The organism is Oceanobacillus senegalensis, assembly GCF_900176885.1.
In the GTDB taxonomy this organism is placed as follows: Bacteria; Bacillota; Bacilli; order Bacillales; family Amphibacillaceae; genus Oceanobacillus; species Oceanobacillus senegalensis.
Genome location: NZ_LT839648.1, coordinates 2,566,289 through 2,675,590 on the forward strand (window position 1 = coordinate 2,566,289; position 109,302 = coordinate 2,675,590).

At 36.5% G+C, this 109,302-nt stretch carries 97 protein-coding genes and 1 pseudogene (1 of these 98 running past the window's edge); 14 read left to right on the top strand and 84 right to left on the bottom strand.

The window, feature by feature from the left end:
- From CAO17_RS12400 to CAO17_RS12590, 39 genes are all read right to left on the bottom strand, one after another.
- Positions 1–49: the 5' portion of a TRAP transporter small permease subunit gene (locus tag CAO17_RS12400; protein WP_085993057.1), read on the bottom strand. The gene continues 473 nt to the left of window position 1, outside the view; only the first 49 of its 522 coding nucleotides appear in the window; the start codon lies at positions 47–49; its stop codon lies beyond the left edge, outside the window.
- Between the two features lie 36 nt (positions 50–85).
- The gene (locus CAO17_RS12405; protein WP_085993058.1) at positions 86–1,666 is read right to left on the bottom strand and encodes a long-chain-fatty-acid--CoA ligase; all 1,581 of its coding nucleotides are present in this window, start codon (positions 1,664–1,666) and stop codon (positions 86–88) included.
- A gap of 34 nt (positions 1,667–1,700) precedes the next feature.
- Positions 1,701–2,882 (bottom strand): acetyl-CoA acetyltransferase, encoded by a 1,182-nt coding sequence (locus CAO17_RS12410; RefSeq protein WP_085993059.1) that lies wholly within the window; start codon positions 2,880–2,882, stop codon positions 1,701–1,703.
- A complete protein-coding gene (locus CAO17_RS12415; RefSeq protein WP_085993060.1) occupies positions 2,875–4,305 on the bottom strand; it encodes an OB-fold domain-containing protein in 1,431 nt (476 codons plus the stop codon). Before CAO17_RS12415 ends, CAO17_RS12410 begins: the two co-directional genes overlap by 8 nt.
- A gap of 21 nt (positions 4,306–4,326) precedes the next feature.
- Positions 4,327–4,737 carry a MaoC family dehydratase gene (locus CAO17_RS12420; RefSeq protein ID WP_085993061.1) on the bottom strand — a complete coding sequence of 137 codons (411 nt, stop codon included), beginning with the start codon at positions 4,735–4,737 and terminating at the stop codon, positions 4,327–4,329.
- 23 nt (positions 4,738–4,760) lie between these two features.
- The gene (locus tag CAO17_RS12425) at positions 4,761–5,213 is read right to left on the bottom strand and encodes an FAS1-like dehydratase domain-containing protein (RefSeq protein ID WP_085993062.1); all 453 of its coding nucleotides are present in this window, start codon (positions 5,211–5,213) and stop codon (positions 4,761–4,763) included.
- A 35-nt stretch (positions 5,214–5,248) separates the two neighbouring features.
- On the bottom strand, positions 5,249–6,160 hold the full coding sequence (locus CAO17_RS12430) for an SDR family NAD(P)-dependent oxidoreductase (RefSeq protein ID WP_085993063.1): 912 nt from the start codon (positions 6,158–6,160) through the stop codon (positions 5,249–5,251).
- 24 nt (positions 6,161–6,184) lie between these two features.
- Positions 6,185–7,360 carry an acyl-CoA dehydrogenase family protein gene (locus tag CAO17_RS12435; RefSeq protein ID WP_085993064.1) on the bottom strand — a complete coding sequence of 392 codons (1,176 nt, stop codon included), beginning with the start codon at positions 7,358–7,360 and terminating at the stop codon, positions 6,185–6,187.
- A gap of 15 nt (positions 7,361–7,375) precedes the next feature.
- The gene (locus CAO17_RS12440; protein ID WP_085993065.1) at positions 7,376–8,161 is read right to left on the bottom strand and encodes a citryl-CoA lyase; all 786 of its coding nucleotides are present in this window, start codon (positions 8,159–8,161) and stop codon (positions 7,376–7,378) included.
- A gap of 3 nt (positions 8,162–8,164) precedes the next feature.
- A complete protein-coding gene (locus CAO17_RS12445; protein WP_085993066.1) occupies positions 8,165–9,334 on the bottom strand; it encodes an acyl-CoA dehydrogenase family protein in 1,170 nt (389 codons plus the stop codon).
- A gap of 804 nt (positions 9,335–10,138) precedes the next feature.
- Positions 10,139–10,918 carry an enoyl-CoA hydratase/isomerase family protein gene (locus CAO17_RS12450; RefSeq protein ID WP_085993067.1) on the bottom strand — a complete coding sequence of 260 codons (780 nt, stop codon included), beginning with the start codon at positions 10,916–10,918 and terminating at the stop codon, positions 10,139–10,141.
- Positions 10,908–12,692 carry an acyl-CoA dehydrogenase family protein gene (locus CAO17_RS12455; protein WP_085993068.1) on the bottom strand — a complete coding sequence of 595 codons (1,785 nt, stop codon included), beginning with the start codon at positions 12,690–12,692 and terminating at the stop codon, positions 10,908–10,910. Before CAO17_RS12455 ends, CAO17_RS12450 begins: the two co-directional genes overlap by 11 nt.
- Before the next feature lie 43 nt (positions 12,693–12,735).
- The gene (gene fabG / locus CAO17_RS12460; protein WP_085993069.1) at positions 12,736–13,476 is read right to left on the bottom strand and encodes a 3-oxoacyl-ACP reductase FabG; all 741 of its coding nucleotides are present in this window, start codon (positions 13,474–13,476) and stop codon (positions 12,736–12,738) included.
- Positions 13,477–13,495: 19 nt separating this feature from the next.
- Positions 13,496–14,281 carry a citryl-CoA lyase gene (locus CAO17_RS12465; RefSeq protein WP_085993070.1) on the bottom strand — a complete coding sequence of 262 codons (786 nt, stop codon included), beginning with the start codon at positions 14,279–14,281 and terminating at the stop codon, positions 13,496–13,498.
- Between the two features lie 113 nt (positions 14,282–14,394).
- Positions 14,395–14,814, bottom strand: coding sequence for a PaaI family thioesterase (locus tag CAO17_RS12470; RefSeq protein WP_085993071.1), 420 nt, complete (start codon positions 14,812–14,814; stop codon positions 14,395–14,397).
- A gap of 29 nt (positions 14,815–14,843) precedes the next feature.
- On the bottom strand, positions 14,844–16,985 hold the full coding sequence (locus tag CAO17_RS12475) for an acetate--CoA ligase family protein (protein ID WP_085993072.1): 2,142 nt from the start codon (positions 16,983–16,985) through the stop codon (positions 14,844–14,846).
- Complete coding sequence (locus CAO17_RS12480) at positions 16,985–18,898, bottom strand: TRAP transporter permease (protein ID WP_179151949.1); 1,914 nt, start codon at positions 18,896–18,898, stop codon at positions 16,985–16,987. The genes CAO17_RS12475 and CAO17_RS12480 overlap by 1 nt, the downstream gene beginning before the upstream one ends.
- A 99-nt stretch (positions 18,899–18,997) precedes the next feature.
- Entirely contained in the window at positions 18,998–20,173 is a 1,176-nt protein-coding gene (locus CAO17_RS12485; RefSeq protein WP_085993074.1) for a TAXI family TRAP transporter solute-binding subunit, read from the bottom strand.
- Between the two features lie 71 nt (positions 20,174–20,244).
- Positions 20,245–21,024 carry an IclR family transcriptional regulator gene (locus tag CAO17_RS12490; RefSeq protein WP_179151950.1) on the bottom strand — a complete coding sequence of 260 codons (780 nt, stop codon included), beginning with the start codon at positions 21,022–21,024 and terminating at the stop codon, positions 20,245–20,247.
- A gap of 249 nt (positions 21,025–21,273) precedes the next feature.
- A complete protein-coding gene (locus CAO17_RS12495; protein ID WP_085993076.1) occupies positions 21,274–22,434 on the bottom strand; it encodes an acyl-CoA dehydrogenase family protein in 1,161 nt (386 codons plus the stop codon).
- Between the two features lies 1 nt (position 22,435).
- The gene (locus CAO17_RS12500; RefSeq protein ID WP_085993077.1) at positions 22,436–23,599 is read right to left on the bottom strand and encodes an acyl-CoA dehydrogenase family protein; all 1,164 of its coding nucleotides are present in this window, start codon (positions 23,597–23,599) and stop codon (positions 22,436–22,438) included.
- Positions 23,600–24,020: 421 nt separating this feature from the next.
- A complete protein-coding gene (locus CAO17_RS12505; RefSeq protein ID WP_085993078.1) occupies positions 24,021–25,376 on the bottom strand; it encodes an MmgE/PrpD family protein in 1,356 nt (451 codons plus the stop codon).
- A 17-nt stretch (positions 25,377–25,393) separates the two neighbouring features.
- Positions 25,394–25,924, bottom strand: coding sequence for a MaoC family dehydratase (locus tag CAO17_RS12510; RefSeq protein WP_085993079.1), 531 nt, complete (start codon positions 25,922–25,924; stop codon positions 25,394–25,396).
- A 14-nt stretch (positions 25,925–25,938) separates the two neighbouring features.
- Positions 25,939–27,096, bottom strand: a complete 1,158-nt coding sequence (locus tag CAO17_RS12515) for a CaiB/BaiF CoA transferase family protein (RefSeq protein ID WP_085993080.1) — start codon at positions 27,094–27,096, stop codon at positions 25,939–25,941.
- A gap of 26 nt (positions 27,097–27,122) precedes the next feature.
- Positions 27,123–27,977: an HpcH/HpaI aldolase/citrate lyase family protein gene (locus tag CAO17_RS12520; protein ID WP_085993081.1), complete on the bottom strand. Its 855-nt coding sequence runs from the start codon at positions 27,975–27,977 to the stop codon at positions 27,123–27,125.
- A 13-nt stretch (positions 27,978–27,990) separates the two neighbouring features.
- Positions 27,991–29,625 carry an SLC13 family permease gene (locus tag CAO17_RS12525; protein ID WP_143833757.1) on the bottom strand — a complete coding sequence of 545 codons (1,635 nt, stop codon included), beginning with the start codon at positions 29,623–29,625 and terminating at the stop codon, positions 27,991–27,993.
- 157 nt (positions 29,626–29,782) lie between these two features.
- Positions 29,783–30,448 carry a GntR family transcriptional regulator gene (locus CAO17_RS12530; RefSeq protein ID WP_085993082.1) on the bottom strand — a complete coding sequence of 222 codons (666 nt, stop codon included), beginning with the start codon at positions 30,446–30,448 and terminating at the stop codon, positions 29,783–29,785.
- Positions 30,449–30,533: 85 nt separating this feature from the next.
- A complete protein-coding gene (locus tag CAO17_RS12535) occupies positions 30,534–31,091 on the bottom strand; it encodes a Fe-S-containing hydro-lyase (RefSeq protein ID WP_085993083.1) in 558 nt (185 codons plus the stop codon).
- Between the two features lie 16 nt (positions 31,092–31,107).
- Positions 31,108–31,950 carry a fumarate hydratase gene (locus CAO17_RS12540; protein ID WP_179151951.1) on the bottom strand — a complete coding sequence of 281 codons (843 nt, stop codon included), beginning with the start codon at positions 31,948–31,950 and terminating at the stop codon, positions 31,108–31,110.
- An 82-nt stretch (positions 31,951–32,032) separates the two neighbouring features.
- The gene (locus CAO17_RS12545) at positions 32,033–33,193 is read right to left on the bottom strand and encodes an acyl-CoA dehydrogenase family protein (protein WP_085993085.1); all 1,161 of its coding nucleotides are present in this window, start codon (positions 33,191–33,193) and stop codon (positions 32,033–32,035) included.
- A gap of 17 nt (positions 33,194–33,210) precedes the next feature.
- Positions 33,211–34,005, bottom strand: a complete 795-nt coding sequence (locus CAO17_RS12550; RefSeq protein WP_085993086.1) for an enoyl-CoA hydratase/isomerase family protein — start codon at positions 34,003–34,005, stop codon at positions 33,211–33,213.
- A gap of 11 nt (positions 34,006–34,016) precedes the next feature.
- Complete coding sequence (locus tag CAO17_RS12555; protein ID WP_085993087.1) at positions 34,017–34,943, bottom strand: hydroxymethylglutaryl-CoA lyase; 927 nt, start codon at positions 34,941–34,943, stop codon at positions 34,017–34,019.
- A gap of 187 nt (positions 34,944–35,130) precedes the next feature.
- The gene (locus CAO17_RS12560; protein ID WP_245831837.1) at positions 35,131–35,934 is read right to left on the bottom strand and encodes an MBL fold metallo-hydrolase; all 804 of its coding nucleotides are present in this window, start codon (positions 35,932–35,934) and stop codon (positions 35,131–35,133) included.
- Positions 35,935–35,971: 37 nt separating this feature from the next.
- Positions 35,972–37,411 carry an SLC13 family permease gene (locus CAO17_RS12565; protein WP_085993089.1) on the bottom strand — a complete coding sequence of 480 codons (1,440 nt, stop codon included), beginning with the start codon at positions 37,409–37,411 and terminating at the stop codon, positions 35,972–35,974.
- Between the two features lie 103 nt (positions 37,412–37,514).
- A complete protein-coding gene (locus CAO17_RS12570; RefSeq protein WP_085993090.1) occupies positions 37,515–39,473 on the bottom strand; it encodes a TRAP transporter permease in 1,959 nt (652 codons plus the stop codon).
- 88 nt (positions 39,474–39,561) lie between these two features.
- Complete coding sequence (locus CAO17_RS12575) at positions 39,562–40,614, bottom strand: TAXI family TRAP transporter solute-binding subunit (RefSeq protein ID WP_085993091.1); 1,053 nt, start codon at positions 40,612–40,614, stop codon at positions 39,562–39,564.
- A gap of 16 nt (positions 40,615–40,630) precedes the next feature.
- Positions 40,631–41,593: a DctP family TRAP transporter solute-binding subunit gene (locus CAO17_RS12580; protein WP_085993092.1), complete on the bottom strand. Its 963-nt coding sequence runs from the start codon at positions 41,591–41,593 to the stop codon at positions 40,631–40,633.
- A gap of 290 nt (positions 41,594–41,883) precedes the next feature.
- A complete protein-coding gene (locus tag CAO17_RS12585; RefSeq protein ID WP_085993093.1) occupies positions 41,884–42,549 on the bottom strand; it encodes a response regulator in 666 nt (221 codons plus the stop codon).
- 17 nt (positions 42,550–42,566) lie between these two features.
- Complete coding sequence (locus CAO17_RS12590; RefSeq protein ID WP_085993094.1) at positions 42,567–44,138, bottom strand: ATP-binding protein; 1,572 nt, start codon at positions 44,136–44,138, stop codon at positions 42,567–42,569.
- Positions 44,139–44,582: 444 nt separating this feature from the next.
- Between CAO17_RS12590 and CAO17_RS12595 the strand changes: the two genes are divergently transcribed.
- From CAO17_RS12595 to CAO17_RS12610, 4 genes are all read left to right on the top strand, one after another.
- Complete coding sequence (locus CAO17_RS12595; protein ID WP_085993095.1) at positions 44,583–45,803, top strand: dicarboxylate/amino acid:cation symporter; 1,221 nt, start codon at positions 44,583–44,585, stop codon at positions 45,801–45,803.
- A gap of 302 nt (positions 45,804–46,105) precedes the next feature.
- Entirely contained in the window at positions 46,106–48,163 is a 2,058-nt protein-coding gene (locus CAO17_RS12600; RefSeq protein ID WP_085993096.1) for a catalase, read from the top strand.
- Between the two features lie 82 nt (positions 48,164–48,245).
- A complete protein-coding gene (locus CAO17_RS12605) occupies positions 48,246–48,440 on the top strand; it encodes a hypothetical protein (RefSeq protein WP_085993097.1) in 195 nt (64 codons plus the stop codon).
- Positions 48,428–49,813 carry an Asp-tRNA(Asn)/Glu-tRNA(Gln) amidotransferase GatCAB subunit A gene (locus tag CAO17_RS12610; protein ID WP_085993098.1) on the top strand — a complete coding sequence of 462 codons (1,386 nt, stop codon included), beginning with the start codon at positions 48,428–48,430 and terminating at the stop codon, positions 49,811–49,813. Before CAO17_RS12605 ends, CAO17_RS12610 begins: the two co-directional genes overlap by 13 nt.
- Positions 49,814–50,043: 230 nt before the next feature.
- Here the strand turns inward: CAO17_RS12610 and CAO17_RS12615 are convergent, their stop codons facing one another.
- Positions 50,044–51,150 carry an acyl-CoA dehydrogenase family protein gene (locus CAO17_RS12615; protein ID WP_245831838.1) on the bottom strand — a complete coding sequence of 369 codons (1,107 nt, stop codon included), beginning with the start codon at positions 51,148–51,150 and terminating at the stop codon, positions 50,044–50,046.
- A gap of 42 nt (positions 51,151–51,192) precedes the next feature.
- A complete protein-coding gene (locus tag CAO17_RS12620; protein ID WP_085993099.1) occupies positions 51,193–51,723 on the bottom strand; it encodes a DUF4242 domain-containing protein in 531 nt (176 codons plus the stop codon).
- 176 nt (positions 51,724–51,899) lie between these two features.
- Between CAO17_RS12620 and CAO17_RS12625 the strand changes: the two genes are divergently transcribed.
- Positions 51,900–52,328 carry a winged helix-turn-helix transcriptional regulator gene (locus CAO17_RS12625; RefSeq protein WP_085993100.1) on the top strand — a complete coding sequence of 143 codons (429 nt, stop codon included), beginning with the start codon at positions 51,900–51,902 and terminating at the stop codon, positions 52,326–52,328.
- A 377-nt stretch (positions 52,329–52,705) separates the two neighbouring features.
- Here CAO17_RS12625 and CAO17_RS12630 read toward each other — a convergent pair whose 3' ends face one another.
- Genes CAO17_RS12630 through CAO17_RS12640 form a run of 3 tightly spaced genes read right to left on the bottom strand, consistent with a single transcriptional unit; the run spans position 52,706 to position 55,230 of the window.
- Positions 52,706–53,473, bottom strand: coding sequence for an ABC transporter permease (locus tag CAO17_RS12630; protein WP_085993101.1), 768 nt, complete (start codon positions 53,471–53,473; stop codon positions 52,706–52,708).
- Positions 53,474–53,477: 4 nt separating this feature from the next.
- Positions 53,478–54,431, bottom strand: coding sequence for an ABC transporter substrate-binding protein (locus CAO17_RS12635; protein WP_085993102.1), 954 nt, complete (start codon positions 54,429–54,431; stop codon positions 53,478–53,480).
- Positions 54,432–54,444: 13 nt separating this feature from the next.
- Positions 54,445–55,230 (bottom strand): ABC transporter ATP-binding protein, encoded by a 786-nt coding sequence (locus CAO17_RS12640; protein ID WP_085993103.1) that lies wholly within the window; start codon positions 55,228–55,230, stop codon positions 54,445–54,447.
- Positions 55,231–55,460: 230 nt separating this feature from the next.
- Here CAO17_RS12640 and uvsE (CAO17_RS12645) point away from each other — a divergent pair, with 230 nt between their 5' ends.
- The 3 genes from uvsE (CAO17_RS12645) to CAO17_RS12655 all read left to right on the top strand — a co-directional run bounded on the left by uvsE (CAO17_RS12645) (position 55,461) and on the right by CAO17_RS12655 (position 57,924).
- Entirely contained in the window at positions 55,461–56,414 is a 954-nt protein-coding gene (gene uvsE, locus CAO17_RS12645; RefSeq protein WP_085993104.1) for a UV DNA damage repair endonuclease UvsE, read from the top strand.
- 24 nt (positions 56,415–56,438) lie between these two features.
- Positions 56,439–57,404 (top strand): UV DNA damage repair endonuclease UvsE, encoded by a 966-nt coding sequence (gene uvsE, locus CAO17_RS12650; protein ID WP_085993105.1) that lies wholly within the window; start codon positions 56,439–56,441, stop codon positions 57,402–57,404.
- A 91-nt stretch (positions 57,405–57,495) separates the two neighbouring features.
- The gene (locus CAO17_RS12655) at positions 57,496–57,924 is read left to right on the top strand and encodes a ferritin-like domain-containing protein (RefSeq protein ID WP_085993106.1); all 429 of its coding nucleotides are present in this window, start codon (positions 57,496–57,498) and stop codon (positions 57,922–57,924) included.
- 140 nt (positions 57,925–58,064) lie between these two features.
- On the opposite strand, the gene CAO17_RS12660 is transcribed toward CAO17_RS12655, so the two are convergent.
- From CAO17_RS12660 to CAO17_RS12705, 10 genes are all read right to left on the bottom strand, one after another.
- Positions 58,065–59,072, bottom strand: a complete 1,008-nt coding sequence (locus CAO17_RS12660) for an AEC family transporter (RefSeq protein WP_245831839.1) — start codon at positions 59,070–59,072, stop codon at positions 58,065–58,067.
- Positions 59,073–59,347: 275 nt separating this feature from the next.
- Entirely contained in the window at positions 59,348–59,953 is a 606-nt protein-coding gene (gene cysC / locus CAO17_RS12665) for an adenylyl-sulfate kinase (RefSeq protein WP_085993108.1), read from the bottom strand.
- A 24-nt stretch (positions 59,954–59,977) separates the two neighbouring features.
- Positions 59,978–61,159, bottom strand: a complete 1,182-nt coding sequence (gene sat / locus CAO17_RS12670) for a sulfate adenylyltransferase (protein ID WP_085993109.1) — start codon at positions 61,157–61,159, stop codon at positions 59,978–59,980.
- A gap of 14 nt (positions 61,160–61,173) precedes the next feature.
- Complete coding sequence (locus tag CAO17_RS12675; protein WP_085993110.1) at positions 61,174–62,076, bottom strand: sulfite exporter TauE/SafE family protein; 903 nt, start codon at positions 62,074–62,076, stop codon at positions 61,174–61,176.
- A gap of 36 nt (positions 62,077–62,112) precedes the next feature.
- Positions 62,113–62,727: an NAD(P)-binding protein gene (locus tag CAO17_RS12680; protein WP_085993111.1), complete on the bottom strand. Its 615-nt coding sequence runs from the start codon at positions 62,725–62,727 to the stop codon at positions 62,113–62,115.
- A gap of 32 nt (positions 62,728–62,759) precedes the next feature.
- Positions 62,760–63,503 carry a sirohydrochlorin chelatase gene (locus CAO17_RS12685; protein WP_085993112.1) on the bottom strand — a complete coding sequence of 248 codons (744 nt, stop codon included), beginning with the start codon at positions 63,501–63,503 and terminating at the stop codon, positions 62,760–62,762.
- Positions 63,504–63,517: 14 nt separating this feature from the next.
- A complete protein-coding gene (gene cobA / locus CAO17_RS12690; protein ID WP_085993113.1) occupies positions 63,518–64,294 on the bottom strand; it encodes a uroporphyrinogen-III C-methyltransferase in 777 nt (258 codons plus the stop codon).
- A gap of 18 nt (positions 64,295–64,312) precedes the next feature.
- Positions 64,313–66,025, bottom strand: coding sequence for an assimilatory sulfite reductase (NADPH) hemoprotein subunit (gene cysI, locus CAO17_RS12695; RefSeq protein ID WP_085993114.1), 1,713 nt, complete (start codon positions 66,023–66,025; stop codon positions 64,313–64,315).
- Between the two features lie 26 nt (positions 66,026–66,051).
- Entirely contained in the window at positions 66,052–67,884 is a 1,833-nt protein-coding gene (locus tag CAO17_RS12700) for an assimilatory sulfite reductase (NADPH) flavoprotein subunit (RefSeq protein WP_085993115.1), read from the bottom strand.
- Positions 67,885–68,086: 202 nt separating this feature from the next.
- Positions 68,087–68,824, bottom strand: a complete 738-nt coding sequence (locus tag CAO17_RS12705; protein WP_085993116.1) for a phosphoadenylyl-sulfate reductase — start codon at positions 68,822–68,824, stop codon at positions 68,087–68,089.
- 215 nt (positions 68,825–69,039) lie between these two features.
- On the opposite strand from CAO17_RS12705, the gene CAO17_RS12710 reads away from it, so the two are divergent.
- Positions 69,040–69,606, top strand: a complete 567-nt coding sequence (locus CAO17_RS12710) for a biotin transporter BioY (protein WP_085993117.1) — start codon at positions 69,040–69,042, stop codon at positions 69,604–69,606.
- A gap of 16 nt (positions 69,607–69,622) precedes the next feature.
- Positions 69,623–70,621, top strand: a complete 999-nt coding sequence (gene bioB / locus CAO17_RS12715; RefSeq protein ID WP_085993118.1) for a biotin synthase BioB — start codon at positions 69,623–69,625, stop codon at positions 70,619–70,621.
- Positions 70,622–71,165: 544 nt separating this feature from the next.
- On the opposite strand, the gene aspD is transcribed toward bioB, so the two are convergent.
- Positions 71,166–72,782 (bottom strand): aspartate 4-decarboxylase, encoded by a 1,617-nt coding sequence (gene aspD / locus CAO17_RS12720; protein ID WP_085993119.1) that lies wholly within the window; start codon positions 72,780–72,782, stop codon positions 71,166–71,168.
- A gap of 205 nt (positions 72,783–72,987) precedes the next feature.
- Here aspD and CAO17_RS12725 point away from each other — a divergent pair, with 205 nt between their 5' ends.
- Complete coding sequence (locus tag CAO17_RS12725; RefSeq protein WP_085993120.1) at positions 72,988–73,428, top strand: cell wall hydrolase; 441 nt, start codon at positions 72,988–72,990, stop codon at positions 73,426–73,428.
- Between the two features lie 73 nt (positions 73,429–73,501).
- Here the strand turns inward: CAO17_RS12725 and CAO17_RS12730 are convergent, their stop codons facing one another.
- The 10 genes from CAO17_RS12730 to CAO17_RS12775 form a co-directional block, all read right to left on the bottom strand.
- Complete coding sequence (locus CAO17_RS12730; protein WP_342744230.1) at positions 73,502–74,425, bottom strand: IS3 family transposase; 924 nt, start codon at positions 74,423–74,425, stop codon at positions 73,502–73,504.
- On the bottom strand, positions 74,326–74,901 hold the full coding sequence (locus tag CAO17_RS12735; RefSeq protein ID WP_085992216.1) for a helix-turn-helix domain-containing protein: 576 nt from the start codon (positions 74,899–74,901) through the stop codon (positions 74,326–74,328). Before CAO17_RS12735 ends, CAO17_RS12730 begins: the two co-directional genes overlap by 100 nt.
- A gap of 345 nt (positions 74,902–75,246) precedes the next feature.
- A complete protein-coding gene (locus CAO17_RS12740; protein WP_085992217.1) occupies positions 75,247–76,413 on the bottom strand; it encodes a Gfo/Idh/MocA family protein in 1,167 nt (388 codons plus the stop codon).
- A 146-nt stretch (positions 76,414–76,559) separates the two neighbouring features.
- The gene (locus CAO17_RS12745; RefSeq protein WP_085992216.1) at positions 76,560–77,135 is read right to left on the bottom strand and encodes a helix-turn-helix domain-containing protein; all 576 of its coding nucleotides are present in this window, start codon (positions 77,133–77,135) and stop codon (positions 76,560–76,562) included.
- A gap of 168 nt (positions 77,136–77,303) precedes the next feature.
- Complete coding sequence (locus tag CAO17_RS12750) at positions 77,304–78,140, bottom strand: MurR/RpiR family transcriptional regulator (RefSeq protein ID WP_085993122.1); 837 nt, start codon at positions 78,138–78,140, stop codon at positions 77,304–77,306.
- Entirely contained in the window at positions 78,137–79,060 is a 924-nt protein-coding gene (locus CAO17_RS12755) for an ROK family protein (RefSeq protein WP_085993123.1), read from the bottom strand. The genes CAO17_RS12750 and CAO17_RS12755 overlap by 4 nt, the downstream gene beginning before the upstream one ends.
- An 87-nt stretch (positions 79,061–79,147) precedes the next feature.
- The gene (locus CAO17_RS12760; protein WP_245831841.1) at positions 79,148–80,836 is read right to left on the bottom strand and encodes an FAD-binding protein; all 1,689 of its coding nucleotides are present in this window, start codon (positions 80,834–80,836) and stop codon (positions 79,148–79,150) included.
- Between the two features lie 9 nt (positions 80,837–80,845).
- Positions 80,846–82,348: a sodium:solute symporter family protein gene (locus tag CAO17_RS12765; RefSeq protein WP_085993124.1), complete on the bottom strand. Its 1,503-nt coding sequence runs from the start codon at positions 82,346–82,348 to the stop codon at positions 80,846–80,848.
- 24 nt (positions 82,349–82,372) lie between these two features.
- Entirely contained in the window at positions 82,373–83,239 is an 867-nt protein-coding gene (locus CAO17_RS12770; RefSeq protein ID WP_085993125.1) for an N-acetylneuraminate lyase, read from the bottom strand.
- Positions 83,240–83,247: 8 nt separating this feature from the next.
- Entirely contained in the window at positions 83,248–83,949 is a 702-nt protein-coding gene (locus CAO17_RS12775) for an N-acetylmannosamine-6-phosphate 2-epimerase (protein WP_085993126.1), read from the bottom strand.
- A gap of 368 nt (positions 83,950–84,317) precedes the next feature.
- Between CAO17_RS12775 and CAO17_RS12780 the strand changes: the two genes are divergently transcribed.
- Positions 84,318–86,717 (top strand): sialidase family protein, encoded by a 2,400-nt coding sequence (locus CAO17_RS12780; protein WP_085993127.1) that lies wholly within the window; start codon positions 84,318–84,320, stop codon positions 86,715–86,717.
- Positions 86,718–86,903: 186 nt separating this feature from the next.
- Here CAO17_RS12780 and nagB read toward each other — a convergent pair whose 3' ends face one another.
- The 5 genes from nagB to CAO17_RS12805 all read right to left on the bottom strand — a co-directional run bounded on the left by nagB (position 86,904) and on the right by CAO17_RS12805 (position 93,090).
- Positions 86,904–87,629: a glucosamine-6-phosphate deaminase gene (gene nagB, locus CAO17_RS12785; protein ID WP_085993128.1), complete on the bottom strand. Its 726-nt coding sequence runs from the start codon at positions 87,627–87,629 to the stop codon at positions 86,904–86,906.
- A gap of 1 nt (position 87,630) precedes the next feature.
- Positions 87,631–88,803 carry an N-acetylglucosamine-6-phosphate deacetylase gene (gene nagA, locus CAO17_RS12790; protein ID WP_245831842.1) on the bottom strand — a complete coding sequence of 391 codons (1,173 nt, stop codon included), beginning with the start codon at positions 88,801–88,803 and terminating at the stop codon, positions 87,631–87,633.
- 423 nt (positions 88,804–89,226) lie between these two features.
- Positions 89,227–89,604 carry a cupredoxin domain-containing protein gene (locus tag CAO17_RS12795; RefSeq protein WP_085993129.1) on the bottom strand — a complete coding sequence of 126 codons (378 nt, stop codon included), beginning with the start codon at positions 89,602–89,604 and terminating at the stop codon, positions 89,227–89,229.
- 189 nt (positions 89,605–89,793) lie between these two features.
- The gene (locus CAO17_RS12800; RefSeq protein ID WP_085993130.1) at positions 89,794–91,206 is read right to left on the bottom strand and encodes a Na+/H+ antiporter NhaC family protein; all 1,413 of its coding nucleotides are present in this window, start codon (positions 91,204–91,206) and stop codon (positions 89,794–89,796) included.
- Positions 91,207–92,235: 1,029 nt separating this feature from the next.
- Positions 92,236–93,090 (bottom strand): malate synthase, encoded by an 855-nt coding sequence (locus tag CAO17_RS12805; RefSeq protein ID WP_085993131.1) that lies wholly within the window; start codon positions 93,088–93,090, stop codon positions 92,236–92,238.
- A 410-nt stretch (positions 93,091–93,500) separates the two neighbouring features.
- Between CAO17_RS12805 and CAO17_RS21905 the strand changes: the two genes are divergently transcribed.
- Positions 93,501–93,623 carry a hypothetical protein gene (locus tag CAO17_RS21905; protein ID WP_281252934.1) on the top strand — a complete coding sequence of 41 codons (123 nt, stop codon included), beginning with the start codon at positions 93,501–93,503 and terminating at the stop codon, positions 93,621–93,623.
- Between the two features lie 304 nt (positions 93,624–93,927).
- On the opposite strand, the gene CAO17_RS12810 is transcribed toward CAO17_RS21905, so the two are convergent.
- From CAO17_RS12810 to CAO17_RS12865, 12 genes are all read right to left on the bottom strand, one after another.
- The gene (locus tag CAO17_RS12810; protein ID WP_085993132.1) at positions 93,928–94,827 is read right to left on the bottom strand and encodes an aldo/keto reductase; all 900 of its coding nucleotides are present in this window, start codon (positions 94,825–94,827) and stop codon (positions 93,928–93,930) included.
- Between the two features lie 191 nt (positions 94,828–95,018).
- Positions 95,019–95,279, bottom strand: coding sequence for a metal-sensitive transcriptional regulator (locus CAO17_RS12815; protein WP_085993133.1), 261 nt, complete (start codon positions 95,277–95,279; stop codon positions 95,019–95,021).
- Complete coding sequence (locus CAO17_RS12820; protein WP_085993134.1) at positions 95,269–95,637, bottom strand: hypothetical protein; 369 nt, start codon at positions 95,635–95,637, stop codon at positions 95,269–95,271. The genes CAO17_RS12815 and CAO17_RS12820 overlap by 11 nt, the downstream gene beginning before the upstream one ends.
- Before the next feature lie 126 nt (positions 95,638–95,763).
- Positions 95,764–96,123: a rhodanese-like domain-containing protein gene (locus CAO17_RS12825; protein WP_085993135.1), complete on the bottom strand. Its 360-nt coding sequence runs from the start codon at positions 96,121–96,123 to the stop codon at positions 95,764–95,766.
- Positions 96,124–96,127: 4 nt separating this feature from the next.
- On the bottom strand, positions 96,128–96,424 hold the full coding sequence (locus CAO17_RS12830; RefSeq protein ID WP_085993136.1) for a rhodanese-like domain-containing protein: 297 nt from the start codon (positions 96,422–96,424) through the stop codon (positions 96,128–96,130).
- 152 nt (positions 96,425–96,576) lie between these two features.
- Positions 96,577–97,356, bottom strand: coding sequence for a sulfite exporter TauE/SafE family protein (locus CAO17_RS12835; RefSeq protein ID WP_085993137.1), 780 nt, complete (start codon positions 97,354–97,356; stop codon positions 96,577–96,579).
- A 175-nt stretch (positions 97,357–97,531) separates the two neighbouring features.
- The gene (locus tag CAO17_RS12840; protein WP_085993138.1) at positions 97,532–97,759 is read right to left on the bottom strand and encodes a sulfurtransferase TusA family protein; all 228 of its coding nucleotides are present in this window, start codon (positions 97,757–97,759) and stop codon (positions 97,532–97,534) included.
- 134 nt (positions 97,760–97,893) lie between these two features.
- Complete coding sequence (locus CAO17_RS12845) at positions 97,894–99,021, bottom strand: MBL fold metallo-hydrolase (RefSeq protein WP_085993139.1); 1,128 nt, start codon at positions 99,019–99,021, stop codon at positions 97,894–97,896.
- A gap of 78 nt (positions 99,022–99,099) precedes the next feature.
- Entirely contained in the window at positions 99,100–99,495 is a 396-nt protein-coding gene (locus CAO17_RS12850) for a DsrE/DsrF/DrsH-like family protein (RefSeq protein WP_085993140.1), read from the bottom strand.
- 12 nt (positions 99,496–99,507) lie between these two features.
- The gene (locus tag CAO17_RS12855) at positions 99,508–100,059 is read right to left on the bottom strand and encodes a sulfurtransferase TusA family protein (RefSeq protein ID WP_085993141.1); all 552 of its coding nucleotides are present in this window, start codon (positions 100,057–100,059) and stop codon (positions 99,508–99,510) included.
- 351 nt (positions 100,060–100,410) lie between these two features.
- Positions 100,411–102,816, bottom strand: coding sequence for a fused MFS/spermidine synthase (locus CAO17_RS12860; protein WP_085993142.1), 2,406 nt, complete (start codon positions 102,814–102,816; stop codon positions 100,411–100,413).
- A gap of 128 nt (positions 102,817–102,944) precedes the next feature.
- A complete protein-coding gene (locus tag CAO17_RS12865) occupies positions 102,945–106,553 on the bottom strand; it encodes a glycoside hydrolase family 2 protein (protein WP_179151952.1) in 3,609 nt (1,202 codons plus the stop codon).
- A gap of 795 nt (positions 106,554–107,348) precedes the next feature.
- Between CAO17_RS12865 and CAO17_RS12870 the strand changes: the two genes are divergently transcribed.
- Positions 107,349–108,131 (top strand): arylamine N-acetyltransferase family protein, encoded by a 783-nt coding sequence (locus CAO17_RS12870; protein ID WP_085993144.1) that lies wholly within the window; start codon positions 107,349–107,351, stop codon positions 108,129–108,131.
- A gap of 291 nt (positions 108,132–108,422) precedes the next feature.
- Here the strand turns inward: CAO17_RS12870 and CAO17_RS12875 are convergent.
- Together CAO17_RS12875 and CAO17_RS12880 are read right to left on the bottom strand one after the other, a co-directional pair.
- Positions 108,423–108,911, bottom strand: a pseudogene (locus CAO17_RS12875) (SDR family NAD(P)-dependent oxidoreductase).
- Between the two features lie 135 nt (positions 108,912–109,046).
- Complete coding sequence (locus CAO17_RS12880; RefSeq protein WP_085992202.1) at positions 109,047–109,262, bottom strand: helix-turn-helix domain-containing protein; 216 nt, start codon at positions 109,260–109,262, stop codon at positions 109,047–109,049.
- Between the last annotated feature and the right edge of the window lie 40 nt (positions 109,263–109,302).

Here is a 109,302-nt window from a genome sequence, read left to right on the forward strand (position 1 = left end):
ACATCATAGACTCATTTATTTTATTTATAATTCGAATAGTAGTTTTCATGGATATCCCCCTTAGCCTATCTAAACAATCTCAGCTTTACTCTTCGTTTCTCAATTCCTCATTCACCAATTTCCTTCGTAGTATTTTTCCTACTGTTGATTTTGGTAGTTCTTTTCGAAACTCAATAATTTTCGGAACCTTATATTTCGCTAATCTCTCGGTACACCAATTTTTAACATCTTCTTCCGTCATTGGTTCCTTCTCTACAATCGCTACTTTTACGGTTTCACCACGATATGCATCTGGTACCCCAAAAACACACGCTTCTTGTACAGATGGGTGTTGGTATATGACATTTTCGATTTCTGCTGGATAAATATTAAAACCACCAGCAATAATCATGTCTTTCTTCCGCCCAACTATATAGTAGTAGCCCTCTTCATCTCTTACTGCAATATCCCCTGTATAGAGCCAACCATCTCGCTTGGCATTCGCAGTCTCCTCCGGCCGATTCCAATACCCTTTCATTACTTGTGGGCCTTTAACAACTAATTCTCCAGATTCACCTGTAGGCATTTCCTTTTCACCTGTCCCTACATCAACAATTTTCACTTCTGTATTTGGAATGGGTATCCCAATACTTCCAGTTTTTTTCTTTCCTTCTGTCGGATTACGATGTGTTGATGTAGATGCTTCTGAAAGCCCATATCCTTCAATAAAAACAGCATTTGTCACTTTCTTTACTTGTTTAATTACCTCGGTTGGCATTGGTGCTGATCCACAAACAAGAAGTTTAAAACATTTTAAATCATCTTTTTGAAATGTTTTATCATTTAAAAGAGCAATATACATTGTTGGAGATCCTAAAAATAATGTGGGTTTATGTTTCCTAATGGTTTCTAATGCAGTATTTGATTTGAAGCGTTCAACCGCAATATATGTACCACCGATTTTCAAAGTTAAAAACATATTTGTCATCCCCATTGCATGATACATTGGAGCAGTACCTAGTAATCGGTGATTCGGTTGATCATAAATTACTTTCACATGTTCGTATAATTGATGAATGTTGGATACAATATTCGAATGTGTCAACATCACACCTTTTGGTAGTCCTGTTGTTCCACCTGTGTATTGCAAAATAGCAACATCATTGTTTATATCAATATTCTTATCAGGGAGATCTTTTATTTCCTTTTTGATAAGGCTTTCAATTGTGTTCCCTGATGTAGCATCTACATAAATGGTTTGTAGTTGATTAAGAATGCTGATTTTTTCTAATTTACTTTTTTCCCGCTCATAACCCACAAACCATGTCGCATTAGAATCTTTCAAAATATGTTCAAGCTCTTGTGGTTGATACATCGGGTTCACTTGAACAATCGTTCCTCCTAGTCGATGTACCGCAAAAAACGTAATTATATATTCCAGACTATTCGGAACCATTAAAGCAAGCCGGTCTCCTTTTTTAAATCCTTCATGGAAAAGTGCTCCCGCCAAATGCTCATAGGATTCCTTCAATTCACAATACGTAACTTGTTTTTCTCCATCGATAACTGCAGTATGCGAATCGTATTGACGTACACTAGCTTCTAAAATATCAACAATCGATAGTTCAGGTAAATCAACTAGACGTAGTTTATCTTTCACTTCTATCGGATTTGAGGATTCACTCATAACATTACTCCTTTCTATATGTTTCTATGAAACCCTAAGAAAGTTCTTTCCCCACGACGGATACAAAAGATACGCACTGCCATGGTGTTCCACCTAAATTATGTGTCAATCCGATCTTAGGATTATCCAATTGCCTTCTACCGGCCTTCCCTTGAAACTGTAAATACATTTCATATAACATTCTAAGTCCACTAGCACCTATAGGGTGACCAAATGATTTCAAACCACCATCTGGGTTTACTGGGAGCCTGCCACTTAAATCAAAATCTCCATTTAGGACATCCTTCCAGCCCTGCCCACGTTCACTAAATCCTAGATCTTCATAAATAACTAGTTCAGTTGGGGTAAAACAGTCATGAACTTCAGCCATATCAATTTCTTCACGTGGATTATTAATTCCTGCTTCTTTATATGCTGCAGTAGATGCTGCAATATTTTCTTGAATTGATGTAAAATCAAAATCTTGTGTAATTCTTCCATCCCCAGGTCCTGCTGCTATGGAAAGTGCTTTTACATACATAGGATCTTCACGATATTTATGTGCATCTTCTGTACGAACGATAATTGCTGCTGCTGCACCATCTGCTACACCAGAACAATCCATTATTCCTAGTGGAGAAGCTACCATTGGTGAATTCTCGATTTGTTCAATTGGTACCTCTTTCCTATATTGTGCTTTAGTATTTAGTGCACCATTTTTATGATTTTTCCATGCAATTCGCGAAAGTACTTTTTTTCCTTCCTTTGGATCTAGACCATATTTCTTAAAATATGCTGGTGCTAAAAAGGAAAAGCTTGCTGGGGCTGTGATATTAGGTGCAGTACCATCTGATGCCGGTGAAGGGCGAGTTAACCCACTATATCCTGAATCTTTTAATTTCTCGACACCAACAGCAAGTACCACGTCGAACACACCGGATGCAACTGCATAACAAGCATTTCGGAATGCTTCTGAACCCGTTGCGCACAAATTCTCCACCCTTGTTACTGGAATATAATTTGTTTTTAATGGCCCAGCTAGCGTAAAACCAGCAAAACCAGAATTCATTGTTCCAAGCCATGCAGCGTCAACATCAGTTGGTTCAATTCCTGCATCCTCAAATGCATCGTATGCTGCTTCAACTAACAAATCATCCGTACTTTTATCCCAGTGTTCAGCAAAACGGGTACACCCCATCCCAACAACAGCTACTTGGTCACGAATTCCTTTACTCATCAACACCCACTCCTTTCACTCGTTTCGGTCTTGCTTTCCAGAAATAATTATGAATTCCGCTTTGTCCATGCTTATATAATCTACGGAATGTTAACTCTACTTCCATTCCGATCTCTATTTCCTCTGGCTCACAATCTGTTACTTCACACATGATTCTACCACCACTTGCAAAATCAATAACGGCAATTAATGCAGGCGGTGCGGGTGTTGGTGCTAAATAATCCAGTGTATATGTTGTGATTGTCGCTGTTTTTCCAACAAACCGATAATCTTCCATTTGATCCTTAGCTTGACATTTGGCACAAACCCTCTGTTTTGGAAATTGTGGAATTCCACATGACTTACATTTTGATCCATAAAATCCAAGGTTTTGGTCATAATTCCGATGCATTGCTGGTGCAGATGGACGATCACGTCCTGGTCTTCTAGCTGGTTCAGTCTCCAAAATCCCTTTCCATTTCAGATAATTTGCATATGAAAGGTCATTATTTTTCACGTTTATATGGCCCTTTATCCCTTTGTTTGCGTTTTTTTTCGTTAGCGCATCTGTTGTCTGAAGTAAAATAATATCTGTCCCTTCAGCAAAGTTTGCAACTAATATATAATCACCAGGTTTTGCATTTTCCAATGCATCCACTAATAGCATTCCTGCATGCGCAGTTCCTGTTTGCCCTATATTATCAAATAACGGATCTTGAACTTGCTCTTTTCCTACCCCTAAGGCCTTCGCAATTTTCGAATATCCTTTTTTTCCTGGGGCAGAAATAGCAATTTTCGAGATATCAGATAAGCTGATTTCACTTTTTTCCAAAACTTGTGAAACAGCGCTTTTTACAGAAGTAGTAAAGACAGTGGAAAAAAATCTTTCTTCCCAACTTTTCTCAAATTCTTGCCCATTTGAACGCCACTGTCCAAGAATTTCATCTTGAATGGTTATAGAATCTACTAATCTAGCAATAACATCATCACCACTTCCCGTTATGAACGATACCGCTCCATCCCCAAATAGTTGTTCATTTGCCCCACTTGGTGCACCAACTTGACAATCGGCTGTAACAACAAGTGTTTGTTTTTCTTGATCCAAAGCTTGAAGTAATGAGGAAGTCCCAGCTCTTAAAGAATGAGCAGATTCGATACCTCGTACATTTTCACGAAGATCTAATGCCTTTGTAATTGTTGATATAGATGATTTTTCGTCATATGGCCCATTTGTTGTTGCAAAATAAACCGTATCAATCTTTTTTTCATCCAGTCCATTCAAACTATCGAAGCCTGCTTCAACACCCATAGATACGACATCTTCATCAAAACCTGCTACTGCCTTTTCTCCTTTAAGGGCCGATATACCGAAAAAGTCTTTAAGCTTTGAACGTTTTAGACGATTATATGGAATATAAGCGCCATATGAAAGAATACCCCGCAATCCTTTCCCCTCCTTATTTACCTATTGTTTTGTGGGAAGTACTGCTTCAAATGTACCTGCGACTTTTACTTCCCCTTCCAAATTTCGAGCTTGAACCTCACCGATCAATATGTTGTCTTCCTTTTTCATTTCAATTACTTTTCCAACAACTTCGATTACCTCACCAGGAAGAGTCATTTTTCGAAATCTGACATTATATTTTTTTATGTTTTTTCTAGGAATCCAACTTGTCACAGCTTTTGAGGCAATCCCCATAATGAGCATTCCATGAGCAATTACTCCTGTTCCTGCTTGCTCACCTACTTCCTCAACAGTGTGTAACGGATTAAAATCTCCTGAAGCACCTGCATATTTTACAAGTTGAACTCTCGTAATCTCAGAATCTCGAACTACTGGGAAACTATCTCCTTTTTGGAAATCCTCAAAATACATCTTAATCACTCCCTCCCCTTTAATTAATGACGTTCTATCGTAACACCTTTTGATTTTGCAACCAATTCACCGTTTAGATTAAAATACTTGTTCTCTGTTGTAATTAAATTCATTCCACCAGATGACCCTTGTTTAACGACAACATCAACAACTTTCGACTCTACAGAAAGGACATCTCCAACATAAATGTCACCGATAAATTCATATTCTTGTTCACCATGTAAAACTTTTACCGGGTTAATTTGAAGTTTTTTCACTTTTTCCTCAAAACTCGGTCCAGCCCAGAAGTCAACTGAGGTGAGAAAGGTTAAAGGAATTGGTATTCCTTTAAATCCTTCTTTTTTGGCCGATTCCAAATCATAATAAATTGGATTGTCCTCTCCAATTGCTTCTGCAAATTCTCTAACTTTACCCTTTTCTATTTCCATCGTATATGGTTCATATTGCACACCAATTAAATCTTTTACATTTGCCAATTTTGCTCACCTCATTTTAAATGTTCTATTTTTAGTCAAACTAATGGATCATACGGGAATACATCTGCACTTACTTCTAGTGGTGTAAAGCTGTTTTTCAACGCTCCCTTAACAGATGCTAAACTTTCAATATTCCATCCTTCTGAATTGTAGGTTGAACGAACAGGACGTGGTTGAGAGAAAACAACAATTTCTTTCCCTCTTACACCAAAGAATTGTCCAGTTACATCATCCGCCTCATTAGATGCAAGAAATGCTACGAGTGGTGCAATATGTGCTGGGGTCATTTGTTGTATCTTTTTCACTCGTTCTTTTTCTGCATCAGTTTCAGTTGGAATCGTACCTATTAGGCGACTCCAAGCAAATGGTGCAACTGCATTTGCAGTAACATTATATCGTTGCATATCTAGAGCAGTAATTTTTGTTAAACCAGCAATTCCAAGTTTTGCTGCAGCATAATTTGCTTGCCCGATATTTCCAATTAGACCAGAAGTTGATGTGAAGTTTACAAATCTACCACTCTTTTGTTCTTTAAATAATGGAGCAGCCAATCTTGTCATGTTAAATGTTCCTTTTAAGTGCACCGAAATAACAGAGTCAAATTCCTCTTCACTCATTTTGAAAACCATCCGGTCTCTTAGGATTCCTGCATTATTTACCACAATGTCAAGACGTCCAAAAGTTTCAATTGCGGTATTTACGATGTTTTGAGCACTTTCAAATTCTGCTACAGAATCATAGTTTCCTACTGCTTCACCACCAGTGTCTTTGATTTCTTTAACTACTTCATCTGCTACTTTTGTATCATTTCCTGCTCCATCAGAAGAGCCACCTAAATCGTTTACAACAACCTTTGCACCTTCTTTTGCCATAAGTAATGCGATTTCACGCCCAATACCACGACCTGATCCTGTTACAATTGCTACTTTTCCATCAAGATTTTTCATCACTCACTCTTCCTTTCAATTTATTTATAGTCCTAGATCTTTAGAGATAATTACTTTCATAATTTCATTAGAACCAGCGAAAATGGATGTAATTGGAATATCACGATATCTTTTGGCAATCTTGTATTCTTCCATATATCCATAGCCACCATGCAATTGCATGCATTCTGCTGCAACTTTCTTCGCCATATCAGTAACCCACCATTTAGCCATCGATACCTCTGTTACGATATCCTCTTCATTCATATGTTTCTTAATTAAATTATCTAAAAAGACACGGCCAATTTGGATTTCTGTTGCCATTTCCACAATCTTAAATTGCGTATTTTGAAACTTGCTTATTGGTCGACCAAAGGCTTCTCTTTCTTTCACATATTTTGTTGTTAATTGAAGCATATCTTCTGCAGCAACAAGTGCATTCACAGCACATAGTAAGCGTTCTTGTTGTAATTTAGTCATAAGATGATAGAACCCTTTTCCTTCTTCTCCGATAAGATTTGCTGCTGGAACTCTAACATCTTCAAAAATCAATTCTGCTGTATCCTGGCTATGCATTCCAATCTTATCTAGCCTTCTACCACGAGAGAAACCAGGAGTACCTCGCTCAACTAGAAATAAACTTATCCCTCTATGTGAAGGTTGTGCTGTCGGATCTGTTTTGCATGCAACAACAATTAAATCCGAATGTATTCCATTAGTAATAAATGTTTTTTGCCCATTTATAATAAAATCATTTCCATCTCGTACAGCAGTAGTTTGTATATTTGCTAAGTCAGATCCAGCTCCAGGTTCTGTCATGGCAACAGCTGTTACGATATCCCCATTTACACACCCTGGAAGATATTTTTGTTTCTGTTCTTCTGTACCAAAAGATGCGATATAGGGAACAATAATGTTACTGTGTGTACCAATCCCACTTATTCCAGCACCAACCCTTTGTAATTCTTCATGCAGAATAATCGCAAACGCAAAATCTAATCCTAAACCACCATATTCTTCATCTACCCATGGACAGATAAATCCTTGTTGTCCCATCTTATTCCAAAATTCACGAGGTACAATTTTATCTTTCTCCCACTGGTCATAGTACGGGACTGCTTCTTTTTCCAAGAATTTCCGAATGGAATCACGAAACATATAGTGCTCTTCTGTGAAAAAAGAACGCTTAGCCTTATGTGATTCTAATATTGCTCCCGTCATCTTACTGCCTCCCAATCATTTTTTAGCTATTAGCGATTTATAATCAGTGTTTTCTTCAATGTAATCGTATAATTGTTGGCCAACACTATCTTTTCTGCCTAATTCGATTTCCTCAACGACATGAGCGACTAATCCAACAGCACGTGATGCAACACCAAATGATTTAACAACTCGATAATCAAAATCCATGTCAGATAAAATCGCACCAATTGCTCCGATTGCATTTAAAGTAATTGTTTTACCTTTGGACTTACAAAATTGTTTGTGGATTTCGAGTAATAACTCTGAATTTTTGCCAAGAAACCCTAATTCACTAGCAATTTCGAATAACTTTGTAGTTCTTGGATCTTCAGGCTTATGCATTGGATGACCAAAGCCAGGAAGTTGGAGACCATTTTCTTTTCTTTCTTTAATAACAATTTCTGCTAACTGCTCCACACCTTTTTGATCCCCATGTTTTTCATAAGCTTTTTGAAGCATTTCTGCTACATACTCCATTGCTCCAAGATATACCGTCCCGGCACCTAACAACCCTGCTGCAATTGATGCTTGTACTGCTTCAGGTGCTCCAAGGTACGTTAATCTTGTTGATACAGAACTTGGTGTGAAACCATGCTCACAAATGGCTACTAAAATTGCATTAAGCATCTTGGATTCCTTTTCCGTTGGCTTTTTGTGCTTCGCCCCAAGAAATGCCATGTCGGCAAGTGTAATATTTCCGATTAAATCTTCTGTTAAATCATAACCGTGTACATCAATCCTATCTGGTGTTGATTTACCAATTCTTGTTTTAAATTCCATATTTTATCCCCCTATTTTGCTTAAACTTTTATAATTTTTCTTTAATTGAGCCGCAATGATATTCTTTTGGATCTCAGAAGTACCCTCATAGATTCGTGTAATTCTTGCATCTCTATAGAAACGTTCAATTGGATATTCACTCATATATCCAATACCACCATGAATTTGTAATGCCTTATCTGCAACACGGCTATAAACTTCTGATCCCAGTAATTTCACACCAGCAGCCTCTTTAATAACCTTCATTCCTTGATCTACCATCCATGCAACACGATATGTCATACTACGAAGTGTTTCTGTATCCAAATCCATCTCGGCAAGGTAATGCTGAATGATCTGCTGTTCAAAAATTGGTTTTCCAAATTGCTCCCTTTCCATAGCATAATCCAAAGAAAGTTCCATTAATTTAACACATGAACCAAGGTTACGTGCTGCCAATCCAGCTCTACCATTTGCCAAAATTTTTAAAGCGTTTACGTAACCTTCCCCTTCTACACCCAACACATTTTCTACAGGAACTTCGCAATCTTCAAAGAATAGTTCAACAGATTGCGAACCATGTAATCCCATCTTTTTCTCGATATTACCAACAAAAAAGCCTGGAGAATCTCTGTCTACAATAAATGATGTAATTCCTTTTGCACCTTTATTAGGATCTGTTACCGCCATTACTGTAAATACATCAGCAATATTACCGTTTGTAATGTAATGTTTGGAACCATTAATGATATACTTATCACCCTTACGAACAGCAGTTGTCTTTATGTTACTGGCATTTGATCCTGCTGAGGGTTCTGTTAAGGCAAATGCTCCAATATATTCACCAGTTGCTAATTTAGGAAGATACTTTTGTTTTTGTTCTTCATTTCCCATCTCTACTATTCCTACAGATCCAATTCCTGTATGTGCGCCAATAAGTGTTGTATATCCGTTTAAGGTTTTTCCAATTTCCTCATAAATTGCTGCTTTTCCTACCATCCCAATTCCAAGACCACCATATTCGGCGGGGATACTTAACCCAAACAACCCCATTTCCTTACTCATTTGCATAATCTCTTCTGGAATATAATCGTTTTCTTCCATTTCTTGAGCTCTAGGATCAACCGTGTTATAAATAAAGTCCTTAACAGTAGACTTTAACGCCTGAATATCTTCATCTAAATGAAAATTCAAAATAATCACCTCTATATTTATTTTTAATAATTAAAATTTAATAAATTCTGAATTTTGTAGTTATAATGCAATTTCATTGATTTATTATGATTTGTTTTGAATGGGCTAAGTTGGGTTAGTATTACAGTAGTTGTTGAATACAAGTAGTCTTAGGTTAGTTGTGTAGATCTGGAATGAGGTAAATCTAGAGTGCTAGTATTTTATGTATAATGAATCACCCCCTAAAGGATTTCTAAAATTAAAACGATATACATAGGTCCTTATCTGGTTGTACTTGGGAATCGGGGAAAAGAACATATTGATTTTATCTCATCTATACAACCCTAAACATAAAATTTTGGAGGCATTTTCAACAGCTGGTACAGCATATTTGTTTTTAGTTTTTATCTTGTTCATAGAATTTCTTCCCCTCTTAAGGTTTATTTTATATACAATAAAAATTTTTGTCAATAAAATTTTCTGAATTTATTAAAATAAAATACTTATTAGAAATAACTATATAGTTGAAAAACTTTGTACTTTTGCAATTATCTTATTAATCCACCTAGTAAGTAACCTTGTTTTTAGTAGATCTTTTATAATGGTAAATATCTTGTATTTAATATCATGCACAGAATAGCTACTTTCTTGATAACCGTATATAATACCTCTTCACACTTTTGTATCGACATAAAGGTAAAGGTTATAAGCATATACCATCTAAATGTCAAAATCCCCACTGACTATAGATCGTGGGGATTTTTCAACCATATTTTGTAAATTTCCATAAATTATTCTTCTAAATAAATACTCCTCATAAATTTTTTACATTCCCTTAAAATCCGGCTTCCGTTTATCCAAAAATGAATGAACACCTTCACTCTTATCTTCTGTACTCATAAGAACTGCTTGTGCGAGATTTTCTATCATCAACCCAGTTTTCAAATCTGACTCCGTTCCATAATTCATTGCGATTTTCGCTAACTTAACTGCCAATGGACCCTTCGCTACAATTTTTTTTGTATATTCTTTAACTACATTGGTTAACTTATCAGGGGCAGTAACTTCAGATACTAACCCGATGTGTTCTGCCTCCTTTCCACTTATTATTTTACCTGTTAAAATCATGTCCAAAGCCTTCCCTTTTCCAACTAATCTTGCTAACCTTTGCGTACCACCAGCACCAGGTATTATTGATAAATTTAATTCTGGTAATCCAAATTTTGCATTTGTTGATGCAATTCGTATATCGCATGCCATTGCCAATTCACATCCACCACCAAGTGCATAACCATTAACCATAGCAATTGTTGGTTTACTAAAATTCTCTACTACATCATATACAGCTTGCATCCCATCATTTTTCAAAGTATCGATAGCTGTCTTTTCGATTAACTGGTTAATATCCGCACCCGAAGCAAAAGCTTTGTCACCTGTACCAGTAAATACTACACATCCGACTTCGTTATTGTTAGATAACACTTCAAGAGCATCCACAATCTCAATAAGTGTTTGTTTATCTAATGCATTTCTAACTTCAGGTCTATTAATAGCTAGGTATGCCGTATTCTGTTCTATATTCACGATAATATTTTCATAGGACATTTTTTAACAACCTTTCTATTGCTGCTTCTGGAAGGTGTTCCCAATCAATAATTGATTCTAGCCATTCCAATCTGGATTTCTCAAAAGCTGAAGTTTTCATTTCAGGGAATACTAAGTATTCATGAATATATTGTAATGATAAAAATAATTTACGGTACCCTTGCTTATTAGAAAGTTGATACTCGGATTCCTCCAATAATAAACTTACTACTAACAAATGGTACATCTGATTCAACATCTTTTTAGCATAAATGCTGTAATCAACATCTTCATTTTCATAAATTAATTGATATACATTACCTTCAACTTTATTTTTTATAGCCATAAAAATATTTGCTACCTTATTGACATGAGAATTTTGTAGATTTAAAATACGCCTTTCGATATCATCAAAAAATACTTCACCTGCTTTATTTTTCTTTATAGCTCGAATTACATCTAATGCCACTATGTTGGTCGTACCTTCCCAGATTGAACCAACTTGCGCATCCCGAACTAGCTTTGAATCAACCCAATCTTCTATATAACCATTTCCCCCTCGTATTTCCATCGCTTCAGTAGTAGTATACCGTGCACGCTTACAAATATATCCCTTTAGAATCGGTGTCAATATACGTAATAATACTTTTGATCTTTCACTACCATTTTCAGAGTCATCAAACACTTTGGCTGTATAGAATATCGCGGAAGCAGCCGCTTCAGTATCTAACAATATTTCAAATACACTTTCTTTCATTAAAGGTAATTCAATAAGTGGCTTTCCAAATGCAACCCTTCCTCTAGTGGTTTGAAGAACTTCAAGATAACTACGCCTCATCAAGGCAGCAGAACGTACAGAATTAGATAGGCGTGATGAATTAACCATGGACATCATTTGCTTAAAACCATTTTCGATATCTCCTACTGCATATCCAATTGCACCTTCAAATGTTACTTCCCCTGTAGCCATATCCCTTGTGCCAAATTTATCTTTTAAACGATTAATTTTGAATCTATTATGCTCTCCGTTTTCAAGTCTTTTAGGCACTAAAAACATAGCTAATCCACGAGTTCCAGATTGTGCATTTTCTGGCCTTGCGAGAACTAATGCAACATCTGCGGAAACATTAGAACAAAACCATTTGTCACCCCAAATTTGCCAATGATCCCCGACTTGCTTTGCTTCAACATTATTAAGACCAACATCAGATCCACCTTGTTTTTCAGTCATAAACTGTGCAGCTGTCCAATAGTTATCCGTATCAGTACTTAGTAAGTTTGGTAAATATTTTTCCTTTAGATCATCATTACCAAATTTCTCAATAATGCTTGCTGCAGCATCTGTCATACTCATAGGACAACATAATCCAAATTCTGACTGAGCAAATAAATACCAAAAGGAATATTTTTCTACTCTAGAAAATGGATTGGGCCATCCCATTACTCCTGCTCTATGTGACATTGCAACTAAACCAAATTTGCTGTATCCGATTTCTTCCATGCGCTTATATGAAGAATGATATTTAACTTCATTTGTAATTTGACCCCGTTTATTAAAGGAAACTAGCTCAGGAGGGTTGCGATCAGCCTCCCGAGAAAGTTCATCCAGTTCTTCCCCTGCTACTTCTCCTAATTCAGCAAGAAGAGGCATTACTTTAGCAAATTCTTCTTCACGCAAATACATATTTAATAAGAAAGAGAGATTCGAATCAGTATGAAAATAATTTAGTCCTGTTGCTTCAGGCATATTGCCAATTTTAGCTTTATTCTTATGAACAGTTAATTTATTTCCCATAACATCCTCCCCTCATTGCCCGTATTTATCAAATTCCCCAGTATTACATATATCGTCCGCCAGTTACTTCAATAACGTTACCTGTAATATAATCAGAGTAATCCGAACTCAAAAATACAACTGCTTTAGCAATATCACTAGGTGAGCCAATTTTTAGCATAGGTATCTCTTCTATTTTTTTCTGACGTATTTTTTCAGGTACTGCACGTGTCATATCCGTATCGATGAATCCTGGTTGAATAGCATTTACATTTACTTGAAATTTTGCTAATTCTTTTGCCGCTGCTTTTGTCATTCCTACAATCCCTGCTTTAGCTCCAGAATAATTTACTTGTCCTATGTTACCTACTTTTCCAGCAATTGAAGATATATTAACAATTTTTCCAGTTTCGTTTTGTCTCATATGCTTAGCAGCTGCCTGCATACATAAGAAGGTCCCCTTCATATGTACATTTATTACTTGATCAAATTGTTCTTCAGACATTTTGTGTAACATGGAGTCTCTAGTAATCCCTGCATTATTAACTAAAATATCAATCCTACCGAATGTGTCAATTGCACTGTCAATAAAACTTTGAGCATTATCTTTATCAGATACATCCACTTTATAACCAAAACCTTCCGTACCAATTTCAGTTACTTCATTTGCCACCATATTAGCAGCCTCTATGTTTAGGTCTCCAACCACAACATTGGCTCCATGATTTGCTAATAATAATGAAACTTCTCTCCCTATCCCTTGGCCTGCACCTGTTACTACTGCAACCTTACCTTTTAAATCCATAATCATTCACTCCATATCCTTATATTTGTAGATGATTACCTTGGTAATCTGTGTTTTCTTCAATGTAATCAAATAGTTTTTGTCCAATACTATCTTTTCGCCCATACTCAATCTCTTCTGCTATATGGGCAACTAACCCAACAGCTCTGGAAGCGACAGCGAAAGATTTTACCAGCTGAAAGTCAATGTCCATATCTGACATAATTGCACCGATTGCTCCTACCGCATTTAGTGTAATCGTTTTACCTTTCGAATCACAGAATTGATTATGAATCTCCACTAATAATTGTGAATTCTTACCATAAAAACCTAACTCTTTAGCAATTTTAAATAATCTTGTAGTACGTGGATCTTCAGGTTTATGAACGGGATGACCAAATCCCGGCAGCATAAGCCCTGCTTCTTTTCTCTCATTAATAACTACAGTTGCTAATTCACTTATGTCTTTTTTGTCTGGATATTTGTCATTTGCTTTTTGAAGCATTTCCGCTACATACTCCATAGCCCCGAGATAAACTGTACCAGCACCGAGTAATCCAGCTGCAACCGATGCCTGAACAGCTTCAGGTGCTCCTAAATGCGTTAATCGTGTTGAGATTGAACTTGGAGTAAATCCGTGTTCGCATATTGCGACCAATATAGCATTTAACATTTTAGATTCATTTTCAGTAGGTTTTCGATGCTTTGCCCCTAAAAATGCCATATCGGCTAGAGTAATGTTACCTATTAAATCCTCAGTTAAGTTGTATCCATGTACATAAATATTATCTGTTGTTGATTTTCCAATTTGCGTTTTAAATTCCATCAAAAGACCTCCTCGTATATTTACTCATAGCACCTAAGAGCACTATTTTTCCTACTATTCGGACATTTATTTTGATATTTGGACACTATCTAATGTAAGTACAGTCATACGATTTACTCCAATTTAAACAAATAAAATGTACCCTGCGCTGTACCTAGTATTTCATTATTTTCGTTTAACACTTTTGCCTCAACGAACTGAATTCTATTTCCAGAGTTTAATAGATTTGCAGTTGCATATATAGTCCCTTCAGAAACTGGCTTTATAAAGTTCGTCGTTAACGTTATAGTGGCTAGTCGAACTTTCTTCGAGGAGCGAATAGTTGCGCCAATAACTGAATCAAGAAGTGATGTTATTGCCCCTCCGTGTATTACATTATTTGAGTTCATCAACTGATTTTTTACTGGCATATGAATAATAACCTTACCTGATTCAAGCTTTTTAAACGATATACCCATATGCTTCCAATAAGGAGAATTTTCGAATTCATTTCTTAGCCATTGCAAATAATCTTGTGAGATGACTTGGTCCATAAACTTGCCCCCTTTTTTCTAAAGAATAGCTAGACGGAAGTGACTGTTGAAGTTGTACTTTCCTTCCATACAATAACCCCATCTAATGCGATAACACCTTCTCCTTTTTCCAAAACCATTAATGGATTAATGTCCATTTCTTTTATTTTCCCTCTATTTTGTGAAGCGAATTGTGAAATTTTAACAATCACTTCTGTCAGTTTCTCAACATCTTTCTCTTTCTCCCCCCTAACTCCTTCAAGAAGTGGAAAGCCTTTTAGTTCTTTCAACATTTCATATGCTTCATCCACTTGTATAGGTGCACGTCGTATTGAAGCATCCTTTAATACTTCAATAAATATTCCACCAAGACCACAAACAATTAAAGGACCAAATTGAGGATCTTCTTTAACTCCAATAAACATTTCAGTTCCATTCTTTTTAATCATTTCTTCAATTAATACTCCGTTTATATTTGCACCTGGGGCATGTTTATTTACTGAATTTATAATTTCATCATAAGCGACTTTGAGTTCAGCACTATTTTTTATACCAAGTTTTACTCCACCTACATCAGTTTTATGAGTAATTTCATTAGAAACTACCTTACAAACTACTGGAAATTCTAGTTCACCTTCTATATTGACTAAATCAGTACGATTCTTAACTAATATATTTTTAGGTACGCTTATTTGCATAGAATCCAGCATTTCTTTAACTTTATCTTCCGTCCAAACCCCTTTATTATGAACCAATTCATCATTAACCTGTTTATTCTCACTAAATTCTTGATTACTCTTATAGTAGTAATTTGAATAATCTACTAAATATTTAATAGCTAACATAGTGTTATAGGATGTAAGAAATACCGGAACGCCCGCTTCTGATAGAATGTCTCGCCCTTCCCCTGTTAGCTCGTTTGTACCAGTAAGTGTAACAATGATTGGTTTTTCTGTTTTTTTATCGATATTAGCTATTTTGTTACAAATATCCTTACCTAGCTCACCACCAAAAGTAGTTTGGACTACAATGGTATCTACATTATCATCTTTTATTAATACTTCTAAAGTTTCAGTAAAGATGTGCTGTTCTTTTAGAGCCTGTGCAGTTATATCTATTGGATTAAGTGCAGATCCATACGGTGGTATGATTCTCTCAATCGTTGATTGTGTATCCGGCGACAAGCGAACAAGCTCCAAACCTAATGGCTCACTGTAATCAGCCATTGCGATTCCTGCCGCACCAGAATTTGAGATTGTAACAACTTTATTTCCGTTTGCTTTCTTATTTCTTGAAAATATTTTCATAGCAGCAACCATATCATCAATATCATTTACCGTAACTAAACCATATTGTTTTGCAATTGCTTCAAAGGTTTTTTCAGATCCAGCTAATGATGCGGTATGAGACAATGCAGCTTTTTTACCTAAATGAGATCGCCCAGCCTTCAAAATAATAAGTGGTTTACCCAACTCTTTAGAACGTTTTGCTATTCTTATCAACATTTCTCCATCAGGAATACTTTCTAAATAGCCAGCAACAACATCGGTTTCATCATCTTCAAGCATATATTCCATACAGTCCAAAGTATGAATATCCATTTGGTTTCCTGTATTTACTATATAAGAAAATCCGATATTTTCCTCTTGAGCCAAACCAAATAATGAAAATCCAAATGCTCCACTCTGTGAGGCAAACCCTACATTCCCTTTCTTAAACCCCTCCTTTGTTTCAAACGAAGTAGCAAATCCAATTGGTATACTTTCTTTAACATTTAATAGACCAACACAATTCGGTCCGAGAATATGAATACCCGCATTTTTTGCCTTTTTTAACACTCTTTCTTGGAGTTGTTTCCCTTCTTTGCCAACTTCAGCAAAACCAGAACCAAAAAGAACTAAATATTTAATCTTTTTTTGTTCACATTCGTCTAGTATTTGCATTATCCTCTTATGCGAAACAGCTATTAAAGCTACATCAACTTCACCGGGAATATCTAGTAAAGATGCATAGCAAGTTAAACCTTTTATTTCATCGTATTTAGGATTTACAGGATAAATATCTCCTTTATATTCATGAAGTGTTAAATTACTTAATGGTTTTCCACTTATTGAAGAAAAATTTTTTGATACTCCTACAATAGCTATTGATTTTGGATTTAGGAAATGATCCATTGCTTCTTGCTTAAACATTATAAAGCCTCCTTTTTATTGCTTTCCTCTAATTTTTCATTTTTAGTTAGAATAAAATTAGTTATATATATAATAAATGTAACAACAATACCAATAACATCCGTGAGTTCTCCAGGGATTAACATTAATACACCTGTTAGTATCAATAAGCCTCTAACTAGATAATTACTTATCGTTCCAAACCCAATTAAGTAACCTTCTAAAGCAGAGGACAATATAAAAACACCTATTACCGCTGAAGCGACACTCACTATTATTTCCATAGTTGTTCCACGTCCTATTAACGCTGGTTGATAGACAATGAAAAAAGGAATTAAGTAAGTAATTGCACCTAAACGCATTGCGGTAAATCCTGTTTTCATTGGTTTAGATTTAGCTATTCCTGCAGCTGCAAATGAAGCTAATGCAACTGGGGGTGTTATATATGAAACTGTAGCCCAATAGACAACAAACAGATGAGCTGCAATTGGATCAACACCAATTTGGACTAGTGCTGGCGCCATAATAATTGCAAGAAACACATAAACTGCAGATACTGTCATACCCATTCCTAATATAAAGCTAGTTATTGCACCAGCTATTAGTATAAGAAACATACTATCTCCAGCAGCTGCAACTAATTCTCTTGAAAAGGAAAATGAAACCCCTGTCGCAGATAATGCCCCAACAATAAGACCAACACCAGCTATAATACAAATAATCTCTGCCAATACTTTACCCATATCAACAACCATTTCTGAAATTTGTTTAACGTTCATTCTTGTTTTCTTATTTATCATCGCTACTAAAAATAACACTACGGTTGCATAATAAGGAGCTTGCCCCTCTGAGTTTAAAAACACAATAAAGTAAATCAACATTACCAACGAGAATATGAAAAACCATCCACCTTTTAATGTTTCCCATATCGAAGGAATCTTTTCCTTTGGTAAACCTCTCAGATTATTTTTAGCTGCATATCCATCTGCCTGGACTAGTAATCCAATAAAGTATAAAAGAGCAGGGATGGCTGCAGCGATGGCAATTTCAAAATAAGGGATGGCTAGAAACGATGCCATTAAGAATGCGGCAGTACCCATTATTGGAGGTGTTATTGTACCACCAGTGGATGAAACAGATTCAATAGCTGCAGCATAATGAGGTTTATAACCTGACTTTTTCATTGCTGGTATAGTCATTGCACCTGTAGTAATAGTATTTGAAATAGCACTTCCGCTAAGCATTCCAAAAAACGCACTTCCTACAACGGCAACCTTAGCCTCTCCGCCTCTATATTTACCAAATAAAGATTGTGCAAGCTTAAAGAAGAATTCTCCTCCCCCAGTATGGCTTAAGACCACACCGAAAACTAAAAAACCTATAATTAAGTTCCCAAATGTAGTTAAAGGAATACCTAAAACACTATTTGCACTCATAATATGGTTTCTTGCAGTTGTAAAAAAATCATAAGATTGTCCCTGTAAAAAACTAATTGGAATGCTATTGGAAATAAGAGGATAAAGAGAAATAGCTAGACAAATAATAGCTAAGACTAACCCACCAGTTCTACGAAGAGCTTCTAACAGTAGAATCCAAAATACGATACTAAAATAGGTTGCTAACTGGGGTGCATTCCACTCCCAGCCCTCCATAATCATTCGCTCACCTTGCGTACCAAAATAAATTGCAATTATTAAAGATACTACAAAAAAAACGATATCAAACCATGCTATCGAAGAATGATTTTTTTTCGCAGGAAAGATCAAAAATGCGATAGGCAAAAAACAAGCTAACAGATAATATAAAAAGGAATTTTGGATTGGATTAAACCCAAAAAGTTCTAAGTAAAACAACATATTCACTGATAAAAATATACCAACTGCAGTTGATACAATCACCATTATTCTCCAAAAAGTGTTTAACCTACCAGACATCATACTTTCACCCCTATCTTTTAACATTTGGGTTTACCCATTTACTATAAAGATGCCAACCAGCTTGTGTGGCTGGCTCTTTATAAATCAAAGTAAATACTAATCAACAAGTTCTGCTTTTCTTTCCATCCAAAACTCTGGAAAGTCATCATCAGAAATACCTTGTTCTTCTGCCTCTTTAACAACCTGCTCCCATGCTTCCATTAATACATCATATCTTTCTACTAACCTATCATTCTTTGCTTGTTTTTCCTCGTCCCACAACCCATTTTCTTCAAAGAACTTAATTGCGCCTTCATGGAAAGGAATTCCTCGTGGGTCAGTTAATACTTCGTCAATGGAATAAGATGACAAGCTGGAAGTAGCATCCTTATAATTATCAAAGTGGTCATTCATTACATTTAATAATTCATAGATAACTTCTGGGTCTTGATTCTCATAGCCTGCGATTAAATATCCATGTCCCATTACATCTGTATCCTCATCCATACCTGCACCTATATCAGATGTTTCAGAGAAAAACCAAGATGCAACTTCTTGTAAATCTCCCCAGCTCTCACTATCATTAGGATCCATTTCTAACCAACGAATTCCGCCTTTACTATCAGCTTCAAACATTGTAGAAGCAACAGGGTTTATACCCGCAACGTCTATTTGCCCTTGTATTAGTGCATCGCCTTGACCAGAATATGAAGTCAATTCAACCACTTCTACGTCATCCCATGTTAATCCAGCAAAAGCCAACATTGCTTCATTTTTTATATTAACTGATGAGTTTCCCGCAATCCTCGGAACCTTTTTCCCTTTTAAATCTTCAATTGATTCAATATCTGAATCCTCTCGAACAGCAAAACCGTAAAGACTTACCGGCGCCCAAATTGCTCGTACATCTTGGGGTCCCCAATCCTTTTGAGCAAATTCTTCCATTGCTTCAAATGCAAACTGAATCTCGTCACCCACTTTACCAATAGATGCAGTTCCGTCTCTCAAAGGAACCATTCTTCCTACACCACTAGCAGATGGCAACATTCTGACTTGCATACCTAATTGCTCTGTGAATGTATTTGCAATCGCTGACATTTCAGCATATCCCCCGGAGCCAACATCATACACACTCCAAGTCATCTCTTCAGGAAGTCCACTACTTGTATTACTATTTCCTTCATTTGTCGAACCAGATGAAGAATTCTTATTATCAGTAGTACTACTACATCCAATTACAATCAAAGCAATTAACATCATTAATGCTAAAGCTAATAACTTTTTCGATTTCATTTTCTACCTCCTCGTATCCACTTAAAATGTTTTTATTACTTATACTCAATATTAGACATGTTTTACAAAACCTATATTCCATTAAGTTTTAAAGTTATTTCGTTTGCTTTTTCTTTAACCAGTCCACCTAAGCTGTGCAGGTCGTTTCTAGATAACTGTGCTGTTAATCCGAACAGTGCAATTACCATTTCAACCTCTTTATGACTATTAAAAATGGGGGCTGCAATTCCACAAATCCCTTTAATATACTCTCCATATGTTGTTGAATAGCCACTTTCTCTAATAAATTCAAAATCGTCTTCAAGTAATTTAATATCATGCTGTGATAATTCTCTAAGACCATTGTTTTCATTTAAAAAATACTTTCTTTCTTCTTCAGGTAAATATGCTAAAAAACATTTGCCATATGATCCGTCTGTTATTAAAAAATGTCTACCTACCGAAACATTTACACCATAATCCTCTCCCTCCACCTTTGATAGAATTGTAAGTTTATCTTTCCCAACTCGACTAACTAGGACAGATGTTAGACCAGTATTTTTTGCTAATACTTTTAAATATGGCCTGATCATGGAAACATAATCTAAATGTTCTTTTGCTCTATCTCCCAAAACAATTAGATATGGTCCTAATGTATATCTCTTATCCTTCGCCTTATATCTAACTATGGCTAATTCTTCGAGTTGTTGTAAAAGCCGATAACAAGTTGCGGTATTTAGTGATAAAGCATTAGCAATCTCTGTCAAAGTACTTTCTCTAAATTGTTTTCTACTTAATAATCTTAGTATTTTAAAAGTATTTTCTATTGCAGGAACGGAATACTTTCTTTTTTTATTTTCAGATATTTCCATTAGGCCACTCATCCTTACCATTTTTTATATAAAGGAATGATTTTATTGTTAAATTTATTAATATTCGATTTATATTTTATTATCAGAAAATTATATTTAAAAAATAAGATACTATACAATTTAATACATTAAAGCCTTATATCACCATTTCCCATAATTCGATACAAAAATAACACCTTTGTCCAACTCTGAAATATTTCAACTGATTTTTTTCATTTCACATTACTAACACATCACTCTTCAATAAATTTAAGCCTTCTCAAGCTGAGCTGAATTGCCCCTAGATAATTCTAATAAATTTTCTAAGATAAATTCAGACATTAACGTAGGATGAATTATGTCATACATATGACTCATAGAAGATTTATACCAAAAATGAATGCTTTCTTCCCATGTAAACCCCATTCCTCCATGTAACTGAATTGCATCTTCACACACCTTTTTATAAATATCAGTTACAAAATAACGAATGGAGATTAAATGAAATATATTTTCATTTAAATTATCTGCGGCAAGTTGTGTAGTAGTATAAATACTAAAACTACGAGCTTTTTCAATTGCTACATGCATATCAGCAATCATGTGCTTTACTGACTGAAAGGAACCTACCGGTACTCCAAACTGATTTCTTTCTTTTACATAATTCACAGTTCTCTTTAGTACTTCATCAGCTCCACCTAGCATTTCCCCGTTTAAGTGAATTAGATAATTAACAAATTGTTCTTTCAATAATAAATTATAATTTGTATTCTCATCCTTAATAATGTCCAGGTCCTCGGTCGAAACACCTTCTATTAATATTGTTCCTTGTGGTTTTGATAGGTCTATTGATTCATTAGGTACTATCGTAATATTTGGATTTTCTAGATTTAATAAGGCAACTGTTAAATGACCAATCTCGTTGATAAATGGTAAAAATAAATAATCTGCATGTTGAGCAAACTGAACTTGTTTAATTTCTCCTTTTATTGTCTGTGTATTAACATCAATCCTAGGCCATATTAGCTCTATTCCAGTTGAAGTTCTCTCAAAACGAGGTAATGCAGAAGTTAAAATCAATTCTCCCGACTTCACCTTTTCTACAACTTTATCAAGAGTTTTGTTTAGGTTCAACTTGCTTAATAAAGGCACTGTAAAGCCAGCTGTTAATGAATATGGACCCGGAAAGAGATTTTTACCAAATGATTCACTCAAGTACATGATATCAGTTAAACTAATATCTATAGATGAGTCTGAATCACTTTGGATTTCCAACCAACCACTTTTCCCTAATTTTCCCCATAAATCTTTTGAAAAGCCTTGTTGATTTTCAACTATCCTAGTAAAATTCTCAAAAGGCATTTCTTTCTTTATTAATGAGTCAAGCGCTTGTTTCAGCAATTCAAAATCATCAGAATATTTATATTCCATCTTATCTCCTTCCTTTCGAACTAGGTAATCCTAGAGATTTAGCAATAATATTCTTTTGGACTTGTGTCGTTCCTGCATAAATTGTTTCTGCTCTTGATGCAAGGAATTTCTCCATCCAAACATGATTTTCATCCTTAACAAGTGCATTTTCCCCTAATAAGTCAACCCCTAAATTAAGTAAATCTTGATGACTTTCACTCCAAACAAGTTTAGCGATCGCAGGTATAGAACCTGTATTTTCCCCCTGAGAAATCAACGCAATATTCCGTAAAGACACACTTTTTAATATTTCACAAGATAGATAGGCTTGAACTAATTTATTTAAGAATATAGAACTGTTAGCATTTGCTTGTCCTGAAAGCATCTTTTCTTGGGTCATGGAAATAAGTTGTTGAAATTCTTGTTGCATTTTTAGGGAGCGCTGCGCAAAGTGTATTCCTCGTTCATTAGATAAAGCGTAATTTGCCATTTCCCAACCATTATTTATTTCTCCAACAACATCATCTTTCGGAACAATAGCATTATCTAGGAAAACTTCAGAAAGTTCTGTTTCACCCGCTATGTTTGTAATTGGTTGCACCGTTACGCCGGGTTGTATTAAATCTAAAATCATCATACTTATTCCTTTATATCTCGATTTATCCGTCCGCACTAAAACATAACACTTATTGGCATATGGTGCATATGATGTCCAGACCTTTTGACCATTAAGTATATAATGATTACCCTTATCCTCGGCTTTTGTTTGTAATCCAGCTAAATCTGATCCAGCATTTGGCTCAGAAAAACCTTGACACCAAATATCTTCATGTTGAAGCATCCTTGGAAGGTAATACTCTTTTTGTTTTTCAGTCCCATATTTGATTAAGGTCATACCGAAAATTCCAATTCCGTTAGAATTTAAAACTTCAGGTGCATTAATACGGACTAATTCCTCAATATAGATTAATTGCTGCTCAATCGTTAAACCTAACCCTCCATACTTTTTCGGCCATGATGGAGCTACCCAACCTGCATCAGCTAACATTCTTCCCCATTGCTTTCTTCGATCCACCAACTGTTCTCCAGTTACTTCTTTCTTCCATTCTAATGGAAAATTATTATTTAACCATTCTCGAAATGATTCTCTAAATTGTTCTGCATCCTGAGAATATTTAAAATCCATATACCTCTCTCCCCCTTTACCTATTAATTTCAACCATTCATCAGTAGTATTCCCCCTACTTATACAAAAATAATATATAATCTTTTACTAAAATCCCAACCTTGCAACCGCTTACTAAAATACTATTTTGGGAACCTATTATTTTATTTCTTATTAGCAATTTTATATACTAACAAAATTTTTGTCAACCAAGAATTTGAACTTTTGAAAATTATTTAAATATAATGTTTTTAACGAAAATTTTTAAAAAATAAATATTAAATATAACGATGGTTAAACCCTATTTTTCTGTTATAAAATTAAGAACAAAGATTTTTGTTTTTGATCCAAATATTCTTATCAAGTTGTCCGTCAACAAATTTTTTAATGTCCAAGACAATAAAAAATTACCAAGCCACTAAAGCTTGGTAACTTTTGCTAACTATACCCCAGCCCTATCAAACAAACGAAAAATCTCTCCAACCTCACTGACATTCTCCAAATCCAACACCTGGTTAGCTAAATTCCTTCGCTCATCCTCCGATAGTTCTGTTGCCAATTTCAAAAACTTCTCACGTAACTCTGAACCAAATACTGGATTCTCAGGATCTCCCTTTGGATAATCGGTCTGTTTTATGATTTTCTCACCTGATGTAAAGGAAACCTCAACAATTACCCCCCATTTCTCGGGATAATTATCGTTAATCTCCGGATCTACTTCTACCTGAACTTTTTTCATCAAGTTACGAATTTTCCCGTTCCATAATGTATCCTGATTAAAGGCGTCCAGTCCACCCTCACCTTTAACTAAAGCTAGAGCCGTACAATACTGAAGACTAAACTTTGATGCATATTCTGTGTTAGGATTATCATTATCCGTGATATCCAGCGCCACCTGGTATGTTTTTACACGTACACCTTTAATGTCGTCCTCAGAAATTCCCTTTTCCTTCTTCAAGTCAATCAATAAATCCATGGCATGGTGTGTATGTCGACAAGACGCATGGATTTTAAAACCATTTTCCATGATTTTAAACTTATTTCCTAACTGATTGGTCACCTTTGATTCATCGAACGTTTCACTCATTGCTTGGAAGAAACCACGATCACCCTCTAATATCTTACTAGCTCCAGTAAAGCCTTTTTGTGCCAACAACCCACTGATTACACCATTCATGGCAGCTTTTCCAGGATGAAGCTGTTTTGACATTGCCCCGTCCTCAATAAATTCCCATAACCCAGCAGCTTGTGTACCAGCACTTCCTAGAGCATGAATGATTTGTTCCTCATTTAGATTTAACAATTTTGCCACAGCTGCAGTTGCACCAAATGTTCCACAAGTAGCCGTATTATGCCAGTAGTAATAATGAGAAGGTGTCACCGCTTCACCAATTCGAAACCCTACCTCATAACCAATAATAACTGCAGTAATCAAGTCTTTTCCAGATAATTTCTTCCATTCCGCAACAGCTAGGGCTGCAGGAACAACAACAGTTGCAGCGTGAATGATGGATGCCTTATGAATATCGTCCAATTCAACAATATGGCTAGATGCACCATTTACCAGAGCAGCCTGAGCAACCGATGTTTTTCCACCCGTAACTAATGTTGCTTGTGGTGTTCCACCCATTTCTATCGCAAAATCATGAATCATTTGTACGGGGGCTTTTGTTGACCCAGCAATGGCTGAGCCAAAGTAATCTAAAATACATAGTTTCGTAAATTCTACTACCTCATCTGGAAAATCGTCATAATTGGTTTCCATTATATACGTAGCCAATTCTTTACTTAATCCCATTATTCTTTCCCCCTTTATTAGTCTACCTTTAACTGTTCATTTTCTAGTACCTTGTCTAACAAATCGTTCGTTCTATTCGGAGCAAATTCTTTCTTATAAATCATAAATGTACGTTTATAAGAAATAACAACTTCCTCCCGATGGTTATATCCAATCGTTTTGACAGTTACAATCCCAACATTTGGACGAGATTTAGACTCTCGTTTTTGTAGTACCTCCGAATAAGAATAGATCGTGTCCCCCTCGAATACTGGATTAGGTAGGCGAATTTCATCCCAGCCAAGATTTGCCATCGCATTTTGTGAGATATCGGTAACCGACTGTCCAGTCACCAAAGCTAGTGTAAACGTAGAGTCTACTAAAGGTTTCTTAAACTCCGTCTGCTCCGAATAATAATCATCGAAATGAATTGGATTTGTATTTTGTGTTAATAATGTCACCCAAATATTGTCTGTTTTTGTTACCGTTCTCCCCAGTGGATGGGCATAAATATCACCTATTTCAAAATCCTCATAGAATCGACCCTTCCATCCATCCTTTACACTCATGATGAACCTCCTTTTTAATTTTTTACAAAGTCTTTACTAAATCCTAATTCTGCCAATATTTTATCAGTGTGTTCCCCTAGTTCAGGAACAGGGTTCATCACAGGATTAATACCATTCATTGTTACAGGTGGTTTCAATGCAGAGATCTCTCCAGTAGGTGTCTGTACGTTAGTCCAACGATTTCTAGCTGCTAGTTGTGGGTGATCATAGAAATCTTGTAAATTGTTCAATCTAGCATTAGCTATTTTTGCTTCTTCCAGACGGTTAATTACCTTAGCCGAATTTAATGTATCAAAACTTTGCTCAATGATAGATTTTAACTCGTTACGATTTTCTGACCGTTTAGAATTATTCTCAAATCTAGCATCTGTTGCAAGTTCTGGTTTTTCAAGGACGATATCACAGAACTTTTTCCATTCTCTTTCGTTCTGTAGTCCGATAAAAACCGTTTTCTCATCCCCACATACAAACGGACCATATGGATAAATCGTTGCATGACTTGCTCCCGTACGTTTTGGTTCTTTCCCACCATAAACGGAGTAATACATTGGAAAACCCATCCACTCTCCAAGTGCTTCTAACATAGACACTTCCATGATAGTGCCTTTTCCTGTTTTCCCACGGTTTAGAAGTGCAGTTAATACGCCAGAATATATGTACATTCCAGCTGCAATGTCTGCAATTGAAATGCCTGTTTTGGACGGTGTATCTTCACTACCTGTGACAGACACAAGCCCGGCCTCACATTGGATTAATAAGTCATATGCCTTTTTATGTTCATAGGATCCATTTTTCCCATAACCGGAAAGGCTAGAAACAATAAGCTGTTGATTCTTCTCAACCAATTCTTCTGGAATAAAACCCATTCGTTCTATAGCTCCAGGTGCTAAATTTTGAACGAATACATCTGCTTCTTCCAAAAGTTTACTTAGTACTTGTTTCCCTTCATCTGATTTCAAATCAAGGGTAATGGATTCTTTGGAGCGATTACACCATACAAAATGACTGGACATTCCATTTACCGTCGTATCATAGTTTCTTGCAAAGTCCCCTGTTTCAGGGCGTTCTACCTTAATCACACGTGCCCCTAAATCTGCCAATTGTCTGGTTGCAAAAGGAACTGCAATCGCCTGTTCTAAAGAAATAACCGTAACACCTTCTAAAGGTAACATCTAAATTCCTCCTCGTTTCTTTTTTACTAATAATTCATATCTACATGCAACAAAATTTTCCTTGCCCGTTCTGCTACTGGTATATCAATCATTTTCCCATCTACCTGAATGGCAGCTTCACCTTTATCCAAAGACTCGCTATATACTTGTACTATTTTCTTTGCCTCTTCAATTTCTTCAGGAGATGGAGAAAAAATTCGATTAACCGTATTTATTTGATTGGGGTGGATCAGTAATTTCCCTTGGAAACCCAATCTTTTCCCAAGCTCAGTTTCCTCTCTCAACCCTTCCTCGTCTTTGAAATTAGTAAATACAGAATCGACAGGGGCTTCGATTCCTGCTGCACGTGATACTTCAACCAATTTAGACTTCGCGTAAAGCAATTCGGTTCCATGAATATCTGTAGTTATATTCGAATCCAACCTAAAATCCTCCGCACCAAAAGCTAAACAGTGAATCTGTTTACTTGCAGTTGCAATTTCATATGCATGATAAAGGCCTGCAGCGGTTTCAATAAGAGGAACAATTAATATCTGTTTATCAATGCGATATTTCTTTTTTAAACTGTTTAGAATGTAATCTGTTATCACTATATCTTCTTTTGTCTCAACTTTTGGCAAAACAACCCCTGTTAAACCGTCTTTTACGATTTCATATAAATCATCCAGGAAATAAGATGTGGTGCGATCATTAATTCGAACGAAATTCATAGTGCTTTTTAATTCTTGAATAATCTTAGAAACTTTTAATCTTGCGCTCCCTTTTTCCGAATCTGAAACAGCATCTTCCAAATCAAAAATCAAAGCATTTGCTTTTAGTTGATACGTTTTAGCTAAATGTTTATCATTATTCCCTGGAATAAACATCCATGACTTAAACATGAAATCCTCCTCTCTAAGGTAAACCAGTTATATTAAAATTCCAGACTAATGGTAAATACGCGTAAATGATGGCAGTTAACAAAACAGAAAATGTAATATTTAACCAAAATCCTGCTTTTGCCATATCTGATATGGTGAGAACACCTGAACTAAATACGATGGCATTTGGCGGTGTAGCAATTGGGAACATAAATGCACAAGAAGCAGCAATTGTAGTACCTACTAAAAACGCCAATGGATCAACTTCTAACGCAACTGCTAACGCCCCCATAATTGGTATTAACATGGTTGCTGTCGCGGTATTTGATGTAATTTCCGTTAAAAAAATAACTAAAAATATAACAAAAAATAGAATCGCAGCGAACGGCAAGTTTGATAGTCCAGTTAATTGATTACCAATCCATTCTGTTAGACCTGAGCTGGTAAATCCTGCAGCAATGGCAAGGCCACCACCAAATAAAATTAAAATCCCCCATGGCAACTTGGTAGCAGTTTCCCAATTAAGAATCGTTTCTCCTTTTTGTTTGGATGGGAGGAGAAAAAGAATGAATGCTGCTGCCATTGCAATAATCGCATCTGAAATATTTGGTGATACATATGGTTGAAGTAGGAAAGTTCGAGTAATCCAGGCCAATGCTGTTACTACAAACACTGTTGCAACCATTTTTTCTTCAATACTCATTGGACCTAATTCTTTTTTCTGGTTGCTTATAATCTCCTTACCACCTGGCAATTCACTAAGCTTAAATCGGAATAAAACTTTAACGAGTAAAAAGTAAGAAATGGAGGTGAATAGAATGGCAACTGGAACACCAAATAGCATCCAACTTGCAAAAGAAATATTTATTCCATAAGTTTCATTAACGAAACCAACAAGAATGGCATTAGGTGGTGTACCAATTAATGTGCCAAGGCCACCTGTTAGTGCAGAGTAGGATATGGCTAACATTAAAGCTTTACCAAATCTCTTTTTCGTAGCTTCCTTCCCATTCACATGATGTTGATCTAGTAACTCATCAAACTTCAGTATGATTGCCGTCCCAATTGGAACCATCATCATCGTTGTGGCAGTACTTGAAATCCACATCGATAAAAAAGCTGTTGCAACCATAAAACCTAATATCAGTCTTTCTGCACTTGTACCAACCACACTAATAATGGTTAATGCAATTCTTCGATGTAAATTCCATCTTTCCATTGCTAGGGCAACTAGAAATCCTCCCATAAACAAGAAAATGATATCTGAGCTATAGGATGAAGTAGTTGTACTTATATCTAAGGCACCAGTTAGTGGAAACAATAAAATCGGCAGAAGTGCCGTTACGGGAATGGGCATGGCCTCTGTCATCCACCAAACCGCCATCCATAATGTAACGGCTAATACTGCTTTCCCTTCACTAGATAAACCATTTGGTTCAAATAAAAGTATAATAAGTAAAAATAGTAGTGGACCTGTAACTAAACCAATTTTCTGAGGAGTATTATAAATAGGTGTTGGAGGTTTATTTGACTGTTGTTTCTTTCCCTGTTGCTTGCTAGATTCCACTAGTGCTTCCGATCCATGAACGGAAAATAGGGATAAAAGTTGCTTTATACCCTTGTGCTCCCGCCACAGGACATTATTTGTTTTTGTTATTATTTGCCTCATATTTTCACCTCTTTTACTGAGAATAGGAGAATCTTAAAAATGGATTGGCAACCTTATAAAAATAATATTGTGACTTTTTAGACTTTTGTTTGCGCATTAAGATAAAGGAAACTAATCTATCTGAGAAGGAGCCCTTAATAATAAGAAGAACTCCTATTTATTGAAAATCATTATTTTCCATAGAGGCAATCAGTTCCTTACCTGTTCTTTCAATGTGCTTGGCCAGATATTCTCCCGCTTTCTCTACATCACCTTGATAGATAGACTCCATAATCGCCTCATGTTCCTTATTTGACTTTTGTATCTGACCTGGAATTAGTTGTGGTGTATCTTGGGCAAATCCATGGGAAATCGTTTCAATAAAACCAAGTAGACGTGGGCTATTACAACGACTGAATAATAAATTATGAAACTTAACATTTAACTCCACATAAGATTCACCTGTACTAGCACTCACCATTTCTTGATGCAATAATGATAATTGTTTAAAGTCATTCTCTGTAAAATACTGTATACTCTTCTTTAATGCAACTGGCTCTAGTAAAATTCGAAGTTCATAAATTTCTTGAATATCTTGTTTTTGAATGGTCCTTACAACCGCACCTTTATGAGGTTCAATCTTTACAAGACCCTCTAGCTCCAATGTACGTAACGCTTCTCTTACTGGCATTCGACTTACTCCAATCAAATCAGCTAACTCAGCTTGTACGAGGCGTTCCCCTGGTGTAAAGTCCCCTTTTAAAATAGCCCTTCTTAATATACTACATACACGACTATGCAACATTTCCCTATTACCAATACGTAAATCCAATTTCTCCGCCATCTCGAATTCTCCTAAATTTTTTATGGATAAGGTATCATTCACTTATTTTTAAAAATAATAGGCTTCCCTTCTTCTATTTTGTGAATCATACATCTGATTGTTTATAATTTGCTATCCCTTCTTGGTAATAATCGCCACCATACATATCATTAATGACAATTGCTGGAAAGTTCTTCACTTCCATTTTTCTAATGGCTTCTGTTCCTAAATCCTCGTAAGCAATGACTTCAACTTTTTTAATCGTTTTTGCAATTAGGGCTGCCGAACCACCTACTGCGGCAAAATATACCGCATGATTTTCTTTAATTGCCTGTTTTACTTGTTCATTGCGGTACCCTTTTCCTATCATTCCTTTCATACCTAATTCAAGTAACTTTGGCGTATATGCGTCCATTCTCGAACTAGTGGTAGGCCCTGCAGAACCAATTACCTGTCCTGGCTTTGCAGGTGTGGGGCCAACATAATAGATAATCTGATTCTTTATATCAAATGGAATTTCCCCACCGTTCTCAAGGGATTCAGCCATTCTTTTATGTGCTGCATCACGAGCTGTATAAATTGTTCCTGTGAGACGTACTTGATCCCCCGCCCTTAAATCTTTTACTATATCATCGTCTAGTGGTAGTTTGATAGATTTAGGCATTTCTTTTACTCCTTTATTACAAGATTGCTACTTGATGTCTACTTGCATGGCAATTCAGGTTAACAGCTACTGGCAATGTAGCAATATGACATGCCTCTGCTTCAATTTTTACATCAAGTGCTGTCGTTGACCCTCCTAATCCCTGTGGTCCAATACCTAATCGATTAATTTCCCTCATCAGTTCTTCCTCTAAATCTGCAATCGTTTTGTCTGGATTACGTTCACCAATTGGCCGAAACAATGACTTCTTTGCTAAGAAAGCACAGCGTTCAAAGTTACCACCAATACCAATACCAACGACTAATGGTGGACATGCATTCGGTCCTGCCACCTTTACGATATCTAAGATATAATTCTTGATTCCAGTAAGACCATCAGAAGGTTTCAGCATTTTCATATCACTCATATTTTCTGCGCCTCCACCTTTGGCTGTCATATGGATGGTGATTTGATCCCCTTCAACCAATTCTATATGGATAACTGCAGGAGTATTATCCCCTGTATTCATACGGTTTAATGGATCACCTACAATCGAACTTCGTAGATAACCTTCACCATAACCTTTCCGTACTCCTTCATTAATTGCATCCGAAAGTTTACCACCATCAATATGACAATCTTGACCAACCTCAACAATAAAGACAGCCGTTCCCGTATCTTGACACATTGGGACATATTCTGTTGTTGCTACATTTGCATTGTCTACGAGTTGCTGGAGTACATCTTTTCCAACAGGTGATTCTTCCGTACGTAATGCTTTCTGAAATGCTTCAAACACATCTTCGCCCAAATGATAGTTTGCTTCTTGGCACATGGAAGCTACATTTTGAACGAGTTCTTCATACGTTATTTTTCTCACATTAATCACCTTTCTAAATAGTGGATAATCGGGTAACTTCCATTAGCAGGATAAGCTGCTAATGGAAGTTCATTCAATTCATTTAAAACGATCTTGGTAGTCCAAGAACGTGTTGACCAATGTACGTTGTAACTAGGTTATTGGTAACAGGTGCAACAATGAATAAACGGGCTTCTCTAAATTTACGTTCAATATTGTATTCTTTTGCAAATCCATATCCACCATACGTTGTCATCGCAGCATTAGCAGCTTTCCAAGTAGATTCCGTTGCCAAATACTTCGCCATATTTGCTTCCGCTCCGCACTTTTCCCCTGCGTCAAATAGTTTTGCTGCCTTATCTCTCATTAATGTTGCAGCTTCAATATCCATATACGATTGTGCGATTGGAAATTGAACCCCTTGATTTTGACCAATTGGACGATTAAAGACAACACGTTCGTTTGCGTATTGGACAGATCTATCGACAAAGTATTTTCCGTCCCCAAGACTTTCTGATGCTACTAGGATACGTTCTGCGTTCATTCCGCTTAATACATACTTAAATCCCTTTCCCTCTAACCCAATCAAGTTTTCTTCAGGAATCTCCGCATTTTCAAAGAAAACTTCCGTTGTCGCATGGTTAATCATTGTATCAATTGGGCGAATCGTAATATTGTCTTGCTGATCTTTCATATCAAGAATAAATAAGCTTAGTCCATCCGTTTTCTTCGCTACTTGGTCTTTAGGTGTTGTTCTAGCTAGAAGTAACATCAGATCGGAATGCTCTGTACGAGAGATAAATATTTTTTGCCCATTTACAATATATTTATCCCCTTGTTTAACTGCAGTGGTGGTAATACTTGTCGTATCACTTCCAGCAGTAGGTTCCGTAATACCAAATGCTTGAAGTCTTAATTCTCCACTAGCAATTTTCGGAAGGTAACGTTGTTTTTGTTCCTCACTACCATGTCTCAAGATGGCTCCCATGGTATACATTTGCGCATGCCCTGCACCTGAATTCCCACCAGAACGGTTGATTTCCTCCAAAATAATTCCAGCTTCCAACATCCCAAGACCAGCTCCACCATATTCTTCTGGAATCAATACAGATAACCAGCCCTCGTTTGTTAACGCTTTAATAAATTCTTCTGGATATTCATCCTTTTCGTCGGTTTCCCTCCAGTAAGTTTCTGGAAACTTATCACATAATGCACGAACACTTTCACGGATTAATTCAAGATCTTGAACAGTACTTGTAGCCATTTTACATTTCCCCTTTTTTATTTATTTTTCCAATTTGGTTGGCGTTTTTCATTAAATGCAAGAATCCCTTCCTGCCTATCTTCTGAATTAGCAGTTTTATAATAATTATTAAGCTCGATGGTTAACGCTGTGTGAAGGTCAGTTTGCAGTCCGTTATTAACTGACTCTTTCAGTGTTTTTAAAGATAATGGTGCATTTTTAGCAATTTCTCTAGCAACCTGTAAGGTGTTTTCTTCCAATTTTTCTATGCTAAAGACATCATTTAAAAGCCCTAATTCTTTAGCTCTTTTGGAATCCATTTGGCTTCCTCTAAAAAGGTATTCTTTTGCAATCCCGACAGGAATAACACGTGGTAGGTTTTGTGTACCGCCTACACCTGGGATGATTCCAATTTTCGCCTCTGGTAGTCCTAATCTGGCGTGTGAAGCAGAATAGCGAAGGTCACAACTTAACGCCATTTCCAATCCCCCGCCTAAAGCATAACCATTAATCGCCGCAATAACTGGATACGGAAAATCACGGATCTCCTTGAATGCGTTCTCAAAAATATCGTGTTGTTTCTTCCATTGTTTATTTGTCATACCATTTCTTTCTTTAAGGTCTGCCCCAACACAGAAGCTCTTTTCACCATTAGCAGTAATAATTAAAACACGTATATCTTCATCCTCTTTAAGTTCTTGAAGACTATTTAATAAATCAAGACCCATTTGTGTGTTCATTGCATTCATGGAATTAGGTCTGTTTAGTGTGATGGTATAAACACCTTTAGTTTCCTCGTCTTTTTTGATCAATAATGTTTCATATTGCTCCATTTTATTCCCCCCTATGCTTCCGTCGGTATTTTATATTGACGGTTAGACTTACCAGCTTTCAATACATAACTAGATAATTCATGACCCATCAATTCTTTTAATCTTCTTGATGCTGCTATAAGTTTATCCAAATCAACACCTGTGTCTATTCCCATATTGTGCAGCATATGTACAACATCTTCGGTACACACATTACCTGTCGCACCAGGTGCGAATGGACAACCACCAAGCCCTCCTAATGAAGCATCAAAACTAGTAATGCCAGCTTCTATTCCAGCTAGAATATTAGAAAGTCCCATTCCTCTTGTATTATGAAAATGTAGATTAAAAGCTTGTTCAGGGAAACTTTCCCTCATCATTTTTACAAATTCATAGACTTGTTTTGGATTGGCCATTCCTGTTGTATCAGCAAAGGTTATTAAATTGGCTCTCAATTCGATTACCTGTTTTACGATTTCTTTCACTCGCTTAACTGGTACTTCCCCTTCAAACGGACAACCGAATGATGTTGCGATAGATACCTCTAGTTTTATATCGCTATTATCACAAAATTCCTTGATTGCCTTTAATCTTTCTAGCGATTTTTCTGTCGTTTGCCTTACATTTTGGAGGTTATGTGTATTACTTGCAGAAAAAACAAAATTAACTCGTTTTACCCCATGTTTTGCTGCATTTTCAGTTCCCTTTAAATTAGGAACTAAAGCAACTAGATTGAGCGCTTCACGGTGTTTGATTAACTCAAATAATTCTCCAGAGTTAGCCATTTGTGGTACTGCCTTTGGATGAACGAAAGAGCCAAATTCTAGATTCGTAGTATTTGCTTCGTATAACAAATTGACTAATTCCTGCTTTTCATTGACAGATAAAATCTTATCTTCCAATTGAATACCATCTCGAAGAATGACCTCATTAATGGTTACCTTCTGAGGTAGGCTCATGAACTCCCCTCCTATTGTTTTTTGTATATTGGATACAATATATTTATTTTTAAAATCGCTTTCAGGAAGAAAACGATTCATAAACGAATTTTAATATAATTTAAATTAAAAAACCTCTTAATTTTCAGATAATACTTACTTGTTTTAATTATACGTAATTTCATTTTATCTGTAAAGACTAAATTTACTAAATATTAATTTTCCTCTTTATGTCTTCTAATATTGATGTAACAATGTGCAACGTATCATACTCTCCCTCTGAATACTCTATTAATTTATAATTTTTCGGGAACAGTTTTCGCTTTATCTCATATGCTATATTTCCTTGGTTATATAGTTCCTCCACTTTTGCATAAATTTCCTCAAGATAGATCATTTTTTTTCTTAACATGGCTCTACCATTTGGAACAAATCCAGTGTGTGAACAAAAAAGGCTTTCAAAATTTAAACTCAGTAATTTCCTTATGGAGTGAATTATCATTGGAATGGACTCATCTTTCATGATAATTTTTGTTTCAGGAGATATGTACAAATCTCCAGCAAATAACCTACCAGACTCTTCATGAAATAATGAAACATGATCATTAGCATGACCAGGAGTATAAATAACCTTCCATTCAAGATTGGCAGACTGAATAGTTGACTCTACTGGGAGCACTTCAAATGGCTTCCTAATTCCCCAGGTTTGTTGACGGTACATGGGATATGAAACAGGTTTTTCACATATCTCTATTCCCTTTGGATGAATATATATAGGTACATTTTTGTTTTCTTTAATCCATGAAGCAGTACCCGTATGATCTTCATGACTATGTGTCAACATAACTAAATTAAATGAATGCTCCTGATAAAACGGTATTAACTCCTCAAGTAAAATGACAGGACCTGTATCAATTAACATCCCATCTACTATATACATATAAACTGTTCGGCCTGCTTTACCAAGCTTGGTAACCAGCTTGACACAATTGACATCTTCAAGTTCTGTCATATGTATCATCTTCCAAACACAACCTCCTACTAGTAATTTATGGCCAGAATCCTAACCATCTCCACCATGTGAACGCGACTACTATCGTAATAATGATACTTATGACCGTTCCAATGATTCCTGAAGCATAAAAATCCCGTTGTTCAATCAGCCCAGTTCCGTGAACCACCACATTCGGCATGGTCTCTACAACTAAAATAAATCCAAATAATAGGGTAACAGAGGCTGCAAAGCTCATGACTACTGGGTCAATTCCCGCTTCTATGGACAAGCCAATTAACACTGGCAATAATGTAACTACAGCCGTAGAGACATTTGTTACTCCTAAATGAAAGATTTGCGAAATAATAACAACTAGAATGATTCCTATCCAAGGATTTCCAATAGCCTCCAGGACTACACCTGCCGTAAATAAATTTGCAAGAATATCTATTGCACCTGTTTCAATTAAGCAGAAACCAAGTGATAAGGTTGCTCCGATTAGTAGTACCATATCAAAATTCACTTGGACCATTTTCTTCCAATTTACAAACCCAAAACCTGGAAGGGACATAAGAATGACCGCAATTAATGCTGGAACGGTTGGGTGATATCCATGGATAGATTGCGTCATCCATAATAAAACCGTGAAACTTAATATCGCTAAACATTTCTTTTCCTTTTTACTGATTGAACCCAGTTCATTCCTTTTAACAGACATATCCCTTTTCAGTTCTTGAAAGGAATAGTCTTCAGGTCTAAACTGCCTCCATAGCATGAGCGGAATACAAAGAATAAGCAAAAGCCAAATTGGAAGCGCATAGAGTAACCAATCGAAATAGGATAATGAACCTCCCGTATAAATAGTTAGAATTTCAATAGCTAGGATATTCCCAACAGCAGCTGTTAAAATAGCTGTACCACTTATATTGCCCGCAAACGCTGTACCTACAAGCATTAGCTTACTAAAGTTACTCCCTTGTTTAGCACCTACCGCGTTAATTACAGAAACGACTACTGGTACCATTAACTGTACTCTTACTGCAGTTGCTGGAATAAAAAATGCTTGAATCTGCATTAACAGAAAAAATCCCATAAAGATATTTTTTGCGGAACTTCCACACTTTGCAAGAAAAGCGTAAGTGATTCTGTCCATTAGTGCCGTTTGATTTACCCCCTGGGCAATCATCATTCCTGCAATAATCAGAAAAACTGCAGGAGAGGAAAAACCACTTAACACCGTTTCAGCTGAAACAGCATTAAACAGGAATAATAATATCAATGCTAGAACCGAGGTCATCCCAAGCGGAATAGGTTCCAGGGCCCATAATAGAACACCAAAAGCCATTACAGAAATCGCAACTCTTGGTGACCAAGCAACACTCTCAGGCAAAAAAATCAATAGGCCCAAAAATATCATTGCTGAAATAACGAAAGAAACAATCTTTTTATTCCCTTTTATATGTACTTTATTTAATAAATGACTTTGAGCCTTCATGTTTCTCTCAACTTCTTCCTATTTTTGTACTAAGAGATAGATAAATAGAAATGTATAGCATTATTTATAGATGCTATACATTTCTATGAGATACCTTCTTAAACTACGCCGCCCTTTCAACCGTATGGGTGTTATTCATATACTTTTGAATTGCTATTACAACAACTACTACGCCGATTCCAATTAAATCGGTTACCAAGCCTGATAACATAAATAGTATTGCGGCACCAATTAGTAAGATTCTACTGTACCATTTTGCTGGCTTCTTAAAGAACCAAGCCTGCACTGATGCAGATAAGAGATAAACTCCAACTAGTGCCGTTATGGAAGCTATAATGATCCCAAGTGTAGAGTCCGTTCTCATTAACAATTCAGGACTGAAGAAGAACATGAACGGTACAATAAATGCTGCCAAACCAAGTTTGAAAGCATCAACCCCTGTTTTCATTGGGTCGGTACCCGTTATTCCCGCTGCAGCAAAAGCAGCCAAGGCCACAGGTGGTGTAATCGCTGAAATAACAGCAAAATAGAAGACAAACATATGTGCCGTCAATGGGGCAATTCCCATGTTAATTAAACCAGGAGCAACTGCAGATGCTGCAACCGCATAAGCAGCTGTTGTCGGCATTCCCATCCCCAAAATAATAGAAATTGCCATAGCAAAAATTAGGGCAATCAACATATTATTATCAGCTATAGCTAGTAACATCGAACTAAAACGCTGTCCTATACCTGTAAGGGCAATGACACCTACGATAATACCGGCACAAGCAACGATAGCAATTAGTTGGATAGCATTTTTCATACCAAGTTCCAAGGCTTCTAAAATATGCTTAAATCCCATGCGTGTATCCTTACTAAATAAACTAAGAATGTAGCAAGAAATAATTCCCGCTGTCCCAGCGAAAATAACAGAAAATCCTTGTACTAGCATAGTGATTAATAAAATGATTGGAATAAATAGATATGCCTTCTTCAAAATAGATTTTAAATTCGGTAACTGATCCCGACTTAATCCCATCATTCCAGCTTTTAAAGCTTTAAAATCTACCATAAAATATACAGAAGTGAAATATAGAATCGCCGGAATGGTAGCTGCAATAATTATTTCCGAATAAGGCATACCAGTGATTTCTGCCATCAGGAATGCACCCGCACCCATAATTGGTGGTAATAACTGTCCCCCTGCTGATGCTGTGGCTTCTGTTGCAGCTGCAAAACGAGGAGGGTATCCTGTTCGTTTCATCAGTGGAATAGTTAAAGACCCTGTGGCTACCACATTACCAGCTGAGGTACCATTAATCATGCCCATTAATCCAGAAGAAAAGATAGCTACTTTCGCTGGCCCCCCTCTCAGGCTACCAGCTAATGCAAATGCAACATTAATGAAATATTGCCCAACACCTGACATTTGCAAGAATGCACCAAATATGATGAACAAAATAATATATTTTGCAGAAACCGCAGTTGTTACTCCAAAGACACCATCTAGACCGAAAACATACGTTACAAATCTTTCTAGAGAATATCCGTTATGATTTAAAATACCTGGCAAATAGGGACCAGCAAATACATAAGCCACAAACACAGAAGCTAAGATTGGCAACACCCATCCACTTGTGCGACGAGTTAATTCCAAAACAAGTAACAACCCTACTAATGCCACATAGAAATCTATCGTCGTTGGTGTTACCCCAAAACGAAAGACAAGTTGTTCTAAATTAGCATAGATATAAAATCCAATATATATAGATGCTATAATGAGTAGCCAATCAATAATATGAACTTTATTGGTTTTCTGTCTCCAACCAGGATATAACATAAGCCCTAATACCATCCCAAAAACTAAGTGGGTACTTCTAAACACCCAAGGATCAATAGGATTTAGATTAAGAATATACAAATGATAAAGAGCACCAATGACAGCAATCACCATAAACAAATAACGTACCCATCCTGTTAAATTACGTGTATTAGACGAAGCTTCTAACGCTTCTTCATCGACTGTTATATCTATTTTATTATTTGTCTTTACTTTTGATGGCTTGTTTTTTTCTTCCACAGCATCCACCTCCTAAAACGGAATGATTTTATATGTTTTTAATAGATTCCCTATCTTTAGACGGGGAATCTATTATTTTAGTATCTAATTACTCATTATTATTTTCTTCCCATTCTGGTGGATAAACAGCCTCAGGAAGGTCAATTCCTATTTCTTCATAGTAGCGGATAGCACCAGGGTGTAATGGAAACTCTTGATTTTTTAAGATTGCTGCAGGATCTTCCGCTTCTTTTGCAGATGCGTGTGTACTAATCATTTGATCAATATTTTCGTGATAGGCTTTAACAAAATCATAAACAAAATCTTCATTTGCATCTTTCTGTATGACCCCAAAGTTAAATTGAGCCATGGTTTCTAAATCATCATTTAGCTGTTCATACGTATCAGCAGGAATTGTATATTCCGTGAAATAAGGCAGTTCCTCCATTACCGTTTTTCTATCTTCCTCGCTAAGGCCATAGATATTTATATCCATCTGAGTCTCCACTTCCGTTACTGAAGAAATAGGAATCCCAGCTGAGAACCCTATGTGATCCAATTGTCCATCTAACATCTGAGATGCCATATCACTTGCACCCGCCTGAACCTGATCACCTGTTTCAATTCCTAATACTTCATATATTAAAGGATTGTATGTTCCAGGAGTTCCTCCAGCTGGACCGACCCCAACTCTTTCCCCTTCATGATCTCTAATGCTTGTTGCACCAGAATCAGCAGAAGACCACCAGTGGAATGGAGTATGATACATTGGGAAAATAACACGAATATCTTTATACTCCTTATTGGTCCATACCCCATCATTGTAATATCCTTCATAAAGCGGTCCGTTCGTTACCATTCCGATTTGAATATCACCTTGATCAAGTAATTGGATATTATGCACGGGACCACCAGTTACTTCAACATTTGATGTAATGTCAAGATGCTCTTCTAATAAGTTAGCTAAACCGCCTCCCCATATGTAGTAGGTTCCTCCCTGAGAAGCTGTTCCTATTGTTACGGTACTTGGATATTCTGATGATCCAGCACTTTCTCCCCCTGAGTTACCACTAGCATCCTCAGCATTGTCACTACAAGCCGAGAGTACAATCAATACCATCGCAACCATGATAAAAAAGGTTAGATTTTTGATACGTTTCATCGCTTTTTCCTCCTTTTTATTCCTTAAATTTTGGAAGATATTTTATATACTGTGCCCCATACCTCTTGGCAAAAGAATCATACAAAGGGGTAAGTGCTTCTTCCCATTGTTTTCTTTCCTCATCATTTAGTTCATGTATTTCGATGCAATTGCAAGATTGTAGTACTTCATATTTTTCGGCATTTATTTCCCTAGCTCGCTTTGCTTCCCATTCCGTTACATCGTTCATAACATCCAGAAGTGTAACCTGAATATCCTCAGGTAGATTCTTCCAGAAATCTGCATTAATGATTACAAAATAACCTAAGTATCCATGGTTACTTACAGTCATATAGTCTTGAACAGTATGAATATTTTTGTTTACAATATTAGAAAATGTGTTTTCTTGTGCATCAAGTTGACCACTTTCTAATACGGAAAAAACTTGATAAAACGTCTCAACTTGTGGTTCAGCCTCTAATAGTTTAAACTGTTCTCCCAATAGTTCACTATCCATAATTCTAAACTTTAAATTTCGGAAATCCTCAGGTGTATAAAGAGGTGTTTTATTGCTTGTCATTTGTTTAAAACCGTTTTCCCAAAAACCAAGTAAGTACATTCCTTCTTGTTCCAGTTTCATTTTTAGTACTTCCCCTACAGGGCTTCTAATGTACTCTTTAACTTCACTAGCATTTTTAAATGCAAATGGTAAATCTAGTACTTGCCATTCTGGAACTAATGTAGCAATTTTAGATGTTGCAGGAGCAATCATTTGCACATCCCCATCTTTTATTGCCTCTATTTCCTCACCATCTTTGTACAAGAAACTATTTGGAAAAACCTGAACCTCGACTTGTCCATTTGTTCTTTCTTCTACTAACTTAGCAAAACGCCTACTTTCCATTCCTTTTGGTGTATTTTCACCAACAACATGGGAGAAGCGAATAACAATTCGTTCATCCTCACTAAGTTGTTCATGGTCAACCGGGTAGCTTCTCATACTGCATGAAACTAATAATGTACTTGAAATAAGAAATAATAGTATAAAACCTTTTTTACTAAAAATTTTACTTAATAATACCTACACCCCCTTATTATTTTTAGGAATATTAAACCAATTTGGATATTTCTTATTATAAAGCGCTTACAATTATGTAGCAATAATAAAAACATAATAATCTTTTTGGTCTTTTTGTTCTCAAATGTTCTGATAATCTTCTAGAGAATATTAAATGAAGGATTCCATCTAAATGGTATGATGAATCCTTCATTATCTACTAGAACATTCTGCTAAATATAGTAATAGTTAGTTGGCCTTCCTACACGTCCATATTCCATTTGAATATTTATCTTACTTTGCTTGGATAAATAATCTAAATAACGTCGAACGGTCACTCTGGCCATTCCTAAATAATCTGCTAATTGTTCAGCTGATACAGGTTTTTCTTGTTCAACTAATACCATTAATACCTGTTTTAACGTTCCCTCACTTAGTCCTTTTGGAAGTTCCTCATTCACCTTCATATCCTTTATCTTTGTCCATTCATCAATTTCCTTTTGACTTACTGTCTCAGAATCTTGAAGTTTCTTCCACATTTTCAAGTAATGATCTAATGCTAATTTAAAACGATCAAATCGAAATGGTTTTACAATATAATCAATGGCACCTAACTGAAATAACTGGTGCACAGTTTTTGTATCTTTTGCTGCCGTAATCATAATAATATCTGCAGGAATTTCACTTTTTCTCATTTCGCTTATTACTTCCAACCCAGAACAATCAGGCAAGTACACGTCCATTAATACAAGATCAGGTTGTTTCTGATTAATCAATTCGAGCGCTATTTTACCTGTTTCAGCACTTCCAATTAGTTGAAATTGGGGAATTTTCTCTAGAAATGACTTATTCACTTCCAATACCATTGGATCATCTTCAACAATTAGAACATTAACCATCATTTCACCCTTCTTTCCTATACGTTCATTTCTATTTCAAATTTGGTACCTTCATTTTTTTCGGAGGTTACTCGTAACGTGCCTTGTTTTGCATCAATAATTTCTTTTACTACATGTAAACCGATTCCCCTGCCCTCTTTGGCCTTCGAACTATAACCCTGCTTAAATATTTTGTTTTTTTCTGATTCGGATATTCCTTTACCAGTGTCTTTCACCGAAATATATAAATGGTTTTCATTCCCCTTAATGAAACATTCCACATTTTTTTCTATCTGACTTTCACATGCTTCCATGGCATTATCTAGCAAATTTCCAAGAAGTGTAATGATATCACCTGGACTCAATCCCTGAATCACTTCTTCTAAATAACTTTCCCTATCGATTAATAATTGCACTCCAAGCTCCCTTGCTCTTGAACGTTTTCCAAGGATAAGTCCAGAAATGGAGTAATGTTGAATACGACTTCTTAAAAATTGAACCATATCTTCTTCAAAAGATGTTTCATCCATGATAATATCCAACGCCTCATCCGTTCTCCCTAATTGGATGAGACCAGCAATGCTGTGAAGTTTATTCATATATTCATGATTCTGTGCACGCAAAGCAGCAACCAGACTTCTAACACCCGTTAACTCTTCCCCTAATCGCTGTGCATCCGAGCGATTTTTCAAGTTAATTAGGTATCCTGTAAACAAATCTTTTACAAAAATTGGGTAGATGGAAATCAAATACATTTCCCCTTTAATACTGATTGCCCTATTACTAATCTCTCTATTTACTTGTATTTGTTCTAGTATCCATGAGTCTGGAAATATATCTTTGATTGAAGAATTTTTAGAAAGGGTAAAATCTGTATACGCTGTTGCCAAATTATTCATAAAGGTAACCTTCCCTTTGCTGTCCGTTGCAATTATTCCTGTATCAAGCGTTTCCATAATCATAGAACGTTCTTCAAATAATCTAGCAATCTCATACGGTTCTAAATAATAGGTTTGCTTTTTGACATTGTTTGCTAATAGCCATGCACCTGCAAGTCCTATTAGAAGGCCCCATACCAATGATAGAATTAAATCGGATTGATATTCTTCCAAAAGCGACTGAAAGGTGGGTGCTAGAATGCCTACTACAGCAACTCCTACCTGTTCTATACCTTCTTCATCCATAATTGGAACAAATGCCCGAATGGCAAATCCAAGCTCACCTATCGCTTTTGAAGTATACTCCAATTCAGAAAAAGCAGCTTTTTCATCGCCACCTAAAAATTTCTTACCGATTCTGGATTCGGATGGATGGGAATAACGAATTCCATCCATGTCCAAAATGACAATATAATCTACATTTGTGGATAAGCGAATTCGTTCCACAACAGGCTGTATCATCTTAGAACCGTCCACTTTTCCAACAGAATTACGAATATCATCCAATTGAGCAATGGTTCTTGCAATAGCTATAGCACGTTCACCAATTTCCTCTTCAAATGATTTAGATATACTGATTAACATAGTTACTCCACTGACAAATACAGAAGAAAATACTAATATGGAAGAAAGAATGAGTATTTTTGTACGTAACTTTATTCGTTTATTCATTGATAGCCTCACTTGTTTTTTTAACTTCCTATTATAAATAGATAATTTATATAGTTATTGAAGATTTTATATGTACATACCTATTACTTTATAATATTACGAAAATTATTATATATCAATAAATTAGTAAAAGTCGTTACCAGGGTGTACATAATATCTTCAATAGAGGACTCGACTGTCATATCTCTAGAGAAGTAATAACAACTGACTGCTGATATTAGTCAATTAACTTAAGGTCTTCTACTAAACGTAATTACTATAATTTTTAGGGGAGTTGTTTTTGCATCACGATGCTTCCAGTTTCACAGTAAATTAAAGTACATTACGGTATGAATTCTCTTAACAATCGGTAAAATACTATTACGACTGTCTATGCAGATTATCTCTTAAAATTTGATTGATATAGGATTAAGGGTATAAGTTCTATATAAGGAGGTGAATGAAGTGAAAGCAATATGGAACAAATATTTAGAAGCATCTCTTATTATGAAAATTACCATTGCGCTCATTTTGGGTGTAATTACCGGAATCCTATTTGGTCAAGATGCTGAGGTCCTATCCCCTTTTGGAGACCTTTTACTGCGATTGCTTAAATTCCTAATTATTCCGCTCATTTTATTTACACTCATTGTTGGCGTTAACCAAACAAAAATAGGTAATTTAGGAAAAATGGGTGGAAAAGTATTTCTGTATTATACTTTTACCTCTGCCTTAGCTATAGTAGTAGGATTAATCGTTGCTAGCATTTTTAATCCTGGAACTGGGATGACACTTGATACTGCCGAAGCATTCGAAGTCCCTGATGATCCTGGATTCATCAGTGTCTTATTAAATATTGTCCCAGATAATATTATCACAGCGTTCGGTGAGCTAAATCTGCTAGGAATTATTTTCACTGCACTCTCATTCGGAATTGCCATCTCATGGTTACGATCATCTAAAGAATTTGGCGAGCTGGGTGAGCATGTCTATAAAGTGGTGGAAGGGTTAAATGAGGCAACTCTAGCTATTATGAAGGTAGTTCTTCAATATGTACCAATTGGAATTTTTGCTATTATTGCGGAAACAGTAGGAAACCAAGGGATGGACACCTTAACATCTTTAGGAAACATGATTGTAGTACTATATATAGCCTTGCTTGTACATGTTGCTATATATATTCTTTTAATGATTTTATTTAAGGTTTCGCCAGGCAGATTTTTCACCCATGCCCGTACCCCAATTATTACAGCTTTTGTTAGTCAAAGTAGTTCAGGTACATTACCACTGACACTAAATGCAGCCAAAGATTTAGGATTATCTAAGAGTTTATATGGATTTAGTCTACCTTTAGGAGCTACCATTAATATGGATGGAGCAGCGATTCGAATTGCCATTTCTGCTGTATTTGCTGCAAATGTCATCGGAGATCCATTAAGCTTTTCCGAAATGCTACAAGTCGTAGTAATAGGAACGTTGGCATCCATCGGTACTGCTGGTGTACCCGGAGCAGGTATCATTATGATTGCAACTGTTTTTGTTCAGTTAGGTTTACCTATGGAGGCAGTTGCTTTACTAACTGCCATTGATGCCCTCATTGGAATGGGGTGCACAGCTCTAAATGTTACAGGAGACTTAGTTGGAACGTCGATTATTGATAAGACAGAAAATAGAGACGCAAGGTAAATACCCTCGCGTCTCTTTACTAATTAATCCCGAACTAATATAAAATCACGCTATTCATTTTATTTTACCCGTAAATAGTGACTAAATTTCTACACAGTAATTTCTTTTTATTACGCTTCTCCTCCCAATAAAAATCGCTATCATAATTCACCTATGATACCATCTATCCACTGACAGTATCATTTACGTTAATGTTTAAGTAGCACATTATCTAACAAACTGTCTCATGAATATTCATAAAACGAATACCATACATATAATTAAAAGGTGGAAAAATAGTAATATAAGGATGGGTGATCAACATGGATAAAAAACCATCAAGAAACCAAAACCCTAATAACCAAGACAAAAAGCAAGACCAATTAGATCGGTATCGTATACAAAATACCGGTAAACCAATGACGACCAATCAGGATAGAAAAATATCAAACGACTCAGAGACTTTAAAGGCTGGAGAACGTGGTCCTTCCTTACATCAAGATTGGCATTACTTCGAAAAAATGACACACTTTGTCCAGGAAGAGGAACCAGAAAGAGTGGTTCATGCAAGAGGTTACAGTGCCCACGGAGAGTTTGAATGCTATCAGTCTATGAGGCATGTGACAAAAGCAGGTTTTTTACAGGATCCTGGGAAAAAGACTCCAATAACGTGCCGCTTTTCTACCGTACAAGGGCCTAGAGGGTCTTATGATACGGCAAGAGATTTACGTTGTAAGGGGGTTAAGTTTTATACGGAGGAAGGAAATTACGATTTGACAACCATTGCGATGCCTGTATTAATTAACCAAGATCCTATGAAATTTCCGGACGTAATTCATGCGTATCAAGCAAAGTCGGATGATGACATTCCAACAGCAACCGGTGCACACGATCATTTTTGGGATTATATAGCCAATAATCCAGAAGCGCTTCATATGGTGCAATGGGTTATGTCAGATCGTGGCATCGTGAGAAGTTACCGAATGATGGAATCGTGGTCTATTAATACGTATTTGTTTGTTAACGATGCAGGTGTTGCAACCTTTGTTCGATTTGTCTGGAAACCAGTCCTTGGTGTTCATTCCCTGCTTCAGGATGAAGCGATAAAACTTGGCGGAATCGACCCAGACTTTCACCGGAAGGATTTACGTGAAGCAATCGACAAGGGCGCTTATCCTGAATATGAATTAGGTGTTCAGCTTATTTCACTGGAGGATGAATTTAAATACGACTTTGATATTCTTGACCCTGCGAAATTTTGGCCGGAAGAGTTAATTCCTGTTCAACTTATCGGGAAATTGACCTTAAATAGAAATATTGATAACTACCATACGGAATCCGAACAAGTAGCATTTAATCCCGCGAATGTCGTTCCGGGAATTGACTTTTCCAATGATCCCGTATTGCAGGGTAGATTAATTGCTTACCATAATGCACAAGTACATCGGATTGGCACAAACTTCCAGGAGTTACCAATTAACAAACCAATCTGTCCATTTCACAATAACCAGCGCCGAGGCCCTATGAGATATCGAATTGATGTGGATCAAGTTAACTATCACCAAAATTCACTAGCAAATAACACGCCATATACAACCCTACCGGAAGCTGGAGGATATGAGTCTTATCCAAAAAAAGTGGACGGAGTCGTCATCCGTGGTCGAAGTGAATCATTTAATGATTTCTTTACCCAACCAAGGATTTTTTGGAACAGTATGACACCTGTTGAGAAACAACATACAATTGAAGGGTTCAGTTATCAACTTGGAAAAGTAAGAAGCGAGTCTGTCCGACAACAAAACGTTAATTTGTTGGTTAACGTTGACAAGGAAATGGCGTCCATCATCGCCGATAATATTGGTGTAGAACGTCCCAAAGGATCCCATGTTCCTGTATCTACAGCCTATCCTTCCCTCAGTCAGGCCAATACCCCTAAATATGCATTTACGCAAAAAGTAGGTGTACTAATTGGAGATGGTTTTAATACTAATGAGGTAACCAATGTACTTCATTTATTTAAACAGAATGGGATTTTTGTTACCATTGTTAGTGATACACTCGGCAAGGTTACAGGTTCTGATGGTTCAACACTAAAAGTGAATGAAACTTTTCTTACAGCAAGTCCTTATCTGTTTGATGCCATTTATGTTGTTGGTGGAAATTCCAAAAATGAGGCGTATTTTCAGCAAAATATCATGAACTTCGTTAGTAAAGCTTATAAGCAATATAAACCAATTGGTGTTTCCTCTACTGGACAGTCTTTTATTCAATCATCTCAAAAAAATAATTTAGCTGGTGTCGTTTTTGCTACAAATAATCCAAACTTCGGAGGGGATTTTGTCTCTGCCATAGCACAACAACGCTTCTGGAATAGAACATAATTTTGTTTTTAGCTTCCATACGGGGGGGAGATAACGTAAGCATTATTTCCCTACTCATTCATATAAAAAGGAGGGAAATGAAATGTATAATAAAAATTTCATAAAGCAATCTTTATCCTCCCAAAATCTACCCTTTCATGAAACCGACCTCCAGCATATTCAAAACATACTTGTTACGGTAAATAAAGCGCAAGAATCCCTAAAAGCGTTTCCTTATCTAAATAATACAGTGCCAATTACAATCATTGATAAGAGGTTGATGCTATGCCAGAAATAGGCCTTTTAACCGCAACTGAACTTTCACCTTTAATAAAGTCAAGACAACTATCTCCTGTAGAATTGACAAAACATTTGCTAAACCGAATCGATACTATCGATCCAACCATCCATTCATATATCACCCCTCTTCACGAACTAGCCCTTAAACAAGCAAGAGAAGCTGAAACCGACATTATGCACGGCCACTATAAAGGACCTCTACACGGAATCCCAATCGGTATCAAAGACAATTATTATACAAAAGGCATCCGAACGACAGATGGCTCAAAACTATTCAAAAATTTTATTCCTAACATAACTGCTACCGCAGCGAAAAAACTGCTAAGAGCAGGTGGAATTATGTTGGGAAAACTAAACATGCATGAATTTGCTCTCGGATCCACAGGAACCAATCTCATCTTTGGTACTACACGCAATCCTTGGAACATTCATTATATGCCAGGTGGTTCAAGTGGAGGGAGTAGCGCTGCTCTAGCAGCTGGGCTTACAACGCTCGCTACAGGTTCTGATACATTTGGATCCATTCGCTTACCCGCCGCGATGTGTGGAATTTACGGGTTAAAGCCAACCTATGGGCTTGTCAGCACTTATGGCATGTTTCCGTCAGCCTGGTCCTTAGATTCCGCTGGTCCAATGGCACGTTCCGTATCAGACCTAGCTCTTATGCTAAATGTCATGGCAGGTTTTGATGCAAATGATCCGTCAAGCCTTCATATACCAATTCCTAATTACACTGAGGACTTAAATAAGGAAATAAAAGGAATAAAAATTGGTATTCCTAAGCACTATCTTAAGGGATTGGAAACAGATGTAGAAAAACTCTTTCATAATGCCGTAGCAACCATACAAGATTTAGGAGCTGAAATAAAAGAAATAAAGATTCCTGAATTATCGATGTCCACATTTTCAGGCTATAGTGTTGTAGGTGGAGAAGCATCCGCTTTTCATTATGAATGGCTACAGGATTATGCAGCGGATTATGGAGCGGATAATCGCATTTTCCTTCTTTCCGGGGCATTATCCTATTCACCACAATACGTCAAAGCCCAACAAGCCAGAAGAAAGCTAGTAGAAGCGTTTCATAATGCTTTTGAAAATGTTGACATTATGCTCGGTCCGACAATACCTATCACAACTCCCGCATTCTCGCAGAATTGGGTCGAACAAAATTTAGAGGTTATTAGACGCTGCTTGCCATTTACCGTTCCCGTTAATTTGACAGGGACACCGAGCTTATCCGTACCAATGGGCTTCTGTTCACAAGGGCTTCCTGTCGGCATGCAATTTATTGGAAATCACCTTTCTGAAAAACTTTTACTTCAAGTTGGAAGGGCATGGGAACGTATCAATCCCTACCGTTTTCGTGTTTAAGAGGATATTGGGAAAAAGTATTTTCTAACGCAAAATCTCGAACATAATTGGGACAAAAAACCCTCTGGAATTATATCTCGAATCCTTGCGACTTTCTAATAAAAAACAGCTATGAACCTGTTACATCCAGGTCATAGCTGCTTTTTACATCCAACTATTGGTTGAGTTATGATTTCAATACCATAACAATCAAGTTATTTGTCTCTTAAAAATAAGATGATAATCTTAACCTATTTCCAATCAACTAACATTTTTTTCAAGTGTTTTACAGTCGGTGTAAGGTTTAATAGAAAATAAGATTCTCTTAGTCTTCTAGATGGATGACTTTTTTGAAGATACGCCGCACCGCCATAGTGAAGCATGTCACCATGAACCGCTTCCATTATTAAATAGTCAACTTCTAATCGAAGTCGTATCAATTCTTTCAATTGATTTTGCAGTTCATTTCCTTCTATTAAGGAAATAAGCATTCCTTTCAACGAGTGATACTTTTCTTCTATATACTCTGGTTGAACGTCTAGAAATCGATTAATAGCCCCCTGCTTTTTTGGCGCCTTTTTCATTGATTGAATTGAAGCTGAAATAACCCCGAGACCGAGTGGAATTTGATAAAGTACAAAAATGGGACGTATCATATCTGTAAAACTTCTAGCATTGGAAGAAATTATCCAATAATCTGGAACGAAAACATCTTTAAACTTACAAGCATAGGTGGCACTTCCATTTACACCAATGTAATTCACTTGTTCTTTCAATGTTAATCCCTTCGCATAACACGGTACAAAGGCCATCATTTCCTGTTCCCCACCAACAGATGCAATCACACCAAACCAGTGGTCATCATGTAAATTGGATACTGCTCCTAAGTTTCCGTTTATCACGTACCCTCCATCTGTTCGAACTGCCCTTAGATGAAGTGGCTCTAACCCCGAAAAATACTTCATTGGGTTAGACAATCCGGTACCACCAAGAATTTCTCCTTTTTCCAACTTAGTCAATAATTCACTTCTAAGGTATTCATTATTGGTATGTCGTAAATAGGTTAATGCAGCTAGATGGCACCATAAGTTAAATCCCGTCGTCATACAAGATTCCGAGGTCTTTTCAACAGTCAATGCTTCCCTTTCTAGCGTTTCCACAAAAGAATGATCAATAGAGTTAAAAAGTCCCTTCTCCCCAAGATTCGAAATGTAATCCTTTGCATAATAGGATTCCAAATCGATTTTCTTCACAAACGGTTTTAGATTTTCTTTTATAATGGAATCTAACAATTGGTCGGTTCTAGTTTGTTCCATAATCATTTTCATCCCCCATTTGTTTCCAGCAAAATGCCTCATACGAAATAACCTCCCAATCAACGGAGGCTTTCGAGTCAATTATTAATCATTATTGATTTCTGTAATTGAATCGATTGGAGTCTTCACAGCTTCACGTGCACGTTTTACTGCTGATTCATCTGGTGCGTCATAAAAGCAAAGGCATTTTGACATATCCTCACATACATACGTTCTTGAGAAGGAAACTTCCGGTACCTCTGCGTAATGAACGGAATTCTTTTTCTTTCTATCCAAATAAGCATCCATTGTAAGATCTTCTGGTAGATTCCATTCCACCAAATAATTAACATTATCTGCTTGTTTCTTCACTTCGTCTAACTCTTTTCCAACTAGTCTAACCTCTTTGACAAGTTGAGTGGAAACTCCTTGATTTTTCAAGTTTTCCTCTAAAACATGACTTTGTTCTGCTTCGAAAATGAAAAAGGTTCTAGAAAAATCTTTAGAAACCTGTACTTCAATTAAATGGATATTTTTTGGCTCCAAATTTCCTTTTAATTCAGAAACCTTATTTTCAAAAAGCTCCTTGCTATTATTTACCCCATTAAATTCTGCCTCAACTAAATAAAGACTCATGTTTTTTCCTCTCCTTCATAATTAATTAACTTAAAACCAAAAGTGGACAATTCCTATTAATTTAATATGATTTATCTTTAAAGTTATTTTATTATACTAACTTCAAAAAATCAACCTAATATTATAATATTTATATTATGTTATAATTTTAAAAAAGATAATTGGAGGTTCATAAAATGAAACCAACCTATAACCTACCTTGTAATATTGCGCAAACTTTGAATATTGTTGGAGATCGCTGGACATTGTTAATTATTCATGAAATATTAATTGGGAACACCCGTTTTAACGATATTAAAAATAATTTAAACGGCATTTCCTCCAACCTTTTATCAGAACGATTGAAATATCTGGAGGATAATGGATTAATTTCAACTACACTATATTCAAATCATCCTCCTCGATACGCCTATACATTAACTGAAAGTGGCAACGATTTAAAAGACGTCTTTAACGCTTTTATTATTTGGGGAGAGAAACATTTGGAAACGTGTTACAAGACCCTTGTTCATGACACGTGCAATCATGAAGTAGAGATATCTTACTATTGTCCCCATTGTGAAGAAATGGTTGATCATCCAACTGTTGTCGAATTAAAAGATTGAAAGGCTCGGACAAAGGTTTGTTTTTCAACGCAAAACCGAACATAATCGGAAAATCCCCCTGGAGATATTTCGCACCTTAACTGATGACTAGCTTAGGCCAACGCGATGTGGGTCACGAAGGCGTTGCCACGAAAAGGGGGTCGGTGGAGCGAATAACCGTAGTCCCAGGACTTAGCGTTCTTAGCCTTTGTTCCTCGAGTCGCACTACGGTATCTCACTTAGGCCTATCATCCCGCTGGAGAAGAGCGCTTCTTTAGTGAAACGTATTCGTGGGAAAATCCAATGCAATTTCAAGAATTCTACATATGTTTCTCCACTAAATAGTACTTTGTTCATCATTCGACTTGAATACGTTGGTTATGTCCCACCTCTTATTTTTAGTCATTCGAAGTCATTCCCCACTGTATTTCCAACCATCTTTCCAATAAACGAATACTCTTATCAAGAAGTAAACCGCATATTCCGATAAAAATAATACCCGCTAATACAAGATCTAGCCGCATTAAATTTCTAGCATCAACTATTAAATAACCTAATCCTGATTGGGCACCAACCATTTCCCCCGATACTAGGAAAATCCAGGCAGTACCTATTCCGATATGAAGTCCATTAGCTATAGCCGGAAATGCTGCTGGAAAAATAATCTTTGACATAAGCTGTGGTTGTTTAATTTCCAAATTACTTGCTAATTTTAAATAAGTAGAATCCACCTTCTTAACACCTGCAACGGTAGATAGTAGGATGGGAAAAAAGGACGCAATAAAAATAATAACAATAGCAGGTGCATTTCCAATTCCGAACCAAAGAACGATAAACGGTGCCCAAGCTATTGGGGCTACTGGTCTTAATACCTGAACGATTGGATCAACAATACCCCATACCTTCTGCATCCGACCCAAGAACAGTCCAAGTAAAATAGCTGATATAGCCGCCGTTACATAGCCAATCATAAATCGGCCCATACTCACGCTAAAATGTTCCAATAACGTTCCATTAATAATCATAGAAACAGTCGCTTGAAAAACCATTAATGGTGTTGGCAAGAGCGCTTCCTCAATATCTGTTACTATAATAATAAATTGCCAAATTACTAAAATAATAATTGCACCTATTAACATATTCTTCGTTTTCATTAATGCCTTCATATCATCACCTCGCTTTTTCTATAAATGAATTATCAACAAAATCTTCATATGCTGGTGGATTTCCAATTAATTCCATTTCAATTAAATAATCACTTAACTTCACATATGCATCTTTATTAAGTCGCAAGTTATCATATGAAATCCATTTTAAGGATAGATCTAATACTTCTTCATCAACTTCCATGTAATCAGATGAAATATGGTGTACACCCTCATTTTTTGTTTCTGCCACTCTTCCTGCATCAACATAACCATCCACAAAGCTTTGGACTAATTCCTTATTCTCTCCTATAAAATCTTCACGTAAGACTAGCGCACAGTCCACCGAATCTTCCCAAAGCTCTTCAGATTGGTGCAATACATGCCCGTTTCCCATGATGATAGACTGAGCACCAAAGGGTTCGGCCACGACATAACCTGCAATTCGATCTGTAGCAAGTGCTGCTGGCATTTCTGCTGGACTCATTTCAATGGGAGTTACATCCTCATACTCCATTCCTTCTCTTTTTAACATTTCAAAAAGCAAAATATTATGGACAGAAAACTTATGAGGAATGGCAAACTTTTCTCCTTTCAAGTCACTGACATGTTGAATATCATTGGAAACTACCAGCGCATTTCCATCACGATGCCCAAGTGCTACCGCTTTCAAGTCAATTCCTAGTTCCTTTGATTTCATAGCTACGGTTACTAATGTGGATGCACCATCAATTCTACCTGTATTTAGGGCATCCATTAAGTCGACCCAAGAAGGGAATTTGACCAATTCCAATTGGTAATTAGCATCCCTGTCATTTAGCATTTCAGCTTGAATATATAAAGGTACCGCATGTGTAATTGGCAAATATCCAATTTTAATCGTCGGTTTTCCCTCACTACTTCCATTTGTTGAATTGGTACAAGCACCTAGCACAACCAGTGTAATACTAAGATATAATAACCAAAAAGACTTCTTCATCTTTTAGACCCCTTTAAATATTAAATTCCATTGGTGGTGTAGCCCCATTAATCTGGAACTCGTTTAATATAAGCTTTCGATAATATTGAAAGTCATCTCCACTCCTATCCCTTGGCTTATAATTCTTAATTGGAATCTCTCGTTGAATGTGGCCAGGATCTTTTCCCATTACTATGATTCGATCAGCCAAATAAATAGCCTCATCTACATCATGCGTAACTATGATAATGGTTGTATTCGCCTTTTGTTGGATATTTAGTAACTCATCTTGTAAGTAATAGCGGTTAAATGTATCCAGCGCCCCAAATGGTTCATCCATCAAAAGTAGATCCGGTTCAATGGCTAACGCTCGAGCAATGGCCACTCGTTGCTGCATCCCCCCCGATAGTTGGCGAGGGAATCGATTTATTTTATCCTCTAGTCCTACGAGTTTTATATATTCCAAAGATTGTTTTCGTCGCTCCCTAGGTGATAGATTACTATTTTCTAGGCCTAACTCCACGTTTTTCAAAACAGATCGCCATGGTAGTAATCCATAATTTTGAAACAACATCACGCTTTTTCTGCTCGGTTTGGTAACCTCCTCTCCATTTAGAATTACTTTCCCCTCATTTGCAGGCTCGAATCCACCTATAATATTAAGCAGTGTACTTTTCCCGCATCCGCTTTGCCCCAAAATCGCAATGGTATCACTTTTTTTAATGTCTATATCAATATTCTCAAGCACAAGCTCTGATTTTCCATTATTCTTAAAACGCTTCGTTATATTTTTTACTTGAATAAACGAATTATTGTTCATAGGCTCCCCCCATTTCATTTAATTCCAATGAGTTTAGTTGGTTTATTGTATGTTATATTATTATACTTAGTTAAAAAAATCAACCTAATATGACAAATTCTCTACGACCAATAGTTAATAATTTCTAGAACAATAATGCATTAGGTTTCCATTTGTTTGCATATTGAAACACGTAATCACGAATCATAATGGTATTGTGATACAAGGAATTAAATCAAGGGGAGACTTACATGAGAATTCGCTTTGGCTATGTAGCAAATGCATTAGGATTATGGGATGCAAGTCCTTCAAAAACGATAACATTTAAACGATATTCCAATCTTCCAAAACAAGAGCGATTAGAACAACTTCAATCCATTACAGCGCAAAATTTACATCATACGAAAAGAATTTTGAACTATAATATGGCACATGAAATTAAACTGTATCGCTTTTCGAGTTCACTTGTCCCCTTAGCTACACATCCGGAAGTGATGTGGGATTTCATTACTCCCTTCAAAAAAGAATGGGAAGAACTTGGTCAATTACTACATATCCATAAAATGAGGCCGAGTTTTCATCCTAATCAATTTACACTTTTTACAAGTCCAAAAGAACAAGTGACGATGAATGCTGTAAAAGACATGGAATACCACTACAAAATGCTGAAGGCAATGAATGCCCACAAAAAAGGAATCATTAATATTCATATTGGTGGAGCCTATGGAGATAAAGTAAAGACGTTAACAAGATTCCACCAAAATTTAAAACAATTACCAGGGGAAATAAAAAAACAAATGACCCTTGAAAATGATGACAAGACATATAACGTCGAGGAAACACTAGTTACGTGTGAAAAGGAAGGTATTCCGATGATCCTCGACTACCACCATCATATAGCTAATAAAACCAAGGAAGAACTCTCTCATTATTTACCAAGGATTTTTAAAACATGGGAAGCATATAATATGGTGCCTAAAGTACATCTATCCTCCCCTAAGTCGGAGCAGGCCTATCGTTCTCATGCTGATTTTGTCTCTCTTGAATTTGTTCTTCCTTTTTTCAAAATGATTAAGGAACTTAATCAAGATCTTGATGTTATGATCGAAGCCAAACAAAAGAATCTAGCGATGCACAAACTTGTAGAGGAAGTAGCTTCCATCCGAGGCGTAAAACGAATATCAAGTTCAACTGTGGAATGGTAAACAGAAAACAAGAGGTGGTATAGAATGACGCTGGTACGTCTAGGTTATGTTGCAATGAGTATGGAACTTAAAAATGCTTCCCCCTCCAAAACAATGACTTATACGCAATTCCAAAAAATCGATGACCGTGAAGCAGCGATACGGAAATTAGAACGAATCGCACTTCAAAATTTACACAATACGCTTAGAACTTTAAGGCATAATGCAGCTTCTAGCATTCATTTCTATCGATTATCTTCTCGTCTTATTCCTTTGGCCAATCACGAAGAACTTCCTGATTGGAATTATATAAAACCATTAAAGGAAGCACTTCGAGAGCTTGGGAAATTCGCCAAAAGCCAGAGAATTAGAATGGACTTTCATCCGGATCATTTTGTTCTCATTAACTCAACAAAGAAGCATGTTTTGAAAAATTCCATAAGCACCCTAAAAATGCATTATTTACTATTAAAATCAATGGGGATTGACCCAACCCACCGCTGTGTCATACATGTTGGTGGGAATTATAAAGAAACAGAAAAATCACTGGAACGGTTTATCGAAAATTGGATGTATGTCCCACGAGCTATTCAAAAAATGATCATGCTTGAAAATGATGATACTTCATTCACATTAGGAGATACACTTTACTTATGTGAAAAGCTAGATATCCCGCTTGTATTTGATTACCATCATCATCTTGCCTATCATCAAAATCCGAATTGGGAAGTCCATTGGGATCGGATTGTACAAACATGGAGGCATTCTGATTTACCAATTAAGATGCATATATCAAGCCCCAAAAGTCAAAAGGCATATCGGCATCATGCAGATTATGTAGACTGTGATATGTTTTTTGATTTTCTAAAAGAAATAAAAGGTAGTATACCTCAAATTGACTGTATGATTGAGGCCAAAAGAAAGGATGAAGCTCTTTTCACATTAATGAAAGAAATTCAAACAAGGAAAGACATTGAGATAATGGACGAATCTTCTTTTTATTTAAAGTGAATCATAGAAATGAATCATCGGGACGATTCTAATGATGATATGCATTACAAGGAAAAAGATAATCGAACTCAAATATTAGGAGGAAGTCAGATTGAATAACGAAGATGTTATAAAAGAACTAAACGCTTATTTAAAGGGGGAGTTTATGGGAATTCATTCCTATGAACACTACATTCAACATGCTACAGATCCAGACATTAAAACAGTACTTCAACGCATTCAGCGCGAACACAAAGAACATGCTGCCAAAATAGCAGAGAGAATTCAAAACCTTGGTGGGAAAGCTGTTGATGATAATGGAACAATACTTTCCATAAGAGAAGGAATGTTAAAGCTAAAAGGGGTTCCTGATACAACAGAGGATATCTTAAGGAATGCTATTAAAGGACAAGAGATGGGAATGAAAATGACAGAAGAAATTGTTAGAGGCGATTTAGATGGTGAAAGCAAACAATTGGTTGCAGAGAATTTAGATGAAGACATGGAGCATATTCACCAATTGAATGACTTATTACATTAGTAGCATCAGTCTTCAACCCACATCACTGCCGAGGGAAGAATAGCTATCCTCCTTCCCTTTTGTAAGGCTGTTTTCTATAATACCTTATAGCTTTTTATTCCCAATAGAAGAATAACGCTATCTCTTAGAAGATAGCCTTTTTAATTACTCAAATAATAAACAATCGTGTAAAGAACAGGGATAGTGATAATACATAACAAGGTTGTTAAGAGTACTCCAATAGATGCAAAATAAGAGTCCCCTCCATATCTCTGCGCATAAAGGGAAATAGTTGGTGCTGAAGGCATACCGGAAACTAAAACGGCTATGAGCAGCACTGAAAATGGTACAGACAAGGCCGCAAAAGGAAATAAAATAACAGGAATAATAATAAGCCTAGTTAACGATGATTTCCATATATAGATGCTTTTTATTAATGAAATGAAGTTGTTATATTTCACGTTTGCAATCAGGATTCCTATCAACATCATGGAAAGGGGTATCGTCATTTTCCCCACACTTTCAAGCCCATCAGATATAACAACAGGCCATCCTATCGGCAAAAAAAATATAACCAAACCTATCAATGTGGATAGAATGCCGGGGTTTAAAAAGATATTTTTCCAGTCGATTGTTTTCTTATTTCTACTAAATAGATATATTCCATATGTCCAAATAAGGATTAAGTAGCATAAGTTGAAAATCGTTAAATAAACGATTCCTTGTTCCCCTAAAAGAATATAACTGATGGCATAACCGATAAATCCTTGATTACCAAAAATAATCAGGCCCTCATATACACTTTTCTGTTGCTCTGGAAGTTTCGACCTTTTTCTCATCCAGTATGCCAAAAAACAAGAAATACCTAGAATGTACACGGACATCATAATAAACCACATAAATTCTCTTAGTAATGTAATGGAAAAAGTTATATCCAGAGAATATAAAATAAGGGCAGGCAACGTAATATATAAAATTAATTGGGTTAAAACATCGTTTGCTTTCTCATTTAAAACACCCATTTTCCTTACCACAAAACCTAAGATAGCAATTCCATACAGTACGAGCATTTCCTGCATAAATGCGCTTAGAGACTCCACTTTTATCCCCTCCGCTTTACTGTATGAAACAGTTAGGCAGATGGTTAACTCCATAATTGCAAGGTCCACCTGGGAAAAGAAATGCTTCTTTCCGTTCCCTTTGTAAATTAATTATTATTGGTGGATTCATGTTTTTCTTTATCCATTCAGGAAATTCAAATAATACTCATTTTCAACACTTGGGACTATCCCTGCATCAACCGATAGAACTATTTTGTCAGTTCATAAGACAGGATTTTATACCTAGTTATCCATGGGTTTACCATACTAGCAAAACAGCTATGAACCTATATTTAAATATAGATTCATAGCTGTTAGTACATCTAATCCCGAAAATTAAATAATTACTCATTGATATAATCATTATCCCTTAAATAAGAGAGAATAGCCTTGACCGACTCCTCTACGGATAATTCCTCCGTATTAATCACGACTTCTGGACTTGATGGTTCTTCATATGGGGCATCGACTCCTGTAAACGCTTTGATTTCACCAGCACGCGCCTTTTTGTATAACCCTTTTGGATCGCGTGATTCACAAGCTTCTAGACTACAATTTACATGCACTTCAATAAATTCCTTCTCCTCCAAAATACCCCTAACATTATCACGATCTTCCCTATATGGTGAAATGAAGGCGGTTAATGTAATCATTCCTGCATCCACCATCAGTTTGGCAACTTCCCCTATACGCCTTATATTCTCTTTCCGATCATCTGGACTAAACCCCAAATTACTATTTAAACCATGACGGACATTATCGCCATCTAATCGATAGGTTTGAATATTCCTATCATACAATGCTTTCTCCAGAGCCACTGAAATCGTAGACTTACCTGATCCGGAAAGTCCTGTAAACCAGATGACAGCACTCTTATGGTTATTCCGCTTTTGCCTCTCTTCTTTTGTTACAGCAGAATCATGCCAAACCACATTAGTTGATTTGCTCATACTATCTCTCCTTCTAATAATGGATTATACTTCCTGCATCCCTTTAATAAGTACTTCTGCCACTTCTGGACGGGAAAACTGTTTTGGTAATTGTTCCCCATTTCGAAGCTTTTCTCTCACTTTTGTTCCACTTAAATGAACATGAGATGACTTATCATGTGGGCACGTTTTTGCTGTTGCCATGTTCTCACATTTCTGGCAGTAGAAAGCATGCTCAAATTTGAATATTTGAATACCTAATTCTTGTTCATATTCTGAAATCAACTCTTGTGCCTCATACGTTCCATAATAGTCACCAACCCCGGCATGATCGCGTCCTACAATAAAATGTGTGCAACCATAATTTTTCCGAACGGTCGCATGGAGAATTGCTTCTCTTGGACCAGCATACCGCATCGCTGCAGGATAAATAACTAGTCTTGCGCGATCCTTAGGATAATAGTTTTTCAAAATAACTTGATAACTTTCCATCCGAACATCTGCTGGAATATCATCGGCCTTAGTCTCACCGACTAATGGATTTAATAGTAACCCATCTACAGACTCTAGTGCAGATTTTTGAATATATTCATGTGCTCGATGAACAGGGTTTCTTGTTTGAAAACCAACAACTGTTTTCCATCCTAAATCAGCAAACATTTTTCTTGTTTCCGTTGGATCTAAATAAAATTCCTTAAAATCATCATGATTCGGACGATTTAATAGATAAATAGGTCCAGCTAAATACACATTACCCTTTTCATAAACTCTTTTCACACCTGGATGTGCTTCATCGGTTGTACCATAGACAAGTTTCGCCTCTTTTTCTTTGTCATATTCAAATTTTTCTTGTAATTCAAGCACACCATATAATTGATTGTCCTCACCATAAAGGGCAACGGATGAACCGATTTCAAGTTCTTCCGCTTCATTTTCTGATACCGGTAAGGTAATTGGTATACTCCATACCAATCCATTAGACAAGCGCATTTCTTCTACTACACGATGGTAATCTTCTCTTCCCATAAAACCCGTAAGTGGACTAAACGCACCGATTGCAATTAGTTCTAAATCTGATATACTCCAAGCATTTAAAGTTAATGCCTTTAAAGTAGAAGCTTTTTCAATCCACGCTTTTTTCTGTTCACCAGCCAATTCCCTTTGTATAAGTTCCCCACCATGTGGCAAAATTGTTGTTATATTCCTATCTCTTGTTAATGTCACCATGAATTCCTCCTTATTCATTTTTCCATTAAACTAACTTCCTGTTCTTTACGTTCTTCTCCATGTTTACCGTTTCGATATTTTGCATAAATAATCAGTGAAATCCATCCTATAAATAAACAGAAAAAAACAATGTGTGTCATGGTCTCATTACTAACAAAATATTGAAGTAGAATATTTGTATTGGTCAGAATGATTAAGCCGCCGACAATAGCTCCTAAAAGATGTAATGGGAGAACTTTAACCAACCAAGCTGCAATTGGAGCAGCAAAAACACCACCTAATGCAAAAGCACCAACCCATAACCAATTAATCGCTTCCCACCCTAGAAAAAGTAAAAAACCGATTGATGCTGATAACGTAATTGCAAATTCACTTGTCGATACCGTTCCGATAACAACACGAGGATTGATTCCCTTTTTCGATAATAAAAGTGGAGTGTTAATTGGTCCCCATCCACCCCCACCAATGGAATCTAAAAATCCTGAAATGGCAGCTAGTGGCAAGAGAAACACGCTGGATATTTTTTGCCTGCCCCCTTGCTGATTGACATCCATTTTAAATAGAAATCGATAAAGAATATAAATCCCCATTGCCAAAAGAAATATTGAAATAAATGGTTTAATCATTTCCCCATGGATATTACTTAACAAAGCTGCACCGATAAATGCTGTAATAGCCCCCGGAATAGCCAAACGCACCATTAGTGACTTATCAACATTTCCAAACTTCCAATGCGACACACCCGAAGCTGCAGTTGTAGCAACTTCTGAGATGTGGATGGTTGCAGAAACAACAGCAGGAGCCACGCCAAACATAAGCAATAAAGAAGATGAGGTTGCACCAAATGCCATTCCTAGTGAACCATCAATTAGTTGTGCAAAAAAGCCAACGAGTGTGAAGATGAGTAGTTTTTGCATGACGGGCTCCCTTCTTTGTAAACTATAAGTGATTAATTAATCTAGATTTTCTCTTAGAAATTCTAAAGTGTCCCTCTGTTTTTCGATGTTTAAGAAATCCTTCGATAGTAAATCATTTAAAAGGGCTTTCTTTTCACTTTTTTCTAAAGTAGATTGCTTGATTAACTTTCTACATACATATAAAAAGTCCACATAATTCCCGTATGAATGACCATACATCGATTCCAGATTTTTTCTTATTTTCGAAGTAAGAATTGGACTAGCTCCACCTGTCGATACACTGATAGTTAGTCTTCCCTGCCTGAATGTACCTGGAAATTCCGTATCTCCCTTTTCCCCATCATCAACAATGTTCAACAATGTTTCTTGTGGAACATTGTTTTTAATAGACTGATTGACTTCTGGATCATTGGTTGCAGCAATAACAAGAAATGCTTGATGGATGTCTTTAGACTGAAAATGTTTTTGCTTCCACCTTAACAGCCCTCGTTTCCTCAAGGAGTGTAGCCTATCCGTTATCTCTGGACTAACGAGCGTAATGACAGCCCCACTTTCCTTTAGAGACAAAACACGCCGTTCTGCTACGGAGCCTCCGCCAATTATCACAACCTGTTTATCCGCTAAATTTATCATTAATGGTGTAAGTACCATCTTCCTTACCATCCTTTTCAATGTACTGATGATTAAAATTGGTAAGCAGGCTTAAAAGATTCATAGACTCTGTCTTTTAGTGCCTGTTGCATTACCGGATGGTCACCAAGGTGATGACAGAGCACCACTTTATCCTCTCTATCTAAATCATTTATTTTCCTCTCGATGAAACGCATTAGATAGCCTGTAAACCATAGATATGGGACCACAAATACTTTTGAATGTCCTTGATCTAAGGCTTGCTTCAAGGATTCTTCAAACAAGGGGGTACACGCTGCCAAATAGCATACATTAACATGTTTAAATCCGGTTACTTCTTGGAGTTTTTTCCCAATCCATTCAACATCTACCTTTGTCTGAGGATTAGAGCTCCCTCTTCCTACTACTAATACTTTTGCAGCTTGATCGACGGGTATATTTTTTTCTTCAATTCTTTCTTTTAAGATATGAATTAAACGTTCTTGCACCCCTAATGGCCTTCCATACGAAAAGTGTATGTTTGGATATTTATCTTTTAGTTGCTGTATTTCTTCAGGAATATCTTGAAAATAATGTCCAGCACTTAAAAGTAAGACTGGAACAATAGCAATTTCCGTTGCTCCCAATTTAATGAGCCTTTCCATCCCTTGTTCCACATTTGGTTCAGCCAATTCCAGAAAACATATTTCCTGAAGCTCCACTTCTACTTGCGTCTTCACCAAACTTAAAAAATCAACTGCTTCCTGACATGCTTCTGGAATTCTGCTTCCATGACTGACATATAAAATACCTTTCATCCACCTCTTCCTTTCTAGCCAGAAACTGCAGGTGTTTGAAATTCATGGTGATTAGCCATTTCTTCAAACCATTTCATTTCCTCTCTAAGGCGAACCACTTCCCCGATAACAATCATTGCTGGATTACTTATTCCCCTCGCCTTTTGGGAAATATCTTCTAAAGTTCCTGTAACTGTTTGCTGTTCTTCTGTAGTTCCACAGTGGACTAAGGCAACAGGTGTTAATGGGGAACGACCGTGATTTATCAATATTTCACATATATGCGGTAGATTTCGTACCCCCATATAAATGCAAAGTGTTTCTGGTCCAAGGGCTAGATGTCTCCAGTAATCAATCGCATGATATCCCTTTGGCTTAACTCCTGTAACAAAGGCAACGGAAGAACTGTAATTGCGATGTGTCAATGGAATTCCCGCATAAGCAGGTGCTGCAGAACCAGCCGTTATCCCCGGAACTACTTCAAAAGGAATTCCATTCCTTGCGAGAACTTCCGCCTCTTCCCCACCTCTTCCAAAGATAAATGGATCACCACCCTTTAACCTCGTTACTATACAACCATCCTTCGCGTATTTACAGAGAAGATTGTTAATTTCCTCCTGTTTCAAAACATGATAATCTGGACTTTTTCCACAATATACCAGCCTAGCGTTTTTAGGAGCATGATTCATTAATTCCTCATTAACTAAACGATCATAAATGATAACATCGGACTGCTGGATTGTTTTAAGTCCCTTTACTGTAATTAGATCTGGATCTCCCGGGCCGGCACCAACCAAATATACTTTCCCCATTTTTCACCCTCTTCTCTATTAACTGTGAAAATCCAATCCCGAATGAACCTCCGCAACATAACCGGCACGAATGACAAAATCTCCGAAATGTTCCCCTTCTTTTCGTTCCTCTTTATATTGAAATAGGATAGGACGTAAACTTTCTAATATTTCTTCTTCACCTATATTTTCAAGGTACAGTTTATTTAGTCTCTCTCCAGCAAATCCTCCACCTAAGTACATGTTATATTTTCCTGGTGCTTTTCCAATGAAAGCTATTTCAGCTAAACCTGGTCTTGAACAGCCATTCGGACAGCCTGACATACGAATAACGATTTCTTCTTCGCTTAATCCTGCTTCCTCAAGAATATCCTCTATTTTCGTTACTAAAGATGGAAGATAACGTTCGGATTCTGCCATAGCCAATCCACAAGTGGGAAGTGCGACACAGGCCATGGAATTTCTCCTGAGACCAGAATAATGTTTTCCCTCTGCAATCCCATACCTATCCAATAAATCTTGAATTTCATTCTTTTTCTCATGGGTTACATTTGCGATAATTAAATTCTGATTGGGAGTCAAACGTAAATCTCCTGTGTGAATCTTTGCTATTTCCCGTAAAGCGGTTTTAAGCTGATAATCTTCTGTATCTTTCACTCGACCATTTTGAATAAACAATGTATAATGCCATTTGCCATCACCTTCTACCCAGCCATATCGGTCACCATTATGTTCAAATTGATAGGGGCGAGATTCCTCAAGTTTCCATCCTAACCTTCTATTAAGCTCTTCTTTTATCCAATCTAATCCCATTCTATCTACGGTATATTTGAACCTCGCATTTTTACGATCAGAGCGGTTGCCATGATCCCGTTGAATGGTAATAATTTTTTCAGCTACATCTAATGCATTTTCTTTTGGCGTAAATCCAATGACTCTACCTATCTGTGGATATGTTTTTGAATTGCCATGGGTCATTCCCATACCACCACCAACGGACACATTAAAGCCAGTAAGTTCTCCATCTTCCAATATGGCAATCAAACCAATATCCTGTGAAAATACGTCAATATCATTGGAAGGTGGAACAGCGATCCCTATTTTAAATTTACGAGGTAAATAGGTTTTACCGTAAATAGGCTCCACTTCTTCTGGATTATTACTTGTGTCTACAATTTTTTCCTTATCAAGCCAAATTTCATGGTATGCACCTGTCCTAGGAGAAAAATGGTCACTCATTTTCCCTGCCAAATAATATACTTCACGATGAACCTCTGATTGATATGGATTTGGATTACACATAACATTTCTGTTTACATCCCCGCAGGCAGCAAGTGTACTGAGTAATGTATCATTAATTTCTTTCATTGTTGTTTTAAGATTCCTCTTCAGCACACCATGATATTGAAAGGACTGTCTTGTTGTTAATTTCACCGTACCATCTGCATACTTTTCAGCAAGATCATCTAAAACGAGCCATTGCTCTGGTGTTGTTACCCCACCTGGAGCGCGGACACGTATCATAAACTGGTATGCTGGTTCCAATTTTTGTCTGCGTCGTTCATCCCTTATATCCCTGTCATCTTGTTGATAACTGCCATGGAATTTTAGTAGTTTCGTATCTTCAGCCGATATTGCCCCAGTAATTGGATCTTGCAATCCTTCCTTGATGGTCCCGCGCAAATAGTTACTTTTCTCTTTGAGATGTTCTAGTTCATCTAATTGTTTCTCTACGTTTTTACTATCTGCCACTCTGAAAAACCCCTTTCTAATCGAATTTAGTAAACATCACGCTGATACCGTTTTTCTTTTTTCATTTGATTTAAATAATTTTCCGCTTCCTCTTGGCTCATGTTACCTTCTTCTTTTAGAACAGTCAGAAGGCTTGAATGTACATCCTTTGCCATATGTTTCTCATCACCGCATACATAAACTCTTGCTCCTTCTTTCAGCCATTGATAAAAGTCTTTACTCTTCTCCAAAATACGGTGCTGAACATACACTTTTTCTTTAGAATCACGAGAAAAGGCAACATCCATACGGGTTAGTACACCCTCTTTCAGCCAATTCTGCCAATCCACTTGATAAAGGAAGTCGGTTGTGAAATGTTGTTCACCAAAAAACAACCATGTTTTCCCCTTTATTTCTAATTCTTCGCGCTCCTCTAAGAAAGACCTAAACGGGGCGACACCTGTCCCTGGGCCGATTAAAATAACTGGCGTATCCTCGTCAAAAGGAAATTTGAAATTAGGATTACGATGAACATAGACAGGCACTAACTCACCTGGTTTAGACCGCTCAGCAAGTTGAACCGAACATACACCATTTCTATCCCGACCATGCGCGTGATACCTAACCGCACCAACGGTAAGATGAACCTCATCAGGATTTGCCTGATAGCTACTGGCAATCGAATATTCTCGTGCGGGAATTTTTCTAAGAACTTGAACGAGATCACTTGGTTGTAGCTCGTTTGGTGGAAAATCATGAATCAAATCTAGTAAATCCCTTCCATCCATATATTTCTTAAGTGCATCCTCATTATCGATGAAATGTTTTAACCCATCATTTCGGAAAATTTCAGCAATCTTACTTACCAACGGTTTGGTTAATCGCGTAATCTCAAAATGTGAAATGAGTGCTTCTCGTATCGAACGAATTTCTCCTTGTTTATTAACTGGTACGGTTTCATCTGGATTCCAATTTAACTTATCTATTATTTTGTCAACTAAAGAGGTGTCATTTAATGGATATATCCCTAAGCTATCTCCTGGTTCAAATTGAAGATTAGACCCCTCTAAAGATAATTCAATATGTCTTGTTTCTTTAATTGATCCCCGTCCATTCAACTTGATGTTTTCTAAAACCTCAGCCATATAAGGATTGGTCCTTGAATACACAGGCTGTTCAGTGGCAATAGATCCAGCTGCTTCACTACTAGCAAGTTTCGCCTGATTTTCCCCTGATTCAGCTAATTTGTTGAATACACCTTCCATCCATTCTCCTGCAGGTTCATCAAAATCTAAATCACAATCAACCCTATCATGGATTCTCTCCCCACCTAATTCCTCTAATCTTTTATCGAAGTCTTTCCCACTTTGGCAGAAAAACTCGTAAGATTGATCTCCCAAAGATAGGACGGAGAAACGAACCCCATTTAACTTAGGTGCCTTTCTACTGTGAAGAAATTCATAGAAGGATACGGCATTCTCTGGAGGGTCTCCCTCCCCATGGGTTGCTGTAATAATGAACAAGTCTTCTACTTTCTTTAGTTCTTTTGGTTTAAAATCATCCATAACAGAAGCCTTTACCTTAAACTGTCTCTCTTCTAATTTGTTTTCCATTTCTTCAGCTAAGCTTTGTGCATTTCCTGTTTCTGACCCAAAAAGAATCGTAATTTCTCTGGTTTTTGATTGGTTCTGACTGCTCGTTAACGTTTCTTTTATTTGCACTGGTGTTGTTCCACCATTTTGTAAGACTTCTAGATTTTGTGTTGCCGATAAATAACCACTAAGCCATATTCTTTGTTCTACCGATAATGAAGGTAGAATCTGATTTAAGTTTTCCGATTGTTCTTTACTAAATGGACTATTTGTCACTGTTAACTGCAAAGTTAATCACCACACTGATTTTTTATTGTAGGAAAATGTTATCGAACACTAATAACAAGTAGACACACCTTCTTACTAGGATTTAATTCAAAAAATGAATAGTGAATTAATATGAATGATTCATAACATTTTATTCACATATGTTTACTCGGGTATTGGGTTAAAAAAATATTTTCTATCTATAAATTTATGCACTCATCAATTAATTAGAGCTTTCATCCACCGTATGAAGTCCACATTCCGTTTTGTTGAAACCAGCCCATCTACCTTCACGTGAATCCCCTGATTCGGCAACTTGGGAAGTACATGGAATACATCCAATACTTGGGTAATTTTGATCATGTAACGGATTATAAGGTAAATCATTTTTCTGAATATAATTCCAAACATCGTCCCAAGTCCAATGTATAAGAGGACATACTTTAATGGATTTAAATCGTTCATCTTTATTAATAAAGTCTGTATTACGGCGACTACCACCCTGCGCTCTTCGTAAACCGGAAATCCACGCTGTAACACCTGACAATGCATCTTCAAGTGGCTTTATTTTACGAATATAACAGCATTGATTCGGTTCACGCTTCCATAGTGCTGAACCAAACTGTTTTCCTTGTTCTTCAAGCGTCAAATCAGGTTTCTTTAATTCAATTTGAAGGTCTGGATACTTTTCCTTTACTTCATCAATCAGATTATATGTTTCTTGAAAATGAAGATCTGTATCAAGAAACACAATCTTTGCATCCTTTTTTACGCTTGAAATTAAGTCAATAAGTACCATTGCCTCTGCTCCAAAACTACAGGAATACAGAATGGAATCTCCATAAGTGTCATAAGCCCACTCAAGAATTTTCCTAGCTCCTTTTGTCTCCTCACCAGTTGGATCCAAGTTCTTAAAAGGATCCCTTTTAAAATTATCATACGTCAATAATTCGTTTGTCATATAAATTACATCCCTCCTTTTTTATTTTATATGATGAATACTTAAAATCTGTTAATGGATATTTTATCCGTATAATCACTATTCGTCAACATACTTTTCTGAAAATGGTCTCAATTACTCATTATTTGTCAACCTATAATATTATGGGTTGACAATATTTTTGTCGTAAAATATAATGTTTTAAGAAAATAAAAAAAGAAAGAGAGGTTTACCAAATGAAGTTAAGCTCATTTGATATTACATTAGCTGCTTTATTTGCAGCTTTAATGGCGATTGGGGCAAATATAACTTCTTTTATTATGATTGGTGGGGTGCCAATTACACTAACAACCTTTTTTAGTATTTTATCAGGGCTAATTTTAGGAAGTAGATTAGGCGCCATCTCCATGACAGTATATGCATTGGTTGGACTAGCGGGAGCACCTGTTTTCTCCCAGTTTTCAGGTGGACTTGCATCAATTTTAAGCCCAACATTTGGTTTTATCTTATCTAATATTTTGGTTGCCTATGTTGTTGGAAAGATAATAGAAATGAATTCTACTAAATCGATGTTTGTTGTCGCGTCCCTAATAGGAATGGCAATCAACTATGTTTTTGGAACAAACTGGATGTACTTTGCTTATTTATTATGGTTTGGAGCACCAGAAGGATTTAGTTATGGAATGGCATGGCTTTGGATGGTAGCACCATTACCCAAAGACATACTCTTTTCGGTACTAGCTAGTGGGTTAGCTTATCGCATACGAGGAAAGGTTTACAAAACGAATAAATCTATTGCTTAAGAAAGGAGAAAATAAAATGTTATTGAACTGGTCTAATCTAGCAGATCGTGTTATCTCAGGAGAAGAAATTACGGATGAAGAGGGTCTTTCCATTTTAAACTGTCCGGATGATGAATTACTTCTATTACTGCAGGGGGCTTTCAAAATTAGAAGCCATTATTATGGAAATAAAGTAAAACTAAATATGATTATTAATGCCAAGTCTGGTCTTTGCCCAGAAAATTGTGGATATTGTGCACAGTCATCCGTTTCTAGTGCTCCTGTCCAAAAATATACTTTTGTGAATAAGGAAAATATACTGAAGGGTGCCGAGCGAGCTAATCATTTAAATGCTGGTACATACTGTATTGTGGCAAGTGGCAGAGGCCCTAGTAACAGAGAAGTAGACACTGTCACATCTGCGGTAAAGGAAATAAAGCAAAAATATGACTTGACAGTATGTGCTTGTATGGGAATTTTAAAACCAGAACAGGCCGAAAAACTAAAAGATGCTGGTGTGGATCGGTACAATCACAATTTAAATACATCCAAAGCACACCACCCTAATATAACCACATCCCATACGTATGATGATAGAGTGTCAACAGTAAATATAGCGAAACAAGCCGGAATTTCCCCTTGCTCAGGCGTCATTGTTGGAATGAAAGAAACGAAGGAAGATGTGATCGACATGGCACGGAGTCTAAAAGTGCTTGACGCAGATTCTATTCCGGTAAACTTTCTGCATGCAATTGATGGGACACCTTTAGAAGGAACAGATGAACTTGACCCACGTTACTGTTTGAAAGTATTGGCCCTTTTTCGTTTTATCAACCCAACAAAAGAAATTCGCATTTCTGGTGGAAGAGAGGTAAATCTCCGAAGTCTTCAAGCCCTTGGGTTATACCCAGCTAATTCTATCTTTATTGGTGATTATTTAACAACAGAAGGTCAGGAAAGTACAATAGATCACAAAATGATAGAAGATTTAGGTTTTGAAATTGAATATGTAAACGTACCTGAAAATCAAATATAAGTAGGAAGGACCTATCCATATATTTTTAATGATTTTATCAATCAAAATAATTGGTAAGCGGTAGGCCATATGTGAACTATTCTTGGTCCATGAATTTTTAGTCGGATTCAAAGGGAGCTTTGGGCTTAGACGGTACTAAAAATCGAAATCACCTATATCCCACTCCTACCGCTCCATTGATAGTTCTCTTATCATAATTCATCATTCAGTTCCATTTTAAAAAATCCGCCGAATACATGATGTACTTGATTTTTATCGCGGGTTAAGGGGCAAGTATACCCCACCTCAAAAATGGAGGAAAGACAAATTCTTTTAGGTGTGGGAAGAAAGAAAATCCCCACTGTTTGACTTTATTTCTTCCGGACAGGAATCCAAACTTCACTATAAGCATAATCATTTTTGTGTTCATCCATCTTAGTAAAAGAAAAGCTAGGTGGGAAGCCATTCTGAATAAGTCTTTGCCATTGTTTCTTGTAACGTTGATGGAAATGGGCTGTATTCAACATTATAAGCAGAATAGGTTATACCCTGTTCATCATTGAAATTATTCCTTTCCTTTCTTCCATTCTACTACATATTCATCAAGTACATTTATCAGTTCTTGTCCTATACGTGAATAGGCTTCATCATTTAGATTGGCCAAAGACACTCGAATGGACCACGTAGGTGCTAAAAACCCTTTCCCACTTAATAATACGATTGACGACTTTTCAGCTAGCCGGTATAGAATATCTACTGGTTTATAGTTGTTTTTGAGATAATCAGTAAATCCTTCTTCATAATGAAGGTTACACCATATTTCTAGATCAATTTCTGTATAATAATCTGCTGCATTGGGTAAATTATTCTTCGGCAAATCTAGACCTTCATATAATAGATTCATTCTTCGTTGTAGAATATCTTTCGTCTTTTGTTTGTATTCATTATTCGTATCAAGCATTGCAAAAACGGAGAATATTGCCATTTGTACTTGTTGTGGCGTTGATAATCCAGCTGTGTGATTCATAGCAACATCTCTACTATCTGCTACCATACGATCGATAAACTTAAGATTTTCCGGATTCCGTGTAAGAGAGGAATACCTTTTATTTAAATCGTTTCTCTTTTCTTCTGGTAATTCTTTAATTAATTGATCAAATACATTTGTTTCGTTAATGGCAATGGTTCCTAAACGCCAACCAGTTACACCAAAATACTTGGAAAAAGAGTATACTCCGATTGTATTGAAAGGTAAACCCACCATTAGAGAACGAAACCCGTCAATAAACGTGCCGTACACATCATCGGAAATAATCATAAGGTTAGGATTATCTTCTTTTACAATTCGTATAATTTTTTCAATGGATTCTTTTTTTATCGAAACAGATGGCGGGTTGCTTGGGTTCACTAAAAAAAGTGCTTTGATATCCTTATCCTTTAATTTTTCTAACTCCTCATCTGGATATTGCCATGTATGATGCCCTTCCTCATCAATTTCTGATGCTTCAATTTTCACAAGTTCATAATTATTGTTGGGAAGTTCTGGAATCTCTAAGTACGGTGGAAAAATTGGAACCATCACCGCTATTTTAGCCCCTTTAGGTAGTAAGTGATTCTTATATAACGTTTCAAATATGTAGCACATCGCTGCCGTTGCCCCTTCAACTGCAAATAAATCAAATGTACCACATGACGTTTCTTGATCACACAACTCTTTCAATATGAAATCATGCACGACTTGTTCCGTTCTTACAAGCATTCGATCTGGGGTTGGATAATTATCTCCAATGATTCCATCTACTAATTCATAGACCCATTTATCTGGGTCGAACCGTTTAATCTTCATTCCGTAATGAATGATTTCTTCCAATAATTGAATTCCTGGAACTTGTTGATTTTCCTTAACATACTTATCGAAGCGTTCTGCCATTCCAATACGACTTGGCATACCCGCTAAATCCCCTTCATTCCATACGCGCCTTGATTCCGTAACAGCAAATTGTCCTAGTGCAAAAAACGCCTCTCGAGGTGCAGCACAAGTCCAATTTGGATTACCTCGACCTGCATCTAACATCGTTCTAGTCATTCTCATTTTTCCTTTTGCAAGATCGATAAGTTTGTCTTTTAATTCAAACGGACTTATTTCCTCCAGCTGACGACTTTCCTTGTTTGGTTGATCCATCAAAATCCTCCTAAACAAACTGATAACTCATAACAAGAGTATTCCACAAATTAGAATGGATTATTATTAGACTCCTACTTCTCTTCCGGTAACAGTATATTTAGAAAAGTGTTGAGATAAAAGAAGGTATGATTTATACCATTGAACCAGGAAATTACAAGGACATGATTAGTATTTTTTCATACTATATTCTGGAGGTGGAGAAGTGGCAAGAGTAGCTTATAGGAATGCAGACATTGACTTAATGGCAAGGATGATGAGAGCAGAAGCTGAAGGTGAAGGAAAACAAGGAATGCTATATGTTGGAAATGTTATTGTTAACCGTGCTGTAGCAAATTGTATTGACTTTAACGATTTGAGAACAATTGAAGATGTTATCTTTCAAGTACAGGGAGGCAATTTCTCTTTTGAAGCTGTTCAAAAAGGCAACGTCTTTTATCAAAGAGCAAGAGAATCTGAAAAAAGATTGGCAAGAAAGAATTTGAAATTTTGGAGACAACACCCAGCGAAATATGCCCTTTGGTACTTTAACCCGTATGGTCCATGTCCTCCAACATGGTACGACCAACCTTTTACTGGTCCATATAAACAACATTGCTTCTATGAACCTGTTGCAGGAACATGTGACAGTGTTTATAGCGGATGACCTGAGAAAATTTGGATATTTATAAAATTAAGGGACAGTGTTTGAGGTGACCCCCAAAAGTTAAAGTTTTATATTAAGCAGATAATTGGCTGGTGTGATTGCGGTATTGAACTGGACTCATACCAGCTAATTTTTGCTTGATACGTTTATTATTATAGTAAACTATATGTTTCTCAATCTTGTTTTTTAATTCCTTAAAAGAACACAATGCTTCTCCATGATACATCTCTTGTTTGAGTAAACCGAAAAAGTTTTCCATCGGCGAATTATCTAAGCAGTTTCCTTTTCTAGACATACTTTGAAAAATCTTATTCACTTTCAGTGTTTCTACCCATTTTCTATGTTGATAGTGCCACCCTTGATCAGAATGAATAGTTGTTCTGTATTTTGATTCTTTAACGATTTCTAACGTTTCATTGAGAGGTTTCATCACTAGTTCTAAATTCGGGCGCCTGTTTATTCCAAATGAAATAATTTCGCCATTAAACATATCCATAATCGGATTTAAATATAATTTTCCGTCGGTACATTTAAATTCAGTAATATCTGTCGTTAGTTTTTGAAGTGGCACATTGGTGTAAAATCGACGATTGATGCGGTTTTTGGCAACCTTCCCAATGGTACCTTTATAGGAACGATATTTACGTGTTTTTGTCCAGAATTTCTTGCCTTTAAGTCCTAGTTTCTTCATGATACGTTGAACCTTCTTATGATTCACTTTATGTCCACGGTTTCTTAATTCAAGGTGAATACGACGGTAACCATAATTACCGTTATGTTCATTGAAAATGGATTGAATGAGCCTCTCTAAGTCCTGATCTGGATTTTCCTTCATCATTATTTTAATATGATAATGATATGAAGACTCAGGGATGCCAACTATTTGTAAGACATCTTTTAATTTGAATTCTTCTTTGAGTTCGAATGATAGTGCTGCTTGTGCTTTTCTAGATATCCCTCCGGATCTATCTGAAAAGCTCGCAACTTTTTTAAGTATTCTACCTCCAAACGAAGAAATTCGTATTCTCTTTCCAATTGTTCACGTGTCATTTCTTTTTCATTTATTTGCTTCTTTTTTGTTTGTTTATTTTCTCTATTCTTAGATGTATTAGTCATAGATGGCAGTCCTTTCGTTTCAAAAACATCAACACCCCCCTTAAGAAAGGCTTTCTTCCAGTCAGCTATAATAGTGGAATTTTTCATCCCGAAATGAAGGGCTGTTTCCGTCTCTGAATATCCTGTTCTCTCTATAAATCTTAATACATCTAGCTTAAATTGAACAGAGTAAGTATGTTTCTTCTTCACACTTTTTAAACCATCTTCACCAAATTCTTCATATACTCGTATCCATCTACCTACACTGGATTTTGATTTTATATTATGCTTCTTAGCTAAATCTCTAATTCCTAAATATCCATTTTGATAATCTTTAACTACTTTTATCTTTAAATCATCACTATATTTTTTGACCATAATAGAACACCCCAAAAATTAGTTTTTTCACTCTAACTTTTGGGGTGCACTACAGTTCCTCGTCCCGCAATTTTCCCCTTCATAGATAAAAGCTCTGTGGTAGCATAGAGGCTTAGTTTTCGGTAATGAAGAAAGTGTGCCTTTCCTTCTTTTATTGATTAATCCTTCCTTTCATTAGAATCTACCAAAAACAAGTTGCTCTATTTTTGAAGCGCATGCTGTTGAATAAAAGAATTCGCAAACGTATCTAGAACAAGTGAGCAAATCAAAAAAGCCAAAGGAGAACCTTTGGCTTTGGCTTAAAATAGTTGGAAATGGGACGAGGAACCTGACCCTATGTCCCACTTAGTTTAATTTCTGTGCTGTTCCTGTACGTGAAGATGTTTCAATTGCGTCGAGAAGTTGATGGCGAACGAGAGCATGGGCAAAATCAGGCGTATGGTTCGTACCTTCACGAATATCCTTTGCAAATTGCGCATATAGTCTTCTCGTATTATTTGATACACCTTGCTCATATAGTTCCCCTGAATTACTTGATCCATCAACTGGTCCATCTTGAGCTAAATCATAATAAACAGAGGGAATAGTCATTTCGCTGACCACGGTATCTTCCCCGCGGCCACCTTCCAGTTTTAAATCTGTTAACTGAACTTGTCCAATTGGAGCAGTTAAAATCAAGTCCCCCTTAGTACCGTTAATTTCCCAACGCATATTCTCTCCACGAGAGCTACCACCTCGGTAAAATACAGAGATAGCTGCACCACTATTCACTGTACCTATAATAGAAGCATGATTTGGAGAAGTAACAGGAATACTCTCATTTTCCTCCATTAACAGAACTTCTGATTGGTTGGATACTAGGTTAGCTGAAACACTTGAAAAATCACCGAGCATGTAAGATAAAGCATCTAAGGCATGAAAAATTGGAATAGATAGTAGTGTCGCTCCGTTTGCTGCATCAAATAAATAGGCATGGTTACGATCGGTAACATTTCCCCAAGCCATGCCTGATCCAACTAGAATGGATCCTTGCACCTCACCAATATAACCATCTGCAATTAAATCACGCACGTAACGAATAGCTGGTTGAAAACGTGCCTGTAAGCCTACAGCAGTGCGAACACCAGCTAGCTCAGCGCGTTTAGCAAGATCTTTTGCTTCTTCTAGACCGTTACCAAGTGGCCATTCAGAAAATACCATTTTACCCGCATCCAGAGCAGCAGAGATTAGTTCATGATGGTAAGGAACCCTTACTGTTACAACAACTAAATCCACGTCAGGATGATTTACTAAATCCTTATAATGATCAAAAGCTGGCACTCCAAATTCCTTTTCAGCTGCTTCTGCTGATTCACGACGGCTCGTACTTACTGCCCGTAGTTCATACTCTTCTGGTAATGCTTTAATAGCTGGAATATGTGCGTTGACTGCCCAACTATCAGGGTTTAATGGGCTTGCACCAATAATGCCAACACCAATTTTCTTTTTACTCAATTGTTTTTCAGTTGCCATGCAACCTCTCCTTTACTCTATTTATTATTCCATTTAATTCGCTTGCAAATGAAATGATTAAGAAGGAAGGGTTTAAAAATGGTACCCTCCATCTATTTCATGAGCTTCTCAATCATAAACGCTCTTCAGGTCTAATANGACATCTTTTAATTTGAATTCTTCTTTGAGTTCGAATGATAGTGCTGCTTGTGCTTTTCTAGATATCCCTCCGGATCTATCTGAAAAGCTCGCAACTTTTTTAAGTATTCTACCTCCAAACGAAGAAATTCGTATTCTCTTTCCAATTGTTCACGTGTCATTTCTTTTTCATTTATTTGCTTCTTTTTTGTTTGTTTATTTTCTCTATTCTTAGATGTATTAGTCATAGATGGCAGTCCTTTCGTTTCAAAAACATCAACACCCCCCTTAAGAAAGGCTTTCTTCCAGTCAGCTATAATAGTGGAATTTTTCATCCCGAAATGAAGGGCTGTTTCCGTCTCTGAATATCCTGTTCTCTCTATAAATCTTAATACATCTAGCTTAAATTGAACAGAGTAAGTATGTTTCTTCTTCACACTTTTTAAACCATCTTCACCAAATTCTTCATATACTCGTATCCATCTACCTACACTGGATTTTGATTTTATATTATGCTTCTTAGCTAAATCTCTAATTCCTAAATATCCATTTTGATAATCTTTAACTACTTTTATCTTTAAATCATCACTATATTTTTTGACCATAATAGAACACCCCAAAAATTAGTTTTTTCACTCTAACTTTTGGGGTGCACTACAGTTACCTGTCCCTAGCACTAAAATGAAGGAAGGTTTCCACTTCACCGTCCTATTTATCTCTTTTTTTAAAATTAATTGCCTTTCCTTTTCAACAGTTGGCAGATTGTGCATTATTCACCACAACTTACTTGCCGTATTCTTCGTTATCTCCATCCTCATTTTTTCTGCTTCTTTGTAATTTTTAATGGTCAATCCAGTACATAAAAGATCAATCAAAAAGAGCTGGGTAATTTTTGATACAAGGGATCCACTATCTAATGGGCTTTCTTTTGCAGATGATAATAATACATGATCCGCAAATTTCGTAAGTGGCGATTTAATATAATTGGTTAACACAATAATGGTAGCTTTCCGGTCCTTCGCAATCTTGACTGCGTCAATAATATCCTTTGTACTTCCTGTAAGACTAATTGCAACCACCACGGTATTCTCATCCATTGAAGAACTACGCATCACTTGAAAATGTGGGTCGGTATAGGCTTTGACGTGTTTCCCAATTCGCATAAAGCGCGTTTCCATATCTAAAGCCGCGATTCCGGAGGACCCAACACCAAAAAGAACGACATCTTCGGAGACATCGATGGCATCGATAGCCTGCTGTAGTACTTCCAGATCAAGAATATCGTATGAGTCCTCGACCGCGTGTACGATATTATTCTTGATTTTCTCCACATATGTATCCTCGTGGTCCTGATCCTCATCTACTGAAACCTCTTGAGCAAACAAGAATTTAAAATCTTGAAATCCTTTAAAACCCAATTTCCGGAAAAATCGTAATACCGTGGCCTCCGCTACTCCACTTGATTCCGATAGCTCTGTTAAGGAATGATAAAGTACCTGTTCTTTGTTGTTTTGAATATAATCATAGATCTTATGCTCGGACTTTGTAAATTCAGGCCTGTATTGCTCCATTATTATAGAGGCTTTAACTCCTTTAGGATGTTTTTTCATCTTTCTACCCCCTTCTCTTCACGTAAATATTGATTCCTGTAATGCTTCACGGCTCCCAATAAATTAGCCTTATTCCCATATTCAGCCATTTTCACCTGCAATTTGCTCGCATGATTTGGCATGATTTTCTTATAAAGTGACGTCTTTATCGCATCTAGTAGGAAATCTCCTTGTTCCGAAATCCCTCCACCAATAATAATTAATTCTGGATTTATCATATGAACCACAGACCGAAGTCCATTGGTAAGGTCATCCACCCATTGATGGAAAACTTCAAGCATTTCCTCCTGCCCGTTGCGAAGTTGCTCAAAAAAATCTCTTAAATCCATTATACTGTCAAATTTCTCTTGAACCAACATTTCTAGCGCCTTACTGGATGCATACTGTTCATAGCACCCTTCATTACCACAAGTACAAACCCTTCCACCTGGATACAAATTTATATGACCAATTTCGCCTGCTGCAAAAGCTGGGCCGGCATATAACCCTTCCCTAAGAAACAAAGCACCACCAATGCCAGTACCAATGGTAACACAAAGAAAATCAGCTGCACCTCTAGCTACGCCCATCCAATGTTCGCCAAGAGCCGTACAGTTCACATCATTTTCAACACTTACCTTCAATCCTGTAGCCTCATGAACCTTACTAGATATATTTAAGCCAGTGTACCCTGGAATATTATCTGTCGCATGAAAGACGACACCATTTACGGAATCAATCTGTCCAGCCGTACTGATCGATATACCACTGATTTCCCATTCCGTTTGCAATTCTTTAACTCTTCCAATAACTCGATCAATTAACGCCTCCCCACCCAATCGCACATCGGTAGGAAAGGAATCATGCCTGTATATTTCCCCATTTAGACTGACCACACCATACTTAATCGCAGTGCCACCAATATCAAAAACAGCAATCATTTGTCACACTCCTTCTTCCCCAGAATCGCACAAAAAGAAAAACCTGTACTAGGTTTTTCTCCCTGTGATAGACGAAACACCGCCATCTTACTTATTCAAAAACTGAAATACAATTGATTGATCATTTTTTTGTGAAATGAACAATCTTTTATTAAAATTTGGGTTTTGCACCGGATAGTCTTCTCTATAATGTGCCCCACGACTTTCTCTACGTTCTAACATAGCTTGTAGTAGGATATTAGATAATTGGATAAAGTTTCTTGCCTTTATTGCAAGTTTTCTTGAGTGTTTATTCTCTACTAAATTAGCAAAAGATAAGTCTGATTCTAATGCTTTAATTTCCTCCAAAGCAGCCTTTAGATTTTTCTCCGAACGGACAACATTCGCATGATACCACATGATATCTTTAATTCTATCAATTACCTGATTGGCTGTTAATTCACCTTTACCAGCTGTCATGAAATCATTCAAATTAAAGAATTGTTCTAAATGCTTATTTCCTTCCCTTTTACTTATTTTATAGGAATCAATAGATTGTAAATATTGATTACAATCCTCTGCAGCCCGTTTACCAAACACCATACAAGCCCCAGTAGAATTACCACCAAGCCGATTCGCACCTTCTATATTAGAAGAAAGTTCCCCAATCGCATATAATCCATTAATACCTGTTCTACCATACGTATCAATAAATACGCCACCATTACTAGCGTGGGCAAAAGGAGCAATCTTAACCTTGTCCTTTGTTAAATGAACTCCTTTCTCTTTTAGCCAGTCTAAATATACTGTATAAAACTCTTCTTCAATTTCATAGAGTTTATCATCATATAATAACTTGAAACCATTTTCATTCTTGGAATCTATAATACTTTTCATCATCGCAATGTCAAAATACCTGGAGTCTAGTGAATGTGTAAAAGGCCCGTGTGAACTTCTAATTTCAAGACATTCCTTCTTTGACATCCCTTCAGAAAGATAGGCTTCAAGAATACTCTTTCCATCGTCATCTACAATATCCTTACAGTACATAAGGGTGTGCTCCCCGAATAAGGTTTTGTACCTTGGAGTAGTAATGCCAGGGATAAATTGGATGAATTCCATATTTACTAGACTCGCGCCTGCCTCAAGGGCTAAGATATGCCCCGAACCATCTACATCAGCTGGATTTAAATTATGTTTATAGATACTGCCAAATCCACCTGAAGCTAAAACTACCGCATCACATTCCACAAGAACAAATTCGTTTTCCTTATCTAGAAGAAGTGCGCCAACAATCCGATCCTCTTTTTTAATTAAAGAAATGACGATTGTTTTTTGCATGAGTCTAAAATGATTATATTCATCCAATATCCTTCTAACATTTTCTCGAATTTGGTCCCAATTACTTAATAAAAATATATTTCTTGAATGATTGGCAAAACAGGCTTTTCTTTCCCCTTCTAATTTCTTTGAGATAACGCCGATATCCTTATATTCCTTCACCCTATCAGGAATTTCGTCCACATACACTTCAGCTAAATCTTCTCGATGCATCCCACAACTTAAATCATTAATATCCTGTAAGAAAACTTCTTTATCCGGATTATCTTTCGTAACTTGTGTTCCTAAAGAAGCTTTTAGCGGATAGAAACTTGAACCTGAAGCCAATTTCGTTTTCGTTATCATCAACACATCATGATTTAGATCCAATAATTCTTTACTCACTTTAATTCCCGAAAGTCCACTACCAACAACTAGCACATCTGTTGTTAACTTCTTATTGATGTTTAACATCATTTTCTAAAATCACTCCGCTTTTTTATGGTCATAATAAGTCAGTATTTCATTCTTTTCTTCCGCTCTACTTTTTTCAGTGAAAATCAAACTAAAGATATAACCAGCAAGAAGTGAGACAACTAGGTTAATGAGTGAGTATGCCCATAAGGATATATCTGTAAAGTAAGAAACATAAACTGCAATAATAGCAGTGACGATAAACCCAAGCATGGCACCTTTTGCATTTGCCTTTTTCGTCATAATGCCCAGTGTAAATGTCCCCCCAATAATCCCTAGTACTAGTCCCATTAAGCCATTGAACCATTCGTATGCGGAACTGATATCAGTATAGACAAGTACAATAGCAAAGACTATGGAAAATACACCAACAAACCAAGAAATAAATTTGGCAATACGAGTACTTGCTTCATCATTTAAATCAGGACTGATTATTTTTTGAATATCCAATGTCCAACTAGTCGCAACACTATTCAAACCAGTAGAAAGTGTAGATTGGCCAGCCGCAAACAAAGCTGCTATTAATAAACCAGATATACCCGCTGGTAATTCAGCAACAATATAATTAGCAAAAATTAAATCTGAATTTCCTGTCGGGATATTATTGCCCATTTGTTGTTTATAAAAAACATATAAAGCGGTTCCAATAAAGAAGAACAAAGTAGCTGTACCAAGCGAAAGCACACCATTACCTACTGTCATTTTGTTCATTTGTTTTAAGTCAGTGGTTGTTAAATAACGCTGTACCATATCCTGACTGGAAATATAAGAGAAAGCAGTTGACAATCCAGCACCTAAGAAAATTAAGAACAAACTATCGTTTAAAATATTTGGATCGAATAGAACTTCTTCACTAAAGAATTTATTTTCCGCAACACCTACACGGAAGATTTCAGGTATGCCACCTTGGATGGAGAATATTAGCACAATTAAAGCAAAAATCCCTCCACCGATTAATACCACACCTTGGATAAAGTCTGTCCAGAGCACGGATTTAATACCTCCAAATGAGGAATAAATCGTAGCAATTGCACCCATGAATAAGATAATCCAGACCGCATGAATGCCAGTTACTGCTGATAAAGCAATGGAAGGTAGATACATGATAATCGACATTCTACCAATCTGATAAATAATAAATAAAACACTTGCTATAACACGAAGTTTTTTATCAAATCTTCTTTCTAAATACTCATAAGCAGTATCTAGGTTTAAATCCCGGTAAACTGGAAGGAAAAAGTATATTGCTACTGGTACCGCGATTAATAACCCTAATTGTGCAACCCATAGTTGCCATGAATCGGCATATGAATTACCTGCTAATGATAAGAAAGAAATCGGGCTTAGGAGGGTAGCAAATAAACTTACAGATGTTACCCACCAAGGAATGGATCCGTCGCCTTTAAAAAATTCCTTCCCTTTCATTTCTTTTTTTGCAACGGCAATCCCGATATATAGAATAAATAATAGATATGCAACTAAAATGATATAATCTATTGGCTGAAAACTCCCCATTTTTCATCCCCCTCGTATCATCATTTACAAATATTTTTTAGTAATTTGTTTTGCTCTAGCTACTCCATCTTCATCAAGGGTCTTCATCGGTTTCCTACAAACTCCCGCCGAAACACCCTTATATTTCAATATCTCCTTAATTGTCTGATACAAGCCATTATCCAAAATAGCTGAGATTAAATCATTGGTCACTTTCTGAATTTCTCTCGCTTCATCGATTTGACCTTTTTGAGCTAACTCCATAATTTGTCTAGCTCTTACTCCATTCACATTAAAGGTACTTCCAATAGCCCCATCTACTTTCAATACACTAGCAGAGAGCAACATCTCGTCAAACCCAGAATAGATTAACTTGTCTGGATAAGCATGACGAAGACGTTCTAATAAGAAAAAGTCTGGTGCTGTAAATTTAACGCCAATGACTTTATCATGTTCAAATAATTCCCCGAATTGATCCAGGCTCATATTTACCCCTGTTAGCGCTGGTATAGAATAAATAATTAAGTCATTATCCACATTTTCTAAAATTGTAAAATAGTAATCTTTGATTTCTTCAAAGTCAAACTTGTAGTAGAATGGTGTTACCGCAGAAATCGCATCATAACCTACATCGGTAGCAAATTGTGCAAGTTCCACTGCCTCTTCCATATTCAATGAACCAATTTGCGCAATTAATTTCACCGCGTCTCCTGCTTCATCCTTCACTATCTCAAAAATTTGTTTCTTTTGTTCTGTGGAAATCATAAAGTTTTCCCCTGTACTTCCATTTACATATAACCCATCTACCTTAGAAACATCGATATTGTATCGAACAATTTCTCTCAAACCTTTTTCGTTCACATTTCCTTGTTCATCAAATGAACACATTAACGCTGAATATATCCCTTTCATTATGTCCCTCACCTTTCTGTTTTGATCTCCTCTATTGCTTCATTTACTGCTGTTGCAAATTTCTTAGTAATGACTTGTGGACGTGTAATCGCACTTCCTACGACAACAGCATGTGCACCTAATTGAAGTGCCCGTCTTGCTTTTTCTGGTGTATCAAAATTCCCTTCTGCAATAACAGGAATCGACACTTCAGCTAGGATTCCTTCTAAAACATGTAATGGTACGGATCCTTTGGAGTAAGAAGTGTAGCCAGCTAGTGTCGGAGCAACAATATCCACTCCTGCCCGTTCTGCTACAATAGCCTCATGAACCGTAGAAACATCCCCCATAAATAATTGGTTGGGATACAACTGTTTCATTCGAGAAAAAAACTCCTCAAAACTTTCCCCACTAGGTCTAGTTTGCTTGGTAGCATCCATCGCTATGATGTCCACCCCTTCCTGGTGCAGTTCATCTACTTCCTTGTCAGTTGGCGTAATGAAAACATCGCTATCCGGAAAGTCCCTTTTAACAATCCCTATGATTGGAAGGTCGACTTCCTTTTTGATCGCTTGAATATCCTTTATCGAATTCGCGCGAATCCCTAAAGCCCCACCTTGCATTGCCGCCAATGCCATTTTTCCCATAATGAAATCACTATGTAATGGCTCATCCTCTAGCGCCTGACAGGAAACTATTAACTTCCTATTAATCTTGTCTAATGTTGTCATAAACATTCCCCTTAATCATTCATTTACAAGCTTTAAGTAAAAGCGTTTTCATTAACTAAACTATAACATCATGATAATTAACTGTCAACATTAAATTTTAAGTGATATTTTTGATTCAATAGTGACTTTTACTATTCATTTTAAAAATATATTTGACAATAATATGTTACAATGGTATTATTTTCCGTTGATTAGGAATTTTTTGATAAATAAAAAGGAGGTTATTTAAAAGGGAAGTTATTAGGTAGGTAGGATGCTTAAAGATACCACAAACCAAATACCAGCGTTCAATTTTTCAAGTGACCATCCACGAAACCTACAAAACACGTAAACTAATAATTTTATAACAAAAGGAGGAAATAATTATAATGAAAAAGTTATTCTTGTTAGTACTAAGTATTGTCATGATTATTGGAATCCCTTCCATTGACAATCAAGCATTTGCAATTTCAGCTTTTGATAAGACAGAACCATTACTTCAAGTCAAAAATCAAACGATTAACGATGGGAACTTTATCAATCTAAACGATAAAGTCAATCAATTAAAGGAATTAGATGAAGGAACAATTATTGTACGATTCCGATATGCGGGTTCTTCTATTATGTCTCTATTTTCTTTAAGCAATAGTAGTCTGTACGACGGACATTTTCACCTATACATTTCCCCCTCCACAGTTGGAAGTGAAAATCGTTACTCCAAGCCAGGGGAAACAAAAGAAAATATTCATGTCTCCGCTTCTACTAATTTAAAAGAAGGAAATGTTTATACACTTGCCATGGTAATGAGTAAAGAAGAAGGATACAAATACTTCCTAGATGGTGAACTCATTAAAGAAGACAAAAAGTCGCCTAGAAAATTCCTAAGCAATATCTATAATCCTGATAGTGCCCAATTAGGACGTACGGAAAGGGCCTCTGGCGGCAACCAATATGAGTTCAGTGGTGATATCGATTTTGCTGAAATCTATAGTACACCTCTACCAGATGAACACTTGAAAGAAATTACTGAGGTTACGGAAAAGGAGCAATTGACCAATCCAATGCCAGAGGAGGTATTTGTTACCGAACCTTATAACGTTTTTTATCCGGGTTTCATGGACTCCAATAACTACCGAATTCCAGCACTGATATACACAGAAAAAGGCACACTAATAGCTGGAATTGATCGGCGTGTGGACAGTGGTGCAGACTCACCAAACAATATTGATGCTGTCATACGACGAAGCTTTGATAACGGAACGACTTGGGAGGATAATGGTATTTACATTAACGATTACCCAGATCAAGCATCCAATATTGATCTAGCGTTTTTACAAGATAAATCTAACCAGAGAATTTTTGCTGCAGTAGATGGTTTCCCACATGGTGCCGGACTAATGGGCGGATTTGGCGTTAATTCATTAAAAGGGTCAGGTTTTATAACAATGAACAGCGAAAAATATATGTTCCTTACCGATGTAGATGGGAAAGAATACACCATTAGGGAAGAAGGAATTATATACGATGATTCTGGAAAACAAACGGATTACACAGTTGATGGCAAAAGAGGCCTATATAAAAATGAAGTGAAAATAGATAATATTTTCAGTGAGACTTCCCCTCTCAAGCCATTAAAAACTTCTTACTTAGAGCTATATTACAGTGATGATGAAGGAGAAACATGGTCAGGGATTATTGATTTAAATGATGAAGTGAAAGAAGAATGGATGGCATTTTTAGGAACCGGCCCAGGAAATGGAATACAGCTAACACAGGGTAAACATAAAGGAAGACTCATATTTCCGGTCTATTTCTTAAATGACCATTACAAACAGGCTAGTGCAGTGATTTACAGTGATGATAACGGAAAAACATGGCATCGCGGGGAATCTCCAAATGAAGGTAGAATCGTAGAAAATGGAGATGTAATCCATGAAAAAGATTTTAATAATTCCAAGTACGAAATTACAGAGGCACAAGTCGTTGAAATGCCTGACGGTCAACTGAAGATGTTTATGCGAAATCACTCTGGATATGCTCAAATTGCAACCAGCTTTGATGGCGGGGAAACATGGGATTCACATGTAGTAACCGAAGAAGCATTAGTTGCTCCGTACAGTCAAATGTCAGCTATTCGTTATAATGGACAAATTGATGGAAAGGAAGCAGTTATCTTTTCTAGTGCAAATGATCATAATAGTCGTGTCGATGGAACTGTGAGAATTGGACTAATTGAGGAAAATGGAACACATCAAAATGGCCGTACCAATTATACATTTGATTGGAAATATGAACAACTTATCAAAGAAGGAGCATATGGTTATTCCAGCCTCACAAATCTTTCTAACGGAAACATTGGCTTATTTTATGAAGGAACTGCTAACACTGTCATGGATTTCATTAAGTTCAATACGGACTTTGTGAAGTGGGACAAATATAAAGAAGCACCCGCACCTGAAGTAGAAGCCTTTGATGTCGTATTTAAAACACCTAATGTATATCGCCCTGGGGATAAAATACAGGTGGAAATGACCTTTTCTGACTATGTCCTGTTAATGGGAGATAAACAACTTACTGGTAAAATAGATGGAAAAGATATTTCATTTGAATTCGTTGAACAATCAGGAAAGAACCAATTTGTATTTGAAGGAGTAATTCCAGAATTACCCCCTAGGAAGTATGACTTAGATGTTACTATCAATAAAGACTTACAGATTTATAATGTTTATGGGATTTGGTTAGATAAAGAGAATACTAAATTATCAGACGCTGTTCGAATAACTAGATAGATAACATCGGAATTTCTGTGTAAAATGGCAGAACGTGCAGAATTTATCTGACCGTTCTGCCATTTTCACCTATGCAGTACTTACTGAAGACAAAATAGGAGTGAGAACCGTCTATTATGAGAAATAAAAATGAGACTCAATTGAGTTACAACACCATACCAATCATACTCTCGTTTTTGTTACCTATTAATTACTCCCTAAAGCCTCTTCATCTGCAATCATAGTAACATGCTTGTGCTTCTGCAAAATTGATGCTGGAAATTCTGAGGAAACCTCTCCATTTAACAATCGGGTTACAGCCTTAGCCTTACTCTCTCCTGATACTAGTAAAAGAATCTCCCTACTTTCCATAATTGTCTCTATTCCCATTGTTATTGCCTTCTCAGGAACTTCATCAATCGAATCAAAAAACCTAGCATTCGCCTTTCTAGTAGACGAATCTAAATCAACAACATGTGTCAGACTAGATAAAGGAGTTCCTGGCTCATTAAATCCTATATGACCGTTTACTCCTAATCCCAATACTTGAACATCAATTTGACCAACACTTCGAATCTGCTTCTCATATTCCATGCATTCTTCTTCCAAATTCGCCACATCACCACTTGGGATATGTACCTGATCCATCGAAATATCTATATGCTTAAATAATTTTTCATACATATAATGATAATAACTATTGGGGTGACTTTTTGCTAAACCAACATATTCATCAAGATTAAATGTTGATAAATCTTTAAAGGATACTTCATCTTGTCTATTCTTTTCTACTAGCCTTTGATACAACCCCTCAGGTGTAGATCCCGTTGCTAACCCTAACACAGGTTTTTCTATCTGTGCTACCTTATCTATAATGAACCTACATGCCTTCTCACTTAATTCATCGTAATCTTTCACTTTAATAATTTTCATACTATTCTCCTTCATAAGCAATTATTCCACGGCAAAATGTATATTTTATATTCAATTCATCATCAACCAATAAAATATCTGCATCTTTCCCTACTGAAATGCTTCCTTTTCTATCATAAACACCAATCTGCTTTGCCGGATTCATAGCAGTCATTTCAATAATATTTTTTATTTCGACTCCATCTAACTGCAACATTTGTCTTGCACCATCATCCATCTTCAAAATACTTCCAGCTAATGTTTCATCTTCTAGTACAGCCCATTCATCGGTTACTTTTACTGGTTGGCCTCCTAACTCATACTGTCCTGCTGGTAAACCTTTCGCACGCATGGAATCAGTAATCAATATTAATCGTTCGCTCCCAACATTGTTATAAATCAGTTGTAACATATCGGGTGAAACATGAATCCCATCCGCAATAAGTTCCGCTCGTAATTCTTTCAGCTCAAAAGCCGCGCCTACCGCTCCAATATCACGATGATGGATTCCATTCATTGCATTACATAGATGAGTTAATTGACGCACGCCTTCCCTAACTGCTTTTTTCATTCCCTCAAAGCCTACGTTAGTATGACCCGCTGATACATTAATACCAGACACAGCTAAATAACTGATAAGTTCCCCCTCTTCATCATGTTCAGGTGCAAGTGTGACCGTTTTTATTTTACTACCGGAAAGTGCTTGCCATTTTTGGAACTGTTCAAGATCTGGTTTAATTATGTATTGAAGAGGTTGCGCACCGGCTTTCGACTTTTCAACGTACGGCCCCTCAAGATGTATACCTATCACTTCTGCATGACTCATCTTACTTTCATAGTTGGCGACATTTTTTAATGCCTTTTCAATATTATCCGTTGATTGGGTTATCGTTGTTGCTAAAAAACTTGTCGTTCCTTCTTGTGGTAAAGCAGTAGCTATTTTGTCTAAAGTCTCTTCCCTTGCATCCATCATATCTGCTCCATTAGCTCCATGAATATGTCCATCAATAAACCCAGGAATAGCATTTAGATTCATACCATTCATTATCTGTGTTTGCCTAGGTAAACCAGTTGGTTCTGTGGAATAAACTCCAGTGATTTTACTATCTTCCATTAGAATAAATCCATTTATGAGGATTTCCTCTTCCAAAAATACGTTTATGTTTTTTATCAAAATTGGATTTGTTCTACTCAAATTTGACCATCTCCTTAATTACAATGAAAGACATATTAATACCATTGCTACCCTTCACCAACTACAATTAACTCTGGATTAACCATTGTTCATAGCATCCAATATTCCCACTTATCAAAACCGCCTTCATCAATTAGAACTATAACATCACGACTCCAAACCGTCAATATTTATTATTTTATGGTAATCTATTGTCATTTAGGGGGTTATCCTTTCTTAGAAAGATTATATTTCCAGCTTAAAATTTGGAACCTAATTCTAATAGTACGATTTATTAACACTTCAAATAAAAAGTACAGAACTCTGTATTTCCTGCAAAGTTCTGTACTTCTTTTAACTAGATTAAAATCCGTTCAAAATATGAAAAGGGCACGTTTCGTATAATAAAACGTACCCTTTAATTACGAAAGATTCTATTGATTATTATTGGACAATAACTTTTCCAAGCATTCCTTCCTGAACATGGAAACGACAAATCAATTCATATGTACCAGGTTGATCTGGTTTAACAGTAATGGTTTTTTCACCTCCCGGCTGAATTTCTTCATCTATTCCGAGTTTCCCTACTGTAAAAGTGTGTTTTTTATTGCCGTTGTTTTTCAATATCAGAGTGGTTGTTTTTTCCTTTGGAATCGTGATGGTATCCGGATTAAAAAAATCATCTTTTAATTCGACTTCTAATGTGTTTTCCTTCTCCATAGATTGTATTTCGGTACCGGACACCGCTAATACACCAATTGAGCCTATCGTCATCAATCCAAGTAATAAAACAAATCCTACGATGTATTTTTTCAAAAACATTCATCATCCCTCCTTCCTCCATACTATTTTCTTCCAATTAATCAAAAATTATTACAAAGAGTAGCCCTCCACTTTTAAAAATGAGGCTACCCTGAATCTTCAAATGATATGAACTTTAACTTTCCTTATTACTATCTAACCTTACATACAAAAATGAACAGGAATAGCATTTGTCATGTTCTCATGAAGTCATCCAATAAAGAAACCTGCGGCTAAATATAGAACTGCGGCGATACCCACACCAATTGACACAATTTTTAATTTATACCGAGCATAATCGATGAGAGGAACCTGCAGAATGGATGCTGTTGTTATTGTCGTATCACCAAGCGGCGATGTCATAGCACCGAATGATCCGCTAGCAAATACCGCCCCAACTGTCATTGGGAGGGATGCACCAGTGGATGTTGCCAATGCAATTCCAAGGGGCATGAAAATCCCCCATGTCCCAAAGGAGGAACCAAGGAAATAGCTGACAACCGAACCAATTAAAAAGACAATGGCTGGGATCGTGAAGGCTGGAAGAAATGACCCCAGGGTTGACCCGATAAACTGGGAAAATCCGAGATCCTCTGCTACCAAAGATAGTGACCATACAAGCACAAGGAGAACAATTGGTTGCATCAATTGATTACCACCATCGTAAAAGTGATAGATTGTTTCACCCAATTTCTGTTTTCTTAGCATATAGAAGATAAATGTAACAATCAATGTAATAAATACTGCAAGAAGAATGACAAAGGTAGCATTTGCTTTCGCAAAAGCATCCAGGATTCCTGTAGCACCTTTTTCCATACCGTCATACCATAACAGGTATAATGTCAACCCAAGTAGCAAAAACAAAGGGACTATCAGGTTCCATGGCTGTGCTTTCACAGTGGATAACTCCTTTTTAATTCCTATGCGGTGAAGATTCTCTTCCTCGCCCTGTTGTTTGTTTTTGGTGTCTTTCTTTTCAGGTTTGGACCAAAAAGTCCAAATCAGTCCAATGATTAGCATCACAATCGCAAAAAAGTTAAACGGAATACTGTAGAGGAACACTTGATAAGCACTTTCCTCTAGGTTATGTTTTTGGATGCCACCTTCAATCAGTGAGACCATAAAGCCAACAAAAGCCGTTGCAACTGGCAGTAGCACAATCACGGACCCTGTTGAAATGTCCATGGTAAAACCAACTTTCCAACTGGACATGTTAACTTTTTTTAGCAATGTTTTGATAACTGGTCCAATCATCATGATTCGAAACATCGGCATCATGAATGTAAAAGGGAGAGTCATCCAGATGACCGCGAGGAGACCGCGCTCAGAATTTATTTTATCGCCAACCCACTCGGCAAAACCTCTAACACCCCCGGATATCTGCATCATTCCGATTAGTCCACCGAACAAATAGAGAAAGGCAATAATATTTATATTCCCCGGGTCGGATAACGTTGTTACGATATAGTTGACCGTCTCTTTTGCCCCACCTAGTACACGGAAGTCTACCAAAAATGCACCAACAGCCAGTCCCAGTACAAGTCCGGGCAATATCTTCTTTAACCAGATGGAAAATGCAATCACAATCACAAACGGAATCAATGAAAGCCATGTTTGTTCCACAAAAATATCATCTCCTCCCCATAGTCATATATTGATACATTTTCCTCATTAACAAATTTTATACAACTATTTTCCGGAGAAAATATACGTTTCCAACATACGATAAACTAGCCTTTTGCCGTTTTCTTTTTAGTAACTCTCTTATAACGTCGTTTTCTAGCCACACTAGTAGTATGAACGGTTCTGTATATTTTAAATGATTTCCTGTGAGGCACATTGAATTAGCAACATAATGAAAATCAGAAAAGAGTAATTTTACAACTTAGTGGTAAGCTACATTAAGAATTTGCAGATTGATTTTAGTTAGGAGTTATGTATTTTAGAAAGAAGTATGAATAAATATGTGAAAATCACGAATTGTTTTTTTATATATCACTAGATAGAAAAATTGGTAGGTTAATTGATATCGTAGCTGTCATTTCAACTGTGATGGGGAGTGGTACGCACTGGTATTTGGTGCCATGCAATTCAACGGGGAATAAGCCATCATCATTATCTTTGTATTCCTTATCACTTCCGTAGACTCTCGTACATTTGTTTAGGGATGACAGCAAACGGGTCCCAGAATCCAAGGAATTAAGGTAATTTGGGGAATTTTACTGTCTGCTACTGCACTTGCTCTGCTTTATTCTGGTGGATTACTAGCTTTTCAAAATACTATGATCATTGCGGCTCAGTTACATTAGGACTCTTAGTAAATTGTTTGATTAAATCCTTACAACAGGATAAAAAGAAACGGAGTTTTGACTAACTGAAATATGCTAAAAAAAGAATGTAACAAGGAGTGCTTGGCTATGTTGTCAACCTCCCACTTCTCTATCCACTAGATAATTTGAGAGACTATTTTTTAAGTATTTCATTTATCCATTCAAACACTCCATTTTAGGAAAAACAGAACAAGAAACTAGCCTACTATGGAGAAGTTGTTCACGAATTATAATCAGACCAGTTTCTCTACAAAGAGGGGAATTTATGCATACTTTGTATTTCATGCACACACCTATAAACCTTATTATCTTCAGCAAACGTCTAATTACGCATTAAAGCGCCATTAGGTTTTGGTAACTCTTGTTCACTTAGCTGATTCATTTTACAAAAATGTTCAAAAAAGCGTTGTGCTAACTCTTGTTCTTTTGGATCACTTTTCAAAGATACAATATCGTGCAAAATTTGAGCCATCCATAAATTATCAAAATAACGGTATTTACCTGAATTCCATGTCATTCTGTGGGGGTATTTTTCATTTACATAATATTTCCAAAAAGGCATCTGCTCTGATTCCTGCTCTGTAAGTTGGATTCTATATTCTGAATGAGCTGGAATATATCCATCCTCACAAAGTCTTCCAATAAACTCTTCATTCACCATGTATACACCTAAGATTCTTCTATCTTTTTCAGGTACGCTGGAATCTCTTTCTGTTAAAAGGCAAGCGCTATTTTGGTGCAAGCGGATAGGTTTGTTTGGCTTCCCTTTACTATTTCCACTTTTTATTACACCTAAAAAAACCTTCCATTCAGAGAAGGAGCTATTCTTTTCTTCACTGTCACACCAAAAAACCATTTGTGATTTAGGATGAATTTTATGGTTTTTCATAAGTTTTTCATGTTCCAAGCGAAGTTGCCGTTCTTTACGTTGTAGTTTTTTCTCCTCTTCCTTCTTCCATTCTTCCTTCTTTCGTTCCATTTCCTTTTCTTGTATAACTTTTTCAAGTTTATGAGCAACACTTTTATCATGTAGTTTTAGGTGCTTTCCAAATACATCAGGGAAAACAAACTTTTTATTTTCCGAATCAAAATGTATTTCAATAAAAGAATCATTATGTTTAACTATACTACCAATTCCAAAATGCTTGTGCGAAACCTTCTTATTGATTAGATTCATTCATCTAGTCCTCCTTGTAGTATATAAACCCAGTTCACTTTAAGATAATCATCCCCTTGGACTCCTATCTTTAAAGTTCACCTCATTGTTTAATTCCGAGTTTTTGCAGTGCTTTTTAGGGTGAATTTCTTTTACAATTGTTGTCTCCATTTAAACTTTTACGTTCCATTAAACGTACACTATTACATCTGCAAAAACACACCGGAACTTTGAAATACAATCAAAAATCAATTTATAAGATTATTATAACATTTTTTTATAAAAATTACAAATTAGTTATTGACAACACGTTTATTCGTGATGTAAAATTAAAGATTATTTATATATAGATGATGAACGATACTTGTTTTTTTATCCCTATAATAAGTTATAAATAAATGATCCAAACATCCCCAAAGGAGTACAAATTCATGCAAACTTTACAAAAGCATTCCAATCAACTCTTCTATCTTCCACCACATCAAAAGACAGGTCGTCCGATATTGGCTGCTGTTATTGGAGACAATCAAACTAGATGGTGGGAATTCTTCTGATTATGCTTGAGATGTCTTCCCATTTCAAGCGTGACTTGACGGAAGGCGATTTAGAAATGATCAAATAAGTTGTAAATGGGTATGTAAAATTAGGTTGATAGCTATCAATCTAATTCATTACAGAGGAAAAAACTTGGTTCCCCCTTCTCAAAGACTCTAGAGAAGTAGGGACCTTTTTCATGGTTTGGAAAAGATAGCTCTGATTGGTTTCAACTACTTTGGATCCACTTTAGGTTTTCTTTTTAGGTTCAAATGTAAGCTTAATATCCGCTGTTTCACCAGTCGATGGGAGTATCATCTAATCCTAAATAATATCTAGTGGCATTTTTCTAGTAGGTTTAGGAAAGACTTTTTCAAGTTTGTTCAAATCATCATTGGTTAGTTCTATTGCAGCAGCTTCAGCATTTGCTAGTATATGTTCTTCTTGGACTGCCTTTGGAATAGCTAGACAATTATTTGAACGGATTGTCCATGATAATGCAATTTGTAAAGGTTGTACGTTATGTTTTTCGGCAATTTCCTGAATTACTGGATTGGTTAACAGTTGTCTTCGTAAAGAACCTCCTTGGGCCAGGGGACTATACGCCATAATCGGCATATTTTTTTCTTCAAGCCATGGTACGAGATTATAATCAATTCCTCTTGAACCTAAGTGATATAAAACTTGATTTATCATGCAATTATTACCATTTTTCGTATCCCATAACTCATTCATATCTTCCGTATCAAAATTGGAGACGCCCCACCTTTTTATTTTTCCGTCCTTCTTAAGTATTTCCATTCCTTCTATCGTTTCTTCTAAAGAAACACTCCCCCTCCAGTGCAATAAATATAAATCAAGATAATCTGTCCCAAGTCGTTTTAAACTCTTTTCACATGCTTTTACAATTCTATCTAATCCAGCGTTATGAGGATATACCTTCGAAACTAGAAAAACATTCTCTCTACGTCCTTTGACAGCTTCACCAACAATACGTTCAGAACCACCATCGGCATACATTTCTGCTGTATCAATAACCTTCATGCCTAACTCCATCCCGAGCTGTAAAGCTTTTACTTCCTTTTCTTTCATCTTAGGGTCTTCCCCCATATGCCAAGTGCCTTGTCCTATACTTGGCAAAGAAGTTCCATCTGGCAAAGTAACTACACGCTTTTCAATGCCATATTTAATTTCTCTTCGTTTCTTTCCATCAATTAAATTCACTATAGATCATCCCTTCTTTTTTTAGGTTTGGATGGGTGTAAGAAATATGGTCTATATACTATCTACTTCTACCATACATCAGTGTTAATTATGATACGGAATTTTCTGATAGAGGGAAATGAAAGTTAAAATCTACATAAAAATGAAAAAGGGTCAACAACTCTTCTTAAAAAGAGCATTTGTTGACCCGTTTACCTACTTTTTACCAATAAATTTACTGCTTCTTTTACAACATCTTTCGTATCTTGTCCGTTTTCTATGTTTTCACGAACACATTGTTCTAAATTCATGCTTACGATTAATCCAATCGTACGATCAATGGCTGTACGTGATGCTGATAATTGAGTAATGACTTCACGACAATCTTTCTTTTGTTCAATCATATTTAAAACGCCCTTGATTTGTCCTTCCACTCGTTTCAATCGATTGACAACAGACTTATCATACTCCATCTATAATTCCTCCTTTTTCCTTGCAAGGACAATCTAGTATCTCAAAACTGCTAACATGAAACCCTCTTTTTAGAAGAAACCGTAGTCCAAGATTAAGTTCCATACGATTGGCAGCAATGACATGTAGTGGATGATTGGGAATTTCTTTATAATTTCTTCTCAGATAAGCATAAGGTATTTGTATGTTAACATTTGCTGAGATATCTTTTTCATTGTAATCTCTAATATCTAATTCAATGATATCCGTATCCTTATCTAGTCTATCCTTACAAGGAATACCTTTAACTGGATAGTACCTTTTATATAACTCAAAACAAAGTAAAACAAAAGCTAATATACTTAGCATATATACTATCATGTTTATCACCTATTTATGAAGTTTATAAATCCAATCTTATACCCAGCAAGGTATTATGTCAACACTCCTTTGAACTAAGCTTACTAAATTATTGACAGGTCCACTCGATTTTACCGCTTTTATCTCCTAAATCCAAGCATTCATACCGCCTTTTACATTGGATATTTTTTTAAATCCATGTTTTTTAAGGATTTTTGCTGCCTTAGCACTTCTCATACCACTTTGACAAATCACAACTACTTCTTCTTTCTTATCTAGTTTATCTAACTTACTAGCCAAATTAGAAAGTGGAATATTTTTAAAGGGTTTGCAGTGGTTTGCCTTATATTCACCAGGAGTACGAACATCAATGAATTGCACGCTGTTTTCCTTGAATTTGTTTTTAGCTTCTTGAACACTTATATTTGAAATACCTTTAACTGGCATAAAATGATTAACGAGAACACCGATAATTAAAATGAGTATAATCCACTCGATTACTCCCATATTATTACTCCTTTTCTCCTTCCCAGTCAAGCATGCCGCCTGCCATGTTTGTAACATTGTAACCATTCTGGATTAGGAACTGACATGCGTTACCACTTCTTCCACCTGAACGACATACCATATAGTAATGTTCACTTTTATCTAATTCTTCTAAACGATCTGGAATCTGACCAAGTGGGATATGTTTAGCACCTGGGATTTTTCCAGTAGCCACTTCCTCATCTTCCCTAACATCAATAATATGAAGTTCCTCACCTGAAACTAATTTATGTTCTAATTCTTTTGCAGTAATTTCTTTCATCACCATTACCTCCATTTCATTTGTATACTCCATAAGGTATTTAACCGTTTAAAAATAAAAGAAAAGCTTATCAACTCTTCTATTATTAATCATATCCCCATCACGTATATCCTTGTATTTTACGTATTAATAATGTTAAAAGTAGTCCTCTATTACAATAAAATATCAAACCAAATCTTCACTGCTGTACCTGCTATCATAAGAGCTAGAATAATTTGCAAAATTCTTGTATTCATCTTCTTACCAGCTTTCGCTCCAAGTGGTGCTGCTAATAAGCTTGCTATAATCATAATTATTGCCGGCAAATATTCAACCTGACCAGTTACGAGTTTACCAATACTCCCCCCAATAGATGATATAAAGGTTACTGCCAAGCTAGTTGCAATTGTCATACGTGTTGGTATATGAAGGACTGTTAACATGATAGGTACCAATAAGAATCCTCCCGCCGCACCAACTATTCCAGATCCTACACCAACAATTAGAGCTAAGATCACTGCCAACGTCTTATTAAATGTCACTTCATTTAATGGCATATCATCTACTTGCTTTTTTGGAACAAACATCATCACCGCTGCAATAATGGCAAGAATTCCATACACAACATTAACCGCTTGTTCAGATAGGAAACTAGAACCATAACTACCAATTAAACTACCAATGAGGATAGCTCCACCCATATAGATAATTAATTCTTTGTTTAAATAGCCACCTTTGCGGTAAGCCCATACCCCGGCAATGGAGGCAAACAGTACTTGTACTGCACTTATTCCTGAAACTTCATGAGCTGTAAATGCTGCTAAGCCAAATAAAGGAGGAATATATAATAGCATCGGGTATTTAATGATGGAACCACCAACACCTAACATACCGGATAAGAATGAACCGATAAACCCAACTGCAAATATGACTATGATAAATGTTAAATCCATCCATAAACCTTCTTTCTACTTAGAAAAGAGACTGGGACAAAAGTGTTTTCCTATCACAAAATCCGAACATGATTGGCGTGAAAAACCGCTCTGGAAATATACTTCGCTAAGTAGTGCATTGTTCGTCTGTTGAGTTAAACACTTTCGTTATGTCCCAGCCGCTATTTGGTTTTCATTATGCCTTCTCAATATAGAAGTATAGTACGTCCTCTACTGTTTTTTGTTCTAATACGTTGTGTCCAGCAGACTTCACCCATGCTGGAATATCATTTAAAGCACCTTTATCTGTTACAACTACTTCTAATACTTCCCCTGGGTTAATTTCATCCATTGCTTTCTTGGTTTTTACAATTGGCATTGGACATGCTAAACCTTTGGCATCTAATGTTTTGGAAATATTCATGTGTTAAACGCTCCTTTTTATATTTGGCTGTTTTCGTGTATTTTATTGTTTTGTCGCAGTAGAAGGGTGATGTGCAATAACAACAATCGTTCAGAAAACACCTTTTTTTTATAGTTTCAAATGTGCTGGGAATTTTATCGAACCGCACAACGATTCGGGCCGATTTCCATTTCGGTTTGTTCGTCATTATCTGGTGTTACTTTCCCCATGTTTACTTGACGAATCTTTTCATATGCATTCGGTTGTGGTGGTAAGTTATCGGTAACCGTACGACGGAATTCTGCTTCGTCTTCGATGTTTAGACCATGGTTTTCCTTAAATAAATCACCTAGACGTCTTGCTACAGTACCATCTTCATTTAACTCATCGATGATCATGAAGTGTGCAGGTAGAACAACCAAATCCTCAGCAAGTTTAAGATAGCGAGAATATAACGTTTCGCGTAGGTCTCCTACCCAGTCTTCTGCAAGTCCTGCTAAGTCAGGACGCCCAATGGAGTCAATGAATAGAATATCACCTGTTAATAGGAATTGGTTGTCAATAACAAATGATGTTGAACCAATCGTATGACCTGGTGAGTATAGTGCATTTACATCAATTTGAGATGCACCAATTTTCACGTTTAAACCATCAGTAAGAGCTGTGTAATCAAACACTACTTCTGTTGCATCTTTTGGTGGTATATAGTATGTTGCGCCGGTTGCAGCTGCGATATTGCGACCACCTGATATATGATCTGCATGTAGGTGGGTATCAAATACGTGCTTAATTTCTACACCTTTTTCTTTTGCAAAGCTTGTGAATACATCCGTGAAACGGACTGCATCAATAACTGCAGCTTCACCTTCAGAAATTACCATATAAGATAGGCAACCTTTACCTAGACGAACAAATTGGTATAGCTCTCCACCATTTTCTAAATCAGCTACTTTTACTGGTTCTAAATAGCTACTCCAAGATTTCATTCCACCTTCAAGGAATGCTACTTCACGACCAGCTTCCGATAACATTTCCGCTACCATAACGGAAGATCCCTCTTTCGCACACACGACTAATACTTCTTTATCCGTAGGTAGCTTCGGTAGAACTTCTTCCACACCATCTAATAATTCGAAGTAAGGAATATTTAGATACTCAAATTTGTGCCCTTCAATTTTCCAGTCTTCAAATGCATCTCGATTACGTACGTCTAAAATAAATAATTCTTCATTATTTATCACTTTTCTTGCAACGTTTGCTGCTTTCCATTTGTTCACAGCCATTCTATTACCCCCATAGGTATATTTAAGTTAATTTTTTTGCAGTGGAGAAATATCCACTGCATATAGTTTTCAATCAAATTAGAAAGTTAAAGTTGGTGCTGCATCTTTTGCATATTCAAGGAATGTTACTGCTCCACCAACTTCGATTCCATCTACGAAATCTTCTTTTGTAAGACCCATAACATCCATTGTCATTTGACAAGCAATAAATTTAACACCAAGTTCTTGAGCCATTTCAACTAATTGTGGAATGGAAGGAACGTTTGCTTTTTCAAACCCTTCAGCAAAATGTTCCTTTCCTTCTGGCATTTGTAAAGCATGCATACCTTGCTTGTGGATAAGGTTCAGGCCTTCAAATGTGAAGAAAATTTGTACTTCTTTGTTTGAAGCTGCTGCTGCTGTTGCGATATTGAATACCTTATAAGCATCGAACATTCCACCATTTGCCGCGATAATTGCTACCTTATTTGACATAATAAATTCCTCCTAGATATCTTTTTTTGTTTCTCCGTTCCACTCATTCATACCTGGTAGTACGTTATACACTTTTGAAAAACCATTGTTAGCTAATAGCTGCGCTGCCAAGTCAGAACGTTTCCCTGTACGGCAAATCACATAAATTTCCCTATCTTTATCAAGCTCTCCCATGCGAGATTCTAGTTCTCCCATTGGGATGGATTTTGCACCATCAATATGACCAAATGCATATTCTGCTGCTTCACGAACATCTAAAATTAATCCTTCACGTGAATCCACTTCAGCAAGCGAAATAGTGTTTTCGAAGTTCTTTTCCACTTCTGGCTCATTCGAACCTTTGCGAATGTAATGATATAAAACATCACCTTCTTCTACTGTTCCTAAATATTGGTGTCCAACAGAACTTGCCCAAGCAGTTAAATCTGCCTTTGAACCTTTGTCTGTTGCTTGAACTTCTAATACTTGACCTTCATCCAAGTTGGTTATTGCTTTTTTTGTTTTCACAATTGGCATTGGACATGCTAAGCCTTTTGCATCTAACTGCATATTGGATTGAATCATTCTGCGCCCCCCTTAATCCATTTCTATAAATTACTAATACCGGTATGGGTATATTGTTTTATAAATAAAATAGTCGTTCAATTGAATTAACGACTTATACCTCAAGACTTTCACTTCATTTCGTTCGCGAAAATCATCTTACATGGATTATAATATACCCCTCAGGGTAAAAAGTCAACCCTTGTTCCTCATTTTTTATGTAGGTCCGTTTTCTTAGTATTTGATCTTACCTCATTTTTAAAATAAGAGGCAGGGATTAAAGAAAAACCATGACTTTAGGAGTTAAAAGTCATGGTTTTTAGAGTTAGGCATTTTACCAACGTGGTGAATGTCACCACTGTGTACCTCTATCTACTCTTTAATGTAAGGTGTAATATCTTCTCGTAATCTTTCAAAGGTTTTCAAGTTTTGTCTTCCTAAATCACCATATAATTTCGGATTACTAAATTCGAGAATAGGGTATTCATCTGTATTTATAGGTTGATTTTTCGTAAATTGATTCACGGAATGACCTTCCATAATAAAGTTTTCCAATAGAAAATATGGATTACCTAATCCAATTTCCTCTAGGTTACGAATTAAATCTGGATCGCTAAACTTCTGTTCAATCATCCTTATATTAATCTGTAATTTCTCCTTTTGACCAAATAGCCCTACAACCGGAACAGAGTCTCCTAACATGCCATACCATATACTAGTACTGGGATAAACCGTCTGGAAAGTCCTTGTGATAATTTTAATTTCTTCCATCGACATTTGATGAATCGGTAACCATTGAACCATCATACCATTGTTAGATAAACGTTTTTTCGCAAAATCATAGTATTCTTTACTAAACATACTGCTAGAACCCGAACTCATCGGAAAAATAATATCAGAGATAATCACATCATATTTTTTTTGAGTAGTGGAAAGATAATTTCTACCGTCCTCAATAATAAAGTTAATATTCGCATCATTTAGGATATCCTTATTTTCCTCTGAAAAATATTTAGCTGCGTTTTTGACCCCTTCAGATATTTCCACAACATCAATAGAATCGACGTTGTGCTCACTTACTCCACTCGTTGTAATCCCGGCACCTAAACCAATAATTAATACATCATTTGGATTTTCCATTAACAGCAATGGAATATGGCCCAGCCTTCTATGATCCTCAAGGCCCATTAAATCAGAAGTGTTTTGTGTATAAATTCGATTCGTTACTAAATATTTTTGATCCCAAGGAGTAAACTCAACAACACTTGTAATTCCAAACGCATCCTCATGATAATAATGTAAGTCCAATGCCTTCTCAATCTCTTGATTCGGCTCTAAGAAAGAAGTAGACATTCTTAACTTGTCCCATGCTGGCACAATACTAATAACTAGAATAATTCCTATGATTGAAATAGCAATTACATATGTTTTTAGTTTATTACTCTTCCATGGTGTATATACAAATAAAGCCAATCCGATACTGAAAATTAGAATGGAAGTTAATATCATACTCTGATGAATACCTATGAATGATATAAAAACAAAACCAGATAATAGTGAACCAAGAGTAGATCCTAACGTGTTTAATGTTTGTATGTATCCAATTTTTCCTCCAATTTCCTGCTGATTCTTTACGCATATTTGGCTCACTATAGGAAAAATTGCTCCAAACAGGCTTGTTGGGAGTAACATCACCAAAAAGGAATAACCATATTTGATAACGATAGACATGATCCAATAAGAATCTCCATACTTATCATACAAGGCATTCATCGATTGTAGATAATTCGTTAAATAAGGTAATTGGTGAATAAAAAATAAACATAATAAAGTAATCAGTCCATTTACTATCATTAGACTAGCAAAAATGAAAATAGGATTTCTCATTTTCTTAATGAATTTACCGCAAATATAACTCCCTATTACTATTCCCGTTAAAAATCCACTCAAAACAATCGTAAAATCATAGATGCTATCTCTAAAAAATAACGTTAGTATTTTCGTCCAATACACTTCAAAGGATAAACTAGAAAATCCAGAAATGGCATAAACCATTAATACGAGAGATATAACTTGTTTTGGATATATCGATTTCTGTTTCTTTTTCACATTTTTTACAGTTTTCTTCATAGGACTGTTTTGCACTAATCCTTTTTTATACAAAAGAAAGGCGATAACCGCGACTACTATATCACTCAGTGAGGCTAAAAAAATCGTCTTTTGTAATCCAAATATGTGTATCAAAAAAAATCCAGTTAAAAATGCCCCTATTACTCCACCTAGTGTATTGATGGCGTATACATTTGCAGCGTCTTTTCCTATTTGTTGTTTTTTCTCGTGGTATATCTTCACTAAAGGGGGCAAAGTTCCACCCATTAATATTGCTGGAAAAATAATGATAATAAAAGATAGTACAATTCGAATTATATGTTTCGTAGGTTGTGAGACTTCTAAATGTTGAAATAGTAAAGTATGTAATTCCATTAATTGAGAAAAAAGAAATGGTGATAAAAAACCAAAGATTCCAATACCGATTTCCAAGTAAATAAATACTTTCATACTAGATGTTGTTTTGTCTGTCCATTTACCAATTAGCCAACTACCTAAAGCAAAACCTACCATAAAGCATGCTAAGACGGTCGATATAGCATAAACAGAACTGCCAAAGATTAGCTGCAAATATCTCTGCCAAACTATTTCATAAACTAAAACGCTTAATCCGGATAAAAAGGATAGAAGAAGAATGATCTGTTTTTGTTTGTTTGCTGCAATATTCATCTGTGAAATCCTCCATTACTGGCATTTTATTGATGATTTCTATTCCTCCTCAACTTATTATAAAGGTGAAAGTTGATTCCTCTCCCATTACAGAAGAGGAATCATTATCTTGTGTGGAAGACTGTGATTTACTTATAAACTTTTAGATCATCAATATTTAAATCAGCGGTAGATTCTTCTCCAGTCATAAATAGAATACTGCTAAGTTCCTCGACTGGGGTAGTAAATTTCTCATCAGATAGTTTCTGTTCGTCATCAATATACAAGTCGTACATTCCAGATGAGGCATTGGCAACCACTTTAATCGTATACCATTTTTTTGGCTCAGCCCGCTGTATTGAATTTTCATTGCCATTACTATCTATATAGTGAAAGCTACCGTTGCTAATATTTAATTTAATCGCATAACTACGTCTTGTAGCTAAATTCATTTCGGCGCGTTCTACTTCATTGGCTCTGACCCTCCACTCAATCGTAATATTGTCCGTTATTGGTGAAAAATTCTTAATTGCAGTAATTCTACTTAAAGCTCCGAGACTAGAATTGTTATCAACAAAATGCAAACTCTTATTCGTATCACTTGGAGTTTCTGCAATTTGTACACTCGTATCTAATCCTTCCGTCACATCCCAGCCAACAGGGAATTTTCCAGTTTCCTGAGTATCAAATGTGTCATATACTATCTTGCCTTCTTTTGATGTTTCTTTGGCAAAAACAACATACATATTTCCTGTATCTGTCTTACCTTCTTTATTTCCACCTAATGTTAAGGTTGTTCCTGATTCCACCGTTTTCTTATACAAGGTGTACGTCGCATTAGATAATGTAATTTCTTCATTCGTATTCGTATATTCTTCTGCTAACCATGCGGGAGTTTCAATCCGATTATCATGGGCAATATATACGTCTGCCTTTTCATTGATAGTGAAGTGCATCAAGTCTAGTGCTTGGTAATCTTTATCTGCATTTGGTACTTGGATATATTCCCCACCTAGTAAATAGATTGGTAGATTTGTAAATGTATCATTCGTATCGGAGTAAACATTACTTCCATTTTGTGTGTTCGCTTTTACATTATAAGGTTCATTAATCCCACTATAGGAAAAATTGGTAATCAATTGTGATTCTACTTTTTTTGATGTGCCATCAGAATCTTCTACGTCTTCATCTGGACCATCGCCAAAGGAAGGCTCCTCTTCAGGTAACTCATAAGATGGAGTTACAGGTAATTGTGTAGTTTGACCAGCTTTAATTTTCACCGCATTTGCTTCTACTTCCACCGAATCCGATTCAAGCCCCTCAATTTTTCCTGTTACAGTAATTGTTCCTGATTCAAGTGTTGAGCGAACGGCTACACGGTTAATACCTGCTTCAATGTCTAGATACTCATTATTCGTGGAGTTTTCTTTTCCACTATTATAACCACCACGCCAGATTCCTGGCCCCTCCATCTCAAAATCAATTCGCCCTTCATAGGTCGGAACACGATTTCCATCAGCATCCACTACCTCGGCATCAATTAATAATATATCGGAACCATCTGCTAATAGTCCTTCTGGTCCTGTAATTGGAGTCAGTTTCACTGCTACTGGTTCTCCAGCGGTTTCCTTCTCTTGGGTTGCAATCACATTATCCTCGGCATCGTAAGCAATGGCTTCAATATTACCTTCTTCCCATGCAATGTCTTCAAAGGTAAATAAATGTTCAAAACTTTTTGATCCTAATCCTTTTGATTCGCCATTAATCCGTAGTTCCACCTTCTTCGCATTAGAAACAACAAAGACGTCTTTCTCGGTTCCTTCTGGATAATTCCAGTGTCCAATTATATGAATTTGTGGCTCATCATGGAACATTGCTTTTGTTGCAAAGTATGCTTCTTTTGGAAGTCTGACAGCATCTACTTCACCACTTGCCCTTGTAACCTCAGAATAAACACGTCCATGACTAGTAGAATCAGAGAAAATCCAATTTCCTCCTCCCGAATGAGCAGGATTACTAATTTTCGAGTAATGTTTCACTTGATTCACTGCAAATTCCTCGGAAGTAAGGTTATATGCCGAACCTTCCGCCGTTTCAAAGTCTTCGTATCCAGGGGTATATCTATCCCAGGCCCTTCTTGGAGCCTCTTCTCGGTTATATTCTCCTTCAACCACCGGTATGCCTGAATCTCTTAATTCCCAACTTCCTTCTGTCCCAATTGCTAAATCAATATATTTCCCCATCGCACTGTTCGATCGTCGGTGGGCGTAATTTCTTTCACCATGTGGATCCCAGGTTTCGATAATTTCTTTCATTCGTTCTGCCTCTTTCTCAGGGACGCTTTGATTTCCACCTTCCCATACTAGAATAGAAGGATGATTACGATAATAAATAATCATGTCGCGAAAAGCTGCAGAACGTATATCGTAGGAAATATCACTATAAACTCCTCCAACCGTGCTTCCTTCTCCATCTACACCAGGCTGCATCGTAACAATTCCATATTTATCGGCAGACTCAATTTGTGTTGGAGAACCAGCTGTATGTCCCCACCTAACGAAATTGCCGCCAGCGTCTTTCATCATTTTCATTGTATAATCATGCATCCAATCAGGAAAAGCAGACCCAAGCCCTGCCCATTCATTCGTGCTCTTTTGTCCCCAACCTTCTAATTTCACATGATTACCATTAATGAAGAAGCCTTGTGTATTCGTGAACTCCCAGGTTCGAATACCAAAGGTCGTTTCGTATTCATCCACAATTTTATTATTTACCGCCAATTTAGTTACCGCTTTGTATAAGTAAGGGTAGTCTGGTGACCAAAGATGTGGTTCAGCAACGGTACCAGTTTCACTGAAAATATATTTTTCTCCACCATTTAACCTTTTACTATCTTTCATCGTCTCTACTATATTTCCATCATGGTCCACAATTTCTACTATATATTCAACTTTTTTCTTACCTTTATGTTCATTGTAAACTTCTGCTTCAACCGTCACATCCGCTGAATTCTCTGAGATATTAGCGGTATGTACATAGGTTCCTTGTGTCTCTAAGAAACTGTATAAAGGTAAAGTCACATGAAGCTTGTCCGTAAAATGTAAATATACATTACGATAAAGACCACCATGTGTTGGGTGCCAGTGAGAGTCATGCCAACTTAGAATTCCTTCGTCCCCTTCAGATTCCTCTGCTAAATAAGGGAAGGAATTATCTACCATTACTGCAATTACATTTCCTTTTCCATTTTTATTTAAATATGGCGTAATATCGTATCCAAATGGAATAAATCCATTTTCGCTTTTTCCTTCTAATTTTGTTCCATTAATGTATACATCCGCTGCTTGTCGAGCCGCTTCAAATTCAATAAATACCTTTTTCTGTTTATGTTCTTTGTCAATATCAAATTCTTTGCGATACCAAGTTTTACCCGTGTACATACTTCTTTCTCCGTTATGTCCACCTTCCATATAATTATTAAAGGTGTCCACATCATTAAAAGTATGTGGTAAACTAACAGTTTCCCAATCGGAATCATCAAAATTAGGCTTCTCTGCTCCTTCAACATCGCCCTTGTAAAATTTCCAATTGGGATTGAAATTCATTTTAACCCGAGAGTTGAAATCACGATAGCCAGGTCCTTTTTCTTCAGAAGATTTTCCTTCTGCAAAAATAGCTGAGCTTCCACATAAAACCGTTAAAATGAATATAATTGAGATAGAAACCAAGCTTATAATTTGTTTCCTTGATTTGTTCAACATTGCCACTCCTTTTTCATTAGAATATTTCTTTAATACTATCCGTTTACGCTCATGAAACCCTCCTTGTTTGTCGTAGTTTTTAAGTCTATTATGTCTACCACCTCCTTAAAAGGGTTAATTATTAATCTTTGAAACAAAAATGGGTGAATATTCCTTGAAGGTAGATCATGAGGTAGTTTTTGGATATGCATTTGTTACGTTATGAAAGACAATTTTAGGAGAAGCAGAATTATATTTCCATTACAATTATTTATTCGGTAAACAAACTAAACTTAACAGTAATTATAATTGCAAGCGCTTTAATTTTCAATGTTTTTCGCAAAATAGTATAAATAGTCCTAAAATATAGATAACAAACCAACTTATTGGTATATAAAGAATCATACAAATTACCTATTACGTAGAAAGGAATGTACAATAAAAGCATAGCTGAAAAAATAGTGCGAAAACGTACGATCAAATGATACAAAAGAGGATTTCGTGTTTATTTTACTTTTCGCACAAGAGCACTCAGACTATAGAAACGAAAAGTTTTGCGGAAACGTTGGGTATAGATTTAGAGGAGATATCAAAGAAGTTTCACTTATTGTTGAAGGATTGGAGATGCAGCAATACGGTCCAATGAATTCCGATATTTCAATGTATCCATAATCATATGAACGGTCATGCGACTTCCCGCCTTTTTACACCCTGACAGGTCAATACTTTTAGTTCCTCTATGTTAGATACAGTCATGTTAAAATTAAATAGAACTAAGCAAATCATTATTTTTTCAGCAAAATAAAAAGGAGAATGGAAACCTTGGAGATAAATTCACTATTTCGTAAAAGAATCGGAATACCGGAGAATGAAGTGATTACATGGAGTAAACTTGATTATGTACTAGAAAAAACGGCACAAGCCCTCCCTTTTGAAAATCTAGCTGTGATTGAAAATAGACGTTATAAAATATCAAAGGAAAACCTAATGAACAAAATATTAGTAAATCACGAAGGTGGTCTTTGTTATGAGTTAAATCCGCTATTCTATCTTTTTTTAATTGAAAATGGATTTGATGCAAAATTGGTTAGGGGTAGTGTCTATGATAATGAAAACAAAATGTTTCAAAGATTAGGGAGTACACATGTATCCATTCTAATCACCCTTCAGGAAAATACTTATCTAATAGACACTGGATTTGGAGCAAATTTACCATTAAAACCTGTTCCCCTTACTGGTGAGACCGTATTTTCAAAAAACGGTGAATTTCGGATCAAAAAAACAAATAATGAATATGGAGACCACATTCTAGAAATGAAACTAACAGATAAACATACAGATTGGGCAAAAGGTTATGCTTTTTATTCCAATAGACCCATGGCGGATACATCAGAATTAGCAGAAATTCAATCAGTTATTTACGACAATGAGAATTCTCCCTTCAATAAAAGTCCATTAATTTCAATCTTTACATCCAATGGAAGAATACTTCTAACCAATACCCATTACACACAATGGATTGATAGTGTTAAGCAAAAAGAGAAAATAGATAAAGAGGAATTTGAAAAATTGGCTAATTACTTTATGGAAAAATAATCATATTTTATTAGTAACTATTTTATTTATTCTTGCAAATCCCTTTGGAAGAAATAAAGACAGCTTTTACAAACATTAATTTTACCTACACATCTGTCATTAGATTCATGGTGTGTTTCCCTTAAATGATATGAAAACAGTAGATTCATACCTTCCAATAAAGTTAGAAGAGTTTTTCCATGAATGTACAAAAAGCCAATATATTGATAACAAATAGGTCTTAAAAAGGCTACCAATTAATATCTTGGTGTATATTTTTAGGTCCCTTGTTAATATAAGACATTTTTACTTTCAGGGAAGGCTCAGCTTGGCCATCCTGCCACCATCCACTGTATAGACTTGTCCTGTGATATATCCAGCCTTATCAGCTGCGAGAAAAGCCACGAGTGCTGCTACTTTTTCAGGGGTTCCCGTGCCGCCTACAGGATGATGCGGGATGTCTCGTTGGAACGTCTCTGCATTAGGAAGACTATCAATCATATCGAGGTTTAAATCGTGTCAATCCAGCTGGGAGCAGACCGCATTGCAGTGTATTCCTTTATCACCATACCGTACCGAACGAGTAAGCCCATGAAGCCCGGCCTTTGGATCCACAATAGGCCGCATGCCATGGGTTACGCTCAATCCTTCAACTGATCCAGTGTTGACGATACTGCCTCTAGTCTTGCGCAAGAAAGGCAATGCCGCGCGAATCAGCAGGAACGGAGCTGTCAGATTGAGATTAAGGTTGCGTTGCCAATCATCAAGACTCATTTCTTCAATCCTGGCTTCCTGCTTCATACCCGCGTTGTTGATTAACACATCGAGCTTCCCAGTGCGGGAGATAACTTCTTAACAATCTGTTCCGGTGTATGCGGATTGGAAAAGTCCGCCGCGATTGATTCAAATTCCTCGTCTTCCCCGCGCCCTTTAACTTCAAGTTTCATCGTCACTTTTATATTCTAAAATATCTCCCGGTTGGCAATCTAATGCTTTACAGATCCCATCTAGAGTTGAAAGTCTTATTGCTTTTGCCTTTCCATTTTTCAATATTGAAATATTGGCCATTGTAATTCCAACCTTCTCTGATAATTCCGTAACACTCATTTTTCTTTTCGCCAACATCACATCGATATTTATGATTATCGCCATTGTTTTCACCTCAGACCGTTAAATCATTTTCTTCTTTTAT

What these genes read in the sequence shown, in the direction of transcription:
- CAO17_RS12405 (WP_085993058.1), bottom strand. Translation starts at nt 1,666, where the DNA reads ATGAGTGAATCCTCAAATCCGATAGAAGTGAAAGATAAACTACGTCTA.
- CAO17_RS12410 (WP_085993059.1), bottom strand. Translation starts at nt 2,882, where the DNA reads ATGAGTAAAGGAATTCGTGACCAAGTAGCTGTTGTTGGGATGGGGTGT.
- CAO17_RS12420 (WP_085993061.1), bottom strand. Translation starts at nt 4,737, where the DNA reads ATGTATTTTGAGGATTTCCAAAAAGGAGATAGTTTCCCAGTAGTTCGA.
- CAO17_RS12430 (WP_085993063.1), bottom strand. Translation starts at nt 6,160, where the DNA reads ATGAAAAATCTTGATGGAAAAGTAGCAATTGTAACAGGATCAGGTCGT.
- CAO17_RS12435 (WP_085993064.1), bottom strand. Translation starts at nt 7,360, where the DNA reads ATGACGGGAGCAATATTAGAATCACATAAGGCTAAGCGTTCTTTTTTC.
- CAO17_RS12440 (WP_085993065.1), bottom strand. Translation starts at nt 8,161, where the DNA reads ATGGAATTTAAAACAAGAATTGGTAAATCAACACCAGATAGGATTGAT.
- CAO17_RS12450 (WP_085993067.1), bottom strand. Translation starts at nt 10,918, where the DNA reads ATGTCCTATGAAAATATTATCGTGAATATAGAACAGAATACGGCATAC.
- CAO17_RS12455 (WP_085993068.1), bottom strand. Translation starts at nt 12,692, where the DNA reads ATGGGAAATAAATTAACTGTTCATAAGAATAAAGCTAAAATTGGCAAT.
- fabG (WP_085993069.1), bottom strand. Translation starts at nt 13,476, where the DNA reads ATGGATTTAAAAGGTAAGGTTGCAGTAGTAACAGGTGCAGGCCAAGGG.
- CAO17_RS12465 (WP_085993070.1), bottom strand. Translation starts at nt 14,281, where the DNA reads ATGGAATTTAAAACGCAAATTGGAAAATCAACAACAGATAATATTTAT.
- CAO17_RS12470 (WP_085993071.1), bottom strand. Translation starts at nt 14,814, where the DNA reads ATGGACCAAGTCATCTCACAAGATTATTTGCAATGGCTAAGAAATGAA.
- CAO17_RS12475 (WP_085993072.1), bottom strand. Translation starts at nt 16,985, where the DNA reads ATGTTTAAGCAAGAAGCAATGGATCATTTCCTAAATCCAAAATCAATA.
- CAO17_RS12480 (WP_179151949.1), bottom strand. Translation starts at nt 18,898, where the DNA reads ATGTCTGGTAGGTTAAACACTTTTTGGAGAATAATGGTGATTGTATCA.
- CAO17_RS12485 (WP_085993074.1), bottom strand. Translation starts at nt 20,173, where the DNA reads ATGAAATCGAAAAAGTTATTAGCTTTAGCATTAATGATGTTAATTGCT.
- CAO17_RS12490 (WP_179151950.1), bottom strand. Translation starts at nt 21,024, where the DNA reads ATGGAAATATCTGAAAATAAAAAAAGAAAGTATTCCGTTCCTGCAATA.
- CAO17_RS12495 (WP_085993076.1), bottom strand. Translation starts at nt 22,434, where the DNA reads ATGGAATATAAATATTCTGATGATTTTGAATTGCTGAAACAAGCGCTT.
- CAO17_RS12500 (WP_085993077.1), bottom strand. Translation starts at nt 23,599, where the DNA reads ATGGATTTTAAATATTCTCAGGATGCAGAACAATTTAGAGAATCATTT.
- CAO17_RS12505 (WP_085993078.1), bottom strand. Translation starts at nt 25,376, where the DNA reads ATGGGATTAAGTAAAGAATTGGCTACGTATATAATGGAAACCAATTAT.
- CAO17_RS12510 (WP_085993079.1), bottom strand. Translation starts at nt 25,924, where the DNA reads ATGAGTGTAAAGGATGGATGGAAGGGTCGATTCTATGAGGATTTTGAA.
- CAO17_RS12515 (WP_085993080.1), bottom strand. Translation starts at nt 27,096, where the DNA reads ATGTTACCTTTAGAAGGTGTTACGGTTATTTCTTTAGAACAGGCGATT.
- CAO17_RS12520 (WP_085993081.1), bottom strand. Translation starts at nt 27,977, where the DNA reads ATGTTTAAGTCATGGATGTTTATTCCAGGGAATAATGATAAACATTTA.
- CAO17_RS12525 (WP_143833757.1), bottom strand. Translation starts at nt 29,625, where the DNA reads ATGAGGCAAATAATAACAAAAACAAATAATGTCCTGTGGCGGGAGCAC.
- CAO17_RS12530 (WP_085993082.1), bottom strand. Translation starts at nt 30,448, where the DNA reads ATGGCGGAGAAATTGGATTTACGTATTGGTAATAGGGAAATGTTGCAT.
- CAO17_RS12535 (WP_085993083.1), bottom strand. Translation starts at nt 31,091, where the DNA reads ATGCCTAAATCTATCAAACTACCACTAGACGATGATATAGTAAAAGAT.
- CAO17_RS12545 (WP_085993085.1), bottom strand. Translation starts at nt 33,193, where the DNA reads ATGGCTACAAGTACTGTTCAAGATCTTGAATTAATCCGTGAAAGTGTT.
- CAO17_RS12550 (WP_085993086.1), bottom strand. Translation starts at nt 34,005, where the DNA reads ATGGAGCAATATGAAACATTATTGATCAAAAAAGACGAGGAAACTAAA.
- CAO17_RS12555 (WP_085993087.1), bottom strand. Translation starts at nt 34,943, where the DNA reads ATGAGCCTACCTCAGAAGGTAACCATTAATGAGGTCATTCTTCGAGAT.
- CAO17_RS12560 (WP_245831837.1), bottom strand. Translation starts at nt 35,934, where the DNA reads ATGACAGAACTTGAAGATGTCAATTGTGTCAAGCTGGTTACCAAGCTT.
- CAO17_RS12565 (WP_085993089.1), bottom strand. Translation starts at nt 37,411, where the DNA reads ATGAAGGCTCAAAGTCATTTATTAAATAAAGTACATATAAAAGGGAAT.
- CAO17_RS12575 (WP_085993091.1), bottom strand. Translation starts at nt 40,614, where the DNA reads ATGAAACGTATCAAAAATCTAACCTTTTTTATCATGGTTGCGATGGTA.
- CAO17_RS12580 (WP_085993092.1), bottom strand. Translation starts at nt 41,593, where the DNA reads ATGAGAAGCTACCCGGTTGACCATGAACAACTTAGTGAGGATGAACGA.
- CAO17_RS12585 (WP_085993093.1), bottom strand. Translation starts at nt 42,549, where the DNA reads ATGGTTAATGTTCTAATTGTTGAAGATGATCCAATGGTATTGGAAGTG.
- CAO17_RS12590 (WP_085993094.1), bottom strand. Translation starts at nt 44,138, where the DNA reads ATGAATAAACGAATAAAGTTACGTACAAAAATACTCATTCTTTCTTCC.
- CAO17_RS12600 (WP_085993096.1), top strand. Translation starts at nt 46,106, where the DNA reads ATGGATAAAAAACCATCAAGAAACCAAAACCCTAATAACCAAGACAAA.
- CAO17_RS12605 (WP_085993097.1), top strand. Translation starts at nt 48,246, where the DNA reads ATGTATAATAAAAATTTCATAAAGCAATCTTTATCCTCCCAAAATCTA.
- CAO17_RS12610 (WP_085993098.1), top strand. Translation starts at nt 48,428, where the DNA reads ATGCCAGAAATAGGCCTTTTAACCGCAACTGAACTTTCACCTTTAATA.
- CAO17_RS12615 (WP_245831838.1), bottom strand. Translation starts at nt 51,150, where the DNA reads ATGAGGCATTTTGCTGGAAACAAATGGGGGATGAAAATGATTATGGAA.
- CAO17_RS12620 (WP_085993099.1), bottom strand. Translation starts at nt 51,723, where the DNA reads ATGAGTCTTTATTTAGTTGAGGCAGAATTTAATGGGGTAAATAATAGC.
- CAO17_RS12625 (WP_085993100.1), top strand. Translation starts at nt 51,900, where the DNA reads ATGAAACCAACCTATAACCTACCTTGTAATATTGCGCAAACTTTGAAT.
- CAO17_RS12630 (WP_085993101.1), bottom strand. Translation starts at nt 53,473, where the DNA reads ATGAAGGCATTAATGAAAACGAAGAATATGTTAATAGGTGCAATTATT.
- CAO17_RS12635 (WP_085993102.1), bottom strand. Translation starts at nt 54,431, where the DNA reads ATGAAGAAGTCTTTTTGGTTATTATATCTTAGTATTACACTGGTTGTG.
- CAO17_RS12640 (WP_085993103.1), bottom strand. Translation starts at nt 55,230, where the DNA reads ATGAACAATAATTCGTTTATTCAAGTAAAAAATATAACGAAGCGTTTT.
- uvsE (WP_085993104.1), top strand. Translation starts at nt 55,461, where the DNA reads ATGAGAATTCGCTTTGGCTATGTAGCAAATGCATTAGGATTATGGGAT.
- uvsE (WP_085993105.1), top strand. Translation starts at nt 56,439, where the DNA reads ATGACGCTGGTACGTCTAGGTTATGTTGCAATGAGTATGGAACTTAAA.
- cysC (WP_085993108.1), bottom strand. Translation starts at nt 59,953, where the DNA reads ATGAGCAAATCAACTAATGTGGTTTGGCATGATTCTGCTGTAACAAAA.
- sat (WP_085993109.1), bottom strand. Translation starts at nt 61,159, where the DNA reads ATGGTGACATTAACAAGAGATAGGAATATAACAACAATTTTGCCACAT.
- CAO17_RS12675 (WP_085993110.1), bottom strand. Translation starts at nt 62,076, where the DNA reads ATGCAAAAACTACTCATCTTCACACTCGTTGGCTTTTTTGCACAACTA.
- CAO17_RS12680 (WP_085993111.1), bottom strand. Translation starts at nt 62,727, where the DNA reads ATGGTACTTACACCATTAATGATAAATTTAGCGGATAAACAGGTTGTG.
- CAO17_RS12685 (WP_085993112.1), bottom strand. Translation starts at nt 63,503, where the DNA reads ATGAAAGGTATTTTATATGTCAGTCATGGAAGCAGAATTCCAGAAGCA.
- cobA (WP_085993113.1), bottom strand. Translation starts at nt 64,294, where the DNA reads ATGGGGAAAGTATATTTGGTTGGTGCCGGCCCGGGAGATCCAGATCTA.
- CAO17_RS12705 (WP_085993116.1), bottom strand. Translation starts at nt 68,824, where the DNA reads ATGACAAACGAATTATTGACGTATGATAATTTTAAAAGGGATCCTTTT.
- CAO17_RS12710 (WP_085993117.1), top strand. Translation starts at nt 69,040, where the DNA reads ATGAAGTTAAGCTCATTTGATATTACATTAGCTGCTTTATTTGCAGCT.
- bioB (WP_085993118.1), top strand. Translation starts at nt 69,623, where the DNA reads ATGTTATTGAACTGGTCTAATCTAGCAGATCGTGTTATCTCAGGAGAA.
- aspD (WP_085993119.1), bottom strand. Translation starts at nt 72,782, where the DNA reads ATGGATCAACCAAACAAGGAAAGTCGTCAGCTGGAGGAAATAAGTCCG.
- CAO17_RS12735 (WP_085992216.1), bottom strand. Translation starts at nt 74,901, where the DNA reads ATGGTCAAAAAATATAGTGATGATTTAAAGATAAAAGTAGTTAAAGAT.
- CAO17_RS12740 (WP_085992217.1), bottom strand. Translation starts at nt 76,413, where the DNA reads ATGGCAACTGAAAAACAATTGAGTAAAAAGAAAATTGGTGTTGGCATT.
- CAO17_RS12745 (WP_085992216.1), bottom strand. Translation starts at nt 77,135, where the DNA reads ATGGTCAAAAAATATAGTGATGATTTAAAGATAAAAGTAGTTAAAGAT.
- CAO17_RS12750 (WP_085993122.1), bottom strand. Translation starts at nt 78,140, where the DNA reads ATGAAAAAACATCCTAAAGGAGTTAAAGCCTCTATAATAATGGAGCAA.
- CAO17_RS12755 (WP_085993123.1), bottom strand. Translation starts at nt 79,060, where the DNA reads ATGATTGCTGTTTTTGATATTGGTGGCACTGCGATTAAGTATGGTGTG.
- CAO17_RS12760 (WP_245831841.1), bottom strand. Translation starts at nt 80,836, where the DNA reads ATGATGTTAAACATCAATAAGAAGTTAACAACAGATGTGCTAGTTGTT.
- CAO17_RS12765 (WP_085993124.1), bottom strand. Translation starts at nt 82,348, where the DNA reads ATGGGGAGTTTTCAGCCAATAGATTATATCATTTTAGTTGCATATCTA.
- CAO17_RS12770 (WP_085993125.1), bottom strand. Translation starts at nt 83,239, where the DNA reads ATGAAAGGGATATATTCAGCGTTAATGTGTTCATTTGATGAACAAGGA.
- CAO17_RS12775 (WP_085993126.1), bottom strand. Translation starts at nt 83,949, where the DNA reads ATGACAACATTAGACAAGATTAATAGGAAGTTAATAGTTTCCTGTCAG.
- CAO17_RS12780 (WP_085993127.1), top strand. Translation starts at nt 84,318, where the DNA reads ATGAAAAAGTTATTCTTGTTAGTACTAAGTATTGTCATGATTATTGGA.
- nagB (WP_085993128.1), bottom strand. Translation starts at nt 87,629, where the DNA reads ATGAAAATTATTAAAGTGAAAGATTACGATGAATTAAGTGAGAAGGCA.
- CAO17_RS12795 (WP_085993129.1), bottom strand. Translation starts at nt 89,604, where the DNA reads ATGTTTTTGAAAAAATACATCGTAGGATTTGTTTTATTACTTGGATTG.
- CAO17_RS12805 (WP_085993131.1), bottom strand. Translation starts at nt 93,090, where the DNA reads ATGAATCTAATCAATAAGAAGGTTTCGCACAAGCATTTTGGAATTGGT.
- CAO17_RS21905 (WP_281252934.1), top strand. Translation starts at nt 93,501, where the DNA reads ATGCAAACTTTACAAAAGCATTCCAATCAACTCTTCTATCTTCCACCA.
- CAO17_RS12815 (WP_085993133.1), bottom strand. Translation starts at nt 95,279, where the DNA reads ATGGAGTATGATAAGTCTGTTGTCAATCGATTGAAACGAGTGGAAGGA.
- CAO17_RS12820 (WP_085993134.1), bottom strand. Translation starts at nt 95,637, where the DNA reads ATGATAGTATATATGCTAAGTATATTAGCTTTTGTTTTACTTTGTTTT.
- CAO17_RS12825 (WP_085993135.1), bottom strand. Translation starts at nt 96,123, where the DNA reads ATGGGAGTAATCGAGTGGATTATACTCATTTTAATTATCGGTGTTCTC.
- CAO17_RS12830 (WP_085993136.1), bottom strand. Translation starts at nt 96,424, where the DNA reads ATGAAAGAAATTACTGCAAAAGAATTAGAACATAAATTAGTTTCAGGT.
- CAO17_RS12835 (WP_085993137.1), bottom strand. Translation starts at nt 97,356, where the DNA reads ATGGATTTAACATTTATCATAGTCATATTTGCAGTTGGGTTTATCGGT.
- CAO17_RS12840 (WP_085993138.1), bottom strand. Translation starts at nt 97,759, where the DNA reads ATGAATATTTCCAAAACATTAGATGCCAAAGGTTTAGCATGTCCAATG.
- CAO17_RS12845 (WP_085993139.1), bottom strand. Translation starts at nt 99,021, where the DNA reads ATGGCTGTGAACAAATGGAAAGCAGCAAACGTTGCAAGAAAAGTGATA.
- CAO17_RS12850 (WP_085993140.1), bottom strand. Translation starts at nt 99,495, where the DNA reads ATGTCAAATAAGGTAGCAATTATCGCGGCAAATGGTGGAATGTTCGAT.
- CAO17_RS12855 (WP_085993141.1), bottom strand. Translation starts at nt 100,059, where the DNA reads ATGATTCAATCCAATATGCAGTTAGATGCAAAAGGCTTAGCATGTCCA.
- CAO17_RS12860 (WP_085993142.1), bottom strand. Translation starts at nt 102,816, where the DNA reads ATGAATATTGCAGCAAACAAACAAAAACAGATCATTCTTCTTCTATCC.
- CAO17_RS12870 (WP_085993144.1), top strand. Translation starts at nt 107,349, where the DNA reads ATGGAAACCTTGGAGATAAATTCACTATTTCGTAAAAGAATCGGAATA.
- CAO17_RS12880 (WP_085992202.1), bottom strand. Translation starts at nt 109,262, where the DNA reads ATGGCGATAATCATAAATATCGATGTGATGTTGGCGAAAAGAAAAATG.